Here is a 115,343-nt window from a genome sequence, read left to right as displayed (position 1 = left end):
TACAATAGATTGCGCTGTCCCTTGCTCATTAAAGCGAATCTTAAAACTGACGGTATTACCTAATGGCTCACCCAACTCTTCTGCGATACGGTTTGCCACACTACGAGCAGCCAATCGTCTTGGCTGTGTATGCCCTATCTGCCCTGTAATACCGCGCCCTGCTAGCATTGCAAGCTTAGGCAACTGCGTCGTTTTACCAGAACCCGTCTCACCAGCAACGATAATAACTTGATTATCGATAATCGCTTGTACTAAGTCTTCTGCACGTTGGCTAACAGGCAGATCTAAATTTAGCTTGGCAGGTAAATCACTTGGAATACTATCGATACGTGCCTGCACAGCTTCTTGAGAACGCGTTTTTATTTTCTCGTACTGAGCACGTTTTTTGGCGAGTACATCATCTGAATTGTTCTTTTGCTCAAAACCATTATTAGATTTTTTATTTTTAGATACAGCAGCACTCGCCAGCTCTCTTTCAAGACGGCTTAAGTAATAGCTGTCTTTAGCAAGAACTGGTAAATCTGCCAGTGGTACTGCTGGCTTCTTAGTATCTTGAGTTTCATTTACAGTAGATGTATCTGAATTGCTGTTTTCAGGAATATTGGGCTTAGAAGTATTGGGCATATTTACTTAGGCTATTTATTATGTAGAAGTGGTTAGATTATGGGGGTAATTGGGGTATGATTCAAGTTAGTCGAGTCCTGATTGCTCTTGTATCAATAATGCTGAAATTATCACATATTACAGAACGTATCCGAACTTAAGCTATCCATTGATTTCATTTAATCAGGTATATATAAATCTACTTTTATAAGCTTTAGACAAACCTATTATAGCGCCAATTTCTTTAAATTCTTGATGCTTAGATAGCCGACGTACTCTTTGTCTTCTTTAGCATTTAACTCATCTGTATCACTAATAGGCTCAATCGAAAGCTGAACATTTGAGATAAGATCGTTTACGTTATATATGTCATCTATATCTACTGCAAACTTATCATCAATATGAGAAGCTGCTTTAAAAGGTGACGTTTCATCTTTAAAAGTAAACTGCTTATAAAAATCACTTTTTTTTGCTTGTTTGATCGCGTCAGCTTGGTTAGGTGCAACGATAAGTAGCTTGTAATGAAATTCTTCAAAACTGCCCTGCTGATAGCCACCTAGATTGATAAAGAATAACTTTAAGTCAGTATTTTTGCTTACTTGCTCATCTGACTCAATAAGTTTGATAGTGTAACCATTAACTTTGGTAATCGCTCGATATGAATCAATATGCCATTTATCTTTTATCTCAGGCCAATGTTCATTGATATCTCCTATCAAGTCACTCACCTGACTGGCCACACCAAAGAAGATATCGTGTTGCTCAATCAGACGGCCTTTAGGACGACCGCCCAGTTGAACCATATATAGTGTTAGCATTTTACGTAATCTCTATTAAATCAAAATCCATAGTTAATCTAAAGGTAATGCTATCATTGCTAGAATAGAATGTTTTTAAGTACTGTCATACTGGAACTACTCTACCCGTCTTCAATGCAAATGCCCAATCTTCACGTCCGTTTCTTAGAGCCATATTTGCTGCTGCCTCATGGTTATAAGCCACTTTGACATGCTCTGTTTGCCAATGTTTACCTTGTTGAGTCTCAATACACTTGATAAGAGCATAATTAGCATGAGGCGAATAAGTTTGCATCTTATGAATAATAGGCAAATCATCTTCGTAAGCTGGATAGCCAACGCTACCACTATTCACAATAGTTTGTCCTGACGACAGTACTACTGTTCGCGGGATGTGTGTATGACCACATAAGATAACATCATTATCAATACCATCAAGTAACGCCAATATAGTCGCATCATTACGCACTATTGGTTGACCCGTTTCGATATCCTCTAGTAAATATATCATGTCATCGGACGGTGAACCGTGGCAGAGGTATATATCCTCACTTACATGAAAATCAAATGGTAAAGACCGCATCCATTCAATCGCTTTTTTAGAGAGATCTTTGATAATAAAACCCATGGTTGGATTATTAGCAATTTCTGCCATAGTAGCTTCATAAATCTGCCTATCCTGATTGCCTCTAATGGTAATAATATCATCTCGATTTGCCATTAATAGCTCATAGGTAGCATGAGGTGCTATTGGCCCGTATAAAATATCACCAAGATTGACAATCTGATCAACATCTCGATATCTTATATCAGCAAGCACAGCTTCAAGGGCGTAGACATTACTATGAATATCTGAAATCGCAGCGATGGTTGTTATCTGTTTCTTTTCTAAGTTATCCATTTTCTGACTCACTAATCAAAAACTGCTTTACAACGTCAACGGTTGCTAACGGATCTTCTTCGTGCGGTACATGACCTAAGTTATCAAATATTTTAAGCTGACTATTACGTATATCTCTATGAAATAACGCGGCGTTTTCTACAGGAATAAGATCATCTTTTGCACCCCATAAGATCAAAGTCGGAATGTCCAGCTGCTTTATTTGAGCTTGATCACTCTCATCATCGCTATCATTTAGGCGACGACTCAAAGCCTGCCGATTACCTTGGCGCAAAGTCAATTCATAATATCTATCAACCAAGGCATCGTTTACTTTGCTATTATCTGCATACACACTTAAAACGCTTTTCTCGACGACACTTCTGGGTAGGATACGATTTAAAATTGGTGACATCATTGGATATTTAGCAAGTTTAAAACCAATAGGGACATGTTTGGGCGTTGCTGGATAACCAACTGAATCTACCAATATCAATCGATTGACACGCTCAGGATACAAAGCAGCGGTACGCCACGCTACCTTGCCTCCCAATGAATTACCGGCTAGCGTGACACGGTCCAGCTTCAAATGATTAAGTACTTCAATGACAAACGCCGCATAATTTTCGCTGCTATATTGTGTACTCTCGTCCACATAAGGACCTGTCAAACCAAACCCTGGCAAATCCATGCTCACGACACAGTATTGATCAGACAGCGCCTTGGTCCAGCCCTCCCATGTATGCAAACTTGCCGATGTACCATGCAATAAAACGATTGTTTCGGGTCGGTTTTTTTCGGCTGCATTGTCACGATTTTTATAACAGTTAGCTGACTGCACTACATGCGCCTGCATACCTTGTATGTCTATAAATTCGCTGTTGGGTAGTTGCCATTGTTTTAGCTCAGCGACGGTACGATCAGGTGCCCAGTATTTTGCTATAAATGCCATTAACACGGCAATTGCGCCTAGCACTATGAGAACAGTTGCTTTCAATAAATACTGTGTCATATGATCAAATCCATTTAATAAGATGACGTTAATAATAAACATTCTATACCGTTAGCTCGTATGATAAGCCATAAAAAACCCCAACGTTCAATTTGTCTTGAACATTGGGGTTTTTAGCATTTGTACATATGACTGTGTCTACATGAACTACTTAACTACTTAACTACTTAACTACTTAACTACTTAACTACTTAACTACTTAACTACAATAAGAAAAAGTATGCCCAACACCCAACGATGATAGTAGAGATAATATTAAGGATGACACCTGTACGTATCATCTCTGTTTGCTTGATCAAACCTGTACCAAACACAATAGCATTCGGCGGCGTAGCAACTGGTAGCATAAAGGCACAAGACGCACCGATACCAATAATAAGTACTAAGACCTCACTCGGTATACCCATATGCTCGGCAATTGCCACAAACACAGGTACTAAGAGCGCTGCTGAAGCCGTATTTGATGCAAACTCTGTCAAGAAAATAATAAAGGCTGAGATTGCAAGCATCACCACCAATAGTGGCGCTGTTTGTAAGCCATTAGCAACCGTCTCGCCTAACACTAATGACGCACCTGATACTTTTAGAATATTTGATAGCGCAATACCGCCACCAAATAACATGAGCACGCCCCAATCCGTGTTGTCTGATACCTGTTTCCAAGAAACTAGACCCAAGCTCACGACCGCCACTGCTGCAAGCAACGCGACAACGGCATCTGTATCTTCGATACCAACTGCAGCCCCAATTTGTTTAGACAACATCCAGCTAGCTGCCGTGACAATGAAAACAGTAATTGTTAATAGGCGGGTTTTGGTCCAAGGAATGATTTCATCTTGCTCTAGCTGCATAGTACGGTTTAGGTTCGGCTTTAGATACAAATACATCGCACCCAACAGTACTGGTAATAGTATCAGCATCATTGGGATACCAAACTTCATCCAATCAACAAATGCGATATCCAATGCTTTTGCAGCAATGGCATTTGGTGGCGAGCCGACAATCGTGCCCAAACCACCCAAACTTGCTGAATAAGCAATACCAAGCAGTACAAACACAAAAGTACCGCGATCTTCTTTACTATCAACTTGCGTTAAAATACCGAGTGCCAATGGGAGCATCATTGCCGTTGTCGCTGTATTCGATATCCACATGGACAAGAATGCCGTCACACCAAATATCAAAAATACTGCTGTACTGAGCTTGCCGCCCGACAACGATAGAATTTTTAGCGCAATCTTTCTATCAAGCTTTTGTACATGTAACGCGGCCGCCAAGGCAAAACCACCAAAGAAGAGATAAATAATGGGACTAGCAAAGCTTTGCAGACCGACTTCAGCATTAAAATCAGGAATGCCAATTAATGTCCCAACCACAACCACCAAGATCGCAGTGATTGTGACGTGTATCGCCTCAGTGAGCCATAGCACGCCGATAAAAAACAGCATTGCTAGCCCTTTGTTAGCACTGACCTCAAATGGCAATACACTGTAAATAATAAAACTAATGATTGCCGCAATGGCGACCACGATCAATCCTTTTCCCGTTCCCTTTGGGAATGTATCCGTAAATAAATACTCGTTACCATCATCAGGAATATGGCTATCCAGCTTTTTCTCTGACATAAATTATCCTTATCGCATCCAAAGTGAGTATGAAGTCAAAGTTATTGCAACACACTTATTGTAAGACATCATGATATTCATATAGCGAACATTACGCGCGAAAATATCATATCAGAATAACTTATATATGAATACATTTTGATTAATTTTGTTTTTTTAGGATATCTGTTTGATTCGTTAATGATAATCACCTCTCGACTTTGTGAGATTTGTCAATAGTAGCTCTCTCACTACTTTGTTCTCACTGCTTTAAATGGACGCCTTGGTTGATAAAAATTACATAAAGCATTCAAACATTCATCATTTGGGGCTATACAAGTAAAAACCGATACCACATAATCTTAGGGTTAGATAGATAATCATCAATAAAAACAAGAGGAATGACACTATGACAGATGCAAATAAAACCGATGCAACCACAAAAATGGCGCCAAAAGACATTAATCAAGATAGTCTGACCAAAGAAGATCAACAGCGTACTGACGACTCAGCGTTAGATATGATGCAAGGTATGCATGAGCATGAAGATCATCAAGAAGAAGGCGCAAAATAAAAGATGGCAGAACGGCAGATAAAGCCAGCTATCTAGTATTAACAGCAAAAATAAGAAGCGCTTGTCATGATGATGAGCGCTTTTTTAGTTTTGTTTCTCTTTGTTCTGGCAAGTGATTGGAGACATAGTTATATATAAATGCTGCGGTTAGAACGATTGCGATGGGCACAAGCAACGCATCATAGCCAACTTTGGCAAACAAAAGAGCCCCCACTGTACTGCCACCGCAGAAACAATACCAAATAACGGCCTGAAAGCCCAATGTCGGCTTACTAATGGAGCGACCCGCAAGCCAGTTACCGATTGCTGCACCCATATCGGATGTCAGTCCTGTCAAATGAGTTGTGCGAATAACTGCTCCACTATAAGTGGCTACCATCGCGTTTTGTAATCCGCAGGCCATCGCTGCTGCCAATTGTCCGAGATAGTCATGCTGCTGATATAACCAGTAGGCAGCTATTAGTAATGCTGCTTCAAAATATAGCGCACGCCCGTAACGACGGCCTAGTGTTAAGAATGTCTGCCCAATGACAAAACCGCTTAATATTGCCCCTGACAAAAAAGACAATAGTAGCGCTCCGATATACAAAATACTGTGGGCGTCTGAATAAGCGATAGCTGCTGCAAACAAGCTTACATTGCCCGTGACATGCGACACTGATAAATTGGCAAACCCCATTAATGCTGTCGTATTCACGCAACCAGCACTAAATGCCAATACTGCCCCGCCCCATAGTATCCACTTTGGTAACTTGGTTATCATATCCCTCGTCCAAAGGCACGTAGCTAAAAAGGCGCATTGCTAAAAAAGCACGTAGCCAAAAAGACTCATAGTATAACTAGAAAAGACAGCCAATTGGCTGTCTTTTCTATTATCAAACGAATCATCTATAACAATTACTGTGCTGGCTCATCAAGCATCATCAACTGCTCGCTGATAGCTACTGTATTGAAACCTGCATCAACGAACATAATTTCACCTGTGATACCAGATGCCCAAGGCGACAATAGGAACAATGCGGCATTGCCTACTTCTGTCTGTGTGATGTTGCGTTGTAGTGGCGCAATTTTTTCGCTGATATCAAGCATTTTACGGAAAGACTTAATGCCACTAGCCGCTAGCGTGCGAATTGGACCTGCTGAGATCGCATTGACACGGATACCTTCGCCGCCCATAGAAGTCGCTAAGTAGCGCACGCTGGCTTCAAGACTGGCTTTTGCCATACCCATGACATTGTAGTTTGGCAATACTGAGATACTGCCTTCATAAGTTAATGTCAGCATAGAACCATGACGCATTGCAAGCAACTCACGAGCTGCTTTTGCCAATGCCACAAAGCTGTAGCTAGAAATATCATGTGCTATGTGGCTGCCTTCACGCGTGGTAGCATTGACAAAGTCACCATCGAGCTGATCCATTGGGGCAAAACCAATGGCGTGTACCACACCATCAATACCATCACCCCAATGCGCGGTTACTTGCTCAAAACAAGCAGCAATCGACTCATCAGAGGCGACATCACACTCTAGCACCAAATCCGCTTCAAATTTTTCAGCGGCCATATCGACACGCTTTTTGATTTTATCATTCGGATAAGTCAGGATCAGTGAGGCGCCTTCGCGGTGTAGCGCTTCTGCAATAGCCCAAGCGATAGAGAGTTTACTTGCGATGCCAGTTACGACAAATCGTTGTCCTTGCAATAGCATAAGATTTCCTTTTGAATCAATCGAGATGATTTAGAGTATAGGTTTATTTAGAGTAATCAGAAAGTGACGCGTCATGAAATGATGCAAATCAAAAGATGACTTATTATACACGAATTAGTTTAAGTAAACAGTCGTAAACTGTACTTGTCGACTCTCATTAACGTTGTATTAACCTCTCATTTAGTAAACCAATCAGATATCTGCCATCCATAACGGTCTTTATATAAACGTTCTAAACGGTATACACCGTTATAGTTATGACCCTATTGATTTGTCTGACGACTCTGAACAGATTAAACACTCAACTGCTTGCTACAGCAGTATGAAGTTCAGCAGATTTCGAGTATAATCACAGCCCTTCCCAGCTTGCACAATTTTATAAGAATCCTGACATGATAGGATTCAACGTTAAGCTACACCCACATTTTGGATGGCTGCCAAACTTATGAGTAACACCCCAATAATAACCCCAGATTATAAAGAAAGTACCGAATCCTATCGCCAACTGATTGGTTCAACTGGCGAAGACTTAGATCGTCCTGGTTTATTAGACACGCCTGTACGTGCGGCAAAGGCTTTTGCTCACTTAACCAAAGGCTATCATCAAAGCATTGAAGAGGTGGTCAATGATGCGGTTTTTCCATCGACCAATCGTGAGCTAGTACTGGTACAGAACATTGAGTTTTATTCACTGTGCGAGCATCATATGCTACCGTTCCATGGTGTGGCTCATATTGGCTACCTGCCTGATGGTCAAGTACTGGGGCTATCGAAGTTTGCCCGCATTGTCGATATGTTTGCCCGTCGTCTACAAATACAAGAAAACCTGAGTGAACAGATTGCACAAACCATCATGGATGTTACTGGCTGTCGCGGCGTGGCGGTAGTCATGGATGCCTCGCACATGTGTATGATGATGCGCGGTGTCAGCAAACAGCATTCAACCACGCGTAGTACCGCGATGCTTGGTGAGTATCAACACAACAATCAAGCTCGTAATGAGTTTTTGGGTGCCGTCCCTAAGCGCCAACCGGCGTTTTAAGTCGCTGTTAATTGATTAGGCTGTTGTGAATAACAACCAAATAAAAAGGACGCATATGATGCGTCCTTTTTGTTTGGCTGAGCGATAGAAAATAGCACTAACCAACTGGTTTTACATCATCTACCCAATCGCCATAACCAGCAGCTTCCATATCTGCAAGCGGAATAAAGCGGAGCGCTGCTGAGTTCATGCAATAGCGCTTACCTGTCGGTGCTGGACCGTCATCAAATACATGGCCCACGTGTGAGTCCGCGTAACGGCTACGAATTTCAGTACGGGTTCCAAATATTCCTCTATCTGGCTTTTCAACCACTAAGCTCGTATCCAATGGGCGAGTAAAGCTCGGCCAACCTGTACCAGACTTATATTTATCACGCGAAGAATACAGTGGCTCACCAGATACGACGTCCACGTACAATCCAGGCTCTTTATTATCCCAGTACTCATTATCAAAGGCGCGCTCGGTACCTTCTTTTTGAGTGACTTTGTACTGAATATCACTAAGGGACTTCTTTAGCGCATCTTGTGAAGGTTTTACAAATGTATCTGGGTTAAAACCTTTGCTTACTTTGCTATCTGATGTGTTATTTGGCGTCACTTGCTGTGTGCTATCTGCTTCGGGCGTAAACTTACTAAAATCAAGCTCATAGTTTTTACCATAGACACTCTCGATAAATTGATAGCGACCAGAATTGAAGGTATAAGCTTTGTAGCGTATTGGGTTCTTTTTATAATAATCTTGATGATACTCTTCAGCAGGATAAAAAGTACTAGCAGGTACAATCTCGATCACTACTGGCTTGTCATACACGCCAGATGCTTGCAGTGATTGCTTGGCCGCTTCTGCGATTTGCTTTTCTTGCGCATTGTTATAAAAAATCGCTGGACGGTACTGTGTGCCGCGGTCAACATACTGCCCTTTATCATCAGTAGGATCAGCGATTCTCCATAGCGCCTGTACTATGCCATTGTAAGTAATCTTCTTAGGATCATAATACACCTGTGCCGCTTCTGTATGCCCAGTACCACCTGCTGACACCTGCTTGTAGGTTGGGTTTTCAGCGGTGCCACCTGTATAGCCAGACACGACTTCTACCACGCCAGGGATTTTTTCATAACCTGCTTCAACACACCAAAAACACCCACCCGCTACAGTGGCTACTGCCAATCCTGGTGTAGTCGGTGCATATGGGTTAGCGGCAGTTGTGTTCTTTACAGTAGAGCTGTTCTCAGTTGATGCGCAACCTGCGTAAATCGCACTACTCGCTATGATAACTAACCCTATAATTCTAGATGGTAATATGCGGTTCATGAAAATCTCCTAAGCGTAATGTCCTTTACATATCCTAACGCTTTTGTATCACTAAAACATTCCTATACTGTTATATATTTACAGTTTATTAAGATATTTTTTATCAACTGGGTTTAGGGCGTGTCCTCAATTCAATCGATAGTCATCTAAATGGGTTAAAAATGGCTAAATCTTGCCAAATGGTGTCAAATAGCTGACTAATATCTCGATATTAGTCAGCTATTTGACACCGTTTGACTGCAATTTATCTTATTTTTATCACCATTTTTAAAATGAGGACACGCCCTAATCACAAGATAAATTAAACGATTATTTGATAACGATCATATATTTTAGTATGAGTTAACTATAGAAATAAGACGGAAACTTTATTACCTCAATGCATTAAAAAAGCCCATTCTCCAAAGAATAATGGGCTTTTATTTATCGTAAGGTTATCAATGTAAGCATAGGATTATGAAGATTTTTGGCTACCTTTATCAGCACGTTCATCACTTGCCTGCTTAATTTTCGTTAGAATTTCTTTGATTTCAGATGCTGATAGATAGGTTGGCACAGCATAAGTATCACTGACTTCTTTTGCAGCTGCCTTTGCGATATCATTAAAGTCGCTGGTTTGCATACCATTGACAGTTGGATCAATATTTAGATCTGCAATCAAGTCTCTAACTTGCGTGATAAGGTGATCTGCTATCTCACTATCGCCATTAGCTGCTTGACCATCCTGTACCATACCAGTTCTTTTCGCCAATGCAGCCAGTCTTTTTTTGCTCGCTTTGCGATTGACATCAAGTACATAAGGCAACACGATGGCGTTAGCACGACCATGAGGAATACTATAGTAAGCGCCTAACTGATGCGCGATAGCATGCACATAACCCAGACCTGCTTTGTTAAAGGCAATCCCGCCATAATGAGCAGCGATACCCATCTCTTCTCTTGCTTTTAAATTGCCACCATCTTTATAAGCTAGTGGTAGATAATGCATAACAGATTTTACGGCAGAGGCTGCATAATAATCCGTCTCTACGCTGGCATTGGCACTCATCCATGCTTCTAGTGCATGGGTCAATACATCAATGCCAGTATCTGCTGTTATATGGGCTGGCATGCCTTTCATAATAACTGGGTCAATCGCTGCGGCTAGCGGTACCATTCTTGGATCGATAGACAATGCTTTTTGATGCGTTTTATCATCCGATACTACTGCGCCAAGTGTCGCCTCTGAACCCGTGCCAGCCGTCGTTGGTACGCAGTATAAAGGCGTCGCAGGCTTTCTTGCTTTAAGAATACCGATTAGCTGTTTGGGCTTGCACTTGTTGCCTTGAGACATGGCTATCATTTTGGCCGCATCGATCACTGAACCGCCGCCAATAGCTACGATAGAGTCACAATTGGCTTCTATAGACTGACTGAGCCCTTCTTCAACTACTTTAAAAGTAGGATCTGGCGTAATACCGTCATAGATGTGATAACTGATATTTTTCGCATCTAGATAATCAGTGACTTTCGCAGGTATGCCCAGTTCGTTGAGCACTGTATCCGTGACAATAAACACATTGGTATTGCCTTCATTGATCAGCATATCGCACAGCTCATCACAGGCAGTCTCACCAACGAATAACATCGGTCTTCTAATAGGTATCACATAGGACACTGCTTTTAATACCTTCGCCCGAGTTTTAGCGACAGCCAAATAACCAGCATGCTGCAAGCTGTTGTTCTTTACCAATTTAGTAATACTGTTTTGTGTTTTCATGAGCACAAAAATCCTTTTTAATGATGGTTTTAACTGCAATAAAGACCGTTAAAGACCGTTTTTGCCAGCTAGTTAAATATTACTAATTTAAGAGCGCCAGAATGTATAAAGATACGCATCACAGCATTATAAAATGGGCAGCTCTCTAAAATTATTGTACCACTGCTTTTTTCAATATGTCGCTATTATTATGAACTGCGATGTGTCAATTTTATACCAAGCCGCTTATTTTAGTCGCTTAGTTTGATTGATCAATCTAAGTGGCTACAGTAAGTCGTTTAAACTAGTCAGTACTTGCCCTTAATAATTGCTGAGTGTAAGTATGTTGTGGATGATTGAAAAGATCTTCGGTACGTCCAGATTCTACGCAAGTGCCTTGTTTTAACACCATAATATGCTGACACAGTGCACGTACTACCTTGAGATCATGACTGATAAAAACATAGCTGATTTGCAGTCTTTCTTGAATTTCACGTAATAAACTAACTACTGTGACCTGTGTGGTACTGTCGAGCGCAGAGGTCGGCTCATCTAATATAAGTAAGCTTGGTTTCATAATGAGTGCACGCGCCAGTGCCACGCGTTGACGCTGGCCACCTGACAGCTCATGAGGATAGCGCTGCGCAAATGCTAAAGGCAGATGTACCGTAGCCAGACTATCTAGCACCGCTTGCTGACGGGCAACTTTTTCCACGTCTTGTACCAGCAATCCTTCTTCCACGATTTGCATGACCGTCATACGCGGATTAATACTGGCAAATGGATCTTGAAATACCATCTGTATCTGCGAGCGGAAATTACGTAGCGCCTTTTTGGACAATGCTGAGATATCTTGATCATTGACCACTATCTGCCCATTCACACGTGCTTGGTTGCTCAGTAGTTGGCTGAGCGCTAGCGCAATGGTGGTTTTTCCAGAGCCAGATTCTCCAACGATACCCAATGCCTGACCTTTTTGCAGTGTCATATCGACACCTTTGACCGCATCGAACCAGCGCTTGGTACCTCCAAGCAGACCTTTTTCAATTGGGAATTGTACATTAAGACGCTTCACTTCTAGTACGCTTGATTGTTTATCTGCGTTATCGTCTTCTATGATTAATGCCTGCCCAAAGTCTTGCTGAATAAGTGTGCGAGTATAATCGGCTTTGGGCTGACTAAATACCGAAGATGTTTTACCCTGTTCAATCGTTTGACCTTGGCGCATAACGATAACCTCATCACTATAGCGCCTGACCAGATTGAGATCATGACTGATTAATATCATCGCCATATTGTGCTTGCGTTTGAGCTCATCTAGTAGCGTCAAAATCTCATGCTGCAAGGTAACATCGAGCGCAGTCGTTGGCTCATCAGCAATTAAAATATCAGGCTGCTGAGCCAATGCCATGGCTATCATCACTCGCTGACGCTGACCACCTGATAACTCATGTGGGTAACGGTTCAACTTGTCAGCAGGATCTGCAATATTGACATCATTTAGCAAAGCAATGCTAGTGTCTCGCCATTGCTTCTTAGGTGCGCCGCTTAGACGCAACGATTCAGCAATTTGTTTAGCAACCGTATGTAACGGATTTAATGCGGTCATCGGCTCCTGAAATACCATACCAATCCGCTGCCCACGAATAGACCGTAGTGCAACATTACGCGCCTTATCATTCGCTATAGGTAATATAGACATACCTGCCGTACTTGCCAACTGAACTTCACCAGTAATCGTTAAACTATCTGGTAACAGACCTAGTAGCGCAAGACTGGCGATCGATTTGCCCGAGCCTGACTCACCTACAATAGCTAGAGTTTGCCCTTGTCGTAGCTTATAAGACAGCGCATCGACTAACTGGACACCTGTAGTCGTCGTGATAGTTAAACTATCTACTGTCAGCATAAGCTTATCTTGTGCACGATGAAGACTTTCATTTGGCGCATTGCTGTGCTTAGTGGCGACAATATTTTTAGTCATATTAAGAACGCCTCGGATCAAATGCATCACGCAGCGCTTCGCCGACGAAGATGAGCAATGACAAAATAAAGGTCAAACTAAAGAATCCTGACAAGGCAAGCCAAGGTGCATCAAGGTTGTTCTTCCCTTGTACCATTAGCTCACCAAGAGACGGCGAGCCAGGTGGCAATCCATATCCCAAGAAATCCAGCGCAGTCAAAGCGATAATATTGGCCGTTAGAATAAATGGCAACTGCGACAAACTAGAAGCTAACGCATTGGGTAAGATATGTCTAAGCATGATTTGGCTGTCCGAAACACCTAAATTGCGTGCAGCTCGCACATAGTCAAAGTTGCGGGCTCGTAAGAACTCTGCCCGTACCAAACCGACCAAACCCATCCAACCGAACAGTAGCATCATGGCGAACAGCATAATAATGCTGGGACTAAACAGACTGACCAAAATAATAATCATAAACAGCTGAGGCATACCGCCCCATACTTCCATAAATCGCTGCCCTGCCAGATCTACCCAGCCGCCATAATAACCTTGTACCGCACCGACGATAATCCCAATCAGTGCACCCGCAAGCGTCAAGGCCAGACCAAACAGTAACGACACTCGCATACCATAAAGTATCCGTGCCAGCACATCACGTCCCATATCATCAGTACCAAGCCAGTTCTGAGCATTGGGTGCTGCTGGATAAGGCAGACCAAGCTCGACGTTGGGCGTCTGGTCGGCAAACGGAATAGGCGGCATTATATAAAACCCTTGCTCATCAATCAGCGACTGCACTGCAGGGTCTTTATAATTGGTTTCGGTCTCAAATACACCGCCAAACGTCGTTTCAGGATAGGCCTTTAATACCGGAAAGTAATAATCGCCTTGATATTGAACCAGTAAAGGTTTGTCATTGGCAATGACGTTAGCTGCCATACAAATAACAAATATCACTGCGAAAACAAACAGCGATATCACCCCAAGTCTATTTTGACGAAAGCGATTGAGTCGTGCTTGCCAGATAGGGTTCAAGCGTTGCTTTTTTGTGGTAGATAGCTGCTCAGGCATTGGCGCTTTATCTGGTTCGCTATTAATAGTACTGCGATTTGGTGAAGGTTGATTATTTGACATTAGCGCCCCTCAAAGTCAATACGAGGATCGATTAAGTGATAGCTCAAATCACTGATTAACTGCAGTAGCAGCCCCACTAAGGTAAAGATAAATAGTGTGCCAAATATCACTGGATAATCGCGTTGTTGAATGGCTTCAAAACCTAGTAAACCGAGGCCATCAAGTTTAAAGATAATTTCAATCAAAAAGTTACCAGCAAAGAAGATACCAACGATAGCGGCCGGAATACCTGCGATAATAATCAACATCGCATTGCGAAAAACATGTCCGTATAGTACTTGACGCTCACCTAAGCCTTTAGCACGAGCAGTGAGTACATACTGTTTGCCCAGCTCCTCTAAAAAGCTGAATTTGGTCAGATAGGTCAAACCTGCAAAACCGCCTACAGTACTTGCCAGCAGCGGTAACGCCAAATGCCAAAAATAATCTTTTACTTTACCAAGCGCGCTTAGCTGATCAAAATTTTCGGACGTCAGTCCCTGTAATGGAAAGATATTCCAATAGCTGCCACCTGCAAAGAAAACCAGTAAAATCACTGCGAAGACAAACACAGGTATTGCATGTCCGATCGCTAGCAGCATAGCAGTGGCTTTATCAATGCCTGAGCCATGATGCATCGCTTTATAGACGCCTAGCGGAATAGCGATCATATAGATGAGCAACGTACTCCACAGCCCAAGCGATATCGAGACTGGCAGCTTCTCTATGATAAGATCGGTCACCGACTGCCCTTTAAAAAACGACTCACCAAAATCTAGCTGAGCGTAGTTCTTTAGCATGAGCCAAAATCGCTCTGGAGCGGATTTATCAAAGCCATATTGGGCATTGATCGCAGCGACCATCTCCTCAGAGAGACCACGCGTGCCTTGATAAGTACTGTCGTTGCCACCTGCACTGCCCGCACCAATATTACCGCCAAGCGCATTATCTTTTGCGCCCTGCTCAATAAGTGCCAGCTGCTGCTCAACAGGCCCGCCCGGTGCCGCCTGTACGATCACAAAATTGGCAAGCAATATCAAAAATAGTGTCGGCAATATCAGTAGTAGTCTTTTTAAGATATAACGACCCATAATGGCGACTTCCTAAATAAAGAGAGATAGCAATGACGTTCAGCAGCGAATTGTGGTGTATTAAATAGGTGCTTAAAAGCAAACTATTTGTTAAAAACTTACTTTAAAAGTTGTTTTTCAGCTCACGTAACGCTGCAAATACCGTTAACGACTTCTCATCATCGATAGGCATTTTGGATTTAACTCCTGCGATTACACTCGGCTCTTGTGTACGTAAAAACACATTTACCGTGCGCTCATGCTCTAGTGTCACTGGTAGCGTTGCCATGCCTTGTTCAGTTTGTACCTCTGCTCGTGCTAAGGCTTGCTGCATCGATTCATTGTCAGGTTCAATAGATAGACCAAAACGTAGGTTACTGGCCGTATATTCATGCGCCGGATACAGTAGCGCCTCATGAGGCAAGCCGTTCAAACGTTTAAAGCTCTCATGCAGTTGCTCAATCGTACCAGTAAACACACGTCCACAACCTGCACTAAACAACGTATCACCGCAGAAACAATGCTTTTGCCCATCTATATCTAAGATATAGGCCATATGGCTAGCGGTATGCCCTGACACATCCCAGACTTGCGCAGAGCAGCCCCATGCGCTTACCGTGCTACCGTCTTTGATAGTTTGATCCTCATCGACACCATGCTCACTATGCGCAACCAGATGAGTCATCGGATACGATTCCTGTAACTCTGCGACGCCGCCGATATGATCGTGATGATGGTGGGTCGTCCAAATCGAGGTTAGCTCCAGTTCATGCGTCTCTAGATAATCAATGACCGGCTGGGCTTGACCTGGATCAATGACAATCGCTTGCTTATTATTTTCATTAATCAATGTCCAAATATAGTTATCGCTAAATGCCTTGATTGGGTGAATACGGATACTCATGTTAAATCCTTACCGGTAGTTATTTTTGTTGCTCGTTATTTTGAATTATCTAGGGCGTTTCCTCAATTCAAACGAGTGTCCTCTAAATGGGCTAAAAACAGCTAAATTTTGCCAAACATCGTCAAATAGTTGGTCAATATCTCGATATTATCTGCATTATTTTCCTCGTTTGACGGCAGTTTATCTCATTTTTATCACCATTTTTAGAATGAGGACACGCCCTAATCTAACTGTTATTTGATAGCAACAGCATATATTTAATAAAACAGCATATATGCTCAGCTGTCCGTTATCACAAGGTCAAACCTCATATAAATACTGTCTACTGCTTTAAATATTTATTAATGCGCCCTTCTGCCTCTTTATCCACCCACCAGTAATCGATACCAACAGCATTGGTCGGTAGTTTTTCGGTATGACGATACTGATCCCAGTAGGCGACATTGGTGCCAGACTTGCCGTATAGCGGTACGACATAATGACCTGCGCGCAACAACCGATCTAACACCTGTGTATACAGTACAATCTCGTCACGATTTTTGGCATTACCAAGGGCAGCAACGACCTTATCGACGGCAGCATTTTTGATACCAGCACTATTATGATTGCCAGGCTCGTCAGCAGCAGCGCTACCCCAAAATGCCGCTTGCTCAGCACCAGGAGATAGGCTTTGAGCAAATACGTCCACGACCATGTCATAATCAAAACGGCGCATACGCTCATAATATTGCGGCCCATCGACTTGACGCAAAGTAGCATCAAATCCCAAGCGTTTTAGATTGCGAATATAAGGTAACAATACACGGCCCATGGTCTCGCCTGTCATCAAAATCTCAATCTGAGCAAGCGATCCATCAGGTTGATATAATTTCATATCCTCGTAATAAAACCCAGCCTCTAACAATAGCTGGCGCGCCTCTAATAACCCTTGACGATTAAAACCATTACCATCGCTGGTGGGTAGCTGCCACTCTGCTAATGTTGCTTTGCGCTGAATCGGTTCGAGCTCAGACAATAACGGTGTCAATACCTGCATCTCTGCATCAGATGGCGTACCCTTTGCTGCAAGCTCTGAGCCATGGAAGAAGCTCTGCAAACGCTCGTACTGCCCATGAAATAGGGTTTTATTCATCCATTCAAAATCATAAGCAGCTGTCAGTGCTTGGCGAACTTTAATATCTTGAAAGATTGGGCGACGCAAATTCATCACCAACGCTTGCATCGGTACTGGATTTTGACTGGTTATCGTCTCTTTTTGGATAAGCCCTGCTTTGACTGCGGGGAAATTATACCCAGTTACCCAGTTAGATGCTTTATTTTCGGGGCGAAAACGGTATTGACCGGATTTAAAACCTTCAAAGGCAATTTCATCACTTTGATAATAAACAAACTTGATCATATCAAAATTGTAGCGGCCACGATTGACCATCAAATCACGACCCCAATAATTGGGATCACGTATATAACTTACCGAACGCCCTGCATCGACTCGACCTAGTTTATAAGGACCACTACCCATCAATGGCGACAGACTTATTTTCTCAAAATCGGTATCAATGGAAGATTTGGCAAATATAGGAAACTGCCCAACGGTCAGTAAAATCTCTTTGTTTTCAGCAGAGGCAAAGACAAACTTTACTTGTTGATCATTAATGATTTGAATGTCTTTGATATCACTTAGATAACTGCGAATATACATGGGGCCTTTGTTCAATATCGCCTCAAAAGTCGCTTTTACATCGCGACTGGTCACACCCGACCCATCCCAAAAACGAGCATTAGGATTGAGATGATAGATAATCCAGCTGGTATCATCTGGATCATATGTCACTTTACTTGCCAGCTGTGGATACATGGTAAATGCTTCATTTAATGAGCCAGTCATCAAAGTATCATACAGATAGTCTGTGCCAATCATCGCGACGCCTGTGGTCATCCATTTATTGGCGCTATTAAACGTACCGCGAGCATCTAGAGACAGCGTACCTCCTGATGGCGCTTTTGGATTGGCATAAGGTAAGTAAGGTGCATCGATGTACTTAGTAGGACTATTGTGACCAAGCGCGGTCGTCGTGATAGGTGCAGCGATACTGCTCGGTATCAAACTGACGGTGATGGTTAGCAATACAGCTTTTAACAGGGCGTTTTTTATTATCATGACGTTATAATAAACCTCTATGCTAACCAATATAAATATCAAAACGTAAAGCCTGACAGCAAAACAGCGTTATAGCAAAATTTTATCATAACAAACTTAGGTTTTTTAACACTTTAGCGCAGAATTTCCCTACTTCTAAAGTAGTGGGATGAATGCATTGTTGGTAGTAACTATTTCTACATGTGGTATTATTAATAATAAATATAGCACGAAATATAAGCACCGTCTGTATGCCCACTCAAATTCTAAACGCCCATAAAGTTAGGATATATCCTAATGCCGATCAGCAAGTATTCTTTGCTAAATCATTCGGTTGTACGCGCTTTATTTGGAATAAAATGCTTGGTGATAAGATTGATCATTACAAAGCTACTAAAACAACACCCCAGCTCAGTACAAAAAAGAGTTTGAATGGCTCAAAGAAGTGGATAGCCTGGCATTGGCTAACGTACAGCAACAGCTAAGAGCTGCCTATAGCAAGTTTTTCAAACAAGGCTCAGGTTTTCCTAAATTCAAGAAAAAAGGCATTAAAGACAGCTACACCACCAACAATCAAAAGGGAACGGTAGCCATCACAAAAAACACCGTTAAACTGCCTAAAATAGGCCACATCAACGCCAAATTCCCCAGTAAAATAAACGGCTTAATAAAAAGTGCCACCATAAGCAAAACCCCATCAGACAAGTATTACGTCAGCCTATTGGTTGAAACGGTCGTTGAGCCACTACCAAAGACTCACTCTAATATCGGCATTGATTTAGGACTGACCCACTTCATCGTCTTATCAAATGGATGCAGAGTTGCCAATCCTAAGTTTCTGGCAAAGTTGCAAGATAAACTGGCGCGAGAACAAAAGATTTTAGCCAAACGTAGAGCTGTGGCCAAAGCGGATCAACGTAAACTATCAGAGAGCGGTAACTACCAAAAGCAAAAACTTAAAGTTGCTAAAGTCTACGAGAAAATAACCAATAGCCGCAAAGACTTTCTACATAAGCTCTCATTCAATATCATCAAAAACCACGATGTTATTGCTATTGAGGATTTGAATGTAAAGGGTATGGTTAAGAACAGGAAACTTGCCAAAGCCATATCGGACAGCGCTTGGTCGGTCTTTACCACCATGCTGGCATATAAAGCGGAATGGTACGGTAAAACGCTTGTTAAAATAGACCGGTGGTATCCATCCTCTAAAACGTGCTCAGGATGCAGTCACTTGCTAACGAAAGCTGAATTACCGCTGTCGTTAAGATCTTGGAATTGTCCAAGTTGCCTGCAAGAAAATGACCGAGACCTCAACGCCAGTATTAACATCTTAAATCAAGGATTGCTACTGGCTAAACACTCAAAAACTGTCGGTGCGACAGGGTTAGCTTAGTCAATTCGCTTAACCGCTGATACAGAATATCGTGTCAAGTATGAGCGTTACCTAAGAAACCCCTACCTATAAGGTAGAGGGTAGTTCATCCTAATGGTTTGCCGTGTTACGCGGCATCCATCAGTACGACATCATTGATATTAGATATAATGGCGGCAGATATTAAACGCTTCTTCCTAAAACTGCGCATCGACAAATATACTCATAAAAAAAGACGCAACTTGTAAAAGCAGCGTCTTTTATTTTAAAGGCTATTATGACTTATGCATGCTTTTTTTCGAACGCAATCATAAAGTCAACCAGCTGCTGTACCCACTCAATTGGTACGGCATTGTAGATGCTGGCTCGCATACCGCCTACGTCACGATGACCTTTTAGATTTAACAAGCCAGCTTTTTCTGACTCTTCTAAGAATACTTTATCAAGGCTGCTGTCTGCTAAAGTAAATGGCACGTTCATGATAGAACGATACTTAGAATCTACTGGATTATTATAAAAACTGCTGTCATCGATTGTCTTATAAAGTAAGTCAGCTTTTTGCTGATTGATTTTACCGATAGCAGCTACACCTCCCTGCTCTTCCAACCAATCAAACACCAGCCCTGCTAAGTACCAAGAATACGTCGCTGGCGTGTTAGACATAGACTCTTTGTCAGCTTGATGCTCATAGTTCAACAGCATAGGACACCATTCACTTGCTTGCCCCATCAAATCCTCACGAATAATGACAATAACCAGACCTGCAGGACCGATGTTTTTCTGGGCGCCCGCGTAGATCATGCCAAATTTAGACACATCTATCGGCTGTGACAAGATACAAGATGACATATCAGCAATGATTGGCGCATCTACTTGTGGCGGCTCAAATATCTGTAAACCATGAATCGTTTCATTAGCACAGTAATGAAAATAAGCGACGTCTTCACTGATATTCCAACCGCTTTGCGCTGGTACGTCAGTAAAGTTACTCTCTTTGCCAGTCGCAACTAAGTTAATCTCGCCCAAACCCAGTGCTTCATAGCGCTTGGCTTCTTTGATTGCTTTACCTGACCACGCTCCTGTCGTCAAATAGTCACCGCGTCCACCATTTAACAGGTTCAATGGAATCGCAGAAAACTGTAAGCTAGCGCCACCTTGCAAAAACAGCACTTTATAGTTATCTGGTATCTCCATAAGCGTGCGTAGCTTAGCTTCCGCTTTGTCAGTAATGGCCATATACTCTTTGCTACGATGGCTCACTTCCATGACCGATAGGCCGCGACCTTGCCAATCAAGCAGTTCGCTCTGTGCGCGCTCTAATACGGCTGTTGGCATGGTAGCAGGTCCAGCACAAAAATTTGGCAGGCGATGCGGTGTGGCAGTTGCTGTAGACGTTGGGGTTGTAGGCATAATCACAGTCCTAGGTATGATGAAATAAAAGGATGTTTTTTATTTCAGTTTGTTGATAAAGGCATTGGTATCGATGTTAGTTTTTATACAACTCAATGAGATATCTGTTCCCACAGCTGACGTTTAGCATCACTGTCTGCGAGCATTTCTTCTAATGTCGGCACGGTGGTCAGATTGGGATGTTGAAGGCCATCAGGCAGCGCGGTCAGTGCAGCAACTTTTATCGCTTCGCTTCGACCAATTCGAAAGATATATCCTGCAAGACTGGCATTAGCAAGCTCAGCAGTATCCATACCGTCGCAAATCGGGAATGATGTTGTCTCGCAAGTGATTGATAGCGCTTGAATGATGTTTTGCCATAGTTTCTGACTGTCACTATTTAGCGCTTTGATATCAACCACTATTACCCAGTCACCATAGCGGCCACCTTGCAAGTCAAATGGTGCTACTTTTTTTAAGCTATCATCATTTATGCTGTCATCACTAGCACTCTGTGGAAAACTACTTTGCGGAAAATTATTCTGCGGAAATTGAGGTTGCTCAATAGGTGCATTCGTAGAGGTTACAGCAGTTTGGTTCGATGTAGTACTTGGGATGTCATGATAGATAGACCCAGTACTTGAACTAACCGCATCTGAACTGACCGTATTTGAATCAACGGAATCAAAACTATAGGTAACAGGGCTTTGCTCACTAGCCGCATGTTCAGTGGTAGCTTGCAAATCAGTACCATACTCATCGGTAACATAGTCGCTAGCATTGTAATCATTGACATCATGACCACTAGTCGGTTGATCAACTGTGTCTACAGCCTTAGCGCTCGCTACCTCATTGTTGTTAGACTCAATATCAGTGGAATCAATATGTGACTGCTCAACCGAAGCTGTCGCAATGTCAGCCACATTGATGGTTTTTGACTCAGGCTGCACCCACTGATTGATACCCATCATCGCTAGAATTTGGCGTTGCTGCACACGGCGCTGTAATACAGTTAGTGGGTCTTGGGTATCACTCATTCGACTCTACTATCCTACTCATTTTGTTTATATCATTTATAAATGTTTTTATTATTTTGGCAGCTCTCATTAAGCATGGGTCGTACTATCAATTAAGTACTAAATACCATACCCATCAAAACAGCTGTCGAATACCGAGCCAACGCTCTGATATTGACAACAAACAATCGTATTCATCTTGGCTGATTATCGTATCGTGTAACATCACCGTATGCAACGTACTTAGCCATTGTCGATACTCATTATGAGTCGGCTGGCTCATCTCTCTTTCATTATAATCTATTTGGCTACCGTCCTGTTGCTTCTCTCGATAATTATCAGCATTCTGAGCATCTATCACGCGCTTGAGAGTGTGATTGGCAGAGACAGGAACCGCAGAAATAATCGCCAATAACTGAATGCTATTCAAGTGCTGTGCGGTCAATAATAACCACTGCAAATTGACATCGCTTACTGTCACAAGATCAATATCAATCAAGCGCGCATGCCGTCTCAAATCTACAATATAATGCGCCACACTGTCGTTACCCTCACTCAATAACGATCGATCATACATTGAGATCATCTGGCCTTTGGCATCTTTTGATAGTCGATAAGCCAATAAGACAACAACTGATACTTCTGATTTACTAAGTCCTGTAAACACCTGACTTGAAGGATCTAGTTGCGCCCTTACGTCTTCCATACCAGTCTTCAGTATTTGCGGCCATAGAGATTGCGCGTCTGTATCTTGTAAAACTTTAGACAATATCGGTAGTAACTGCTGCAAATATAGCGCTTGCCATAATGATAATATTGGCGATTTTTGATTTGCTAAAGCTAATGGGTTATTCAGAGCCATAGCATTGGAGTTATCACTAGATATATTTTGATCTGACGAATCAGAAGCTAAGCTTTTGGTTAAGTCAGATGTCAGCTGTTGGTTAAATAACTCAAATATGCCCTGCTGATAACGCAACAACATCGTACGGCATTTCTCTTGTTTTTTATAGTACTGATGACTGTCGTGACTATGATCGTCTTTACTTTTGAGCTTTAGATTTTCAATACATAGTTCAGATAAATTCTTTTGATGCAATTGATTTAAGGCGAGCTCAATCAAAGCGCTGTCTAAACGTCTGTCCAAACTGGCTACTACTGTCATCAGCTTAGTATCTATCCTATGCGGTAATATTTGCTCATGGGAAGTCGAGTCAGTCGCAACAGAGAAGCCATCATTCCAAATATCATTCAAACTATAAGTGGCAGTCGTTGATAATGATTGATGCTGATGACAAAGCAAGACAGCTTCGACTAATGCTAGCGCACCTAAAGGATGATGACTATGGTTGAGTATGTACTGAGGTAGTGATACCTTTTTAATATCATTAAACCCAATTAATGTGTTTTCTGGTAGGTCAGCGTCAGGTTTGGACTGCCACGGTTTTAATAGCTGATGAACGCCAACGTCTTCGGCCTGTACTTGAAGCCGCCCATCGACCACCACATCAGCTTCTACGGCAAACTCTAAACCGTCATCAATCTCTAATTCGCCATTATCTTTATTACGACTTTCGCTTATAGATTCAGCAAGAACTTTTGCGTCACTTATCTGTTTATTGTCTCTTATATTAATCGTTGCAGCTGTTTGAGTCTCAAATACTGACGAGTGCCGCGTATTTTTTTCTGGCAAATATTCACTTAGGCTATTTTCTTTTGTTGCCCCCCAATCACCTAAGCGTCGTTGCCTATATATTTCTTTGACCTTTTGCTGATTTATTCGCTTTTCTTTGGCAACTTGTACCGCAAACTCATGATAAGCATCCGCATTAATAGCGCTCATACGCTCAGTCAAGCTTGGATGTGTGGCAAACCATGACACATCACCCAAGTCTGCCCCACTACTAGCAAAGAAAAAATGACTGAGTCCATTGATATCGGCGATGCCAGACAAACGCGAGCCGAGCGAGTCTTGATGAATGGCTTTTAAGGTTTCGATAATCGCAGGCGTACGTGTCAATTGAACACTAGTGGCATCAGCAAGTAGCTCGCGCTCACGATTAAAACTGTGCTTAATCAACTGCGCGCTTGCCATACTGGAGAAGCTTAAACCATGCAGTAGCAATGTCCAGACACTACGCGGGGCTTGACGATCTATTATAGGTGGCGTTTGCACCCATTTAGACTGACGCTTGGCTGAGGACTGCTGTTGTTGTGATTGCTGCTGCCAGTAAGCGACCCATTCACTATGCGTGGTGAAATTGGCGGTTTGCGCTTCTGTATTGCGTGCTAGCATATCAACCTGTCTCTGTGATAGAGACTTTTGGGAAATACTATCGCTATCAAAATAACGGTAATTAGATATTGGGTCACTCCAGTCGTATAGTATCTGCAAGCCTGCCAATACCACCATCAGCTGTAAATTGAACGTAGCATCACCGTGCAATATATGACCATATTCATGACCAATGAGTCCGTATAGCGCCTCATCAGACAGTTTATCTAACGCACCTTGAGTAACGACGAGTACCATATCTGAGCTATGGCGACCAGCGACGAAACCGTTGATACCCTGCTCGTCAGGTAGCACGTACAAAATAGGGGTTTGCAAACCTGCCGCAATGGCCAGTTGTTGAGCGATTTCATAGTAGCGACGATAAACGGGCGGAAAATCGCGCTCGTCACGTACTGCTATATGACGTGAACTATAGCGAACCTTTTCTTCAGCTTCGTGTTGATGAGCGACTCCTTGACTGTGCTCCCATGCTTCTTGGCTGTTATCAATGAATAGCCTAACCGCCCCTACTCGCTGAGCAATAGCGCGGCCACCTGCTCGCAGGCGTCGATACTCTAAAAAACTACCACCAACGAAACTGCCTAACGTCAAGACAATGACCAGAACCAATACCCAGTAGTATATACCGCCTGTAAATACTGTCAGCAGTATAGACATGACAGCCAGTCCCACTGCCATATGAGCAAGTACAATCAGGAAAAACAGTCCATAAAGTAATAGACTGCGCCGCGTACGTATCCGCTGTTCACCAAAAAAATCCATCAGATTAGGCTGCCTAGAGTTCGCCAAAATTGTCTAAACCTTAGCCCATATTGACAATCGGTGCCTGAGCAATCGCTTCTCTGTCTTCGAATACCAACGGACTGAGTGGACGAAAGCCAAACGTCGTACTAACGAGGTTATTAGGAAAGACTTCGCGATCATTATTATAAAACATTACGCTGTCATTATAATGCTGACGGGCAAATCCGATGCGATTTTCCGTATTGGTTAGTTCGTCCATGAGTTCCTTGATCATACTATCGGCTTTGAGCTCTGGGTAGGCTTCGACGACAGCGGAAAATTGACCCAACGCTTTAGACAGCATACCTTCTGCTTTTGCAAACAGTGCCATATGCTCTAGCGAGTCTGGCTGATGCTTATTAGAGTCTTGTAGATCTTGAGCATGATTACGCGCGCTAATGACGCGAGTGAGTGTTTCTTCTTCATGACTCAAATAACGCTTGGCAGTTTCGACCAAGTTTGGAATCAGATCATGACGACGCTTTAGTTGCACATCTATTTGAGCAAAGCCGTTCTTTGCTTGGTTACGTGCGCGTACCAATCTATTAAAAATAGATACCCCAAACACAACTACCAACACCAAAAATGCAATGAATAGCCAAACAAACATCTTCATAATCAAACTCCAAGGTGTCTAGAATGTTAATAAAAAGTTAATACATTGTATTTTAACTCATATTAATCAATAAAACCTTAGAACTAGATCGGAACTATAAAGGAAATCGAACAGGAAATTAAATTGAAAACTACATAAGCAATTAGCTAACCATCAGACAAAAATTTGACCCAAAAAAAGCCCTTTACAATGAAGGGCTTAATACATTACAAATATGTCTTTGATACTTTATAAATATAATTATCAAATTTTAGGCAAAAAAAAGCGACTCCATCAGCACATCCTCGGCACACACTATAACTATTACCGTTGCTACCTTCCGGTCCTGGCGGGATTCATAGAACAATGTTGCGAGGCTACCAATGGAGCCACCAGTCGCAAATTATACAAGAAATTTTTAATTTTACAACCCCTATCTTAAAACTGTTTGCTTTAGGCCCTAAATAGCACTGTCATTTAGTTCATTAGCTCAGGTCCGCAATGTATGAGCACAAATTATATCAGTAACTTAGGTCACAAAATTCTCACAGCAACTTATATGAATTTTGCTATTTTAGTGAATGAAGTTGCACCCATGTCGATTTCTAGAGAACAATAGGGACAACTTTTCATGTATAAATGAGCGTTGATAATTGTCATTTATATATTATTAGAATCAACTTAGGAGATAATAATGAAAAATACTTTATTGAATAAAGCAGCACTAGCTTCTGGTACGGTTTGTCTCATGACAGCGATGATGGGTAGCGCCCATGCAGAGCCAACAGGCTATGATCAACTGACATTTCAGACAGAAATAAAAGAAGAGATTCAGAACGATGAAGTACGAGCCAGCTTGTACAAGAAAGCACAAGCAACTGACTCTAAGACTTTAGCTACAATGCTTAACACCTCAATCAACAATGCCATGAAAATTGCCAAGCGCTACCCTAGCGTGACCGTGAGCACAGGGCAACAGCGCACCTATCCACGCTACGACAAAAACGATAAAATCATCGGCTGGACAGGTCAAGCAAACATAGACTTAAAAAGTACAGACTTTTCAGCAACCAGCCAACTAATTGCTGATTTGCAAGAAACCTTAGTGATGGACAATCTTAACTTTGGTGTATCAGATACTAAAAAGGATGCGCTAGAGCAAAAATTAATGACCGAAGCCTCTCGCGCTTTTCAGCAGCAAGCTAAGAGCCTTACCCGCGCTTGGGATGCTCGTGGCTACCGCGTCGTCAATGTTAACCTAAACACAGGTAGCAACTATCCACGTCCGATGTATAGCGCTATGAGCATGAAATCAGGAATGGCAGACGAGTCAGTACCAAGTCAAAGCTTTGAGTCTGGCAACAGTACTATTTCGGTGACTGCTAACGGTACCATCGAGTTAACTAAATAAGACAGCTTATAGTTAAAATAAAATAAGTGATTTACATTAAAAAAGGCAAGCATCGTTAACGGTGCTTGCCTTTTTATTTTGCTAGCGATATCTATCCATTATATTCAATCATTATTGAGACCATTATTGTGACTGAGCAACTTCCTGTTGACGCAGCTTTAACATCAATTTTTGATACCAATCTAGCTTTTGATAAGCCAATAGCTGCGCTGCCTTTCTTTTGTTGTCTTGCAATGTGGTTGTATTTTGAATCACATATACAGTACGTGTGATTTGCTCAAGTGTTTGGCCAGTTTCGCTTTGTATAATGGCCTTAATTGTATGAGTACCTGGCAAAACATCAACAGTAGCAATAGACGCGCTCAAACCTTGTGCAACCTCTTTGTCATCAAAATAAATACGGGCACTATCCCCTACCTGTAACGCAGGCCGAATCTGTACATTGACATCGATATTCTGTACGGGACGACGATAGGCTCTCTCTTCGCTAGGTTCAGTAATGGCTAACTGATAGTTTACTGGCGTGGTAACCTTAGTATTTATCGCAGGCGACTCAGTAGCAGTCACTGTCTGCGACGCATTTGATGATTGGCGACTTGTATTAGGATTGGTTGTCGTATTCAGACTAGTTGATCTGCTCGTCTCATTACCCGTCGTAATAGCCATTTGACTGACTTGTTTGCCAACTTGCTGCTCATAATCCTGTGGACGGTCGGTAAAGGTGACTTGACCGGTTTGCTCATCGACCACTTTGTAAATAGGTGCAGCATTCGTGAGAGATGCATAAAGACTAGCGAGAGCAACCGTAGTCCATAACCAAACTCTTATCTTACCCTTTAAAAAACTCGGTTTTGCTAGTAAAGTCATAATCCATCAACCTAGATAGTGTCTACTATTAATATAATTTTATAAAACTATTATGCGTGAGTTTTGACATGAAATCAGTAGCGATTTCAAAGAAAATTCAGCAATTGGACTGATACACTTTATTAATACGCATAAAAAAACCAGCTAAGAATAACTTAGCTGGTTTTTATGACTCAAAATAACTGAGTGCTTTAGCGACTAATTAGCAGCTGTAGTACATATCAAACTCAACTGGATGTACAGTTACGTTCAGACGTTGTACTTCTTCTTCTTTCAAAGCGATAAACGCTTCTAGCATGTCTTCAGTGAAGACATCGCCTTTTAACAAGAAGTCATGATCGTCACGCAGTGCTTGCAATGCAACATCTAAGCTCTCTGCAACCGTTGGGATTTGTGCTTCTTCTTCTGGTGGCAAGTCATACAAGTTTTTGTCCGCAGCTTCGCCTGGATGCATTTTGTTTTGGATACCGTCAAGGCCAGCCATCAATAGTGCAGCAAACGCTAGGTATGGGTTAGCCGTTGGATCAGGGAAACGTGCTTCTACACGTACCGCTTTCGGGCTGCTTACATGTGGAATACGGATAGATGCTGAACGGTTAGATGCTGAATAAGCAAGTTTGATAGGCGCTTCGTAATGTGGTACTAGACGCTTATAGCTGTTCGTTGATGGGTTAGTAATCGCATTCAACGCACGAGCATGCTTGATAATACCGCCAATGAAATACAATGCTGTTTCAGACAGACCAGCATACTCATCACCAGAGAATGTGTTTACACCGTCTTTTGAGATTGACATATGTACGTGCATACCTGAACCGTTATCACCAACGATTGGCTTAGGCATAAAGGTCGCTGTTTTGCCAAACTGATGCGCAACGTTATGAACAACATATTTCAATTGCTGAACTTCATCCGCTTTACGTACCATCGTGTTGAATGCAACACCGATTTCAGACTGGCAAGAAGCCACTTCATGGTGATGAACTTCAACCGAACCTTCACCAACGATTTCTTCGATGCGTTCACACATAACAGCACGCATGTCATGTGAGCTATCGATCGGTGGTACTGGGAAATAGCCGCCTTTCACACGTGGGCGATGCGCCATGTTGCCCCACTCGTAAGTCTCGTTAGTCGACCATGCTGCTTCTTCAGCCGTGATTTTATGACTAACGCCAGACATATCGACTGACCATTTAACATCGTCAAATACAAAGAACTCAGGCTCTGGACCGAAGTAAGCAGTATCACCGATACCAGTAGACTTTAAATACTCTTCAGCGCGACGTGCGATAGAACGTGGGTCACGGTCATAACCTTGTAGCGTTGATGGCTCGATGATATCGCAAGTCACTACCACAGTCACCGCGTCAAAGAACGGGTCAACAAAAGCAGTTTCTGGATCAGGACGCAAGATCATATCTGACGCTTCGATACCTTTCCAACCGGCGATTGATGAGCCATCAAACATTTTGCCATCTTCCATGACATCTTCATCAACGGTATGCGCTGGGAAGCTGATGTGCTGCTCTTTGCCGCGTGTATCAGTAAAGCGAAAATCAACCCATTTAGCATTAGAGGATTGGATAAGATCTAATAGTTTATTCGACATGAATAGTCTCCGTTGTGTTGATCACGTAATTGCGATTTAAAATTATTAATATGATGTTCTTGTCCAAGAATGTCAGATGTGCTCTCAATACTAAAACAGCGCATTCGATATTATGCTTATTATCAGCACTATTTTGCGTATTAGTCAAGATGCTCATCTAAAGCGTTTACTCAATCAGACCAATATTTGTGCACATGGTCCAACATACGCCAATTCAATCCTAACGACATTCTAGCAATATACAACTCATAATGCTGAACTCTTCGGGCTCTTGTTAATAATTATTTTTAGACCAGTTTTTTGGCTTTAAAAATAATCATAACAGCAATAATGCAAAGGCTATGCCAATGTATTAACACTCTGATAACAGATATAGTTATAAATAGATTTAATTATCAATATTTACAGTGATTTATACGATTAATATCGTTATATATTAATTAATTCTCATCTAGTTCAGTTTTAGAATAGCACTTAATTAGAGCACCAGTTGAGAACTAAACGCACTTAATCGGTGCAAATACAAGTATGTTTATCGTTATAATGCTATTTACTGGTGCGCCGTTAATAGCTGAATTAATAACATTATCCCTGCTCAAACTATTCTCATTGTCGACAAAATAATAAAAAATATGTTTTTGCTTGGTGCTTACTTAGATAGCCCGTACCCTACATTTGATAGAAAACAAAATAGTGGTAAGATAACCGCGCGCAATAACCTCCTCTGTTATAGTCAGAGCTGCTTGTGTTCGGCAATCAAGCGACTCGATAACAGTGAGAACAAATTTCATGTTAAAGATATAATAAAACTGATAAGTTGAAGCCTTAATGATTTTGATGATCGATAATTACGATAGCTTTACGTACAATATCGTACAGTACTTCGGTGAGCTAAAGCAGGACATCACTGTCTGGCGTAATGATCAGGTCAGCATTGAGCAGATTAAAACCCTTGCACCTGATGTTATTGTGATTGGCCCAGGTCCGTGCGATCCTGACCGTGCAGGTATTTCGCTGCAAGCCATTGAGACATTTAAAGGAATTATTCCTATACTGGGTATTTGCTTGGGTCATCAAGCTATCGGTCAAGCCTTTGGCGGTCAAGTGGTCAAAGCCGGCGAAGTCATGCATGGCCGCTTATCAGCTATCTATCACAACGAGCAAGGTGTGTTTGCTGGCTTGCCTAACCCGTCACAGGTTACGCGTTATCATTCGCTCGTCATTGACAAGACAAGCTTGCCAGACTGCCTTGAACTCACCGCATGGACACAGAATGCTGATGGTAGTATTGAGGAAATCATGGGTATTCGCCATAAGGAGCTGGCTGTAGAAGGCGTCCAGTTCCATCCTGAGTCGATATTGAGCGAAGCCGGTTATCAATTGCTCAATAACTTTTTACAGACTCATGGCTTGTCTACTCTAACATCCGATGAGCTACCACAAGTTGGCTAGATTTGACTAAAAGCACCTTGGTAAAAAATGCTGCTTTCATAAGCCTATGCCAAATTTCACACAGATTCATATAAAAAATAATAGTAAGTGAGACCATAATGAGTACGACAAGAATAGAAGAAACGCATACGCCAGAGAGTATTGCAAAATTGTCTGATGAGCAAACACATCAACTGTTAACCACAGCTTTGGGTAGAATATTTCAACACATCGATTTAACTTTTGATGAGATGTATCAAGTGATGCTGATTATCATGCAAGGTAGATGTAGCGACGCTATGATGGGCGCTATCTTGACGGGACTACGTATGAAAGGCGAATCCATTGACGAGATTACTGCTTCAGCCAGCGCCATGCGTTCACTAGCCGCCAATATTGAACCAAAGAACTGTGATTACTTGGTAGATATCGTTGGTACTGGCGGTGATGGTGCTAATCTGTTTAATGTCTCGACTGCATCGGCATTGGTTGTTGCGGCAGCTGGTGCACAAGTTGCTAAGCACGGCAATCGCGGCGTCTCAACCAAATCTGGTAGCTCAGACTTACTTGAGCAAGCAGGTATCAGTCTTGCGCTCACACCAGAGCAAGCAAAAGACTGTATCGAAAACCAAGGTATCGGGTTTTTATTTGCACCCAATCATCACAGCGCCATGCGTTATGCCAACCCTGTACGCCGTGAATTAAAAGCACGTACCATCTTTAATATTTTGGGCCCATTGACCAACCCTGCTGGCACGCCAAACTTAGTCATCGGTGTATTTACCGCGCAGTTATGTGAGCCGATTGCTAAGGTGATGAAAAACTTAGGCGCACGTCATGTCATGGTAGTAGGCGCAAAAGATGGTCTTGATGAAATCAGTCTTGCGACTTCGACCACAGTCGCTGAGCTAAAAGATGGCGAGATATCAGTCTATGATATGATGCCAGAAGATGCGGGTATCGAGTCCCAAACTCTTATCGGCCTAGATGTCGACTCTCCAGCACAAAGTTTAGATCTGATTCGTGCTGCGCTATCTGGAGCCGACACTCATGACCGTGCCGTACTTAAAGCACGTGACATGATTGCGCTAAATGCAGGTGCCGCGATATATACTGCAGGACTTGCCAGCAACTACCCTAACGGTGTTAGCCGAGCACAAAAAATTATTCAAAATGGCGATGCTTTACTCAAACTTGAGTCTTTGGCCAACTATACCCAGCAGCTAGTCGCTCAAGGTTAACTTATAAGCACTCATCTACTGTCTATAGTCAAAGAAATCTAAAACGGATACAAGGCAGCCAACCATAGATTGTACAAATCGTACATCTAAGGAGGATAACGCCGTAGCCATTTAGTAGTTACTAATAGCTCTCTGACTATATTTACATTTAACGATATTTGGATACCAGTATGACCAAAACCCATTCAGACATACCATCAGTGCTACAGCGCATTGTCGCCACCAAAGTAGAAGAAGTAAAAGCCGCTCGCGAAGCATTGTCTCTAGAGGACTTGAAAGCACAGGTCGCAGCTGATGATAAACCGCGTCGAGGTTTTGCCGCGGCGCTACGTGCTGCTGGCACTAAAGAAAATGGTATCGGTATCATTGCTGAGATTAAAAAAGCCTCACCGTCTAAAGGCATTATCAATCATAACTTTACCCCTGCTCTATTTGCGCAGCAGTATGAGCAAGCAGGCGCTAGTTGTCTGTCTGTATTGACCGACCGTGATTACTTTCAAGGTGATGACAGCTACCTTATTCAGGCGGCTAATACTTCAAGCTTACCGACATTACGTAAAGACTTTATGATTGATGTCTATCAAATCTATCAATCTTACCTAATGGGCGCTGACTGCATCCTACTCATTATGGCTTGCCTAGATGATGCGCAAGTACAAGAGTTACATGCACTCAGTACTGAGCTTGGTATGGACGTATTGATAGAAGTACATACCCAATCTGAGCTTGAGCGTGCGCTACAGTTGCCACGTTCAGTACACAATATTTATGGTATCAATAACCGTGATTTGAATACCTTCGATGTGGACCTGCAAACCACGCTTGATCTTAAGAATATTTTAAACGATGCACTCGCTGCTGATAGCGCTGAGCAAAAACCACTTATTGTGACTGAGAGCGGTATTCATAGCAGTGATGATATCCGTCTCATGCTAAATAATGAGATTCAGCACTTTTTGATCGGTGAGCAATTTATGAAAACTGATCATCCAGGGCAAGCGTTACAATCCTTACTTGCGGGCGTCGCAGCAGACGGGTAAAGTAACTCAATAATTTATGCTTAAATAAATGCTCAATAGCTTGAACAATGTCTATGCTATATACATTGTTCAATCAACCATTCATCAATCAACGATACGTTAACTTTTATGTCAAACTCTCTGTTTTCAAAAGAAATGCAAGACCAGCTCAAAGAACTTAAAGGCCAGCTGAGCAAAGGCCGTGATACCAATTCACCTGAAGGTGAGAACCAAAAGCCAACTGAACCGGTATCGCTACCGACTCAAAAACAAGTAAAAAAGACAGTTAAGCAGCTAGATAGTGAACATATCGATGACGATAAAGTTCTATTTATGCAAGCCATGCACGGTGTCAATCAGCTAGAAGACAAAAATGTCCGCTCACCTGCCAGCGCAACTAAAGCAGGCAAACCTGATGCAGCGACACTATCAAAACGTGCTGCGGCTCAAGGTAGTGAAGCCAGTGATTTAGGCGCAGGCTTGTCAGATATGCAAGCACTACTGAACCCTGTTGCTGCTGAAGCTTATTTGTCTTATAAGCAGCCTACACTGCAAAATAAAATCTTTGATCAGCTCAAAAAAGGCAAGCTGCGTTGGTATGATGCGGTAGATATCCATGGCTGTACGATAGAAGAAGCTCGCGAAGCGATGACTCAACTATTGAGCCAAGCCAAGCAGAAAAACGAAACCATGGTAAAAATCGTCCATGGTAAAGGTAGCGAAGCGATTCTAAAAACTTGTATCAATGGCTGGTTACGTCAATTGCCAGAAGTATTAGCTTTTTGCTCTGCGCCACCAAAAGATGGTGGTAACGGTGCGGTACTAGTACTACTTAAAAAACCTAAAGCAGATGGCGAATAGGTCTATTGTTAGTGATACGGTACTATATAAAAAGGACTGCTTATTTGCAGTCCTTTTTTATCAATCATCCATGGTTTAGACGTAGACTATAACGATGTTTCCTTTAATGAATACTCTCTTTCATGTACATTCCATTTAATGTGAGCTTCTCACCTTTTATTAATATATAGACTTGAGCACCTTCTAATTAGCAAAGCGAAATCACTATGAATATACAGACTATTGAAAACATTAACGAACTAGAACAGCAGATTGCTGCGCTGATTGCCATTGAACCAAGGTTTGCTCCTGTCCATAAGCAGGTAGGCACCCCTAACCTTAGGCATAATGCAGGTGGGTTTGAGCAGTTGATGAGAGCGATGGTAGGTCAGCAGTTATCAGTTGCTGCCGCTGCCAGTATTTGGAAACGGTTGGTTGATGCAGAATTGATCACACCGCAAGCGATACGTGAAGCGACAGACGATAGTTTGAAGACGCAAGGATTGTCCAAGCAGAAAACTCGTTATGTACGCTCTTTAGTGGATCATGATATAGACTTTGCAGCATTGGAAACCTTATCAGATTCAGAGGTCATAACAACCTTGACAGCTGTGACAGGGATTGGACGTTGGACAGCTGAAATGTATTTACTATTTTCGCTAAAATGTACAGACATACTCGCTGTCGATGATTTGGCCATTAAAGTTGCAGCCATGGAGTTGTTAGGCTTAGCAGAGCGCCCAACACCCAAGCAGCTTAAAGACCTAACTCAGCACTGGTCACCTCATCGCAGTGCTGCCAGTCTATTGCTTTGGTCGTACTACGGCTCATTACGTGATAAAACCGCAGTACCTTTATAGCTAATTGAACAAAAATAGCACCAATATTACTAAACGCCATTCGGGATGAAAAAGTCTCTTTTAAGGCTGATTCCATATAGAAAAACCAATCTTTCTTTTGGTATGCTTAAATTTGCTTTTTCTTAGCATACGACTTTTATGTTTTAGTGCTTTGAGCGCCCCACTTCGACTTACTGTTGCCAGAGATGGATTATGCTGGCTTGATGCATCGTTAGCATTGGCAGCATTGTTACTGTCTTCGTCTTTAGTGGTATCAACGTTTTTAGTGATATCAACACCGTCACCATTATCTATGACAGCGTTTGTTTCATGATTAACTATATCGCTATTATTGTCTGAACTACCTTCCTCTGTTTCAACAGTGCTATTTTCCACATGATGTTCAAGTTCAGCTTGATTAACAATCAACTGCTGAGTCGGCAATGCATGTTCTACTTTATATTTCGCGACTTTCTTTAATATATCGACAAACAAAGCGTTTTGTTTGTCATAGAACTCAATGATACCAATAGCATTCACATAAGCTTGCAACTGAATAACATAGCAATCTTGGCGCAGCTCCAAAATATTGACCTGATTCCATTCTTGATTGGTCAAATCATGCTCTTTTATAAATTCATCCAAGTCATTAACCATTTTGAATATTACGTCAAGATCAGCGGTACGCTTAATATATAAGTAATGGAAAAAACGAAACATATCGCGAGAGGTAAAGTTTTCGATCTGCATCGATGAAAAATCACCATTTGGTACCGTAACAATCGTCCGCGACAAGGTCCGTACACGCGATGAGCGAATACCAATGTCGATAACTGTGCCTTCGTAAGTACCAAACTTACAATAGTCACCGATACGCACAGGTGAATCTGCCACCACTACAACACTACCAACTAAGTTTTCAATTGTCTTTTGCGCACCAAGGGCCAACGCCAAACCACCCACACCCAGTGCGGCAATACCAGTGGTCAAATCAAAACCCAAATTGCCAAAAATAACAATCACTGCAAATATCAGTAATAGCGCTTTGACGACCTTACGCAGCAGTCCCAAAATTGAGACACGCTCAGTATAGTTTTTCTTGTAGCTTAGATTTACCGCTCGGGTAAATATCGCATCGATCACTCGCAATAGTAGCCAAGTCAGCGCCAACCAAGAGGCTATATCCGTAAAGCGATTGACTGGCTCACGTAGTGTCACCGATACGCCTGCATAAACCATAACTTCGGATAGTATCAATGCCATAATGACCACAGAGAGTGGCAATATTACTTTGTTAGGTAACGGCAATGGCGTACCACGCAAATACGGATAAACAATCCTTAATAAGTGGTATAGCAACCATACCGCGACATAAGTAAGTACAAAGCTAGTCACAATCATGGTGAGCGCGGCGACCAAATCAGCTAGTTGATAGCCGAAAAGCTTTTTACCATCTAAAGAATCAACCGTATAGCGCGAGACCAAGGTCGGCTCAGTATTTTCTATCACTTCTGGTACTGAGGTCAGCGTATCGCTAGAGAACTGCCAATATTGCTCATTCTGTTTTGAGACCACCCTTTCGAGTAGTAACGGAACACTTCGCTCTCCGATATTAATCACACCGACATTTTCTTGGCTAGGTGGCAGCTGGTCAGTTAGATTACCCTCAGGTGAGTTACTAATCTGTAGATCCGGCTGAAAACGCCCACCTGCATCTAGTGCCTGTTTAAACTGTCGCACAACGGTCGTTGGGTTATCGGACTTTGATAAGTTGAGATAATTACTTGCCAGCAAATAATCATTTTCACCCAGCGCACTGATAAACCCTTGTACCGTATGACGCGGCGTATCTCGGCCAAATGAATCAGGCAGTGGCGTACTTACTGTCTCTCCGCTACTGTCATTACCCACTCCAAGCGCACCAGCCTCGACAGCATAAGCATTATTTGGCAAGGCAATGCTCAACAGCATAGTCAATAATAACATTGCGACTATAATTGGCATTTTAGTAATAGCAGAGAATGAATTAGGCAAAGGACTGGGAGTCAGATTATGCTTGATAGACAAAACAAACCTCTTAGTTTAAAAATGGCATGATAAATGACAGGTGATGTCCATACTATAGTAACAATTATTTATAACAGCAGTACTTTTGATTACGCAATTTTGTAGCTAACTGTATTGGTATTTGATTTTTTACTCTATGTGCATTTCTAATAATAAGTATTTATTAAGACAGCTTTCTCTTATAAAACTAATAAGATGCTCATAAAATATTTAGGTGAATTAATTTTTAATAGACTATTTAGCAAGCTAACCTGAATAACATTCATCCTACCCTGAATAAAAATTAGGTTAAAGTAGTTTATAAAGCAAGTTAATTTGTAGATAATGAGCACAGTTTTGCTTATATACTGTTTTTTGTAACTTTTGACCCCTTTTACGTCATAATAGTTACTTCTCATTTCTGCATTTTTAACTTGATTACTTTGGAATCGACTATGTCTGTATCACGTGCATCTTCACGTACCTATCTTCGTTTAAGTATTTTGAGCGTTCTTAGCTTACTTGCAGTAAATACTGCAATGGCAGCTACCTCTGAAAATATTTCCATCAACGATAGCAGTTTGCCACAAGTTGAGCTTGATGAAATTGTCGTGACAGCCACTCGCACACCTACTAAGACAAGTAATGTAATTGCGCAGACACGGGTGATCGATAAGGAAGAGCTACAACGTTATCAAGGTCAGACTGTTTTGGACGTACTCAAACGTCAACCAGGCGTCGCTTTTAAACAAAACGGTGGTCTTGGTACTACTTCAAATTTTTACATGCGCGGCTACGACAGCAAACAAATTCTCGTGTTAATTGATGGTATACGTTATAGCTCAGTCAGCGCTGGAGGCGCCGCGTTAAACTTGCTACCTGCTGATCAAATTGATCGAATTGAAGTTCTCTATGGAGCATCAGGTTCTAGCATCTACGGTGCGGATGCGATGGGCGGTGTCATTCAAGTATTCACTAAAGGCGGCAATATAGATCGAAGCAGTATGTCAGTTACCGCAGGTATCGGCTCAAACGATCATTATGTATACGGTGCAAGCGCACAACTTGCCAATACTAATGGTACTACATTAAGCCTTTCAGCCAGTCACAACGAAACAGATGGTATCAATGCGACCCGTCCAGATCCCAGTAATCAAAATGACCCTTATAATAAAGACGATGATGGTTTTGAGAGCGACAGTGTAAGCTTAGCAGTCAATCAGCGTTTTAGCGACACGTTACTGACAGGTGCTAGCATCTTGTACAGTAAATCCACTACTGAATATGACGATGGTACTTTTGAAGACGCTCATACTGATCAAGAAAACGGCGCAGCACAAGCTTATGTCGACTGGCAATATATGCCTGATGCCTCTGTTAAGCTCCAATATGGTCACTCTATTGATAAAAGCGAGTCTTATGCTAAGTATCCGAACGTATTCGATGGTACTCAAGACCAGATTAGCTTAGTTGGTAAAAACAAGCTGCTAGCTGGTGAAGCTGTTTATGGTCTCGAATACCTCACTCAAGACTTAGACAGTACGGCTTACAGTATTGATGACCGTAATGTCAAAAGTGCCTTTGCTGGCTATGTCGTCGCCAATGACCGCTTTGATGCTCAAGCTAACCTACGCTACGATGATGACTCACGTTATGGTGATGAAACCACCTATAATTTGGGCGGTGCGATGCATCTTAGTCCTAATTTTCGTGTTGGTGCGAGCTATGCTAAAGGCTTCCGCGCACCTGTCTTTAATGATTTAAGCCCTGCATATGGTGGCGATCTTAACCTTAATCCTGAGACTAGCGACAACTATGAAGTATTTGCTCAGTACGATAGCACTCGGCACAGCACACGTCTGACAGGTTATCGCAGTGATGTGGATAATTTAATTGCTTACTCTAATTTCAAAGCAAAGAATATCAATAGCGCTAAGATTGAAGGCATATCATTAACCTCTGACTGGGAAATGAACGACTATCTGTTTGGCGGCAGCTATGACTACCAGAAGGCAGAAGACAGTAGTGGCGGAAGTGATGATGGCAACTCTCTTCCCTACCGTCCTGAACACAAGGGCTTGGTATATGTCGGATACCGTCTGCCAAGTTTAGATATACGCGCTGAATATCAGTATGTAGGGGACTATTACAGCAGAATTACCAATACTGACTCTCAATTTGTAGACAACTATGGATTGCTGAACATCAGTGGTAACTACAAACTTACTGATAATTTGTCTATGACTGCACGTCTAAACAACATCACTAACGAAGATTATATAACAGATATTGGCTATAATACTGACGGTATTAACTACTTTACCTCTCTAACCTACAACTGGTACTAATTTTGGCTGAGTAGTATCAAAAAACATTAAAACAAAAAAGGTCATCAGTCGATGGCCTTTTTTATGGCTATAGATTCCTGTTTGAGGTTTTGTTTGTCTAAGGCATCAGCTATTTATCTCAGTCAATAGGTGACAATCACTGATTCATCTATTACAATAACGACCTCCGAGAGGTGTTGCGCCATAATTATTGATAACTGCATTTGAGCTAAATTGCTTTGCAAATCATTTGTTATGTTAGGCTCGGTTAACTGTTCATTGCCATTTTTGGTTATGAACAGCGCAAACAACGGCACCTGCGTTTTTATTCTTTTTATCATTCGTTAACCACTGATAGGAGCATATTATGGACGCAGTGTCTAACACCCCATCTGCCCATACGATCGATCCCTCTTTCACCGACTATAAAGTCGCTGACATTAGCCTTGCTGATTACGGCCGCCGTGAAATCACCCTTGCTGAAGCCGAAATGCCTGCCCTAATGGGCTTGCGTCGTCGCTACGAAGCCGACCAGCCGCTGAAAGGCGCGAAAATCGCTGGCTGTATCCACATGACTATTCAGACTGCGGTCCTTATCGAGACACTAGTCGCGCTAGGTGCTGAAGTACGCTGGACATCATGTAACATCTTCTCAACTCAAGACCATGCTGCTGCTGCAATTGCTGCTGCTGGTATCTCTGTTTATGCTTGGAAAGGCGAAACAGAAGAAGAGTATGAATGGTGCCTACGTCAGCAAGTCCATGTTGGCGGCGAAGCATCAGGCCAACTTTGGGATGCTAACTTAATCTTAGATGACGGCGGTGACTTAACTGCTTTAATTCACAACGATTATGCAGAGCTGCTTGATAACATCCATGGTATCTCAGAAGAGACCACCACTGGCGTTCATCGCTTGGTTGAAATGCTTGGTAAAGGTACACTTAAAGTACCAGCCATCAACGTCAACGATGCGGTTACCAAGTCTAAAAACGATAACAAATACGGTTGCCGTCATAGCTTAAACGATGCTATCAAACGCGCTACCGATATGTTCCTTGCTGGTCGCCGCGCTTTGGTTATCGGTTATGGCGATGTAGGTAAAGGCTCTACACAAAGCTTACGTCAAGAAGGCATGATTGTACGTGTATCAGAAGTCGATCCTATCTGTGCTATGCAGGCATGTATGGACGGTTTTGAAGTCTTATCACCATACATCGATGGTGACAACACTGGCGGCGCAGACAACATCAACAAACGCTTGCTTGAAGACACTGACATGATCGTCACGACCACTGGTAACTACCATGTTTGTGATAGACATATGCTAGCAGCTCTTAAGCCTGGTGCTGTGGTATGTAACATCGGTCACTTTGATACCGAAATCGACACTCAGTTTATGCGTGATAACTGGCGCTGGGTTGAGATCAAGCCACAAGTTCATCAAATCTTCCGCTCAGACGATGAGAACGATTATTTGATCTTGCTTGCTGAAGGTCGCCTAGTAAACCTAGGTAACGCAACTGGTCACCCATCACGCGTGATGGACGGCTCATTTGCCAACCAAGTATTGGCTCAAATGTATCTGTTCGAAGAAAAATTCGCTGACTTGCCAGCTGACCAACGTACTGACAACCTATACGTAAAAGTATTGCCTAAAAAGTTAGACGAAGAAGTAGCCGCTGCGATGGTTGCAGGCTTTAACGGTACGCTAACTAAGCTGACCCAAAAGCAAGCTGAGTATTTGGGTGTGCCAGTTGAAGGTCCATTCAAGCCTGATGCTTATAAATACTAAAAGGAGCCTGACTGTGAGTAAGCCTGCTTTCTCCTTTGAGTTCTTTCCTGCAAAGACCGAGCAAGGTCACGAAAAGCTTCTCAGCACTTATGATGAGCTTAATAAGTTGTCACCAGCTTATTTTTCGGTAACGTATGGTGCGGGCGGTTCAACCCGTAGCCGCACCTTAGATATCGTACAGGCACTAAGTGCGCGTGGTACCACTGAAATCGCGCCGCACATGTCTTGTATTGGCGATGACAAAAGTGAAATCGCTGAATTGCTCGAGTATTATAAGACTTTAGGTATTAGACGCTTAGTAGCGCTACGCGGCGACTTGCCATCAGGTCAGGTGGGCATGGGTGAGCTACCATTTGCGGTAGATTTGGTAAAGTACATTCGTGAGCATTCAGGTGATCACTTCCATATCGAAGTGGCTTCCTACCCTGAGATGCACCCACAAGCGCGTAGCTTTGAGTTTGATATCGATAATCTGGTAAATAAATACCAAGCTGGTGCCAATGCGTCGATTACCCAGTTTTTCTACAACGCTGACAGCTATCTGTACTTGCGTGATAAGTTAGAGAAACGCGGTATTGATACAGTAGCTCAGCCTTTGGTCGCTGGTATCATGCCAATTACCAATTCAAGCAATCTCTTGCGTTTTGCTGATAGCTGTGGCGCTGATATTCCGCGCTATGTACGTAAACAGCTGACGGATTTTGGTGATGACCGTAAGGCTATTCGTGAGTTTGGCTTTGATGTGGTTTATCGCTTGTGTGAACGCTTGATTGCCGAGGGCGTACCTGCCATGCATTTTTATAGCATGAACAAAGTTGAGCCAAACAAACGCTTGGTAGAAGCATTGGGATTGACTGCTTAAACTTGTAAGCATCCTAGAATATCCTTTAATCATTCCTGAAGACATTATTAATGACTGGCGCTTTTAGGAGCGCCAGTTTTTTATTGTCAAAATTTTGACCAATAGCCCTTTACCGTTTTATTCATACACTTTATCTTATTTGATTTTTAAAAATTTCTTCACTGTGTAATAATGCTGCTCTAAAAATAATTATCTTTATTAAGAAAAATTCTCATAAAACAAATGTCATTAATTGTCTCAAGTGATATTCTATAGATCTAATAATAACTATACTCAATCAAATAATAGGAATAAGACCACGTGCGACGTTTTTTTTATGCCGTTAGCAACGACAACGCTGATGCCTCAGCACTACCTAAATTGGGTGAGTTACCGATAGGTAGCAATGTCGAATTACCCGATAGTATTGTTCATCACTGGTGCCGTGTACTACGAGCCAATATTGGTGATCAAGGGATTTTGTTCGATGGATTTGGCGGCGAATATACAGTACAACTACAGGCTATTAGTAAAAAAAACGCCACTGCTACTTTACTTGCTCATATAGACGATGATCGTACGGCACCTACTATCACTCAAATCGGCTTAGTAATGAGCCGAGGCGAACGTATGGACTATGCGATACAAAAGGCGACCGAACTTGGCGTGACTGCCATTCAGTTACTCAGTAGCCACCACGGAGAAGTTACATTAAAACCTGCACAAATTGAGAAGAAACTGTTGCATTGGCAACAAGTGGCGATCGCAGCTTGCGAACAGTGCGGACTTAATCGTCCGCCTCTCATTTTTGCACCACAATCCATTACCCAATGGCTAAGCAATACCAACACTGACTCTACTCATAATGAGATGACTGTCAGCCCTGTCGTTTCTGTGCTTAGTCAAGATCCTTATTACCAGATATTAGACGGTCTTGCAGATTTATGTATGCAAATGAGCGTACCAGCAGCAGGACAACCTGCCATGCCTAGTGCTCTACCTGATGTGCTTAAAAAACAAACTCCTTATATTAAACTACTGATTGGACCTGAAGGAGGTTTAAGTAGTGATGAGTGTAAACAAGCAAATAATGTTGGCTTTATACCGTGGCAAATTGGTACAAGAGTGTTACGCACTGAGACCGCACCAGTGGTTGCTTTGTCTACTATATCCGCCTTGTATAGCTGGAAACGATAACCAATAATAATAGTCATTATCATTAATAAATTTAAAAGTAGAACTTTTGTTTTATATTTTGTAGACTTAAAAGTGATCTTAGCTCAATGTTGAGAAGTTGAATCACCATATTTATTTTTATAAGCCATTATTTTATAAGCCATTATTTTGTGAGCCATTATTATGAGCGATTTTGACACTATCCCAGCATCGATTAAGCAACGGTTAATGACCGAACTGTGTGAGAGAATTGAAGATGCCATATTTATACTAGACGAAAATCTACGTTATTTATCTGTCAATCCTAGCTATGAGCTTTTGATTGGCTACAAAGAAGAGTTTTTAATCGGTCGTCCACTTGGTATATATGCTGCTGAATTTTTATCAGAAGCAGAGCAAGTAATTCTAAAAGATATCAAGAAAAACTTAAACGAACATGGTTTTTATGAACTTGATTTTTCGATGGCCAACCGTTATGGACAGAATATTGACTGTCATATTACTTATCGCAGAATTTATATAGATCAAATGGCTTATCATATTGGTATGCTGCGTGATATGTCTGCAGTTATTAAAGATCAAAAACAGGTCGCCCATTTACTCAACTATGATCAGCTCACAGGTCTCCCTAACCGCAAGGTATTTTTGAGTCAAACAAGTGACATGCTATTGGATAGTTATCAAGAGGTTGTCCTTGTACGCTTAAATATTGATCGTTATCGCAATCTTGCCAGCCTACTAGGGCCTGATGGTGCCAATGACTTAATAAAAAACTTTGTAGAAGAAGTCGAAAAGCTCAAGCTGCATAATTTACGCTCTTTTTCTCACTTTGGTGGTGATGATTTTGCGCTATTATTTGAAGTTAAAGATGCCAATATGGTACGTCATCAATTAGATACACTCATGCAAATGTGTGAGCGTCCCTTTTCTACTGATAAGAGCCATGCAACAGATGCAAATATCTATTACCATATTTCTGTGGGTGTCAGCTGTTTTCCAAAAGACGATAACGAAGTAACCGGTTTATTGACCAAAGCAGAAAAAGCATTGGACTATGTCAAGCAGCATGGTGGCGATGATATTCGCTGGTACGACGAGGTAATTGAAAGCGCCACCGCTGGTAGCTTAGAGCTAGAGTCTGAGCTTAGGACTGCTACCCTTGAAGGCCAGTTCGTTCCTTATTATCAGCCAAAGTTCTCATTAGAGACTGGGGCTATCACAGGTTTTGAAGCATTGGTACGTTGGCAGCACCCTACTCGCGGATTACTCAAGCCCGTTCATTTTATCAATGCCATTATCGCGCACAAGCTCTCCTTTGATTTATTTTCGCAACTGGCTATTAAAATCGTCAAACAACTCTCCCTTTGGCAACAGCAAGGGTTTCATCAACACGTCTGTATCAACGCTGATGCCGCGGAATTTAGCCACCCTGACTTCTTTGATATGGTGAGCACACTACTGACAGAGAATGGTGTCGATGCCCATCAGTTGCATATCGAAGTGACCGAGTCGTCTTTGATTCAGCGTCATGATAATGTAAAAAAACAGCTTAACTCGCTTAGAGAGCTTGGCGTGCGTCTAGCGCTAGATGATTTCGGTACTGGTTATGCATCATTGAGCTACTTACAAGAATACCCATTTGATTTTATCAAGATCGATAAGAGCTTTATCTCCAATATTGAAACCGATCGTACCCAGCACGCGATTGTAAAAGCCATTTTAGACTTAGCAGTCGCTTTAGACATGCAAGTCGTTGCTGAAGGTATCGAAACTGAGCAGCAGCGTGATGTGTTGTTAGATATGGGTTGCAAAATTGGTCAGGGCTATTGGTTTAGCAAACCCGTGGCTGCTGATGTCGCCACTGAGATGCTGATTAAACAAAACGGTTCTGAGTAAACGCTAAGCTATTCGCTATAACTTATAACTTATTAACCATAAGCTACTATGTTCAGACTCCTAGCATACGAACATTTTGGATAATTATTACGATTTATCACGTTTATATCTGTGAAATAATTTACATGCTCGGTTCTACCAAATAGTGTTGTAATTTATACTAATGCGTTTGTCTTTATGGCGAACGCTATTTTTTTGGCTGTCATTTTTTCATGTTAATACTAATCATATAAAGGACTATCTGTCTTAGTAACGTTAGAGTTTTCATATGCTTAATGCTGCTGTTTCCTAGCGTCTAACGTCGATTGCATAACCGATGCAAGATAGGTTCATGACTTATCAGTCCTGTCACCAAACTTGTATAATCACCTATGAAAGCCTATCTTTTATAGTGAATTTGTTAGAGCATATTTAATCTCTCATTGACTCTGACAATCACCACTCTTTTCAACACTATTTTATGTAATCGATAGCATGGTTGACCTGCTTTACTGTTTATCCTTTATTTAGATTTTCAGATTGGCTAGGTAAGAATAACGCACTAGAGGATAGTGCGACCATATGCTCATTATTGGCTATGATCGGTTACATTCCAAAAAGGACAGGAAGTTATGCAATACAAAGCGCCCTTACGTGATATCCAATTCGTTATGCATGAACTACTCGATAGTGAAAGCCACTACAAAACTCTGCCTGCGTTCCAAGAAGCTGACCGTGAGCTAATGGACAGCCTATTTGAAATGGCTGCAAGCTTTGCTGAAAACGAACTGTCACCATTGAACCAAAGCGGTGATGCTGAAGGCTGTAAGTTTGATAATGGTAAGGTCACCACGCCAAAAGGCTTTAAAGAAGCTTATGACGCGTATTGTGAGCTTGGCTTCCCTGCTTTATCTGCTGAAGAAGATTTTGGCGGTCAAAACATGCCGTTCTCATTATCTACTGTCATCAATGAAATGGTTGGTACGGCTAACTGGTCATTTTCTATGTACCCTGGCCTATCACATGGTGCTATCCAAACCATCGAGCATCATGGTACTGACGAGCAAAAACAAACCTATTTAGAAAAAATGGTCACTGGCGAATGGTCAGGCACCATGTGTCTTACTGAAGCGCATGCGGGTTCTGACTTGGGTATTATCCGTACCAAAGCTGAGCCTAAAGAAGATGGTAGCTATAGCATCACGGGTCAAAAGATTTTTATCTCTGCAGGTGAGCATGACCTAACTGATAACATTATCCACATTGTTTTGGCTCGTCTACCAGGCGCACCTGCTGGCACCAAAGGTATCTCATTGTTTATTGTCCCAAAAATGACGGTCAACGCAGATGGTAGCGTTGGCGAAAGCAACAATGTCGTTTGTGGCTCTATCGAACACAAAATGGGTATCAAAGCTTCTGCAACTTGTGTCATGAACTTCGATGGCGCAACGGGTTACTTGATTGGACCTGAAAACCGTGGCCTACAGTGTATGTTCACCTTCATGAACGTGGCACGTATCGGTACTGCTGTGCAAGGTTTGACTGCAGCAGAGTATGCGTTCCAAGGTTCATTGACTTATGCAAAAGACCGCTTAGCGATGCGCTCTTTATCAGGTACGAAAGCACCAGAGAAAGCCGCTGATCCTATCATTGTACATCCAGCGGTTCGTAACATGCTATTGACGGAAAAAGCCTTTGCTGAAGGTGGTCGTGCGCTAGTGTATTATCTCTCACACTTTGCAGATACCGTCGCAAAAGGCGAAGGCGAAGCGTTGAAGTTTGCTGATCAAATGTTATCACTACTGACACCAATTGCTAAAGCGTTCTTGACTGAAACAGGTTTAGAAGCTGCTAACCATGGTATTCAGGTTTATGGTGGTCATGGTTTCGTTAGCGAATGGGGTATGGAGCAGAACGTACGTGATACGCGCATCTCTTGCTTATACGAAGGTACCACAGAGATTCAAGCACTTGACTTGTTAGGCCGTAAAGTCTTGGGTTCACAAGGTAAGCTACTTGCTAACTTTGTAAACGTTATCAAAGAATTCTGTGAAGAAAACAAAGAAAATGACGAGATGGGTCAGTTCATCCGCCCACTTGCCAAGCATCTTAAAGAATGGGGCGATTTGACTGCACGCATCGGCATGCAAGCAACTGAAACGCCAGATGCTGTCGGCGGCGCTGCAGTAGACTATATGTATTTCAGTGGTTATGTCACCCTAGCCTACTTATGGGCACGTATGGCACTGGTTGCTCAGACTGCTATCGCAAACGGTACTGGCGAAAAAGCATTCTATGACGCTAAAGTTAAAACAGCTCAGTTCTACTTTGCTAAGCTATTGCCACGTACGACTACGCACGTACAGCGTATCAGCACTGGTGTAGAGCCATACATGAGCATGGACGTTGATCAGTTTGCCTTTTAATTAAAGCGCTAAACTTTGCAATCGTGTAATCCTGAGCGGCAACATACTTCGGTGTGTTGCCGCTTTGTTTTGCGTATGCTTATGACGACTATCGACATAGTTTTAACAGTAGCAACTATCTATAAGCACCGACCTATCTACCTTCTCACATTATAGTTGTCAGTGAGGTGTCTATAAGCACTTCAATAGCCGCTGCTAACTTTTGGTGTACGCACAATTCACGAAGAAATACACTCGCTCACAAGCTTATTTGTTAAACTTTGATTATTAATCGCTAAGGTTATACCAAAAGAACAGTTGATAATCTTAACAACTTCAATTTTAATTATTTGAACCAAAGGAATGTTTATGGCTGTTTATAATGCCCCTCTTAATGACATGCGCTTTATCTTAAATGATGTATTTAAGGCGCCAGAGTTTTGGCAAAACAACGAAAACTTGGCTCATGTTGACATGGAAACTGTCGATATGATTTTAGAAGAAATGGGAAAACTGTCAAAAAACATTCTACTTCCTATTAACCGTAGCGGTGATGAAGAAGGCGCAACTTTCGAAGGTGATGGCGTCGTCACGACTCCGACAGGATTCAAAGAAGCCTACAAGCAATATGCTGAATCAGGCTGGGTTGGGTTAAGCGGTAATGCTGAATACGGCGGTCAGGGCTTCCCTAAAATGGTTACCATGCTCACCGAAGAGATGGTTTTCACTGCCAACCAATCATTTGCCCTATATCCAAACCTAACAGTCGGTGCGACGCTTTGTTTAAATGCAGCTGGCTCTGAAGAGCAAAAGCAAACTTATCTAGAAAAAATGTACAACGGCGAATGGGCTGGCACCATGTGCTTGACAGAGCCGCATGCTGGTACTGATTTGGGTATTATCAAAACCAAAGCCGTGCCTAATGATGATGGTAGCTATGATATCTCTGGTACCAAAATCTTTATCACTGGTGGTGAGCATGACCTTACTGACAACATCATTCATTTGGTATTGGCAAAAACACCTAATGCACCAGAAGGTTCAAAAGGTATCTCACTATTTGTCGTACCAAAATTCTTGGTCAATGCAGATGGTAGCTTAGGCGAGCGCAACACATTAGCGGTAGGCTCTATCGAACACAAAATGGGTATCAAAGCCTCTGCGACTTGTGTGATGAACTTTGATAATGCCAAAGGCTGGATGGTCGGTGCAGAGAATACTGGTCTGTCATCAATGTTTATCATGATGAACTACGAGCGCGTTACTATGGGCTTGCAAGGCCTTGGTGGTTCTGAGCTTGCCTATCAAAATGCGGCATTATATGCCAATGACCGCGGTCAAGGCCGTAGCGATACCCAGCTACAAAGCCCAGAAAAACCTGCTGATGCTATTATTCATCATGCTGACGTCCGTCGTATGCTATTGAATGCTAAAGTAAATACTGAAGCGTCTCGCTGTTTTGCGATGTACGTTGCCAAAAACCTTGATGAAGAGAAGTTTAGTACCGATCCTGAGTCAGCCAAAGCAGCTGCGGCTCGTGTTGCCCTACTGACACCGGTTGCTAAAGCGTTCCTGACTGATAAAGCACTAGAAGCCACTGTTGATTGTCAGCAAGTATTTGGTGGTCATGGCTATATCCGCGAATGGGGTATGGAGCAGATCGTTCGTGATACACGTATTGCACAGATTTATGAAGGTACCAACGGTATTCAAGCGCTTGACTTACTAGGTCGTAAAGTTGCTCGTAACAACGGCAAGTACGTCACTCACTTCTTGGGTGAGATTCGTGACTTTGTTAGCAACATGCAAGCAGATCACGCTATCAAACAAGCTACGTTAAATGCAGCAGATACCATTGAAGAGTTAACCACCACTGTGCTTAACAACATCGGTGAACGCAAAAACGAAATCAATGGCTGTGCGGTTGACTACATGCATGCGTTTGGCTACCTTGCTTACTCATACATGTTTGCGTTGATGGTAGAAGCCGCTAATGGAAAAGAAGGCGAGTTTTATACCAATAAAGCCAAGCTTGCTGACTATTTCGTTGGCCGTGTCCTACCGCGTATCGATGCTCATACAAAAATGGTCAAAGCTGGTAGTGACCCAATGATGAACTTTGATCTTGCTTATTTCGACGTTCCTGCAAGCTAAGTTAGCTTTAAAACTAACCTAAAATACCTTGATTAAAAGGACAGTCGTGTTACTGTCCTTTTTTTTGTCAAAATAACTGCTAACAAAATAATTCAATATCAATTGGCAGTTCCGATTAAAATAACGCAAGACAAGATGTCGCTCGACTACAATTGAACGATTGGTAAACATTACTCAACCACTTATACCGACTTAAATAATAAAAACGATTGAAACAACCATGATAAAGGGTGCGACGTGTCAGAATTAAAACGCATTTTACAACAGATTACTGCCTTGAGCGACGTGCCAGATCCTGCGGTACTCAAACGCTTGATTGATGAGCTGCGAGTCAGTGATAAAGAACCTGCATTGGCCAACGAAAAAATTCAATCCCTTATTGACATCATACATCAACATCCAGAATATGGAGATGGGTTGTCTAGTTTTGTGCTAAAACTGATTATCCAATATCGACAAATTGCGCTGTATACCGATACTGGTATTATGTCCGACCAAGGATTCTTTAATAGTTTACGCCGTTTGATTGGCCATCGGTTTTTACCATTATTGCCACAAGATGACTCTGTCGTTGAACTGGTGGGCTACTTATTTAATAAGCGCTCTGATGAACGTTGGCTGGCCAATATTGAAAAGGAAAAATGGGACAAACTGGTTGAGCTGGTTCGCGTAGAAGAGAAACATTTAAACCTAGTCGCTACCGCAAAAAACAGTATTTTAAATGCTATTATCATTTTGTCTTACCGCATCAGCGGTATCGGCTTGCATCCTGATTTGATGGAGGCCTATCCGCAGATACTGAACTATTCCGCGTCTTTTGTTGCACAAAATCAAGAAGCCGTACTCTTCGTCAATCAATACCGTCAAGCACATGAGCTTGATACCTTGACAGACATTACGCCCGAGCAAGCAGTCGATCCCGCACCCCTATTGGTTATGCTTGAACAGTGCGAAGATATCGTCGCTACCGTACGCAAGCGGATTTATAAAACTGGTATCTCTATTCGTTTGACTAATATGATGCTGCGTTTGGATCAAAGCTTGCAGCGTATGCGGATTCTGACTGAGCTGGTCACAGACGATAATCAAAAGCGAGATCGCGCTGTTATCGAACTGATACAGGCGCTCATCACTACGGCCAATCAGCGCTATAGTATTGGTTATTTGATTGATAACAATACCAAACTGCTCTCTCGCAAAGTCACAGAGAATGCCAGCCGCGTCGGTGAGCATTATATTAGTACCGATAAAGCTGGCTATCAAAAGATGCTTAAAAAAGCCTCTATTGGTGGCTTTGTCATTGCATTTATGGCAACCATAAAAATACTGGCGTATCACTTAGCGCTCGCGCCCATGGGTCGCGCGTTCATCAACAGTATGATCTATGGGTTGGGCTTCGTATTTATTCATGTTATTCGCGGTACAGTCGCGACCAAGCAGCCAGCCATGACCGCAGCTGCAATCGCTTCTACCATATCTGAAGGCTCTGGTAAAAAATCACATCAGTTGACCAAGCTATCAGAATTGGTCGTCGATATCTTGCGCACCCAGTTTATCGCTATCATGGGTAACGTCATGTTGGCCGTACCCGTCGCTTTGATTATCTCTTTTGCTTGGTTGCAATATACTGGCGCGCCAATGATTGACACCGAAAAAGCAGGACATTTGCTACATGATCTTGACCCATTTCACTCATTAGCACTGCCCCATGCTGCCATTGCTGGGGTTTATCTGTTCTTATCTGGTTTGATTGCCGGTTACTACGATAACTTGGCAGTTTATAACAACGTAGGCGCGCGCATACAACGTCACAAATTACTGAAATACATATTGCCTAGTTCATGGCTTCAGCGTTTAGGCGGCTTTATAGAAGCCAACTTGGGCGCTATCATGGGCAACTTCTTATTCGGGGTGTTCTTAGGTAGTACCGCGACTATTGGCTATATCTTTGGCCTACCAATTGATATCCGTCACATTGCCTTTGCTTCAGCAAACTTGGCACACGGGCTATTCAATATATCTGCTGATGACATCAGTTGGAGCCTCATCCTGATTTCTATACTTGGTGTGGCACTTATTGGTCTGGTCAACTTAATCGTTAGCTTTTCACTGGCACTGTTTGTCGCCTTACGTTCTAAAGAAGTTCGATTTTTCGAATGGAGTCGCCTCACAAAACTGGTGTTTGGCCATATTATTAGTCATCCGTCTGACTTTTTCTGGCCACGTGATAAGCCAATGAAATATGCGCGTATTGATAGTCAGGGTCACATGATATTTGATGATACCTCCGCACAAAAAAATGGCAAATCTATACCAAGCAATTATGTGGTAAGGCGTCTGTCTGATGTCAGGATACTGCCTGAATCTAAACATGCTGATGCTCAACATTCCCAGACCAACACCGACATCAACTATGAAAAGCAGCCGACAGATGAGCATACGCAGCCGTATAGCTCTCCTGAAAAGGTAATGGATTTGGACGATGGTTTAGTCGATGACGAACTAAACAGCGTTCCTTATACCGATGACATCCAATACGATAAGGTCACCAAAACGATAAGTGCGATTGATAACGATGTTGTTAGTGATGAGCCACACCATACTGACTCTGATGATAAGCAGACTGGTGACGCAAAAACACCTTTACCGAAACCTAAAAAACCACCAAAGCTGCCTAGTTAAATAGGTAGTTGCGGTGGGTTTTTGCTCGATCAATCGTTGATATTAAAGTTATTTGTCATAAGACCTGTTATGGGAAGAAGAGCGGTTCCCTAGTTAGGGTTTGGCTGTAGTCCAAACTCTTTTAATAGGTATAGCTGTTCTAACTTATGACACGGCCTAGTTTATCTACATCAGCGACCATTTTAGGTATTCGATGTTCACCTTCCATTTCACTGACCATCTTTTTCGCCGTTGTAATATTTATACCAATACTGGTGACATATAGAGGGCGCTTACTTATCCCTCGCCAAACGGCATAGTCTTCTGTAATGTCATAAAAATGATTTTTAGCGATACCGATGATGGGCTTTGTATTAGCTAGGTGATCATACAGATATTTGCCTAATCCTGCTTTGCCAACACTATCCAGCAATACATAGCCGTCTATGATAATTACATCAAAAGGTTCGTCAATCTGGTTAATCAAAGCCAGTAAGCAAGGCATTTCTCTTTTATAAAATTGCCCTGACTCATAAGGCGCAACGTCATTAACTTCTACAGTATATTCATTTAGAATACGTGATTGCTTAATGCCTTCGAAGCGGATACCTGCAACAGTTGCTGTAACAGCGTCGGTTTCTTGGCCTTCTTTATAATGTACGTCTAGAATTAGGTAAATCAATTTATTACTACCTTAAAATACAGATGACTTAATTTTAGTGCTTCAAACAATTAATAATTCAGTATTACGATATTGGTATCGGGCATGTGGTATTTGAGTCGATTTATTTGCTTCGCTGAAGTTATCTTATCTAAACGAACCTCTTTTAATTTTCCAAATACTTGTTTATTAAAAAAGTAATCGAAATCCTCTAAGCCATCTAGTCCATTAAGAGACATGCTTTCAATATGTTCAAAGCTGTTATTTTTGACCCATATATTGAATAAGTCTTGTATGAAGCTTTTATCTATATCTAATCGTATAGACTTGCCAAATATAAATCTCTTATAATTACTCAATATTCTATACACGTCAGGCACAGATATAGGACTTTCCATATAAGATTTTGTGATTAAGGTATTGCCTGCGACTTCAAAATAGCTAATTCTGTTCAACGGTTCAGTGTATCTTATGCCAACCTTTTCATCATTGTTTTCTCCGCAAACAGAACTATAATAATTGAAATTTATTTCAGTTGAATGTACATCGTAAGAGTGCATCACTCCATTATCGCAATAATTTAATAAAAATTCTTTTGGTTCATACGAAAGAGTATTCCAGTCAATTCGATTTTCGGATATGCCGTCTTCGTGAGTATATAACTCTAGGTTGCACCTACCTTCTACAAAGGTATAAGACATACCTTGATACAGCTTATTCTTATAGAGTTGTGGTATTCCACGAGAACCATATATATCATCAATCTCATTACAGAACTCTGACGAGTCTATTTGGATAGGCGAAGATAGTCCTCTCTGACAGGGTGATACATAAGGCCTGATAATCTCTCCATTTTTGACCTCATAAGCTTCAAGTTGATGGTCAGGTTTATCAAAGAAGATAATGCCTGTGTATAGCTTATCGCGCTGATACCATTTACCGTTACTTTTATTTAACAATGCTGATTTCAATCGTTGCATATTACTCATGTTAATCTTCTCTGAAAGAGGAGTCATTAATCGTGCTAGTAGAAACGGTAATGCTAGAAGGATTCATTTTAAAATATACCTACACCGAACCAATCAGGTTCCTTCACTGGTTCGGTTCCCTAGTGAGGACTTGAATCTTTAGCTGTAGGTTAATGATAGCAATAGTTTGGGTTGTTTAAATAACTGTAGTGTACTTCACGGTATACATCATATTAATTTTTTGAGGTCAAACGGACTTAATTTTGATTTAGATTCCTAAAGTTATTACAGCTTTCTTGTTGCCCATTTTCACAAGCCTTATCAAACCAGTTCTTTGCTTGAGCATTATCTTGATTGACACCTACACCATCGCGATACATCGTACCAAGATTGTTTTGAGCAGGAGCATATTCTTGATCAGCAGCTTTTGTATACCACTTAAAGGCTTGAGAGAAGTCTCGGCCTACACCGTGACCCATGTAATACATAACTCCAAGATTATATTGTGCATTAGCATTTTCTTGATCAGCTGCTTTTCCAAACCATTTTAGAGCCTGTGAAAAATCTTGTGTCACGCCGTTACCCTGATAATATATTGCACCTAAATTAGCTTGTGCAGGAGCATATCCTTGATTAGCGGCTTTTGTATACCACTTAAGTGATTGCGACAAGTCTTGCTCTATACCATTGCCTTCGTAATACATTGCGGCTAAGTCATTTTGTGCAATGACATATCCTTGATTAGCGGCTTTTGTATACCACTTAAGAGCTTGTGAAAAGTCTCGGTCTACGCCATTGCCTTGGATATACATTAAGCCAAGGTTATACTCCGCTTCAGGAAAGCATTGATTGGCTGCTTTCGTATACCATTTGATTGCTTCAGTATAATTTTGAGGGACTCCTTCGCCTTCACGATACATTACACCAAGATTATACTGCGCCTCAGGGAAACCTTGATTAGCCGACTTCATATACCACTGCGCAGCTTTGGCATAGTCTTGATGAACGCCCTCTCCTATATCATACATCCAACCCAAATCGAATTGTGCTTCTGCATCGCCCTGTTCGGCTAATCCCTGTACGTCTTCAACTTTAGTTTCTGTCTCTATTCCCTCAATAGCTATTTGCTCCTCAGAAGCTTCGTTTTTGGCTTCATTTTGCATTTTCTGACAGCTCGTAAGCGTAAGAGGTAATAAAGCGGTAGAAAAAAGGAGGAATACTAAATTAGTTTTTTTGAAAATCATGTGTTTGATTCACTAGTTGAAAGTTATTGGTCAAGTATACTCCAAGGGAACCAGGTATTTTACCTCTCAAACCCATTAACATACCACTTAAAATAGACTGGTATAATGGAACTACTTATAACAGACTGTTTATTTAGCCTTATATATTAAGACGCTTATAACCCTCTTTATGGACTCGGGCACTGTGCGCTTGAAGTAAAAACCTTGCCGTCACCCAATCGATAAGCCAATAGATAATTACCCCACACGCAGCCACCGTCGAGTGCGCGCGCATGTGGCAAATCAATTTCGCCTTTTAGCGCAGCCCAATGTCCAAATAGTATCTTACGAGTGCGCGGTACTTGCCACTCAAACCAAGGCAAAAAATCGGTTGGCATAGCCTCATCTAAACCTGCTGAAAAGCTAAACTCAAGTGACCCGTCCTGCTTACACAAGCGCATACGCGTAAAGTAATTAGCAATTGCACGCATCTTGGTAAATCCTTCGATACCTGCATGCCATTCATCCGCTTCTTTGCTATATAGATTCGGCAGCAATTGATCGAGCTGATTCAAATTACTTTGCAGCTGAGCTTCTAATTGCTGTGCGTATCCTGCAGCGGCTTCAATACTCCAATGCGGTGGAATCCCTGCATGTACTAGCACCGTGTGCTCATCAGGATAGGCTAATATCGGCTGCCTACGTAACCATTCGAGCAACTCATCACAGTCATCCGCAGCAAAGATAGGTGCCGTTTTGTCTTTATTTTTAAGCTTGGCGGCCCCGCGCCAGACTGCTATCAAATTAAGATCATGATTGCCCAATACCGTTGCCGCAGCGCCTTGCTCACACAACACTTTGACATGACGCAGCGTGTTCAATGAGTCCTCGCCGCGTGCTACCAAATCACCAGCAAACCATAACTTGTCTTGGGCAGGATCGAAATCCAGTGTCTTTAGCAATTGTAGATATGCAGCATAGCAACCCTGTAAGTCACCGATAACATACTGATGGCGAAAATTCATAACACCTCAACGATTTAAATACGATAGTTAAAGACAGCTCGATAAGAAATAAATACTTAAGTACTAGTCATAAAAATAAAGCATAAAAAACCGCCATTATAATTGACGGTTAGTAGCATGCTTTTATGTATCAAAAATACATTATACGTCTAGCTGTTGTGAATGATTGCTTAGGTTCACAAAGTCTGTGACGCTTAATGTCTCAGGCCGTGCCTGCGGATCAATACCACAAGCCTCAAAATCGTCTTCGCTCAATGTCGGTAGCAACGTTGATTTTTTGAAGATAGCACGTAGCGTCTTGCGACGATGATTGAAAGTCTCACGCACGACAATAGCAAAGTGCTCTTCATCATTTGCGACTACTGGTTTGTTGATATGCGGTGTCAGGCGGAAGACAGCACTGGTCACCTTGGGTGGTGGATTAAACGCACCGCGAGGAACGGTCAGCAAATAATCTGTATCACAATGGTACTGCATGATGACCGATAAGCGGCCATAAGTCTTGCTGCCCACATCAGCTGTGATACGCTCAACCACTTCTTTTTGCAACATAAAATGCATATCTTGAATCACATCGGCATAGCTAAGCAAATGAAACAAGATAGGCGTTGAGATGTTATACGGTAGGTTGCCCACTACGCGCAGCTTACCGCGCTCTTCACTATATAGCTCACGGTAGTCCACATGCATCGCATTGTCTTTGATAATCTCAAAGTTTGGATGGCTATTGGCACCGATACGAATACGCAAGCTATCTGCCAAATCACGATCTAGCTCCACCACTGTCATTGCATCCACTTCTGCCAATAACGGCTCGGTCAATGCGCCCATACCAGGCCCAATCTCGATCAAATTGTCATCGCGCTCTAGACGAATACTTTCGACGATTTCGCGAATGACGCTAGTATCATGCAAGAAATTTTGGCCAAAGCGCTTACGCGGCTGATGTTTGGCAGCACGTAAGCTGTTAGAAATAGTTTGAGCATCAAATGAAGTTTTGGACATAAAAGAGTCTTAATGTATAAAAGATAAATGGGCGATGATAATGTAATGGCAGCGATACGCTGACTTTATAATGACAAATTATACCACAGCTCATAATTAGGCTGTGTTTTTGAATAATTATTATCGATAGACGAGCCATGCTTTCGAGTAACCGACCCGGTAACTTTTTACCTCTACATCCATTTAATATAAACTCTGATTATGCTAAATGGCAGCGTCAAACCAAGCGCTAGCAGACAGAAACAAGTCCAAAGATAAAGTCATCATAACAATCGCGGCGTAAAACTAAATCGATAATTAATCGATTTTTAACACTTCTCTGGTTTAATAAAGCCCGACTGCATAACACAATTGGTTATGTTTCACCTTTTGGGTTTGAAAAGCGCTATTATGATAATTTAACCCTGTCAGGCATTGCTGTCTGACTCCAGTAAAGTAAGCCAGTCTCTGATATGGTCGAGGCAGTTTAGCCCTACGCGATCGTCAGCCCGCCAGATAAATACCCTTAGGGAACTCACATATGATCCTGAAACTTAACGTCACCCTCCATTATCGACTCTCAGAGCCAATGGATCTTTTGCTTCAGATTGAAGCTGCCGATCTTGCGGATCAACGGGTACGGTCAGCCGAGATTTGGACATCAGACGTTGCGCATTTTTCACGGGTTACCGCCGATGATGGCATAGGAGAGCGGATTTGGATTCATGCCGAAGGGGATTTTAGCTGCACTTATCTCGCAGAAATCGCCGTTGACCGTCCTGCCTTAGACATATCGGCACTGTCCCAAACGCCCCTGCATCTTTTGCCCGGAGAGACGATCAGGCATTTAATGCCGTCTCACTATTGCCCGTCAGAACAGTTCCATGCCTTCGTAGACGCCGAGTTTGGCAATCTCGCTGGCGGCGCACGGATTGCCGCGATGCGCGACTGGATCGAGTCGGCATTTAGCTATGTACCCGGATCGAGCCATGCACAAACCACCGCGCTCGACAGCTTTGCTCAACGTCAGGGCGTATGCCGCGACTTTGCGCATGTTCTCGTAACACTAGCGCGCGCGTCGTCGATACCAGCTAGGTTTGTGAGCGTTTATGCGCCCGATGTGACACCACAAGACTTTCATGCCGTGGCCGAGGTCTATCTTGAAGGGAGCTGGCACCTCATTGATCCGACTGGCATGGCAGGTGCCGACAAAATGGCCCGCATCGGTGTTGGGTCCGATGCGTCCAATGTCGCGTTCTTAACCTCGTTCGGATCCATGGAGCTCATCAACCAATCGGTATCCGTAACCAGACAAGCTTAGGGTCCTGATCCTAGGCTTTCGAGCCTGTGTTTAAGACAGATGCTGTTCCTCATGCACGATAAAAGCTTTACTAAATCGTCTTAAGTGGCTGCCTTTTTAGATAGGCATTACTGATACTAAAATTATTAAGTACTATGTGAAAAATATCTATAAGCACTGATTTATACAGCAGGTACATCGATAAGTGACTTATCCGCCATCTCATTAGCCATATTTAGTGCTTGATATAAGCTAGTCGCACTCGCACCGCCACTTCCTGCCAAGTCTAGCGCCGTACCATGATCGACAGAAGTACGAATATAAGGCAAGCCTAAGGTTAGATTGACCGTATCGCCAAAACCGTGCGATTTTAATACTGGCAATCCTTGGTCGTGATACATGGCAATGACCGCATCACAGTTTGCTAAATGTCTGGTAGTAAATAACGTATCCGCTGGCATCGCCTCTGATATATTGACGCCTGCATCGATGAATTCTTGCAACACGGGATTGATAATCTCAATCTCCTCGCTCCCCAAATGCCCGCCCTCGCCTGCATGTGGATTGAGGCCGCAAACCAAGATGCGAGGCTGCGTGAGACCAAACTTCTCTCGCATATCATCGATGACAATTTGTACCGTTTGGCGTACATTATCGGCAGTAATCGCAGCAGGGATGTCCTTTAATGGTAAATGCGTAGTGACAAGCGCGACTTTCATCGCTTGATTGGCCAGCATCATGACGACTTTTTTACGATCGCTTTGCTGCATAAAAAATTCAGTATGACCACTAAACATGGTGCCATCTAATAGCTTGATACCAGCATCTATCAACGCTGATTTTTGCAATGGCCCAGTGACGATGGCAGCGACTGTATTATTTATTGCCAGTTTATGAGCAATATCTAATTGCTGAGCCACCATCGCTGAATTAGCGATATTGATTTGCCCGCAGACAACTGGTGCGGCACAAGGAATATCCAGTAGGATGAAAGCACTATCAGCGTCTATATCTTGCTGCGATATCTGATCTACCAAGTTAACATCGACGTTATCGGCATTTATATCTGTATTGATAGTATGCCAACTAGGTATGCTTTTGAGAACGCTAGCTGCAACCAATTCCTCCGCGCGAGTTTGCATCGCTTTAGCATCAGCAGTCACCCAAATTGGTCGAGCAAAGTCTTGCAACTTACTCTCTGTTGCTAGTCCTAGTACTACGTCCATGCCAATACCCGCAGGCTCACCTGTGGTGATTAATAGCGGGCGTTTTTCTTCTGTCATAACAATAGCCTTATGTTATTCAAATTATTGATTTTATTGTATTTATAATTGATATTATAAGTTTTTATACTTAGTTATTGTATGGTATTTCTTAGTTCATGAAAAACAATCACTTCATATTTAGTGCTTTATCAAGTCTAAAAAACCACATTATGTGTTAAACTTTCGCATCTGATTGTAGCATTTACAGACAAACCTGAAACCGCGTTTTGGTACTTCTATCGTAGAGGCGCGCTACGTTTGTATTGCTCTATCATCGACATCTTTTTTCATACCCATTTTAACTCATTAGGCACTCATGGCAGAAAACGACAAAACCGACGACTTACTCAATCAGACACCGCCGCACAATATTGATATTGAAAAGGCATTGCTCGCGTCTTTGATGAGTATCGAAGAGGCGTACGACAAGATTGCCGATATTGTCACCAAAGATGACTTTTATGCTGGGCGACATCAATACATTTTTGATGCCATTGCCCATTTGGCGGCAGTGAATGAGCCTTATGATACGGTCATGGTACACGACTGGTTAGAAGCGCAAAAACTACTCAAAGGCGCAGGTGGTGACAGTTATTTGGCTGATATTTTGAGCCAAAGTCCTGCGACCTTGTTTAACCTGACAGCCTACGCCCAGCGTGTGCGCGAGCTATCAACCCTACGCCAGCTGATTACCACTGGTAATGACATGCTGACGCTTGCCTATAATCCAAAAGACCAAAGCGTTAGCGACATTCTCGATAATGTCGAAGGTAAGATATTTAGTATCAATGAGCAGCATAACAAACGTGCGGAACAGCGCGGACCTGTTGGTATCACTTCTGTCTTAACCAATGTTATCGATAAAATTCAAGAACTAAAATCTAATCCCGATGGCATGATTGGTTTGCAGACACCATTTGCCGAGCTGAATAACAAAACCCAAGGCCTACAAGCGGGTGACTTGATTATTGTTGCTGCGCGTCCTTCTATGGGTAAAACCACTTTTGCGATGAACTTGGCAGAAGGGATTTTGTTTAATGAAGATTTGCCAGTTGTGGTGTTTTCGATGGAGATGCCTGCTGAATCTATCGTCATGCGTCTGCTATCCTCATGGGGCGCGATTAACCAGACGCATCTGCGTTCTGGGCAAATGAATGAAGATGAATGGGCAAAGATGATGAACGCCATTCAACACTTGCAATCAAAGCATTTATATATTGATGACAGTACTGCCCTACCGCCGTCTGAGATGCGCTCTCGCTGCCGCCGTATCGCCAAAAATCATGACGGTCGCTTGGGTGCAATCGTAGTCGATTATCTTCAGCTTATGAAAGTACCCAGTCTAGATGGTAACCGTGTTGGCGAGATTTCCGAGATTTCTCGTAGTCTAAAGGCGCTCGCACGTGAGCTTGAATGTCCCGTGATTGCGTTATCACAGCTTAACCGTAGTCTAGAAAACCGTCCAAATAAACGCCCTATTATGTCGGATCTACGTGAATCTGGTGCGATTGAGCAGGATGCCGATTTGATTATGTTCATCTATCGTGATGAGGTTTATAATGAAAACTCAGACCACAAAGGCGTGGCGGAAATCATCATTGGTAAACAGCGTAACGGCCCTATCGGTACTATTCGTTTAGGCTTTGAAGGTCAATTTACCCGCTTTATTAATCTAACGCCAGAGTACTATCAAGGCGTGAGTTTTGAGAATGATGAGTAATTAACCTTATAAAACTTAACCCTAACAAAGACTGAGCCTTATATAAACTCAGTTTCAATTATAGGTTAATGAATAATTTTACATAACCAGTTTTAATACAATAGCCAGTACCGCATCAACCCAATCGATGCAGTACTGGCTTTATAACTTCATAATTCTACTCATATAGAAGGCGATTATGCGCACAATTACTATAAAACCAAAAGCCCTTACTCATAACCTAAATCAAATCAAACAACGAGCACCCCAATCGAAAGTGTTGGCCATGGTCAAATCCAATGCTTACGGACATGGCGTAGCGGCAGTCTTGCCAGCCCTGCAGCAAGCAGATGGTATTGGGGTCGCTACGTTGACTGAAGCGCTAAAAGCCAGACAGTTAGGTTGGGAGAAAACCATCGGTCTAGTAGAAGGTGCGTTTACCGCTGATGAATGGCAACAAGCGATTGATCATGATATTAGCTGCGTGATTCACCACAGACCACAGCTAGAGTGGGCATTACAAAACATCCCGCCAGCTGGCAGTGCAACCAGAGTGGCTTGGCTGAAATACAATACGGGTATGAACCGTTTGGGTTTCAATGCTGAGGGTGTGCTGTCAGCAGCAAAACTCCTGCATGAAGCAGGTTATCAGCTGATCCTAGCCACGCATTTTGCCAATGCTGATGACTACGATCATCCATTAAATGCGATGCAGATTGAGCGTTTCTCAAGCGTACTGGCGACTTTGAAAGACACCATTAGTCCAGATATCCAAGGTTCGTTATGCAACTCTGCTGGTATCGTCAACTTCCCAGAACATCATTATGATTGGGTACGTCCAGGTATTATTTTATACGGTAGCTCGCCTGTGGTTGATAAAAGCGCACAAGAACTAAACTTGCAGCCCGCGATGGAATTTAGTGCTCAAATCATTGCTCTACAAACCGTTAGCGCAAATGATGCGATCGGCTATGGTAGCCGCTGGCGTGCGCAGCAAGACACCAGAACGGCGTTGGTCAGCGTTGGATATGGAGATGGCTATCCACGTGTGGTTACTGATGATGCGTATGTCACTGTCATCGATGCTAACGACAGCCAAAGCTACCGCTGCCCAGTAATTGGGCGCGTGGCTATGGATATGATTGTCATTGATATCAGTAGCGCACCTGAGAGTCTTGCTATAGATAGCAAGGTCATGCTCTGGGGCAATTCGCCGCGTGTTGATGAAGTTGCAGGTCATGCTGGGACGATTAGCTATGAGCTATTATGTCGCCTAAGCATACGTCCAAACCGTACACAGGCATAATCATTGCGGCATAGTCATTAGCGTACAAGGTATCGTGGCTTGCTAATGTGATTTCGGTCTATTTGACAAGCCATTTGATCTTGATAAAAATGAACGTTTACATTGAAAGTAAATACGCTATACTAAAAGTTTGTTGTCAACCCAGTATACGCACTGACGCGATACTATTGAAGACTGATGACGTTTCACTGACTGCGATCGACTGCTAGGATTACTATGAGTTTGCGCCATTTTTTAACTTTATCTGATTTAACCAAACAAGAACTAGAAAACTTGATCAAACGCGCAAGCGAATTGCGTAAGATGCAACACGCAGGCGAGATATACCAGCCTTTTGTTGGTCGTACACTTGGTATGATATTTGAAAAATCTTCAACGCGTACCCGTATCTCATTTGAGACGGGCATGGGTCAATTTGGTGGTAACGCCATATTTTTATCACCAAACGATACGCAGCTCGGTCGCGGAGAGCCACTAGAAGACTCAGCACGCGTGATTTCTAGCATGGTTGATATCATCATGATTCGTACTTTTGGACACGAAAAAGTTGAAACCTTTGCTGAATACTCAAGCGTACCGATTATCAATGCGTTGACCGATGACTATCATCCATGCCAGTTGCTCGCTGATATGCAAACCTATTACGAGCATCGTGGTAGTATCGAAAATAAGATTGTGACTTGGGTTGGTGATGGCAACAATATGTGCTCGTCATTTATGCAAGCTGCTAATCAGTTTGGTTTTGAATTACGCGTGGCAGCGCCTTATGGGTTCGAGCCTGATCCTAAACTTATGGAACGCTTCTCACACTGCGTAAGTCTGGTAGAAAACGTACAAGATGCGGCAAAAGATTCTAATCTAATTGTCACTGATGTGTGGGCAAGTATGGGTCAGGAGTCAGAGCAAAATACGCGTGCACGTCGTTTTGCTCCTTATCAAGTGACACCGTCTCTATTAGACAAAGCCGACCCTGAAGTGGTGTTTATGCACTGCTTGCCAGCCCATCGCGGCGAAGAAATCTCTCATGACATGCTTAATGACCCACGCTCTGTCGTATGGGACGAAGCGGAAAACCGCTTACATGCCCAAAAAGCGTTGATGGAGTTTTTACTTAAAGACAAAATCAAGTTACCTGCATAACTTAGGCTATTCTATAAAAAGACAGTGGGATAAATAGTAAGATAACTTGCTAACAAACTCCTAAATAAGTTCCCAAATAAAAAAGCCATCCAGATCTGGACGGCTTTTTTGTTTATACAAATGATTTGATCATAGATTAACGCGTGAGCGTTGTCACACCATTAGCACCTGCTTTTAGCAGAACGTCTGCTTGGTTTGCTGCAAAGATACCATTACAGACCACACCTACGATATTATTTAGCTCTTTTTCGAGCGCGATTGGATTGCTCACATCCAAATCATAGGTGTCTAAGATGACGTTACCATAATCAGTGACAAAGTCTTCACGATATACTGGCTCACCGCCCAATTTGGCCAATTGGCGAGCCACATAGGAGCGTGCTTGTGGTAATACTTCAATCGGTACTGGAAACGCGCGACCTAGTATATCAACGCTTTTACTATCATCGACCATACAGACGAACTTGTTTGAAGCGGCTGCCACAATCTTTTCGCGAGTCAATGCACCGCCGCCGCCTTTGATAAGTTGCAAGTGCTCATTGACTTCATCAGCACCATCAATATAAACATCTAACGTACCAGCAAAGTTCAAATCGACTATTTCGATACCAAGCGCACGAAGTTTGTCTTCTGTCACCTGTGAGCTAGCGACAGCGCCAGCAAGCTTCAATTGTGGCAACAACTCAATCAGACAGTTGACCGTACTACCTGTCCCTACCCCAAGTATCATATCGTCTTCGATATAGCTTAGAGCAGCTTTGGCCGCGGCTTGCTTTTGTGCTTGCTGATCACTCATCATAAATCCTTGGAAAATAAACGCATGGTCTTAAAAAAGTAAAAGGCTAAAACAGATAAAATGCGCGGCTATTATAACCGATGATATTAACGGATGTTAGCGCATCATGACGCTAATTTGTGAGTCTTATAGTACGTAGCTAAAGCTTAACTTAGGCGAATACCTGCACTTCATGTAAATTCAAGCACGAAATCCCAAGAAAACTGCAATTGAGTCTTGCAAGATACTAAAAATCGGAATAGGCTAATCTATTTCGTTTTTATATTCATCTACACTTTTTATATTCATTCTGTTTAGGGATTACTATGCTGTCACACTGGGTACGAGCCATCTTACAAGCCACCGTCTATGACGTTGCTATTCAAACACCACTTGAAACGGCGCCCAAGCTGACCCAACGTTTTGCCAATGACATTCGATTTAAGCGTGAAGACTTACAACCGGTCAAATCATTTAAATTGCGCGGTGCCTATAACCGTATCAGTCAGTTGAGCGATGAGCAAAAAGCGCGCGGCGTCATCTGTGCGTCAGCAGGTAATCATGCGCAAGGCGTGGCTTACTCTGCACGCAAATTATCACTAAATAACATCATCGTTATGCCAACCACGACTCCTGACATCAAAGTGGATGCGGTAAGAGCACTTGGTGGCAATGTAGATCTACACGGTGATAGCTTCGATCAAGCAAACCGCTATGCGATTGACCGCGCTGAACGCGAAGGACTGACCTTTATTCCACCTTATGACGATGAGCTGGTTATCGCAGGACAAGGTACCATTGGTCTTGAGCTGACCCAGCAGTGGCGCAATATGGACTATGTATTCGTTGCCGTTGGTGGTGGTGGCCTAATCTCTGGTGTGGCCGCATTCTTAGGCGAAGTTGCACCGCATGTAAAAGTGATTGCGGTAGAAGCTGAGCAGTCAGCTTGTCTAAAAGCGGCGCTTGAAACAGGTGAACGTGTCAAGCTCGAGCAAGTAGGATTGTTCGTCGATGGTGTGGCAGTCGCACAGATTGGTGAATTACCTTTTGACGTCGTCCGTACGCAAAAAAGCGATAACTCAGGTCCTATCGTTGAGCCTAACGTCGTCACCTGTAGCAACGATGAAGTCTGCGCCGCGGTCAAAGATGTGTTTGAGGAGAGCCGCAGTATCGTAGAGCCTGCAGGCGCGTTAGCGGTTGCTGGTATGAAAAAATACCTTCAAGCTAACGAGATTACGGGCAAAAACTGTGCAGCCATCATTTGCGGTGCCAATATGAATTTTGACCGCCTGCGTTATATCGCTGAGCGTACTGAAATTGGTGAGAAAAAAGAAGCCATCTTTGGGGTTACTATCCCCGAGCAAACAGGTGCTTTCTTGAACTTCTGTCGTAGTCTACATGGCCGTAATATTACTGAGTTTAACTACCGCGCTGACAGCAAAAAATCACCAGACTCAATGGAGCCTGCCTCAATCTTCGTAGGTATCGCTTTAAAAGAAGGCGAAAAAGAGCGTCAAACCATCAGTAACCAATTGTCAGACGATGGCTACACCGCTCACGACCTGACTGATGATGATATCGCCAAATCACATATCCGTCATTTGATTGGTGGTCATGCTCATGTCGAAAACGAACAATTGCTACAAGTGGTATTCCCAGAACGTCCAGGCGCATTGCTAACGTTCTTAGAAAAATTGGGTGATGACTTCAATATTACCTTATTCCATTACCGCAACCATGGTGCTGCTGAAGGTCGTGTGCTGGTTGGCCTGCAAGCCTCTGAAGGCAATTCTCGTCAGCTACAAGACGCGCTTTTAGATATTGGTTATGACTGTGCCACGGTCAATGACAATATTGGCTATCAGTTGTTTTTGAGATAGTAAAAATAGATATCATATTTCTTACCTAATGGCAGTTTTTAAGTCGATTAAAAACTGCCATTTTCATATTAATAATGATTATGAGCTGGCAGATATGGCACAGTGATAAACAAAGTATTAGTGATATTGACCTGCCTGATTTTCGTGCTTATAGGTTATAGAGTCCTTCAACCTAAAAATACGATACATCAACCTACAACCAATGCAGCGGCAGATAACGTAACGCAACCTACTCTTACCTCTAATGACGTTGATAATATTGATGACATACCGCCAACATACGTTGATTTGAGTAACACTTCAACATCAGCGCCAACTGCAACTCCAGTCTTATCGACACAACCGGCCTCAAACTTTTCATGTGACGGCAGAACACATTGCTCACAAATGACATCCTGTGCAGAAGCCACCTATTTTACAAACTACTGTCCTAATACTAAAATAGATGGCAACCACGATGGTGTACCTTGTGAACAACAATGGTGCAACTAACCCACAGTTATCAAATCTATTTGCAAATATTAAAGTTGCCCTAATATTGTTTATATAAAACTATGATTTAATATAAAAACGAATGCAGAGTGACTCTTATGAAAAAAAATACTGATGACAATAACCAAGGTTTGGTGAAAATCCGTCTCGATAAATGGCTTTGGGCAGCTAGGTTTTATCGTACACGCACCCTAGCCAAACAAGCGATTGAAAGTGGACGCGTGCACTATGCTGGTAGCCGGGTAAAAACCAGTAAAGAGATTTCAGTCGGAGATGAGCTAACCATTCGTCAAGGCTCAGCGACCGCTATGACTGAAAAGACTGTCGTTGTTGAGGCGCTATCTGCACAGCGTGGCAATGCGACCGCCGCTGAGGTACTATATTCAGAGACCAAAGAAAGCGAGACGCGCCGTGCTTACTATGCCGAACAGCGCAAACTAGCCAACCTTGCTCGTCCTGACAACAAACCCAACAAAAAAGAGCGACGCGATCTACAACGTTTTAAAAGTAATCAAGATTAAAACCGTTTCACTATCTCACCTTTTGGCCATGCATCATATGGCCAAATTTTCATTGTTAAATGACGCTATTGTTTAGTCTCTATCCTTGCCATTCCAAACATTAAGCGTTACGCTAGCAGCTGATTCAATCGATTGCATGCTAATAAAAGCCGCATTAACAATGCTGGTCTCTTATAGCATGTTTTTTTTGTTATAGAAGGTCATATTATGCTGATGAAAGCCTGTACTCCCTCGTCTGTATTATTGGTATGTTTGGGAAATATCTGCCGCTCCCCTACTGCTGAAGAAGTTTTTCGTCAGCAAGCAGCGATTGCTGGACTATCCATAAAAGTAGACTCAGCAGGCACCAGTGATTGGCACGTTGGCAGTGCGCCTGATGCTCGCTCACAACGTCATGCTAAGTCACACGGCTATAAAATTAATAAGCTGGTCGCTCGTCAAGTCAGTGCCAATGATTTTCGTGATTTTGATTTAATCTTAGCCATGGATTCACAGAATCTAGCTGATCTACAAGCTATCAAAGACAGCATTGCAGAGTCAGAAGATAATTTGGCAACACTAGCGCTGTTTAGTGAAGAAGACCCTACCTATTGCGGTAGCGATGTGCCAGATCCCTATAAGGGCGATAACGATGATTTCGAAGAAGTGATCGAGCGTATCGAATCAAGCGCCCAAGCTTGGATAGAAAGCTGGAAAGCCTGCTAGCCATAACGTCTATATTTCTGCTACTCTTGCATCCGGTATCCTCTATAATATGGTTAATCCTCTATAAAAGAGCTACAGCGTTAACCTCGCTTGAAGTATCACAGTTACATCTGCACTCAGTTGCCTTGTATCTCTTTTAAATTGAATCAACTATAGCTACCTTATCATTTATTATCATTTTGCCACATAGGCTATGTTATGACCCAAGCTTCACGCCTTGACCACAGTACTCAGTCTACCATCAGCTCTGATGTTTCGAATGTTTCATCGACTACCGTAGTCAATGATTCAATCGACTTGTCACATGACAATACTATGGCATTGGCCTGTGTTGCTGACTCTGTCGTGATATTAGAGAATGAAGCGCAGCTTGATGATTTTATGGCAGCTTATATAGAGGATACAGCAGACAAATTGCCACTGTTTGTACTGTCTGGCGGTAGTAATGTCTTATTACCTGCCGCTTTGAAAGCCATAGTATTACAGCCAAAGATGCGTGGTATTCATCTGACCAATCAAACCGACGATTATGTTGATATCGAAGTAATGGCTGGTGAGAACTGGCATGATTTGGTCGTACATACGGTCAGTCAAGGTTGGTATGGATTGGAAAACCTTGCCCTAATACCGGGTCTGACGGGCGCGGCACCCATACAAAATATCGGTGCATACGGCGTACAATTAGAAGACCGCTTACAGTATGTACGTGCCTATCATTTGCCGACACAAACTTGGCACCATTTATCAGCTGCTGATTGTCAATTTGGCTATCGTGACAGTATCTTTAAACGTACGCCAAATACATGGCTTATTAGCCGTGTAGGTCTCAGATTACATACTGATCCTGCCAATATTCTAGCCAGTTATGGCGACGTACAGACTGTGGCGCAGCATTATGCGGAGCAACAAGGGCGCGAGCAAGCAATGGCTCATGATGTTATGCAAGCCATTATAGATATTAGACAACAAAAGCTGCCAGACCCGAAGCAGCTACCTAATTGTGGCAGTTTTTTTCAAAACCCTATTATCGCTCAGGAGCAGTTCACAGCGCTGCAAGCAACTTATCCAGCTATTGTTGGTTATGTGATGCCTGATGCAATGGTAAAGGTTGCTGCAGGCTGGCTCATTGAACAAGCAGGGTTAAAAGGGGGCGGCATTGCACCTATTTTTACGCATAAGCAGCAAGCACTAGTATTGACCAACCATACGCCTCAGCAAGCCACGCAAAAGGATGTAGCCATAGCGCAGAAACATATCGCTGCTACTGTCTATGAAAAATTTGCCATTCAATTGTCACGTGAGCCAGTCTGGGTAAATGCCGATGGCTCAATTGGATATGCTGAGCATGTGGTCTAAAAAATCATGGTCTAAGCGGCTATTATCTAAACGATTATGGCGATATTACTTGCGGTTTTCTGAACGCATGGTGACGCTTTTTCGCATTATCAATATTACTTTTATACTAGGCTCCACGTCTGTCATTTTAGTGATTATTAGCCTATTTACTCCGCTGTTTTCGCAAGCAATCGTTTATATCTTTTCTCTATTGCCACTACCTGATATGTCTTCTGCTGCAATGAGCTCACCGCCTACTGCCTATGTAGTCTTAGGCGGCGGTCTGACCAATGACCACAACAACCAAATTATCCTCAATCGCTATAGTCTCAATCGCGCCCGTACCGCTGCAGGCGCTTACCATGACTTACCTCTACCGATCGTACTGAGTGGCGCTGAAGCTCCATGGCTCGGTCAATGGTTGATGGAACACGGTATCGACGGACTGATCAGTGAAAATGCCAGCATGAATACATGTGAAAACGCCCGTTTTACAGCCAAACGCATTCCGTTACGCCATGTATATCTGATTACTGATAGCTATCATATGGCGCGTGCACGCAGACAGTTTGCCTTAAATGGTATCAATAGCACACCACTTCCTGCGCCATTACCAGTAAGACGCGACTGGACGAAGCCTGCCCACAACTTAAGTCACTCAAGGCGCGCTGTCTATGAGGTCGCAGCCTACCTGCGCGATGTGATACGTCCACAGATGGACTGCCGCCATGCCAAAGATGTGACTTCACAGCAGCTATTGACCCCAAGAGGCAGTGTTGCAAAAAACTCTGACGAATAAACGTTAAAGATGTATACGATACCATTGAGAAACTCATCCTAAATGCTACCGATCATCCACTACATTTGTGATGGGTGTATAATAATAAGAGACACTGCTATTTAAGAGATTTGCCATGCTCAGTATATTTTTATTAATACCATTAAGTCTCATGCTGTTTGTGGTTGCTATTTGGGCAGTGCGTTATGCGGTCAAGTCAAATCAATTCGAAGATCTGGACAATGCATCACAGCGTATTATATTGGATGACCGTCAAGAACGCCGCCAAACCATGCAGGCTCATGAACGCTCAGCATCTACCCAGCAAAAAGATAAAACAGCGGCAACTGATGGAAATAACGATAATTCTGAGATAGATAAAGATTCAAACATCTAATTTATCTACCTTATAAATGCGTAATTTATTAGTGCCGTTTTATTAAATAATTCAGAACTAGCAAGTTCGCCCTTTACCATTCTTAGGAGACGCATTCATGACCATCGCTTTACTTGTGGCGGCATTACTAATGGGATTCTTTGGTTCACCGCATTGTTTAGGCATGTGTGGCGGTCTTGTGACCGCGTTTGGTCTGTCTATGAAAGATGTCAGCCCCGCCAAACGTCGTGCTTTGGTGGCCACGTATCATTTTGGGCGTTTAACGAGTTACGCATTATTGGGTTTAATTGCAGGGCTAATCGGTATTACCGTATTAAAGCCATTGATGATGGGTAATAGTACACCGCGTATTTTATTAGGATTGGTACTGGTATTCGTCGGTGTGACGATGCTTGGTGCACCGTTTTTGACCAAGCTTGAACGTTTTGGTATGCGCTTTTGGCAGTATCTTAGCCCATTGCGTCAAAAGGTATTTCCACTTAATACTTTTCCGCGCGCATTAACAGCAGGGTTGCTTTGGGGCTTTTTGCCTTGTGGTTTGGTATATGGCGCTCTACTAATTGCGGTCGTTGCTCATAATCCATTAAGCGGTGCTGCGTTGATGTTTGTCTTTGGTCTAGGAACCATACCGATGTTGGTTGCGACGCATGAAACAGTCGGTTGGCTACGTGATAAGATCGGACGTTTTCGCTTAAGGCAGTTAAATGGTGCGGTTATGGTCATATCAGGGTTGGCAGTAGCAGTCGTGCCGATGGTCATGGCAAATATGCATGGCGGCCATGGTGAGATGAATCATGGTAGCCACACTGCTATGATGTCTGATATGGACTCTCACGACATGAGCCAAATGAATCATGATACGGATATGGCAGCAGACATGGATCACAACATGCAGGATATGGACGACCATATGGATCATAGTATGAATGACATGAGTGATGAATCAGTGGACATGAATCACCATGAGCATACTGAGATGATGGAACACACTCAATAAAGTTATCGGTAACAGATACTATTAACACTTAGCATATAAAAAAGCCCTCAATACCATTTTCGATATTGAGGGCTTTTGCTTATTAAATAGTGCTCAGTTTATAGCAATTATTCCTGCCACTGCTCAAGCGTAAACTTGGTTTCTAAATGCTTCTCTAATGCCGGTATATTAAAAGCATCATCCTCACTCACAAAGCTGATACTAATACCTGTCTGGCCCGCACGGCCCGTACGTCCAATGCGATGCACATAATCATCTGGCTGATCAGGCAAAGTAAAGTTAACCACATGACTGATATCATCGACATGGATACCGCGCCCTGCTACATCTGTCGCCACCAAGATAGACGCGTGACCATCTTTAAAGCGCTGTAAGTATTTCTCACGTTTTTGCTGAATGACATCGCCCGAGAGCATCACGATATTATGCGCTTGACGCAGTTTGTGATATAGACGCTTTACTTGATCTTTGCGATTGGCAAAGACGATGACTTTCTCTACTGCTTCATCACTGATAATACGCTGCAAGGCGTCCAGTTTTTGATCTTCTGTCAGCAAATAAAAATGCTGATCTACTAACTCGCTGGTCTTGTGTTCAGGCTCAATTTCAACAAACTGAGGCTCATGTAACCAACGATAGGCTAAATTCATCACATCTTGGTTAAAAGTTGCAGAAAACAGCAAGCTTTGACGATCGGTATTGGCAGGCATTCGACCAACTAGGCGTTTGATATCAGGAATGAACCCCATATCTAGCATACGATCGGCTTCATCGAGCACCAACACCTCTACTCTATCTAGATAGACCATGCCTTTGTTAGCAAGATCAATTAGACGGCCAGGCGTCGCTACCAAGATATCAACGTATTGACGTTCAAGCTCGTGCTGCTGAGTTTCATAGTTAGTACCACCCATAATACAAACACTATGTAGCGAAGTATATTTGGTTAATGCAATGCAGTCATCAAATATTTGCTGAGCCAATTCGCGAGTTGGCGCCATGACCACAGCGCGCGGCTCACCAAGATAGCGCTCTTCGTCATTAGTAAATGGACGCTTAAGCAAGGCTTCCATAATAGTCAGTAGAAAAGTCGCTGTTTTCCCTGTGCCCGTTTGTGCTTGTCCGATAGCATCTTGATGTGCCAATGTATGCGGTAGTATCTTTGCCTGAATGGGCGTCAATTCAGTAAATCCTAGATCACTTACTGCACGCAGGGTCGCTGTTGAAAGTGGCAAATCAGTAAACGTTGTAAAATTGCTCAAAAAAATATCCTTTTAAATGAATTGCTTGTATTTTATTAATTATAAATAGGTTCAAAATCAACCTTTATAGTGTCAAATGTAGCGTTTAAATCGTAATCAGTAAAAGTAGCCTTATCGAGTCTGCCAACTACCATCAGACATATAGGCATAAAAAAAGCCAAGCCCAAATCCAATCCTACCAAATATGCTGCAGTTCACTCAACATAGGTAAGATAAGATGGGCTTGACTCAGTAGTATATCAGTAGTTTGTACAGACATTATAACTAAACCGCTTTAATGTCTGAGTAAATTACTCTTCTATCTTTCTGACTTCTTCAGCTTGCAGACCTTTGTCACCTTCTACTACGCTGAACTCAACTTTTTCGCCATCCTTTAGAGAACGATAGCCATCACCCTGAATCGCGCGGAAATGGACAAAAATATCTTCTCCGCTGTCACGTTGAATGAAACCAAAGCCTTTTGAGTCATTAAACCACTTAACGATACCTTGCTCACGAGCTGACATAATATTACTTCCTAAAAAAGTCCGCTTAGCCCTAGCTTCCTTTGCGACATTGCATATAAACAGGGTCTAAGATTATGAAATCAAAAATTAAGAGTATTACTACTCTACTTATCATCGTCTATGCAGTACTTTAATTACCTACATAATACTTCCATAACGAATTTGCTAAACGTCCTTATCGTCACGAAACTTGATGATAGCAACAAACTTGCAATATTTATTGCATAAAAAATATCATAGCACGGGTTTTTAGCAACATAAAGACTTTTAATATGCTTTTTGATATCTAGATAATTTTTTTAGACAAATTTTTATAACCCAGCTGACAAGCTGTTATGATAAAGAGCAAAATGCGTTGAAGCCAATTTAGCTTGGCAGCTCGCGCCTTAAATTATTCATATATTATTATAAATTATTAACATCGCTCAATAGTTACCGAGACCATTATGACCTCCTCTACTCCATCAAAAACAGCCAAACAATCGACTAACGAAAATTCAAATCAAATACTGACTTATAAATTACTACTGGTAAACGGCGTAAATTTGAATTTACTAGGTAAACGGGAACCGCATATTTATGGTCATACGACACTTGCTGATATAGAAAAGCAACTAGTTGAGCGCGCCGCACGCCACGGTGTAGAGTTAATATGCATACAGTCCAACCATGAAGGTAAGCTAGTAGACGACATTCAGCATCATGGATTATTGGCGGATAAATCTGCCCAAATTGACGCTATTATTATCAATCCGGCTGCATTTACGCATACTTCAGTGGCTCTACGCGACGCGCTATTGGCCACCCAAAAGCCATTTATAGAAGTACATTTATCCAATGTTCATGCCCGTGAACCTTTCCGTCATCATTCATATCTAAGTGACGTTGCGGTCGGAGTCATTTGCGGCTTGGGACAATTAGGCTATCAAATGGCGCTTGATTACTGGTTGAGCAATATGTATGCAGTTGACACAAACAAATGATATGACTGTGCTTACTTTTTTGTAAATGATTACTCGCGTCTTCACACATTAGTCAAACAGTAATCTTGCAATTAAAATAATAGAATTACGACTGAGCAAACAACCCATTATACGGTGACATGAATGGCAAAATCGTCCGGAAAACGCTTTATGAAACTCGCTGGCATGACAGCGAGTATTGCTGGCAAAGCCGCTAAAAACTCATTTAAGCATCTCTCAAGTGACGAAGAAAAACGTCTGCAAGCTCGCTCAGATCTGATGCAAGACGTGGGCGTTCAAATTGCCGAAACGTTGGGTGAGATGAAAGGCGCAGTGATGAAGGTCGGACAGATTGCTTCACAATATAAGGATGTGTTCCCGCCTGAGGTTGCGTCAGCGCTCGAAAAGCTACAGAAAGATGCGCCGCCAATGCCATATGCGCAGATACGAGCTCAAGTTGAACGCGAACTGAAAGCGCCAATCTTAGAATTATTCAGCGAGTTTGAAGAGACACCCTTTGCCGCAGCATCTATTGGACAAGTGCACAAAGCGACGTTGCCATCGGGTCAAAAAGTGGTAGTCAAAGTCCAGTATCCTGATGTTGATGAAAACTGTGATAGCGACCTCAAACAAGTACGTATGGCATTAAAAATCGCTGGCGTGCTCAATATGAGTAAGCAACTACAAGAGCAGCTTTTTAATGAGATTCGCCAGAGCCTGCATGATGAATTGGACTATGTCAAAGAAGCTCATAACTTACGAGTATTCGGCGCTTTTCATGCAGAAGATGAAGGCCTTATTATTCCCAAAGTGATTAGCAGCCATTCTTCTAGACGGATTTTAACGCTGACCGAAGAGATGGGAGAGACATTGACTGTCGCTGCGACATGGGACAATGACGTCAAACAAAAAATAGCAGAGCGCCTATTTCATTTTACCGCAGGGCAGCTATTTGGCTTATACCGTATGCACTGCGACCCTCATCCAGGTAACTTTGCGTTCCGTCATGACGGCAGTGTCGTGGCATATGATTTTGGGGGTATCCGCAGTTATAGTGATAGCGAAGTGCAGCTATTCAAACGCTTTGTCAAACATGCGCTAAGAGGTGACGTCACTGCACTTGAACAGGATTTGATTGCCCTAGATATTCGCCGCGAAGATGATAAGAACATCCCTGGTGAGTTTTATGAAAAGTGGCTATCGATTGGTCTAAAACCTTTATCTATTAGCCCGTATCAAGAAGGTTCATTTGATTTTGGCAGTAGCCAAGTCCATCACGAGGCAATTGCACAGATGCGTACGTCTTTAAAGTACTTTGGTCAGTTTCAACCCTCAGCCACCACTATGATGCTAGATCGTACTGTATCAGGACAATACTGGAATCTGGTCAATCTAGGCGTCGAGATCGACCTGTCTCCACTGGTTGATGAATACATCGATGCGTAATATATTCATGTACTTTCACGATTAAATCTATCTTTAGATATGTAGCGCGTGTCCACAACGATCGCAAAAGTCTGCCCCTACTGCATGGCCGAACTTACCACAGTTTGGACAAGTCACTGGGTTAAGTTGTGGACGCATGTTACGTGCTAGCTCTGATGTGAAAATACCTGTTGGTACCGCAATAATCGAGTAACCTGTGATCATGACCATGGTTGCAATTGCTTGCCCAAGCGGTGTCTTGGGTGACATATCACCGTAGCCAACCGTCGTCATGGTGACAACTGCCCAGTAGATAGACAGTGGAATACTGGTAAATCCATTCTCCGGCCCTTCTACCACATAAATAATCGAACCAAAGATGGTTACCAATAATACAAGCGATAAGAAAAAGACCGTGATTTTCTGCTGACTGGTTTTTAATGCAGACGCCAAAAACCCAGCCTGTTGCATATAGGCCTTGAGCTTAAGAACACGGAACACACGTAAAATACGTAATACCCGTATCACGAGTAGATACTGTACGCCTACAAACATCAGGCTCAAATAACTTGGCAATACAGACAGTAAATCTACTATCCCAAAGAAACTAAAAGCATAGCGTAAGCGGTTGGGTGCTGAAAACAGTCTTAACGCATACTCAATGGTAAACAAAATGGTAAAAAACCACTCTGCATAAAAGAACAACGTCCCATACTGCAAACGCATATATAGCACACTATCAAGCATGACGACGGCCACACTGGCTAAAATTGCAATCAGCAATACAATATCAAAGAGCTTACCCAGACGAGTATCTGTGCCTTCAATAATGATATGCGTACGGTTACGCAAGTGTGTAAGAGCTTCGGCGGTTGGTTGCTTCATAGAATCAGTACTTTATAAAATCAATGGCTTGATAGCACGCAATGACTTAAAATGTGATGGATAAGGGCAAGTTGGTCAAAATAGCTAAAACTGGTTTATAATATCGCTCACCTATCACAGTGAATACAATCTATAAGTTGCCACAGTGTAGCAAAAAAGCACTCTCAACAACATACAAATCGTTAACGTGCCAGTAGCGCTACTACCTCAAATAGACAAAGTAATGATAGTATAAAACCAGGCAATCAGATATCGAAGGTTGTTGTTGATCACTTTTTTTACCCATAAAAATAGTACGTAGAACTTAAGGATGTTATATGGCAGGCCATTCAAAATGGGCAAATATTAAACACCGTAAAGCCCGTCAGGATGCAGTAAGGGGTAAGATATTTACCAAGATTATTCGTGAAATCGTTTCAGCTGCCAAACAAGGCGATCCCGATCCTGACAAAAACCCACGCTTACGTGCCGTTATCGAAAAAGCCCTATCCGTCAATATGACGCGCGATACGATTAATCGTGCTGTCGACCGTGGTACAGGTGGCGGCGATAATGAGAATATGGAAGAAGTCAGTTACGAAGGCTACGGTGTTGGTGGTGTGGCCGTATTGGTCGAAACCATGACAGACAACCTTAACCGTACGGTCAGCGAAGTGCGTCATGCTTTTACCAAAAATGACGGTAATCTTGGCACATCAGGCTCAGTGGCGTATTTATTCACTAAACGTGGCGAGATCACTTTTAACGATGTCAGCTTAGAAGATGAAGTGATGCTCGTTGCACTAGATGCGGGCGCCGTTGATATCGAAAATGATGGTGAAAGCTTACTCGTTATTACTGAATGGGAAAGCTTCGGTCAAGTCCAAGATGCCCTTAATGCGGCTGGTCTTATTTCTGACAACGCCGAAGTCACTATGTCACCATCTACCACGGCTGAGATCGACAATGTTGATGATGCTGAAAAGATCATGAAGATGATCGATATGCTAGAAGATGCTGATGATGTACAAGAAGTTTATACTAACGTGAACTTCTCTGCTGACGTCATGGCTCAGCTTGAAGCATAAACTTATTAATTGTTCAGTAAAAAGGGCCAGATGCTAAAAGTATTTGGCCCTTTTTTATTAAGATAGATTTAGTTTTACGTCCAACTTCCTTCTAGTGCTAGTAAATACTCTTTTTTATCTAGTCCGCCTGTATAGCCACCGAGCTTACCGTCGCTTGCAATCACTCGATGACAAGGCACGATAATGCTAAAAGGATTTTTGCCATTGGCCTGCGCGACCGCACGGAATCCCTTTGGACTGTTGACACGCTGCGCGAGTGTGGCATAGCTGATGGTTTCGCCGTACTCAATACCTTGTAGTGCCTGCCATACTCTTTGCTGGAACTCAGTACCCATAGAGAAGTCTAAAGGCAAATCCAATGTCTTACGTTTACCATCAGCATAGTCTTTGAGTTGGAAAATCGTTTCCATTAATAATGCTTGAGCAGGCTCACTCATGCTTAGGCTATTTTTATCTATAAATGTAAAGTCTTCATCTGTCAGGCCATAGTACTTTTTAATTTTGGGTACAGATTTTGAACTATGCCATGAGTTACCTGCCAGCAGCCAGTTGGCTTCAACTAGCATAGGTTGATCATGCTCATTGACACGAGCAATCAGTGTTAATCGATGTGACCCAAAGGCTGCTGTGGTAACTATCATAGCGTCTACTTCCAAATTATCTCAAAAATGATTTACCAATTAAAACTGGCTCTCTTATTCTTTATCGTCGGTCTCGAACAAAGCGGCGACAAATTGTTTCGGACTAAAAGAACGCAAGTCATCAATCGACTCACCCACACCGATATAGCGGATAGGCACATCTGTCGTTTCGGCAATATTAAATACCACACCACCTTTAGCAGTACCGTCTAGCTTAGTAATAGTAATACCTGTCAGTGGCACAACTTTATTAAACAGTTCGACTTGGTTGATAGCATTTTGACCCGTGCCAGCATCTAGCACAATCATACCTTCATGCGGGGCACTTGGATCCGCTTTACGCATGACACGTACGACTTTCTCCAACTCTGCCATTAAATGTGTCTTGTTTTGCAGACGTCCCGCAGTATCGGCGATAAGCACATCGATATTTTTTGCTTTGGCTGACTGCATTGCATCAAAAATGACAGAAGCGCTGTCAGAACCATGACCTTGCGCCACTACTGGAATATGATTGCGCTCGCCCCAAATCTGTAACTGCTCAGTAGCTGCCGCACGGAACGTATCGCCCGCTGCCAGCATGACTGATTTGCCTTCACCTTGTAGGCGCTTGGCAAGCTTACCAATCGTTGTGGTTTTCCCTACGCCATTGACCCCTACTACCAATATAACAAACGGCTTTTTGCTAGTATCAATCACCAATGGCTCAACTTTTGGTGTAAGGATATCAACCAACTCACTTTGCAATGCTTTATATAGAGAGTGTGCATAGATCAAGTCACCACGATCTGTCTGCTCGGTGAGGCTCTTGATGATACGGTTCGTCGCGTTGACGCCAATATCGGCTACCAATAGCTGATCTTCGACTTCTTCTAATAGTTCGTCATCAATCTCCTTACCACCGATTAAGATACTGACCATGCCTTCGGCTAAGTTTTTGCGTGACTTACTGAGGCCCGTTTTCATACGGTTAAACCAGCTGCCCTTTTTCTTATTTTCTTTTGTCTCTTCTGTCTCTTGTAAATCTGTAGCAGACTCTTTGGTAGTAGATGCCTGTGCGTCACTGTCAGCCACTGGGTTTACACTTGGTGTATCACCCAATTGCTCTTGCAACGGCATAGTAGGAATGGTCGACGCAGTATTAGTTTGACTTGTAGCGGCTGTCTCTGTAGCGCTTGAAAAGCTTTCAGAATTGCCTTTAGGGACGTTATGCTCTTCTGTCATGACAATTGGCGTAGCCAAAGCAATATTGTCCGCAGCATCATTACTAGTGACGTCTTGGTTTACCGTACTGTCCTTTTGCGGAGCAACACTCTCTGTTTCATCAATAATGGGCACAGATTGCACCGGTAGACTGGGTAAGGTAATATCATCGTCATCTAAGTCGTCAAGACCAGTATCAAGGTTAATGACTACGCGGTTGCTATTGTTTGGGTTGTTCATAAGTTTGCCCTAAAAGTTATCACAATCAATTATTTGTTTATTGTTAATGGATTTGCATATTGTCATCTGGCTACGAGCGACATGACATCTAATTTTGACCTATTTTAGCATAATTCAAGTCATGCTCAGCCCTTACCCTATTAGACTATCGTCAAAATTTATCTGTTTAAAAAATCACTCGATGATTTGAGAAAGTTTTGCTTAAGGTTTAGACACAAAATTCTGACCTGTTACTTGTCAGACTTCGCCTACTCTACCAAGACTTATTCGATAAATACGTATTAGGAATCCGTTATGTCATTATTCTCTAAGCACTACAAAAAAACCAGCAGCATCAGTGTGGCTGTTTTATTAACGACGGCTATATTGGTAACAGGTTGCACCACGACGCAAGAGTTCAGACCGACTGCTAGCGTTATGGTTGGTGCTCAGACCTCTTTGTAATGTCTTCTATCGCTATGATTATCATCTAATTCTTCTATTATTATTTTATATAAGTAGACCATACCATGCCATTGTCTTTACCTCTAGCAGCTGCGCCATTACGCATGGCTTGTACCTTAGCAGTAGCAGCGTCACTTGCTGCATGTCAAACCAATACGATGCCTACTAACTCTGCAACCGCGACAAGCTCAATCGCAACCGATAGCTTGGCTCAAAATATGTCAGATGAAAATAAAACGAGCAAAGACACACAGCCGTCTGAATTGACAATGGATATGTCAGGTCGACATGAATATCAGTTAGAAAATGGTCTAAAAGTCGTCATAAAAGAAGACCACCGTGCCCCAGTCGCTATGACACAAATCTGGTACCGAGTGGGCTCAGCAGATGAGCCTCTTGATAAAGGTGGTATCTCTCACTTACTCGAGCACATGATGTTTAAGGGCACGACCAACGTTTCTAGTGATGATTATGAGCGGCTAATTGCTAAGTTTGGTGGTGTCAATAATGCCTTTACCAGCTATGACTATACCGGATACTACGAGCTGTTCCCTGCCAATCGTATGCCGTTAGCGCTAGAGCTTGAAGCAGATCGCATGAAAAACCTTATATTCGATGACAAAGAATTTGCTAAAGAGCATCAAGTCGTTATGGAAGAGCGTCGCCAACGTACTGATGACAATCCCCTTGCCAAAGCGTATGAGTCGTTTCGTCTGCTGGCCTTACCTGATAGCCCAAAAGGCGAATCTGTTATTGGGCCTATGAGCGAGCTAGAATCGATTAAACTTTCAGATTTAAAAGACTGGTATAAGACATGGTATGCACCAAATAATGCAACGTTAGTCATCGTCGGCGACGTGCAACCACAAGAAGTACTTACTCAAGTCAAACGTTACTTCGGTGATTTAGAAAAAAGCAACCTACCCAAACGTACCTCTGTGACTCAAAAAGGCTTCCGTGGTTATCAAAAGGTAGACTCTGAGCAAGCCGTACAAGTGCCCGTTCTACTGATGGGTTACAACGTACCAAGCCTTGCAACGGCAGGCTCAAACAATGAAAAACAAGCTTATGCCCTTTCACTTGCGCAAGATGTGCTAGATGGCGGCTTATCTGCACGCTTAGAGAGTCGACTGATACGTGAGCAAGGTATATTGACGACGGTTGGTACTTCTTACGACTTGCTAGATCGCGGTGATGGGCTGTTTTTGATTCAAGCAACACCGCGTGAAGGCGTCAGCTTAGAGCAAGCACAACAAGCTATAACTTCGGAAATAGAAAAGCTAAAAACCGATCCTATTGCCGATGACGAGATCAGTCGCGCCAAGACCAATACGGTTACTGGTTTGATTTATGCACAAGACAGCATGGAAGGACAAGCACGTATGATAGGCTCGTTACAATCTATCGGTCTAGATGACAGACTGCTTGCTAAACTGCCAACTAAGCTCGATGGTATCAGTGTGGCTGATATTCAGGCTGCTAGTAAAAAATATTTGGTCAAGGACAACTTAACGGTGATGCATGTCGTGCCACCTAAAGACAATAGAACCCTAGCGAAATAGTCGCTATATATTATCAAACGTCTCATAAAAATGGCCATAACACCGTATTCTTAATAAGAAGAAACTCATGATTCAGAATAAATACGACTCTAAAGCAAAACAAGAATTTTTTAAGGCTGCTTCATCCTCTATAAGAAGCACTATCGCATCTAAAAAGGGATCTTATCTCAGTGCTAGCGTAATTTTTGCTTTTGGTATCTTGGCTACTACTGCTCAAGCTGATACAACAGCTGCTGAAGATTACCGCTCACCTGCTGCAGTCGATGCAAGTGCGCCAATTGCTGCTCTATCTAAACTGACCAGCTTAGCCGATGACAAACCTTTAAAAGTCACCGTACCGACCATTCAACAGTTTAAGACCAAGTCTGGCGTACCTGTTATGTTTGTACAAACGACCACCTTGCCAATTGTCGATGTTGATTTGCGTTTTAATGCTGGTAGCGCGCGTGATGGTAGTATCAAAAAGGATGGTTTTGGTATTGCGAATATGACAGCGACGATGCTCGAACAGGGCTCAAAAAGCCTAGATGAAAATGCATTTACTCGTGCAGTGGAAACGTTGGGCATCAATCTAAGCAGTAGCGCCTATAAGGATATGTTTATTGTTTCACTGCGTAGCCTATCTGATGATAAGCATCTCCTGCCAGCCATTGACTTAATGACACAGATGGTAAGTGAGCCTACGTTTGACGAGCAAGTTCTAGCTCGCAATAAAGCAAGACTGTTGGTAGGCCTGCAGCAACAAAAACAAGATCCCAATAGCCTAGCAAGTATCGCTTTCAATGATGCTTTGTACGGTACTCACCCTTACGCGCATCCATCAGTCGGCACGCTAGAAAGCGTTCCTACGATTGAGAAACAACAACTGATAGACTTTAAAAACAAATATCTGGTAGCAGCAAACGCGTCTGTTGCTATGACAGGCAACCTGACATTAGAACAAGCCAAAAAACTGGCAGAAGACATCACTGCTAAATTGCCTACCGGCCAAGCTGCCACTGATTTACCTGAGCCGAAACCGCTTACCAAAGCGCAGCACGTTCATATTCCATTCCCAAGCACTCAAACCACTGTACTCATGGGACAGCTAGGTAGCAAACGAGCTACCGACCCAATAGCACAGCAGCAGCAGACCAACTTTGCTGTTGGAAACGAAGTCATGGCAGGCAGTGACTTTAATGCGCGACTAATGACGGAGGTAAGACAGAACCTCGGCTATACTTATGGAATCTCGGGATCGATGAATCCGATGCTCTCTCGAGGTCCCTACCAGATTGGTTTTTCAACACGTAATGACAAGGCGCGTGCGGCCATTGATGCAAGCTTAGCGGTTATCAATGAGACGCTGGACAAGGGTATCACCACTGAGGAGATGCGCTTAACTACAGATAATCTGAAAAATAGCTTCCCGATGGGATTTGCGAGCAATGTAGGTATCAATAGCTTACTTGGAATGATGAATTTTTACCAATTACCGAATAATTACTTAGCTGACTATACCAATCGCATTGATCAAGTCACACTTTCAGAGGTCAATCAAACCATGCGAGATACGCTAAAGCCTGATAACTTTTTAATAGTTACGGTTGGGCAAGAAGATCCTTGGAAAGAAAAGAAAGTGGTAGAAAAAACCAGTAAGAAATAAATCGCTAGGAAGCAATATTAGAAATAAGCGTTATCAATCCAATGGACGTATTATAAATGGTAAAAAATACTACTCATAATATGTCCATTAATATTTGAACGGCTATAATCTTTAAATAAGAAGTGAAATATTAGGAATGCTTAGTATTAAGAATACTTGGCATCAGAAATTTTTAGCGTAACATCATAGACAAAATGCTCAGGCTTATGGGTAGCCCCGTTATAGCTCAAACGGATAACATGCTTATCATAAGACGTCACTTTATAATTACCATTGGCAAAGTTATGTAGCGTCGGCACAATTAATAGCGCTTCTATTTGACGGTTATCTACTTTAACATTGAGGCGCTGACCCTCTCGCGGATATAAGAAATAATCACAGTAGTCATTTACCATGACCTCTGATATACGTTCGATAACCTGATTACCTGTTTCTTCTTGAATTAATTTTGGACAGACATCAGAGCGCTTAGAGGCTAAACGAGCATAAGAGTTCTTGATACTATCTTCTATCTCTTTAGAGCTTTGTATATGTCTATCAGCTTTATCCGTCACTATCATATTGTTTTCATAGGACATCTCTGTACTACACGCATTAATCAATAATACCGACATAAGTGCAGAAGTAAACAAAGCGCCATACTTATAGTTCGAGTGCAAAAAACTTTGCTTCTCGTTATTTAATTTATGATAGTTTTTCATTGTCGAGCGCTGATTTTTCATAGTTTTCGCTTAAAGTAAATTTGGTGGTTTTCTTTATAAGCCATGAAAATATAAAGGCGATTGATAACAGATATTATTAAAGCATAGTTTTTAAAGACCAAACAAATTTTCAATGAACTCATGCATCTATCCTATGAATCCTACCAAATAACTACAAAATTATTATTTTTAGTAAACACCGGAATAGTATATATAAAAATGAATATATATCTAGCGTTATCTCGGCTAACTTTATAATTATTTGAATTCTCGATTCTTAATAAATCAATTAATAGCGGCAAGAAGAGGAACTACTAGCGTGATTGAACCCCCACTTACGATAACCATCAGTATCTAAATGAATAGCCCCTGTCGCATATAATCCTAAGCCAAAGTTATAAGGCTGTCCTTGATACTGCCAAAACTGGCATAAGCCATCATGCATGGTACTCAAGCGCCATAGATTGTCTTCATACTCAGGTACCCAGATATCGATAGCACTTGCATTCATATGCTTACTACCGTCTGCCCCGCCTGCACAATCGTTCAAACCTGGGTTACGATATACCGAACGTATCTCACTGCTGAGTGGTAAAATGCCTTGGTTTTTCAACTCACTATAAAGGCGTAATGTTGGTACAATGTTAGACCATAGTTCTTGAGGCGGCAATTGATACGGCTCATACCCACATTTACTCCAACTACGGGCAGTCGTCAGCAGTTGAGACAATGGCGGTACATTCTGTGATCCGACTCGTGCGCTAAGATAGCGTTCATACTCTGCTACTTGTCTGGCACGATAACTATTGCTATTTAACCATGCATTAAAGTCCATATTCATAGAATCGTTATAAGCACCATTATAGGTGTTGTTTGCTGTACTATAAGTAGTACCGCGTCTCACTACATTCACACGTTTGTTTTCTTCAATGGACAACCTAGCATCAATCTCGAAATCACGCTGTTTTTGTACAATCAAGTTTTGCATACTGTCGCTATTTGATGCGTTCGCACCACTCAACATGGTAACACCAGGACGCTGATTTGAGCTGTTAGTAGAGGGCGTTATATACGCATTACTGTTATTGCTTGTACTGCTACTTTGACGTATTTGAATACGGCGTTCACTATCATCACTGATGATAACGGCATGAGCACTGACACTGCCAGCACATAGGATAAGGGTGATAATAGGTTGGCAAATTTGCCTATACGCATGGATTTTTGATTTTATCATTGCAATAAACTACCGCTAAAAACGTTTTATCGATACTATCAAATTTTCAACAAGCAGGCTAAACTATCGCTTCTAATTTGAAGTCCAATATTGATAATTAACACTTATCCTTACAACTTTTATAATTGAGTGACTTTATTATTATTTGTGAATGATATAGCCATCGCGTGCTCGCATACTTTTATTAAAGTCGGTACTTTTAAGTACGCTTCTCATCATTATTTACAATGAGATAATTTAGTTAGTACTTCCCTCCTACACCAATTGTTAGCCAAATTCTGCCTATGTCTTCTAACCCGCAATATCGTTTTTCACGTCAAAGCCATCATTTGGGTCAAGGTCACGCACCGACACTATGGCAACGTATTCATATCGACCCATGGTTAACTTTACTGTTATTGACGGTTTGTTGTATTGGTCTGACGATTCTATACAGCGCCGCCAGCCAAGATATTGGTATGGTTATTCGCCAAATGGTCAGTTATGGAGTGGCATTCGCGGTAATGTTTACCATGGCGCAGATACCGCCCAGTCTCTATCGTACTTTTACGCCCATATTTTATGTCTTAGGACTTATATTATTGGTATTGGTAGATATTATCGGTGAAGTACGTATGGGTGCTCAGCGCTGGATCAATTTGCCTGGGTTCGGTAGTGTGCAGCCTTCAGAGTTTATGAAGCTTGGTATGCCAATGATGTGTGCTTGGTTTTTGTCTAAGCGTGATTTGCCACCGTCAGCATCTAGCATTGCTATTACCTTAGCATTGATCATTGTACCGGTGCTATTAATTGCTAAAGAGCCTGATCTTGGTACGTCGTTACTGGTCGCTGCTAGCGGCATATTTGTGCTTTTCTTAGCAGGCCTCTCGTGGCGATTGATTTCTGCTGCTGTAATTTTGGCTGTACCGTTTATTGCTTTTGCTTGGAACTTTTTACTCCACGACTATCAGCGTACGCGAGTATTGACACTCCTTAACCCTGAAGCAGATGTGCAAGGCGCTGGGTGGAACATCATTCAATCAAAGACAGCCATTGGCTCTGGTGGTCTTACTGGAAAAGGCTATCTAGAAGGCACGCAATCACACCTACATTTCCTACCAGAAGGCCATACTGACTTTATTATTGCCGCCTTCTCCGAAGAGTTTGGTTTACTCGGTGTGATGCTACTGATGTTCATTTATTTCTGCCTTCTTTCACGCGCCTTATATATCGCTTTCACTCATCCTGATGTTTATAGTAGATTGTTGGCTGGTGCTATCGCTATGTCTTTCTTTGTTTATATATTCGTCAATGTCGGCATGGTTGGCGGCATTTTGCCTGTCGTAGGTGTTCCACTACCATTTATTAGTTATGGGGGTACGGCTATCGTGACTCTGATGGCAGGATTTGGCTTGCTCATGTCTATCCATACACATAAATCTGGCTAATTTGTATCAGATACTTTTTATACAAATCAACTTTCGAGTAAGTCGTTCTGATGATTATGGTAGTACCATTAAGATAAATTGTTTTGTACTACTAATGATTTGATAAAAGACAATGAGCCATAGCGCGAAGAAGAGTTTTATTCTTAGCGCTATGGCTTTTTATTTTAATGGTTTTATATAATGTATGTTCGTATAGATAATAATAGTTACAAACCTGAAATAATTGTTCGTTTTAGCGCCCAATATTTTTACTAGAAAATTGACGCAATTTCCGATATTAGTTAACCACCCATAAGTCTAGAAAGATTTTATTCCTTGTTTTTTACAAAAAATTGCGTTAACCTCGTTTTACTGTACTCTGATACATAACCCGTACATAGCTACTAATAAACTTTGCATTTAAATATATTTAGGTTGTAGCGTAGCCGTATAGTTAGCATCTTGTAGATTCCAGACTTTCAAATACACTACTTAATTAACGGTTTGATAACATAGCGATACGCGATGTCCTCTGAACCTTTTATTAACGTAGCATTCTAAAGAAGTTTGTATATCGCACATCATGTAAATACAACATATAGTGACATTGTCACTCAGTCCTGATTTTGGACTTTGTATTCAATGCTTATCGCTAACTATCATTTGAGCGTATCGTCAGTCACTTTAGCTCTACTTCTGCTGAACACTGATGATAATGAAATGAAAAATTACCATATATTAATATCTATAAGAGCCACGCATTAATCAATATGAAAACAATACATTAATGCCATGCTCAATCTAAAATATTTAGAGTTAGGTTTTGATGTATAAGTTATAGAGGTATTTATGAACAAGCGTTTATCTGGTTTACTTACAATGTCAGCAATGTTATTTGCTGGCTCTGCAGTCGCTACCAATGCAAATGCTGTAGAAGCAAAGACCACACTTGCTATGATTTCGCAAGATAACGCCTCCCACATTGACCGTGTACTTGGTGAATTAAGCCGTCAACATGATGGTGCATCAAGCTTGGTAAAATCAGCCCGTCAGCCGACTTCATTGGCACTTAGCAGCTCATTGTTAGCCAATGATACGACACAAGTTACCAATGATGAAGATGTATTAGAGCGCTTAACAGCTGTTGCTTCTAACTCTGTCAGTAAGTTCAAGCAGACTGGTCTTGCGTCTTGGTATGGTCGTAAGTTTCATGGTCGCAAGACTGCCAGTGGCGAAACTTTTGACATGAACGGTTTAACTGCAGCGCATCGCTCATTACCATTAAACTGCTATGTCAAAGTCACTAACAAGACCAATGGTAAAAGTGTCGTGGTAAAAGTGAACGATCGTGGCCCATTCCATGGTAACCGTGTATTAGACTTATCTTATGGTGCTGCCAAAAAACTCGGTATTACGAGTAAAGGTGTGGGTAACGTTGCTATCGAGCGCGTTGCAGGACCTTAGGTTTAGGTATCGGTTTTAGAGACCAATAATATTGCTAGCCTATATAGCAAAAAAAGCCTAACTAATAATTAGTTAGGCTTTTTTTATGGTTTATATTTATCGTTCCAAACTAATAGTAGCGACTGAACTACTCAAAACGAAGTACTATTAGTTCCATATATCTTATAACTCAAATGCGCTTTCGATGGCATCATCAAGACGCTCAACAGCAATCACATTGATACCTTTGAACTGAGGCGCGTCCTTAGCAGGTGCATTGGCCTTTGGAATGATGGCATGTTTAAACCCATGTTTCATCGCTTCTTTCAAGCGTTCTTGTCCGTTAGGTACTGGGCGTATCTCGCCCGATAGACCCACTTCACCAAATACTGCTAATGAAGATGGTAACGCCCTCTCTTTAATACTTGAAGCACAAGCCAACAGTACGGCTAAATCAGATCCCGTTTCTATGACTTTGACGCCACCAACGACGTTGACATAGACATCTTGTCCACTGGTATGTATTCCGCCGTGACGATGCATCACTGCTAGTAGCATGGATAAACGTTGGAAGTCTAAACCCAGCGCCATTCTTCTAGGTGAGCCTTGTGAATCATCTACCAAGGCCTGCACTTCTACTAATAGCGGCCTTGTTCCCTCACGACTGACCATGACAACTGACCCAGCAACAGGTTTGTCATAACGACTTAAAAATATCGCTGATGGATTGGCGACTTCTTTGAGCCCCATATCAGTCATACCAAAGATACCCAGTTCGTTAACCGCACCAAAGCGATTCTTGACCGCACGAATCATACGAAAACGCGAGTCAGACTGGCCTTCAAAATAAAGCACGGTATCAACCATATGCTCCAATACTCGCGGACCCGCTAGCGTACCTTCTTTGGTCACATGTCCTACTAAAAATAGTGCCGTTCCCGTTTGCTTAGCATAGCGAGTCAAAATCGCAGCAGACTCTCTAATCTGACTGACACCACCTGGCGCAGAGTTGATAGCGTCCGTATAGATAGTCTGAATAGAATCAATAATAGCGATGGCTGGCTGCTCTTGCGTTAATGCAGCGCAGATAGTTTCTACGTTAGTTTCGGCCAGTACACGCAGTCTATCAGCAGGCAAGTCTAAACGTTTGGCTCGCATGGCCACCTGTGCAAGTGACTCTTCACCCGTCACGTATAATGCACTACCCGCTAGTGAATCCGCCCGTGCCATATTGGTCGCCGTTTGTAGCAGAATCGTTGATTTACCAATACCTGGATCACCACCGATCAGCACCACAGAACCTGCCACTAGGCCGCCGCCAAGTACGCGATCAAACTCACTGATACCGGTTGGTAGGCGTGTGTCGAGCGTCACACTTACTGCGTTAAGCGGCATGACAGCACTGTGAGTACCGGAATAGTTACCAGCTGGCGCACTGGTACCACGAGTAGCAGCTCTAGCGTTATTGGGCTTAGCAGTGCTCTTATTGTGATGTGGCATGCTGACATTTGGGGCTTCGACCAAGCTATTCCATTCCCCGCAATCCGTACACTGTCCAGCCCATTTACCAAAATGCGCGCCACAATGCTGACAGACATAGCTGCTTTTATTTTTTGCCATAGCTTATAAGCCTTATTCAGAGGATCAATCGAGAATAATGAAGGTAATAATGTCACGCTTTATAAGCGCTGATTCAAAAATATTTGTCATGATAAGTCAGCCTTTAGTTTTACAAGCTGTACTTGAAAGAGGATGATATTAATTGTAGAGATGTTAATTGTAGATATAAGTAGTAACTGGCTTACAGGCTCTATATAGAATAGTGTTAACCAGCTCTATTAGTTAATTAGAAAATATAAAGTTGTTAGTATAACTTTACGCAGCGTTTTGAAGGCAAAATGCAGAGGAAGTAAGGAAAACCTATGCCAGCACAACTCTACTTTAACGGCATCTTTTTGTTCTGAGTGCACTATATAAAATAGAGTATGAGATAAGCAACTTAACGCTCTCACTTATACTTGAAAGTCTTTACCTAGATAAACGGATTTCACTAAATCATTTTCTAACACTTCAGCCGAAGTGCCTTCTGCAATGATAGCGCCTTCTGATACGATATAAGCCTTTTCACAAATCGCCAATGTATCTCGAACATTATGATCGGTGATTAAAACGCCAATACCGCGATTTTTAAGCGTCAAAATAACGTCTTTGATATCACCGACAGAGATAGGATCTACCCCTGCAAAAGGCTCATCCAATAAGATAAACTTAGGATCAGCGGCCAATGCTCGCGCAATCTCACAGCGTCGACGCTCACCGCCTGATACGCTCATACCCTGAGACTTGCGCACATGTTCTAAATGGAACTCGCCAATCAACTTTTCAAGTTCTTGATGCTGTTCAGCTTTACTTAATTCTGTACGAGTCTGTAGGATAGCTAAGATATTATCTTCGATAGATAATTTACGAAAGATTGATGCCTCTTGTGGTAGATAGCCGATACCCGCACGCGCACGCTCGTGCATTGCGTATTTAGATAAATCCATTTTACCTAGCGTAACACGGCCCTTATCCATATTGACCAGTCCCACCACCATATAAAAGCTTGTCGTTTTACCAGCACCGTTAGGCCCCAACAATCCGACAACTTGACCCTGTTCTACAGAAAATGAAACGTCTTTGACCACCCAACGCTTTCCATAGCGCTTGCCTAGATTTTGCATAGTCAATCGAGCGACAGGCGCCGTATTAGTATTTGATGCCGATAGGTCTAGATTTTTATCATCGCTCATAACTTACTCTTACTTTCACAAAATTTAAGCATTGCTAAAGGCAGACTTATTTACTCATAGCCTGTTTATTTGGATTAACGTACGCCACTTTGGTTTGTACCATTGTTAGGCGGGAATACCAGTTCAACGCGCTGATTGCCGCCAGCAGTCGCTTCAACATCACCTGCTTTTAGGCTATAACGGATAACATTACCAGCGAAGCTTGCACCATTCTGAACCAGTTTTGCATTGCCAGTTAGCGTAATAATCCCAGACACTGCGTTGTAGTCAATCTTGTTAGCCTGCCCTTTTGCCAAGCCTTTTTCTTGTGTGACTACTTGCTGCATAGTCGCTGGACGGCCAGTTGCTACCGCTGAGTTAATGCTACGCTGCTGAGATAGATTGACCGTGATATTGTCGGCCGTCATCTTAAACGTACCTTGAGTAATAATGACATTACCTGCATAACTGGTCACGCCGGTACGCTCACTATAAGTGGCTTTATCCGCTAGCAATTTGATCTGCTGATTAGAATCTGATGGCAATGCATGACTATATAGCGGTAGCGCCAATAACATCACCATTGGCAGTGCGCGCAATTTGTGCAAGCAGAGTGATGATGCGCGTAAAGTAGGCAAAAATTTAAGTTTCATATAAATAACTCATTTCATAATAGGTGGTAGGATTTGCAAACTTTATGCTAGCTGCTGTTTTTTGACACAGTAAATAAGAAGTACTTCGATTAGAATAATGCTTTATCTTGGCGTTCAGATGGAGAAAAGGCAACAGCCACTTGGCCAAATTCGTACTCTCCTGTCTCAAGATTGGCAGTCATACTAGAGGCTTCAAATCGATTCATGCCTTGTTCGATTTTCACAGGCGCGTCACTGTATACTTTGCCTGATTTCGTATTACCTTTTAGCGTACTACCAGTTACTTTTATCGGTTCGATATCAGGAGTACTCTTATTGCCTTCGCTCACCAGTGTAAATCCACCTGATAAACTAAGCTCCCCTGTCTGTTGACTAATAGCTGCACTGCCCGCTTGAATACGATAGCGTTGCTCTGCAGATGGTTCCCAATTCATGGTAATGCCTGACATTTCATCCTGATTGGTCTCAGGATTATGCGTCAAAGACTCAGCGGTAAGCTCGTATTCGGTTTCACCTTGTTCATTGGTCTGTACAGCTTTGATATCAGTGGCTTCATAATCGACATCTGTCGTTTCAATATTGACTGGCGGCGTTACGTCGCCTTGCTGCTGAAAAAACCAACCCGCGATACCGGCAATAATTAAGGCTAATACAATTAAGACACGTGTATTCACGACTGTTTATCCTGAGTTTGCGCCTCATCAAGCGTGTAATGCGCGATAAAGTCTTGATAATGTCCATGACCTTTTAAGATAAGATCACATATCTCGCGCACTGCACCAGTACCGCCAGCACGAGTCGTTACCATGTCACTGCGCTTGATGACTTCAGCATGCGCGTTAGGGACGGTTGCCGCAAACCCTACTGTTTGAATCGCTTTAATATCTGGTAAATCATCGCCCATATAGGCACAATCGGCAGCAGTGATATTCAGGGCGGGATCTAGAGAAGATAGCAGCTCGTTTAGCGCAACAAGCTTATCATCACGGCCTTGCACCACATGGTTAACACCCATTTCTGCTGCTCGCTTATTCACCATCGCACTACTACGGCCGGTAATAATGGCTGTCAAAATACCGTAGCGTGCTAACGACTTAACACCCACACCATCCTGTACGGAGAACGCTTTGGTCTCAACACCATTGGCATCATAGATAATTTGACCATTGGATAAAATACCATCAACATCCATGACCAATAGTTTTACTTGTCCAGCTTTCTGTATCAAGTCCTGCATTATTTGTCTCTTTTTAATATTTATTTTCGAAGCGTTATTCTATATAGCTTAACTATTTCAACGGCAACTCACAAACCTTATTTGACCCCAGCTTGCAGCAAATCATGCACGGTAATAATAGCTTCTAAACGATCTTCATTATCAATGATCAATAACTGGCTAATACCACTTTCATTCATAACACTTAGCGCATCTGACGCACGCATCGTTTTACTAATATGGCGTGGATTGCTGACCATCACTTCATGCATTGGCGTTTGTAGATCGATGCCTTTTTCTAACCCTCGGCGTAAGTCACCATCTGTGAACACACCGACGACCTTATTGTTATCATCAGTCACTACGGTCATGCCCAATCGTCCGGCAGACATGGTAAACAAAGCTTGTTGCAATGGGGCCTGCTGATGAATCAAAGGCAAGTCTTCTGAATTGGTATGCATCAAATCTTCGACACGCGTCAATAGCTGACGACCCAAGGCACCAGCAGGATGCGATAATGCAAAATCTTCAGAAGTAAAATTACGTGCATGTACTAAAGCAACCGCTAACGCATCTCCGAGCGCTAAAGTAGCCGTCGTACTGGAGGTAGGCGCTAGATTAAGTGGACAAGCCTCCTGCGACTGACCAAGCGTTAATACAATGTCAGCTGCTCGTGGTAGCATACCGCGCTTATCACGACTGATACTGATAAGAGGGATATTTAGATGTTTAACAACTGGCAGTAGCATCTTGATTTCATCTGACTCACCTGAGTTTGAAATAGCAAGCAGCACATCACCTTTCACAAGCATCCCCAAATCACCATGCCCCGCTTCACCAGGATGCATAAAAAAAGCAGGCGTACCAGTTGAGGCAAAGGTCGCTGCAATCTTGCGTCCAATCAGCCCTGACTTACCCATGCCTGTAACTACCACTCGACCCTTACAAGTCAGGATGATGTCACATGCTTGGGCAAATCTGTCGTCAATCTGCTCTGTTAGTAGTGCTAACGCAGATATCTCTGTGTTAATGGCCTCGATAGCAGTGGTAATAAATTGCTCATGGGTTAAGTTGTTTTTGGTATCACTCATGAATCCGCTCTATTTTTATAATGAATCAATACGCTATTTTACTACACTATGTTTCATATTAGTAATAGTCTACAAAATCTACACTAATATAGTGCTTCATACTGAACAAAGAACTTGCTGCTGTCTATACAAAAAAAACCCACTATATCAGCAGGTTTTAAACAAATAAATCATGTCTTAATATTTTTTTAGACCACATGCTCGATTAATGCAGTGCTTTAGCTGTTGCTATCATTAGAACCATCGTTTGGCTTATCTTCGAAGCCTGTATTATCTGCTGTGGCATCAAAACCACGATCTTGACCGAAACCACCACGCTCAAACCCGCGCTCTTGACCTTGACCAAAGCCACCGCGTTCAAAGCCGCGATCCTGACCTTGGCTAAAACCACCACGATTGAATCCACTACGACTCGATGCAAAACCACGTTCTTCAAAGCCGCCAGCAGCAGGGTTGCTACCACGCTCAAAGCCACCGCCTTGATATCCAGTTGGTGCTGCACTCTGAGGCTGAGCACTTGTACCTGTCGTCGTACTACTACGCGGGTTACGTGCTGGTACAACTGTTGAAATGGCATGTTTATATACCATTTGGCTCACTGTGTTTTTCAGGAGAACAACATATTGATCAAATGATTCAATTTGGCCTTGTAATTTAATACCATTTACCAAAAAAATAGAGACAGGAATGCGATCTTTGCGCAGCGAGTTCAAGAACGGATCTTGTAAAGTTTGTCCTTTTGACATGAAATCTCTCCTAAATATTATATAGTTATGTTTTGAGTGCCAATTATTTTAAGTGTTAATTTAATTATAATGGCTAAAAGGTAGATACAATAAGGTGTTTTCTTTATAAAACGTATCTAAATAAATATTCATTGCTCTTAAGTGATTCCACTTTATCGCGAATACGTTATTATTGTAAATAATTAAGTAACTAGTTGTTTCGTTAATACTTTCTGTCTACAAAAGTTCATAAACCAGACATCATAACAATGCTCAACGCGTTGAGCCAAATTATAACAGCTATCTATGCCAATTTTTGAAACTAATTGTGTTGGCTATCATTGCACTTTAAGACAAGTACTCTCGTGCTTCGGCCATGGTTTCAAACGTTTGTAATATCATACGACTGCTAGCATCAGCCCCGCTCTCAGAGTCTGCTATCCCACTTGATGATGCACTGGGCAGTTGCATTACCTTTCTCAGCCACGTGTACTGACGTTTTGCTAGCTGTCTTGTAGCATATAATGCCTTATTTTGCATTTCCTGACAAGCAAGCGCCTCGGTCTCTTGGTTAGCCATGTTTGGTTGAGCAGCTGACTGAGCAACATTATCTGAAATTTCTTTTTCTTCCTTGACAGCTATATGCTTTTCAAAAGCTTCATAAAATTGATTTTTATCCAGATGAGTCTCATCAAATATCGGATGATCAATGTGCACCAAGTATTCTAGTACTTGCCTGTAACCCACACAGCGCATCGAAGGCATATTAGGCGTGAGCGGATACTTTTTTAGTAAGTCTATGACTTCAGCCACTAGCCCTTCATTCCACATGATATCTAGGCGTTGTTCGATACGATTATGTAGCCATGAACGATCTGGCATTACCGATAGCGCGTGCCACTGCTGCTCTGGGTTGTGGGCTAGGGCTTGCTTTGGCTTGCGCTGCCAGTCACTTATTGGAATATTTGTCTGTAGATAAACTTCAACTGCTCGCGTGATACGCTGAGTATCAGTAGCATTCAAACGCGCATGGCTTATAGGATCTATACTCCCCAAATAATCATATAGAGCGCTAATACCTTCCTCTTGACGCCACTTCTCTACTCGCGCGCGTACGCTGTCATCGCTATCGGGCACAGGAGACAACCCATCGAGTAGCGCCATGTAATACATCATGGTGCCGCCTACTAATAATGGTATCTTGCCATTTCTATGACATTCGTCAATGAGACGAGCAACATCACTGACAAACTCAGCCACGCTATAGCTTTGCATAGGATCAATGATATCGACCAAATGATGTGGATAACGCGCCAGCTCAGCCGCTGTTGGCTTGGCTGTGCCAATGTTCATGTCACGATATATCAGCGCTGAGTCCACAGAAATTAATTCAAAACGGCCAGTATCGTATAGCTCATACGCCAGTGACGTTTTGCCACTAGCGGTTGGTGCCATAAGACAAACCACGCTGTTATCCGTCAGTTTGTGAGGTAGGCTATCAGACGAATGTTGCATAAAGTGGCCTTTCATAATATATGGATAACTCAGATATCAACTGGTTTAATTGCTTTAAGATGTTGTAATTATTTTCAGATACTCAGAATAGCATTAGCTTTACTAAGTGGTGGCTATCTATCGCTTTAATAGCATTGTTCATAATTATTTCAGTAAGATCATTCACAAAAACCATTGAATCTTGCGCAGACATTTGCGTATTGACCATTATAAGTTGCTGATTAATCTCAGTAGCACTGTTTGGCAATCTATCTTTTTTGAATACTTGCTGACTAGAGGTAAGTGACTCAAATAACTGGCTTACTTTAAGCTGCCAATCTTTAGCACTTATCAGTACACACTGCCCTTGGTGATAAAATAATAGCCAAGGTAGCTTTTTATCATCTGTGTTTAAGTCCATGTCAACAGCTTCTACATCGTTAATGATATCTAAGCAAATTGGTAAAGATGCAGAGGTAGCTGCTCCATCAGAATAATGTGAAGTGCTGTGGTTACTATTGTTACTTTGGTCTGATCGTTCATTGATATAAGATCGCGCTGACTCTTGCAATGAAGGATTATATGAAAGTGATTGGTTTGCAGTAGACTGATAAGACTGTCTAGTAGATTCTACTCGATTATTCTGCCTTTGGTTATTGCTAGACTGACTACTTGAGATGGGCATTTCAGACGAACGACTTTCAGAAGCATCTACGTTTGATAATTCCGCAGATATATATTGGCTATCAGCGTCTGTCATCGCTACGGACGCAGATGCAGACTCAGATCCAAACTTAGCTACATCAATCGTTTTCAACTGCGTACGAACTGTATGGCCTAAGTGCGCCATAATATTATTCAATGGACTTATTTTGATACGTTGTTTAGATGGGTGTACATTGATATTTAACCATTGGGTTGGTAAATCAAAGTACAGTGCATACCCCATACCTGCTAGCTGCGCACCTTGTGCCAGTTGACGTATTTGATTGCTAATCAATGCTTCTTTTACCAGTCTGCCATTTACATAAATCAGCTTGGGTACATCAGTTTTTTCATGATGTAGCGGCCATAACCAACCACTAATCGCTGCCTGATTAACATTGTTATCATCGTATTCTACAGACGAATGCACCAGACTCGATAAGTCTATCGATATTGCTAATGCATTATCTGTCAACGCCATACCAGTCGCTTGTTCCAACCGCGGCAGTGGCAAGCGACTGGTATTATTGTCATTATTACCACTAATACTCGTAGCACTTGCAGATAATGATAGACGCTGTTTATTGTCATGAAAAAGTGTCAAAGCAACATCGGCACGCGCCAGTGCGACTTCACGGACAATGGTTTCGATATGACCGAATTCAGTAGCAATAGATTTTAGGTTGCCACGGCGGGCAGGCACGTTAAAATACAAATCTTTTACGACAATCGTGGTACCACGGTTATGGACAACTGGTAACAGTTTCGGTGTGTCATCTAATACGCCAGCGACCTGTAATTGACGACCGATACCGCTCTCATCATGACTACTGATTAAGGTCAAACGCGAGACAGCAGCCATCGCCGCTAACGCTTCACCGCGAAAACCCAACGTCGTAATACCATGCAGATTAGCAACGTCAGCAACCTTACTGGTCGCATGACGAGTAATGGCCATGACCATGTCATCAGGATGAATACCGACCCCATTATCAACCACTTCAATCAAGCCCATACCGCCTTGAGTGATGCGCACCTCAATACTGGTCGCACCTGCATCGATGGCATTTTCCAGCAGCTCTTTGACTACCGCTGCTGGACGCGTCACCACCTCACCTGCTGCTAATTGATTGATTAGCAACGGCGATAGTTTTTTGATGCGGGTATTAGGATGATTATCTGGCATGGATAGATGTCATATTCTTGGAAGGTAGCGATTGGTGTAATTCAGATATTCATTTAGATGGTAAGTTGCGATAGATCCAAGCCCTGCGCTTGACCTGCCTTTGACACTCTCAAATGCACTTGGCGAGCTTCAGTGTCGTTATCATCGCTTACACTTTGGGTCATATCGATGAATAACGTAGGCGGTGGAAGATAGCTATCAGCTCGGCTAGCCCATTCGATAATGACCAATGCTTCAGGCTCATCAAGATACTCATCAAACCCAATAAAAGACAGCTCTTCTGGATCTTGCAGACGATATAAATCTGCATGATAAACCGGCTTGATCGAACCATCCTTTCGCTGAATACTGTAGGGCTCAACCAAGGTATAGGTTGGGCTTTTCACCGCACCTGTATGACCAAGCGCTTGTAACCAATAACGCGTTAGTGTCGTTTTACCAGCGCCCAAGTCACCTGCCAGCCACACGCTACCTGTCAGTGACAAGGTCGCTAATTGCTCAGCCAATGCTTGAGTATCTTGCTCAGAGTTTAATATCAGAGTCTTTAGGTATTTGCTATTTTCTATAGATTGACCATCACACATCAGACTGAACCTGCTTGTACTTGCTCTGTCTGAACCTGCATGGTCACGGTTGGATTGGTAAAGCTTTCACCGCGAATCAGCTTGGCATACAGCTCAGAGTCAGTCCACTCAGCACGAACCTGCTCACTGAATTCAAAATCTTCTAGAACTAGTTTACCCATTTGATCGTTTGCAACATCATCAGCAAAACACTGCGCATACCCTGTCGCCGTCTCATGGGCAATCACTGAGTACACGCTGACATCTGCTTCACCATTTTGCATTTGTGTCTGACGTAGTATTTCTTGTGCCCAAAAGAATATCACTCGTGAAAACTGCTCTGCCGATGGCGAAACTGGTAGGCTGATCCAACGTGCGCTAAATTTCTTACACGCTGCGACATACTCAGGATCATCTTTGTTCCAAAAGCAAATGGCATGATCAAAGCTATCGATAATGTCTTTGATAGAAGATTTTAGTAGGCCAAAGTCATAAACCATTTGCCCATGGTCTAAACGAGTGGCCTCAAGGATCAGCTCAATCTGATAGCTGTGACCATGAATCGAATGCTTACAACGCTCAGAACTACAATTACGAACGATGTGAGCATTTTCAAATTTGAACAGTTTACGAATACGCATAATAATTTGACCAAAACAGTAAGCACTATGGTGCTAAATGTTAATAAATAAGAGTTTGCCGCGTTTATGAATCGGTTTATGGCTCATTATAGCAAATCGCCATGTATCCGTAAGTAAGCACTTATTAATATAATGATTGATTGAACGAATCAATTGGTAAACTAGGACTAACCGTAAACATAAAGAATTTGAACGATAATTGAATCGTAGAGGAATTGTGCGAGCGCTATCTATTACTAAAGCTTAAGCCTATACTCTATTAAGTAAACAGCTATGTTAGCTGTATTCACACTGTCTTGAATTCGCTTAACTTTGCGTAATGAGTAGTGTGCTGTAAAAAAGGAAACGATGATGAGCAAAGGTCAAGATAGTAAGAAGAACGTTAAGAAAAAGCCCCTTTTGACTGCTAAAGAGAAGAAAGCTGCCAAACAAGCCAAGAAAGACGACAACGGTAGCATCCTAGGCAAACATTAATAATCAATACATCAATATGCTAATCTGACGTAACCGTTCGATTGGTATTTTTTTTGGTTCGTCATTGGCCTTTAGCTAAGCACTGTCTTTAATTAAGCTCCGCGCGGAGCAAACATAATAATCGCCATTCCCAGCAACGCCACTATCGAACCCACTATGTCCCACATGGTTGGTCGTATACCATTGACCGTCCACAACCATAAAATCGCCATACATATATAAACGCCACCATATGCAGCATAGACCCTGCCCGCAGCAGTTGGGTGTAATGACAGCAGCCAAACAAACGCGACCAAACTCAGCGCACCAGGTATCAGTAGCCAGATTGACTTGCCTTCTCGCAGCCACAGATAAGGCAGATAACATCCTGCAATCTCAGCCAATGCAGTAAGCGCAAATAACCCAACCGTCTTTAATTCTGTCAAAACTTACCACTCCTCATCTACTACTTTTCTAATCTGCTAAAACCAGCCAGGTATTGTACGGCATTCCCCAAAATAATCATCCCATCTCTGTCACCACCTATAAAAAGCTATTTTTTCTAACATTACAGTCAAAATCACAGTAAAATCTATCATAACAAACAAACCTCTTAGATAACCGTCTATCGAGGCCATACCGACATTGTAAATAGGAAGTTAGCATCATGATGCGTATTGGATTATTTTTATTAACCAACTTAGCAGTGATTGTGGTATTTAGCATTGTGTTTGGTATTTTATCGAGGTTTTTTGGGATTGGCGGCGTGCACAGCGCAGGTGGTCTTAACTACATTAGCCTTGCCGTTATGTGTGGCATCTACGGTATGGTTGGCTCGATGGTGTCGCTATTTATATCGAAGTGGATGGCTAAAAGATCCACTGGTACAGTAGTCATAGAATCACCACGCACCGCTACTGAGCAATGGTTAGTTGATACAGTCGCCAAACAAGCGCGAGCCGTAAATATCGGTATGCCTGAGGTTGGTATTTTTAATAATTCGCAGCCAAATGCTTTTGCGACTGGCTGGAATAAAAATAAAGCCCTAGTAGCGGTTTCGTCTGGTCTACTACAAAATATGAATCAAGATGAAGTCGAAGCGGTACTGGCGCATGAGATTGGCCATGTGGCTAACGGTGATATGGTAACCCTTGCCCTCATTCAAGGCGTAGTCAATGCGTTTGTAATGTTCTTTGCACGCATTGTCGGCAGTTTCGTTGACCGTACTGTGTTCAAAAACACCAGTGATCGCCCAGGTATTGGGTACTTTATCACTAGTATTGTAATGGATATCTTACTTGGGTTTTTGGCGTCTGCCATCGTGATGTGGTTCTCACGCTTACGTGAATTCCGTGCGGATCAAATGGGCGCAAAATTGGCCAGCCGCGAAAAAATGATCAGTGCGCTTGATGCGTTGCGTCCCTCTGCACAGCGTCCTGACCAAATGCCTGAGAGCATGAAAGCGTTTGCAATCTCGTCTGGGCAAACTCAAGGCTTTAGTATTGCAAACCTATTCCGCTCACACCCCACTCTTGATGACCGTATTGCGGCGTTGAGAAATTATAATCCTAATTAATGACAATCGATTTAAAACCAACTTGCTACTTGTTAGCAGGTTGGTTTTAAAAAAATACTTTATATAGAAAATTAGAAGTTAGAGTATGAATACTCAGTCACTATCATTTTATTTAGTAGTAAAAGGCTAAACATTAGCGCTAGTTTAAATAAAAGAGATATTACTTCTTTTCCTTAGACGGAAAAAGCGATACCAAACCATCTCCTATGATTCCTCGCCAAGCAAAGTAATCATGTCCTGCAGCATACTCTTGATAATGTGTATCGTACCTTTTTGCCAATAAAACGTCTCGCAGATGACGATTGGTTCCCAATATACCGTTGCTACCACTTTTACCACGAGCCGTTTCAAACACGCCTGCGCTCAAAAAGAAACGAACGGGTGCCTTATCCATTTTTATTACCTCAGACGCTACGAAGTGTTTATCTTCTGCTGTCTGATCTTTTGGATGCCACCAGTAAGACCCAGACATAGAGATAACATTGCCAAATATGTCGGGGTGACGTAGTGCGATAGTCGTCGCTGCTAAACCGCCATAACTTGACCCTGCAATGACCGTTCTATCCGTTGGTATCGCTACTGGCAATCGTTTATTTATTTGTGGTACTAACTCATTGGCCAATACATCTGCAAACATTGGGTTGGCAGGTAATTCACGTGCACGGGCATCATTATCAGGATTGCTAATAAACACCGCTGTCACTGGTGGAACCTTACCTTCTGCAATCAAATTATCTAAAATCGTGGGCAATCCAACCGTATCAATATAGGCTTCCGCATCAAAGATATATAACAGCACCGCATCATCTTTACTATTCTCCTTGTTGTTATTAACAGTTGGGGAGTAAATGGTGATATCGCGAGTATTGTCCAATGTACTATTGGTAAATTTAAAGGTAGACAACTCTCCTTTGGGAACCTCTGCCTGTCTTTTTATCCAACGCCTATTTGGTGCGTCTTTTAACGTAATAGTAGATTTGGTTGTGTACTTATCAGTGGCTGAACGTGGCCATGAATGGTGATTATAAGGATCGGCTTGAGCCACGGCTTTTATGGCGACTCTACGAGCAAACTCAGACAGAGGTGGCTCAGGGGTATTGGGAGCAATCTGATAGGATAAGTGCGTGTTGTTTGGCACAATAAAGCTTTTGTACCATGTATCAGAGTCTACCAATCGTTGCAATGCATCATGATTGGTGGACGGGCCACCCATTAACTTGACATTGCGATAGTCTCCTCGCGCTAAAAACGTCATCACAGTGCCCAAAGCTGTGTCTTCAATCAGCGGTGTACCTAATACTTCCACTTCCGCCCAAAAGCGATCTGTACTCTGCCCTTTCTGCAATGACTCAAGTAATGCCGATACTCTGGGGCTGAGTAACGTGTCAGAACTGTCTAGAGAATTTCCTAAAGAACCTTTTAAATCTTGCTCTGCTAAACTAACACGTTGTTCGAGCACTATCTGATAAGCACCTGAGCCAGACAGTCGCCAGGTCTCTGCACAGTTTTCGGCTACTGAATAGAAGTGTTGTTTGCCACTTTTATTATCAATCAAACGGCGCGATACTTTTCCTGTGGCATCGATAACATCTAGCGTCATCATACTTCTATCACTCTCAACATATCCGGTTAGATAATCGCCTGTATCGCAAGGAACGCTAAAATCTAATGACTTATGCTGTGGCTTGATATCAGCGTTTTCCCTGTTGGAATGATTTAAATCGCCTTTCAAGGGACTTTCAATCGTTAGCATCGTTGCCTCCGAACCAAATGCAGGAAATGACGCCGAATATAATAAAAAGGTAAAGCCTGCTATGGCCCATTTCTTCTTAGGAAGAAATCGTATGTATCTCATTCACTACTCCCTCATTTATTCACTGACAAACATCTAATTTCTACCTTTACAGAATGTCTAGCGAATGATACAAAAGTGAAATACTACCTTATTTTTAATATAGATGATATTGAAAATCATTATCGTTTGATAATTTATTCTGTATAATTAAATAGACAATGACAATTTATTTTTCCTTTATAAAATAAAAAACCCACCTGACTCAATTAAAGTCAGATGGGCTTTTAGAATAGATATAATGACTAACTAAATATCAAACTCAAGCGCTCTGTCACCTTCGCTATCTTTGATACGCGTTGGCAAACCAATCTTATTTAGTAGATTGATAAATGGCTTGGCATCTAGCTCTTCGACATTGACCATTTTTCCTGCATCCCATTCGCCAGTTGCGACCAGTATCGCAGCAGCAACAGGTGGCACGCCTGCGGTATACGATATACCTTGGCTACCCACTTCATTGTAAGCATCTTTATGATCTGAGACATTGTAGATAAATACTTCAGTCTCAACGCCATTGATTTTGCCTTTGACTTTATCACCAATGCAGGTCTTGCCTGTATAGTTCGGTGCAAGCGAGCTTGGATCTGGCAGTACCGCTTTAACGACTTTTAGTGGCACAACTTCTTGGCCTTCAGCAGTCATCACTGGCTGCTCAGATAGCAATCCTAAGCTCTGTAGGACAGTGAAGACATTGATGTAATGCTCACCAAAGCCCATCCAAAAGCGAATGTTTGGTACATCTAAGTTAGCTGACAATGAATGCACTTCATCATGACCGCTTAGATAGCTGTTTTGCACACCTACAACTGGCAAGTCGTCCGTACGTTTAACTTCAAACATTTTGTTAGACTGCCACTTGCTGTCTTGCCAAGAGTAAACCGTACCGGTGAACTCACGGAAGTTAATCTCTGGGTCAAAGTTGGTCGCAAAGTATTTGCCATGGCTGCCCGCATTGATATCAATGATATCGATATCCGTCACAGATCCTGCATCCATCATGTCATAGCCAAGACGCGCGTAGGCGTTGACCATACCAGGATCAAACCCTGCACCTAAAATGGCCGTAACATTGTTGTCTGCACAGCGCTCTTTACGTTGCCACTCATAGTTGTTGTACCACGGCGGTATCTCACAAATCTTACGTGGGTCTTCATGAATAGCCGTATCTATGTAGGCAGTACCTGTCTCAATGCAGGCTTCTAGTACGGTCATATTGATAAATGCCGAACCAACATTGATGACTATTTGTATTCCGGTGTCTTGTATCAGCTGCACGAGTGCTTGGCTGTCCATCGCATCGACTTGATGCGTATGCAAGACCGCAGCCTGCTTAAAGCTGTCTTTTTCTTTTACACTTTGGGCGATGGCATCGCATTTGTCTTTGGTACGTGAGGCGATATGAATCTCGCCAAGTACATCATTGTGCATCGCACATTTATGCGCGACTACTTGAGCGACACCGCCTGCTCCGATGATCAGTACGTCTTTTTTGTTGGGCTTAGCTTGTTGGTTTGTGTTCAATGAACAATCCTCCTTTGTGTCCCTGTCGATACCATTGATAGCGGCTATGCAAAACAGAAACGAGTGAATGATATGCGTGAATTAAAAAGGAAGACCGAGGAAAACCCACGCACCCGTCGGGCAAATAATACTCCATTATTTGCCCGACGCGATTATAACAATTTTTATTCCCTTATCGCTAAAAAATAATGTATCAATAGCAGATACCTTAAAATTACCCATTATTAAGACTAAGCCTTTGTTTTCTAATGTAGAAAAGTCTTGAAAGTATCCCGTTAAGACAAGCTGGCTTTATAATCTTGATAATCAAACTCACGCTGGATATCGATACTGCCATCCAAACGGTGGATGACTATCGCTGGCATGTTGACACCGTTGAACCAGTTTTTCTTGACCATCGTATAGCCGGCAGCATTGCCAAAGGCAATCTTATCACCTATCTGAAGATTATTCGGTAACGCATACTCACCAAAGATATCACCTGCCAAACAAGAACGACCATAGATAATGGTATGGTCTGCTGACTCAGCATTCGCCTCAGACGGTGCAGCTTCTGCAGGATTGCCAATAGGCGCAATATCGGCAGCTGTATGGTTAATCGCAGCAATCGGTGCTGACTCACGATAGATAAGCAAGTCGAGCATATGTGCTTCAATCGAAGCATCAACGACGGCTAGGTTTTTTTCGTTATGCATGGTATCTAGCACAGTAGTCACCAACGTGCCCGCACCGTGAATACTGGCTTCACCTGGCTCAAGATACACTTGCACGCCATAGGTTTCGCTAAAGGCTTTCAAACGTGCAGCTAGCTTCTCTAATGGATAATCAGGCGCGATAAAGTGGATACCACCGCCCAAGCTCACCCATTCAAGCTGCGCTAAGATATCACCAAATCTTTCTTCGATATCAGCCAAGCTTTCGCTAAAGGCTTCAAAACTGTCATTTTCACAATTGTTATGAATCATGACGCCAGTGATATCGCCAAGTACTGCTGCGATTTTATCTTTATCATGCTCACCAAGACGGCTAAATGGACGCGCAGGATCAGCAATCAAAAACGATGAGTTGCTGGTCTTAGGGTTGAGTCGTAGACCTACAGGTATATTTTGCGCGGCGGCTTGCGCTTTAAAAGCGTTGAGCTGTGAGATTGAGTTAAAGATTATTTTATCCGCATAGTTCAGTACTTCAGGGATTTCATCTGCACTATAGGCGACGCTATAAGCATGCGTTTCTTTTTTATCGCTGCTACTGGCATCATCGTTATTACCAAAGGTTTCATAGCCCAATCTCACTTCATTAAGTGAAGACGAAGTCGTGCCATGCAGATAAGGCTGCATCACATCAAAAACACCCCATGTGGCAAAGCATTTTAGTGCCAATAATGCTTTTGCACCAGACAGCTCACATAGCCTAGCGATGATTTTCATATTAGCGACGATGGCCGCTTCATCAAGCACGTAGTAAGGCGTTGGTGGCAATGTCGCGTTGATAGAATTCTCTAGATTTTTTGCATTCATAATAGATTACCTAATAGACACTCTGCTGTTGGTATCTTGACAGACAGATATAAATATTTGCGCTATAGTAGACTAAATTCATCATAATTAGAATATCTTATGGCACTCTCAACCGATTATTCCACCTCAGCCAGTCGATCCCATTCATCACAATTGGATCCGAAAAACATAGATTTGACTTATCTAGATCCTGATGCGCGTGCCGTGTTGGATTTTTGGTTTGATAAAAACAATGAGGCGTACTGGTTTGAAAAAAGCGATCGTTTTGATAAGCAAATACAGGATAAGTTTGGTGATATTTGGCACGCAGCGAAACAAGGTGAATGTGTCACTTGGCGTATCGCAGAGTCCTCATTAGATGGTAATAGCTCGATAACGGCGTTGGCAGGACGCTTGGCAGAAATTATTGTGCTGGATCAGTTTTCACGCAATTTATGTCGCGGACAAGCAAGTGCATTTGCGCAAGACGGTATGGCATTAGCACTCGCCCAAGAAGCCATTCAACAGCCTTATTTTGATACGCTACCGATGCAATGGCGTAGATTTATTATCATACCGTTTATGCACTCCGAGTCGGCCATGATTCATAAGCGTTATCTACCGCTATTTGAGCAATTAGATGATGCAAATACATTAGATTTTGAACATCGTCACAAACAAATCATCGATCAATTCGGGCGATATCCACATCGCAACGAGGTACTAGGGCGCAAATCAACTGAGGATGAAAAGAACTTTTTAAAACAGCCTAATTCATCGTTTTAGGCCACATTCCTAGTATTGCACAAAGGTAGTCAAAGTTATTATGCAAAAAATTATTACATAAAAAGAAGGTCTGAATCATATCACTGGTTCAGACCTTCTTTTTTACGATAAATATTTAGAAAGTATTAGATACTTATCAGTAATTTACCTTACCAGTAGTAAACGTAAATGACTGCTGCTCTAATGTTTTATCGTCAACCAAAATATCAAAGCTGACCCCATCATATCTTTAAAACGAGATAATGCATATTAGAAATCAGCTTTTTATCTACTTCTTTTATAGCTACTGTATTTCTAGCGCTTTTCTTACTGGTGCAAAACTACGTCTATGCGTTGGCAAGATACCATGTTTTTCAATTGCTTCCATGTGTGCGCGCGTCGGATAGCCTTTGTGTTTAGCAATACCGTATTCCGGATATTGAGCATCCAGTGTATACATCGATTCATCACGACTTACTTTTGCCAATATACTGGCCGCTGCAATACTAGTATGACGCGCATCGCCTTTTACCCACGCTTGGCAATCAATCGCAAATGGCGCTACCTCTAACTTTTTAAAGCTATCATAATTCAAGTCAGGACAACGATTTCCATCAAATAGTACTTCGACTTTAAATTGATTGAGCGACGTACTTTTAGCATTTTCCGCGGTCGAAAAGCTTTTAAAAATCACTTCTAGCAACGATTCGGTACATAAGCGCATACCAAGCATTGTTGCCTGCAAGATATTCACTTGATCGATTACTGCTGCTGGTATATCAGCGATGATATAACCGATAGCATGCTGCTGAACCAATGGATAAAGGATATCGCGCTTTTTTTCACTCAGTTGTTTGGAATCTGTCAGTATCGATAACGGCGTGTCTTTGAGCGGTTGTTCCTCAATCAATCCTGACCAGGTCGCAGGTAATATTGCCGCCGCCACATTGACACTACCTAGTAATGGCCCACGTCCTGCTTCATCAACGCCGATTTGCAGTATTGACTGCTCTGTCTCTTGGTTATCATAACTGAGATATTGGGTAAGCAGCTCAGCGGTATTCATTTGCCCATATAAACGTATGGGCGCTGCTAACTGTATATATTGTCCTTTCACATCAATATGCTCAATATTGATGTCAATCGTTTGAACTGAGCTTTCTGTATGTTGGTTGATATGCATAATATTAAAAGGTCTTTCTTGTTTAATTGGAATTAATGGTATCGGTATTTTGGATAAACCACTGTTCAATCACGCTGTTTGCAGGCTCATGGTTGCTTTGCTGTTGTAGCGACTGCTTTGTCACTAGTAAGTCGTGTAATTGCTCAGCATAAGCGCGTGGTTGCAGCAATCGCATCACGGTACGGCAGATATTGTCACCGCTCGCCTGCTCTTGAATCAGCTCAGGCACAATCGGTGCATTAGCCAATATATTAGGCAATGCCACATATGGCACTTTTACCAGACGCTTGGCTATTTGGTAAGTCAACTGATTTAATTGATAGACCACTACCATCGGCCGTTCAAGCAGCATTGCCTCCAGCGTTGCTGTCCCAGATGCCAGCATCACGATATCTGATGCCGCCATGGCATGTTGGCTAAATTCTGGCTGGGTATCATCGTAGACCACTACAATTGCTGCACGCAGCTGCTCTGAGCGTTGGTCGATCACCTCTTGCACAATATATTGATGGTTTTGATCGACCGTTGGAATGATAAAGCACAGCTTAGGATCTAACAGGATTAACTTTTGGATACCATCAAGCATCAGTGGCAGAATCGCTGTAATTTCACCGCGCCTAGAGCCTGGCATCACACAAATAAGCTGACTCACATCATCAAAGCGTTCAATAAAAAACTGCTGCAACCCATCATTGTCCCAAACGAGCTCACTGCGACGTTGGTTGATTGGCGTATCGATCAGGTTCTGATCAATGGTTCGTAGTAATGGATGACCCACACAGATCGCCGGATGGTTATGTCGCTCATAAACTGGCAACTCAAACGGGAATAGGCATAGCACCAAATTGGTCGCCGCTTTAATATTATGGATACGCGACTCACGCCATGCCCAGATAGAAGGACTGACGTACTGCACACAGAACACGCCTTGGGGCTTTAGTTTTTTGGATACTCGCAAATTAAAATCAGGCGCATCAATACCAACGAACCAATCAATATTGGCAGCCTTAAATGCGCTCAGTAGCTCGCGGCGCGCTTTGAGCAAATCGGGTAGCTGCGACATGACTTCAACCAGACCCATCACTGCCAAACGCTCTAATGGGAAAATACTCTGTAGCCCTTGCGCCTGCATCTTTGTACCGCCTACGCCTACCCAGACAATATCATCACGTAGATTATTCATTTGCCGCATAAAATCTGCGCCTAAGCTGTCACCAGATACCTCACCTGCGACAATGCCTATTACTAGCGGCGTAGCATTTATATTTGCTACTTGAGAATCCGTCTCGGCTTGATGAATGAGGTCAGTATGGTGATGAGACGTAGCAGAATCTGTCATGACAAGCTCTCGATATTAGAAATACACAAAATAAAATAAACCGTTATTATAAAATATAACGTAATAAATCAGCGATACGACTCATAGATAATGTGCGCACTCATCCGTACTGTTTGAATGACACAGTTTGGGCCACCCATCGCTAATGTTGCTATCATACTTGACGATGATACAAATAGCGAAATTCACGCATAAAATCTGAGCGTTATGCACCAAAAACTCAATCAACTCTTATTAATAGATAGAAAAACCAAATGCTAAACGTGCATTTAGAACGTCAAATATCACGCTAAGTCTCTATGAGTATAACTAAGTTTTAGTTTCCTCATTCCAGTTATCAGTCAATTAACTGCTCGACTACCCTTGTCAACCAACACTTTTGTCCGCATAATGATTATTCCTATAAATCAGCTAGACGATATATAACCATGACAACATCAGTTACCCATAATGCAGATATTGACGACGTGAATATTGAAAAATTTATTCCTTTAATTACTCCCGCCGAGCTAAAAGCCGAGCTGCCTCTGTCAGACGACGCGTATAACACCGTACTAAAAGGTCGTAATACTATTCAAGATATCTTGGATGGTAAAGACAAGCGTTTGTTTGTGGTCATTGGCCCTTGCTCTATTCACGATATCAAAGCCGCTCACGAATATGCCGATCGTTTAGCCGTATTGGCAAAAGAAATCGAAGACAGTGTATTTGTGGTCATGCGTGTTTATTTTGAAAAACCTCGTACGACGGTTGGTTGGAAAGGCATGATCAACGACCCTGACATGAATGACAGCTTTGATATAGAAAAAGGCTTGCGCACGGCTCGTAAATTGTTACTTGATCTGAATGAAAAAGGTCTACCTTGCGCGACTGAAGCACTTGACCCAAATACACCGCAGTACATTCAGGATCTAATCAGCTGGTCAGCCATTGGTGCACGTACCACTGAGAGCCAAACGCATCGCGAAATGAGCTCTGGTTTATCATGCCCAGTTGGCTTCAAAAATGGTACCGATGGTGGTATGACGGTTGCTGTAAATGCCATGCAAGCGGTTAAAGAAGGTCATAGCTTCTTAGGTCTATCATCAGATGGTAAAGTCTCTATCATCAAATCTAAAGGTAACCCTTACGCGCACGTGGTACTTCGCGGTGGTAACGGTAAACCTAACTATGATGAAACTGCAGTAGCCCAAGTTGAAAACGAGCTGGCAAAAGGCAAGACCAATAGCAAGATTATGATTGACTCTAGCCATGCTAACTCAGGTAAAGACCCTTACCTACAACCGATGGTTATCAAAAACGTTGCCGAACAAATTCAAAATGGTAATAAATCAATTATCGGTATGATGATTGAGAGTCACTTAAAAGGCGGCAATCAAAAATTGACTACTGATTTAAGCCAGCTTGAGTACGGCAAATCTATCACCGATGGTTGTCTAGATTGGGATAGCACCGTCACAGCATTACGTGACTTACGTGATATGGTGAAAGATGTGCTACCAAATCGCTAATCGCTATCAGCGATAATTTATCGTCGAGCAAACCATAAAAAGCCCCTTTTGCACTGATGCGAAAGGGGCTTTTTATTTACGAAAATCTTATAAGAAACACTCTATTCTCAAACTTGATTAGCAATGACCATCACGATACATGTTTCATTAATTGGTCAGAGCTAACCCTGTTTTCAATTAGCTATTTGCAGCACCTAACACGCTCTCTAAGCTTTCGAGCACATGCTTAGATGAGACATTCTTCTGTAAATCTACTAGCTGCTCATGCGCCATTTGACGACGAGGCTCAGCCAACGTATTCCAGCGGGCCAGTACTTGCAGTAAGCGTGATGCCAGTACAGGATTGGCATCATCTAGCTTTTTAATCACGCCCGTATACATCTCTAGACCTTCTACCGTCCAGAGTACCGTCGATTGCGAGCTAAAAGCGCTGATAACTGAGCGGACACGGTTAGGCGTATTCCAATCAAAGTCCGTGTGCGTTAGTAGCGACTTGACCATATCAGGTGTCACATCGTCGGCGGCAGCTTGGACACTGAACCACAGATCGATAACCAAATCATTTGCTTGGAAACGCTCATAGAAGTCTGCTAAGTACTTATCTGCATCTACCAGCTGATGATTGACCATGGCCTTCAATGCACCAAAGCGCTCAGTCATACAGCTCGCATTGTCATACTGCTGCTGTGCCCAGTCTGCTGCATCATCCACATTCGCCGTCAATGCCATATCAAGTACGACATTACGCAGCGCACGAATGCCTCGAGCTTCAGCGCTATCCTCATAAGACTGCATTGGCAGATTATTGTACAGCTCAGCCCATTGGCCTTTTAACTTATCAGCCACTTGCTTGTATAGCCCATCACGCTGCTCTTTAACCAACACTGGATCGTAGTCTTTAGAAATAGCAGAAGCCAGCTCTTGCGCTGATGGAATATCAAGCAATCGTGCCGCTAGCATCGCATCATCAGCTGCTAAGACAGGCAGTGTCTGCGCTAATGCTTCTAGGTATACATCAGGGTTGCTCTTCGTACCTTGGCCTTGCAGCAAAATACGATTTACCAGCATTTGAGTTACTTGCCAGCGGTTAAACCCATTGGTTTCATGCTTAAGCAAAAACGCTAAGTCTGCATCTTGGTAGTCATAGTTAAGCTGTACTGGTGCACTAAAATCACGCAGTAATGACACGACAGGCTCGCTCGCTACATTCTCAAAGACAAACGTTTGCGTCGCCTCGTCAAGCAATAACATACGCTCAGCGACGATAGCGCCTGAGTCTTTATCAAACAATGCCGTTGCTACTGGTATCGGCAATGGTTTTGGCGCATCAAAGCCTTTGACATGGCGTGTTTGCTGATTCAAAGTAATGGTCAGCGTCTGTGCGGTGCTATCGTAAGTTTGAGAGCCCGATACCACTGGCGTACCAGGCTGACGATACCAATCAATGAAATTCTCGATTTTTTCATCAGTGATACTAAGTGCTGATAAAAAGTCCTCAACCGTTACCGCTTGTCCATCATAGCGACGGAAGTACTCATCTGTTCCTTTTCGGAAATCATCTGGCCCTAACGTATTGGCAATCATACGCACAATTTCAGCGCCTTTCTCATAGACAGTCGTTGTATAAAAATTATTAATCTCAACGAAGCTCTCAGGACGTACTGGATGCGCTAATGGACCTGCATCTTCGCTGAATTGATGTGCACGCAAGGTCGCCACGTCATCAATACGCTGCACCGCACTTGACTGCTGATCTGCTGAAAATGACTGATCACGGTAAACGGTAAAGCCTTCTTTCAAACAAAGCTGGAACCAATCACGGCAGGTAATACGGTTACCAGTCCAGTTATGAAAATACTCATGAGCAATAATGGCTTTTACGCTAAAGCTGCGCGCATCGGTGGTCGTTTCAGGGCTAGATAACACGCAAGCAGTATTAAAAATATTCAAGCCCTTATTTTCCATCGCACCCATATTAAACTGGCTGACCGCCACAATCATGTAGCGATCTAGATCGTAGGCTCGACCATAATTGACCTCATCCCACTTCATGGCATCTTTTAGGGCTTGCATACCGACATCGCATTTATCGATATCAGCAGACTTGGCATACAACTCAAGCAATACTTCTCGACCTTCGCTAGTCGTATAAGAATCTGTCAATACATCTAAATCAGCAACCACACAGGCAAATAGATAGCTTGGCTTATTGGTTGGATCGTGCCAGATGGCATAATGGCGGTCGGGTGCATCGACTACTTCACCTGCTTCGACTAAGTTCCCATTGGCCAATAATGTTGGATAACGCTTATCTGCTTCAAGTCGCGTGGTAAATATCGCCAACACATCAGGGCGATCAGGATAAAAAGTAATCTTACGAAAACCTTCTGGCTCACACTGAGTCACAAACATCGTGTCGTCACCACTACCGGCCATATATAGGCCTTCAAGCGCCGTATTAGTCTGTGGGCAGATACGCACTTGAATATCTAAAGTAGCTCGCTCAGGAGCATTATGAATCGTCAGCTTACCCGCTTCCTGCTGATAATCCTCAGTGCTCAGTGCCTTACCATTCATCGTAATCGTTAGCAGCTCTAATGACTCACCAAATAAGACAATATCCCCTGCCGTTTGGCGTACCATCTCAAGCGTACTGTCTACCTGCGCGTAGTCTTCAAACAGCTTAATATCTAAATGTACCGTATCGACATCAAAACTTGGTTTGGTATAGTCTTTTAAGTTAATCTTACTTGGCGTATGGGGCGGCACATCTGGCATTTCAGGATTGATGATTTGTGCATCAGTTTCAGCAGTAGACATATGGCGTCCTATTATTATCGGTGGTTTGGTTATAAGGTATTTTTACTGGGGATGAGTAATATATGATTAATATCATTTTACTATTTGCAAAAGGCACTAGTGCAAATAAAGACCTTATCTTTAGGCTAACTAATCAGCTAAGCGCTTAATAAACTAAGCACATACACAAAACTTCGCAGTGACTAAGCTAACTTCATTACTAAATTGATTTTCTCATCAAGCTTATAGCTAGATTGACCTAAATCACTAAATTTCAAGTATGTAAAGTAAGATATCGTCGGTTCAAGATGATTTAAATATGAAACATACGTTATCAATTGGATAATGTCGTTGAAAATGATTTAATAGTCATACTGATGACCTATCATTTAACTAACGGCCTATTATATGACAAAAAATACGGTGAAACGCGCAGACATTACCCTACCTTTGCTTATAGAGTATGTTGATGCGCTACTACCCTCATTGACGGCTCAGACAGAACAGTCACCTGAGCATAACAAAGATAATAGTGAAGCATTATGGGTAACACATAACCATGCGGATTTATTAGCACTACAAGCCCAACTTGACGATACTACATCTACTAACGAGAACACTGAAGCAAGGCTGAACGCACAACACTTATCAACGTTATCAGATCTTGCTAAACAGCATGTACCTGATCGTTATGAGCTTGCTTGCTTTTGGCTGCCTACCTTGTCAGAAGAGCTGACTCAACACTATGTGCCGCTACTGATGCGCTACCGTGACCTGTATGCCGCGCATTTGCTTATTGCATTGGACAGCTCGATAGACCTAAAACCTTACGGCTTTACGCCATTTGATATATTGAATGAGCCATCTCTAAATATTGATGACATTCAATCTATTACCTCATCAACCGTTACTGCGACGCTTTGGCAATTTAATCTATATGACTACAAACAACTCCCAAATTGGCTCAATGCTGATTACTGGGCCAACCCTGAAAACTGGGGCAAGCACCGCTGGTAATATGCTCGATTTTATCTATCGTAATTTACAGTAAAAATACTTACATAAATTAACATTTAGTATATTATAGATAGAGATTGCCTAAGTTTTATCGGAAGCAGTTTAAAAAAACAAATTTAATTAAAATTTTAGGAGCTCGTCATGTCAATCAGTTTTTCTAAGATCGCTGTTCTTGCTGTATTATCAAGCGCCGTTGCACTAACCACTGGTTGTGCTACCAAGCGTTCTACCTCAGAAGTTGTCGTTGCCCCACTA

General features: G+C 42.4%; 97 protein-coding genes, 1 other RNA gene and 1 pseudogene (2 of these 99 cut by a window edge). 44 read left to right on the top strand and 55 right to left on the bottom strand.

Annotated elements, in window-relative coordinates; translation table 11 throughout:
* The 5 genes from hrpA to I3249_RS00945 form a co-directional block, all read right to left on the bottom strand.
* Positions 1–624: the 5' end (the start) of an ATP-dependent RNA helicase HrpA gene (hrpA, locus tag I3249_RS00965; RefSeq protein WP_238068080.1), read on the bottom strand. Its footprint begins 3,609 nt before the window's first position; the window shows 624 of its 4,233 coding nt (coding positions 1–624); the start codon lies at positions 622–624; its stop codon lies beyond the left edge, outside the window.
* Positions 625–830: 206 nt separating this feature from the next.
* The gene (locus I3249_RS00960) at positions 831–1,421 is read right to left on the bottom strand and encodes a DUF1543 domain-containing protein (protein ID WP_238068079.1); all 591 of its coding nucleotides are present in this window, start codon (positions 1,419–1,421) and stop codon (positions 831–833) included.
* 85 nt (positions 1,422–1,506) lie between these two features.
* On the bottom strand, positions 1,507–2,301 hold the full coding sequence (locus I3249_RS00955) for a metallophosphoesterase family protein (protein WP_238068078.1): 795 nt from the start codon (positions 2,299–2,301) through the stop codon (positions 1,507–1,509).
* On the bottom strand, positions 2,294–3,292 hold the full coding sequence (locus tag I3249_RS00950) for an alpha/beta hydrolase (RefSeq protein ID WP_238068077.1): 999 nt from the start codon (positions 3,290–3,292) through the stop codon (positions 2,294–2,296). Before I3249_RS00950 ends, I3249_RS00955 begins: the two co-directional genes overlap by 8 nt.
* A 203-nt stretch (positions 3,293–3,495) precedes the next feature.
* Entirely contained in the window at positions 3,496–4,917 is a 1,422-nt protein-coding gene (locus tag I3249_RS00945) for a DASS family sodium-coupled anion symporter (protein WP_165596973.1), read from the bottom strand.
* Between the two features lie 388 nt (positions 4,918–5,305).
* Here I3249_RS00945 and I3249_RS00940 point away from each other — a divergent pair, with 388 nt between their 5' ends.
* Positions 5,306–5,470: a hypothetical protein gene (locus I3249_RS00940; RefSeq protein WP_238068076.1), complete on the top strand. Its 165-nt coding sequence runs from the start codon at positions 5,306–5,308 to the stop codon at positions 5,468–5,470.
* 64 nt (positions 5,471–5,534) lie between these two features.
* Here I3249_RS00940 and I3249_RS00935 read toward each other — a convergent pair whose 3' ends face one another.
* The gene (locus I3249_RS00935) at positions 5,535–6,233 is read right to left on the bottom strand and encodes a YoaK family protein (protein WP_238068075.1); all 699 of its coding nucleotides are present in this window, start codon (positions 6,231–6,233) and stop codon (positions 5,535–5,537) included.
* A 134-nt stretch (positions 6,234–6,367) separates the two neighbouring features.
* Positions 6,368–7,177 carry an enoyl-ACP reductase gene (locus tag I3249_RS00930; RefSeq protein WP_101205004.1) on the bottom strand — a complete coding sequence of 270 codons (810 nt, stop codon included), beginning with the start codon at positions 7,175–7,177 and terminating at the stop codon, positions 6,368–6,370.
* Between the two features lie 445 nt (positions 7,178–7,622).
* On the opposite strand from I3249_RS00930, the gene folE reads away from it, so the two are divergent.
* Positions 7,623–8,219, top strand: coding sequence for a GTP cyclohydrolase I FolE (gene folE, locus I3249_RS00925; protein ID WP_180958127.1), 597 nt, complete (start codon positions 7,623–7,625; stop codon positions 8,217–8,219).
* A 97-nt stretch (positions 8,220–8,316) separates the two neighbouring features.
* Here the strand turns inward: folE and msrB are convergent, their stop codons facing one another.
* The 7 genes from msrB to I3249_RS00890 all read right to left on the bottom strand — a co-directional run bounded on the left by msrB (position 8,317) and on the right by I3249_RS00890 (position 18,475).
* On the bottom strand, positions 8,317–9,531 hold the full coding sequence (gene msrB, locus I3249_RS00920) for a peptide-methionine (R)-S-oxide reductase MsrB (RefSeq protein ID WP_238068074.1): 1,215 nt from the start codon (positions 9,529–9,531) through the stop codon (positions 8,317–8,319).
* 454 nt (positions 9,532–9,985) lie between these two features.
* Positions 9,986–11,290 (bottom strand): iron-containing alcohol dehydrogenase, encoded by a 1,305-nt coding sequence (locus tag I3249_RS00915; protein WP_238068073.1) that lies wholly within the window; start codon positions 11,288–11,290, stop codon positions 9,986–9,988.
* 283 nt (positions 11,291–11,573) lie between these two features.
* Positions 11,574–13,178, bottom strand: a complete 1,605-nt coding sequence (locus I3249_RS00910) for a dipeptide ABC transporter ATP-binding protein (protein WP_238068089.1) — start codon at positions 13,176–13,178, stop codon at positions 11,574–11,576.
* A 76-nt stretch (positions 13,179–13,254) separates the two neighbouring features.
* Positions 13,255–14,268, bottom strand: coding sequence for an ABC transporter permease (locus I3249_RS00905; RefSeq protein ID WP_197707688.1), 1,014 nt, complete (start codon positions 14,266–14,268; stop codon positions 13,255–13,257).
* Positions 14,269–14,366: 98 nt separating this feature from the next.
* Positions 14,367–15,437 carry a microcin C ABC transporter permease YejB gene (gene yejB / locus I3249_RS00900; protein ID WP_057760341.1) on the bottom strand — a complete coding sequence of 357 codons (1,071 nt, stop codon included), beginning with the start codon at positions 15,435–15,437 and terminating at the stop codon, positions 14,367–14,369.
* Positions 15,438–15,540: 103 nt separating this feature from the next.
* On the bottom strand, positions 15,541–16,320 hold the full coding sequence (gloB, locus tag I3249_RS00895; RefSeq protein ID WP_057760343.1) for a hydroxyacylglutathione hydrolase: 780 nt from the start codon (positions 16,318–16,320) through the stop codon (positions 15,541–15,543).
* Positions 16,321–16,642: 322 nt separating this feature from the next.
* Positions 16,643–18,475, bottom strand: coding sequence for an extracellular solute-binding protein (locus tag I3249_RS00890; RefSeq protein ID WP_238068088.1), 1,833 nt, complete (start codon positions 18,473–18,475; stop codon positions 16,643–16,645).
* A gap of 233 nt (positions 18,476–18,708) precedes the next feature.
* Between I3249_RS00890 and I3249_RS00885 the strand changes: the two genes are divergently transcribed.
* Both I3249_RS00885 and I3249_RS00880 read left to right on the top strand, forming a co-directional pair.
* On the top strand, positions 18,709–18,942 hold the full coding sequence (locus I3249_RS00885) for a helix-turn-helix domain-containing protein (protein ID WP_238068072.1): 234 nt from the start codon (positions 18,709–18,711) through the stop codon (positions 18,940–18,942).
* Positions 18,918–19,853 (top strand): transposase, encoded by a 936-nt coding sequence (locus tag I3249_RS00880; protein ID WP_238068071.1) that lies wholly within the window; start codon positions 18,918–18,920, stop codon positions 19,851–19,853. The genes I3249_RS00885 and I3249_RS00880 overlap by 25 nt, the downstream gene beginning before the upstream one ends.
* Positions 19,854–20,114: 261 nt before the next feature.
* On the opposite strand, the gene serC is transcribed toward I3249_RS00880, so the two are convergent.
* From serC to ffs, 5 genes are all read right to left on the bottom strand, one after another.
* Complete coding sequence (gene serC, locus I3249_RS00875; protein WP_238068070.1) at positions 20,115–21,242, bottom strand: 3-phosphoserine/phosphohydroxythreonine transaminase; 1,128 nt, start codon at positions 21,240–21,242, stop codon at positions 20,115–20,117.
* Positions 21,243–21,334: 92 nt separating this feature from the next.
* The gene (locus I3249_RS00870; protein ID WP_238068069.1) at positions 21,335–22,258 is read right to left on the bottom strand and encodes a DNA polymerase III subunit psi; all 924 of its coding nucleotides are present in this window, start codon (positions 22,256–22,258) and stop codon (positions 21,335–21,337) included.
* Between the two features lie 115 nt (positions 22,259–22,373).
* Entirely contained in the window at positions 22,374–25,322 is a 2,949-nt protein-coding gene (locus tag I3249_RS00865) for a M48 family metalloprotease (protein ID WP_238068068.1), read from the bottom strand.
* 13 nt (positions 25,323–25,335) lie between these two features.
* Positions 25,336–25,932 (bottom strand): LemA family protein, encoded by a 597-nt coding sequence (locus I3249_RS00860; RefSeq protein ID WP_238068067.1) that lies wholly within the window; start codon positions 25,930–25,932, stop codon positions 25,336–25,338.
* Between the two features lie 268 nt (positions 25,933–26,200).
* An RNA gene (ffs, locus tag I3249_RS00855) (signal recognition particle sRNA small type) lies at positions 26,201–26,297 on the bottom strand.
* Between the two features lie 308 nt (positions 26,298–26,605).
* Between ffs and I3249_RS00850 the strand changes: the two genes are divergently transcribed.
* The gene (locus I3249_RS00850) at positions 26,606–27,322 is read left to right on the top strand and encodes an SIMPL domain-containing protein (RefSeq protein WP_102091728.1); all 717 of its coding nucleotides are present in this window, start codon (positions 26,606–26,608) and stop codon (positions 27,320–27,322) included.
* A 123-nt stretch (positions 27,323–27,445) separates the two neighbouring features.
* On the opposite strand, the gene I3249_RS00845 is transcribed toward I3249_RS00850, so the two are convergent.
* Together I3249_RS00845 and glnA are read right to left on the bottom strand one after the other, a co-directional pair.
* Positions 27,446–28,189, bottom strand: a complete 744-nt coding sequence (locus I3249_RS00845; RefSeq protein WP_238068066.1) for a DUF4124 domain-containing protein — start codon at positions 28,187–28,189, stop codon at positions 27,446–27,448.
* Between the two features lie 202 nt (positions 28,190–28,391).
* Complete coding sequence (gene glnA, locus I3249_RS00840) at positions 28,392–29,801, bottom strand: type I glutamate--ammonia ligase (protein ID WP_057760355.1); 1,410 nt, start codon at positions 29,799–29,801, stop codon at positions 28,392–28,394.
* Positions 29,802–30,629: 828 nt separating this feature from the next.
* Here glnA and I3249_RS00835 point away from each other — a divergent pair.
* The 5 genes from I3249_RS00835 to I3249_RS00815 all read left to right on the top strand — a co-directional run bounded on the left by I3249_RS00835 (position 30,630) and on the right by I3249_RS00815 (position 35,192).
* Entirely contained in the window at positions 30,630–31,253 is a 624-nt protein-coding gene (locus tag I3249_RS00835) for an aminodeoxychorismate/anthranilate synthase component II (protein ID WP_238068065.1), read from the top strand.
* A 98-nt stretch (positions 31,254–31,351) separates the two neighbouring features.
* Positions 31,352–32,473, top strand: a complete 1,122-nt coding sequence (gene trpD, locus I3249_RS00830) for an anthranilate phosphoribosyltransferase (protein WP_238068064.1) — start codon at positions 31,352–31,354, stop codon at positions 32,471–32,473.
* Between the two features lie 170 nt (positions 32,474–32,643).
* The gene (trpC, locus tag I3249_RS00825) at positions 32,644–33,513 is read left to right on the top strand and encodes an indole-3-glycerol phosphate synthase TrpC (protein ID WP_238068063.1); all 870 of its coding nucleotides are present in this window, start codon (positions 32,644–32,646) and stop codon (positions 33,511–33,513) included.
* A 108-nt stretch (positions 33,514–33,621) separates the two neighbouring features.
* On the top strand, positions 33,622–34,353 hold the full coding sequence (locus I3249_RS00820) for a Smr/MutS family protein (protein ID WP_179798976.1): 732 nt from the start codon (positions 33,622–33,624) through the stop codon (positions 34,351–34,353).
* Between the two features lie 206 nt (positions 34,354–34,559).
* On the top strand, positions 34,560–35,192 hold the full coding sequence (locus I3249_RS00815) for a DNA-3-methyladenine glycosylase 2 family protein (RefSeq protein WP_238068062.1): 633 nt from the start codon (positions 34,560–34,562) through the stop codon (positions 35,190–35,192).
* Between the two features lie 60 nt (positions 35,193–35,252).
* Here the strand turns inward: I3249_RS00815 and I3249_RS00810 are convergent, their stop codons facing one another.
* Entirely contained in the window at positions 35,253–37,238 is a 1,986-nt protein-coding gene (locus I3249_RS00810; RefSeq protein ID WP_238068061.1) for a mechanosensitive ion channel family protein, read from the bottom strand.
* Positions 37,239–37,672: 434 nt separating this feature from the next.
* On the opposite strand from I3249_RS00810, the gene I3249_RS00805 reads away from it, so the two are divergent.
* The 8 genes from I3249_RS00805 (at position 37,673) to I3249_RS00770 (ending at position 52,469) form a co-directional block, all read left to right on the top strand.
* On the top strand, positions 37,673–39,565 hold the full coding sequence (locus I3249_RS00805) for a TonB-dependent receptor (RefSeq protein WP_238068060.1): 1,893 nt from the start codon (positions 37,673–37,675) through the stop codon (positions 39,563–39,565).
* A gap of 346 nt (positions 39,566–39,911) precedes the next feature.
* A complete protein-coding gene (gene ahcY, locus I3249_RS00800; protein ID WP_238068059.1) occupies positions 39,912–41,336 on the top strand; it encodes an adenosylhomocysteinase in 1,425 nt (474 codons plus the stop codon).
* The gene (gene metF / locus I3249_RS00795; protein ID WP_166739256.1) at positions 41,320–42,198 is read left to right on the top strand and encodes a methylenetetrahydrofolate reductase [NAD(P)H]; all 879 of its coding nucleotides are present in this window, start codon (positions 41,320–41,322) and stop codon (positions 42,196–42,198) included. The genes ahcY and metF overlap by 17 nt, the downstream gene beginning before the upstream one ends.
* 300 nt (positions 42,199–42,498) lie before the next feature.
* Positions 42,499–43,374, top strand: a complete 876-nt coding sequence (locus tag I3249_RS00790; RefSeq protein WP_201579460.1) for a 16S rRNA (uracil(1498)-N(3))-methyltransferase — start codon at positions 42,499–42,501, stop codon at positions 43,372–43,374.
* A gap of 162 nt (positions 43,375–43,536) precedes the next feature.
* Positions 43,537–45,249, top strand: coding sequence for a GGDEF domain-containing phosphodiesterase (locus I3249_RS00785; RefSeq protein ID WP_238068058.1), 1,713 nt, complete (start codon positions 43,537–43,539; stop codon positions 45,247–45,249).
* Positions 45,250–45,860: 611 nt separating this feature from the next.
* Complete coding sequence (locus tag I3249_RS00780) at positions 45,861–47,654, top strand: acyl-CoA dehydrogenase C-terminal domain-containing protein (RefSeq protein WP_238068057.1); 1,794 nt, start codon at positions 45,861–45,863, stop codon at positions 47,652–47,654.
* A 348-nt stretch (positions 47,655–48,002) separates the two neighbouring features.
* Complete coding sequence (locus tag I3249_RS00775) at positions 48,003–49,787, top strand: acyl-CoA dehydrogenase C-terminal domain-containing protein (protein WP_238068056.1); 1,785 nt, start codon at positions 48,003–48,005, stop codon at positions 49,785–49,787.
* A gap of 237 nt (positions 49,788–50,024) precedes the next feature.
* Positions 50,025–52,469 (top strand): site-specific recombinase, encoded by a 2,445-nt coding sequence (locus I3249_RS00770; RefSeq protein WP_238068055.1) that lies wholly within the window; start codon positions 50,025–50,027, stop codon positions 52,467–52,469.
* 139 nt (positions 52,470–52,608) lie between these two features.
* Here the strand turns inward: I3249_RS00770 and I3249_RS00765 are convergent, their stop codons facing one another.
* The 5 genes from I3249_RS00765 to rsmA all read right to left on the bottom strand — a co-directional run bounded on the left by I3249_RS00765 (position 52,609) and on the right by rsmA (position 57,330).
* Positions 52,609–53,130 (bottom strand): endonuclease V, encoded by a 522-nt coding sequence (locus tag I3249_RS00765; protein WP_238068054.1) that lies wholly within the window; start codon positions 53,128–53,130, stop codon positions 52,609–52,611.
* 50 nt (positions 53,131–53,180) lie between these two features.
* Entirely contained in the window at positions 53,181–54,098 is a 918-nt protein-coding gene (locus I3249_RS00760) for a hypothetical protein (RefSeq protein ID WP_238068053.1), read from the bottom strand.
* Between the two features lie 236 nt (positions 54,099–54,334).
* Entirely contained in the window at positions 54,335–55,240 is a 906-nt protein-coding gene (locus I3249_RS00755) for a tetratricopeptide repeat protein (RefSeq protein ID WP_238068052.1), read from the bottom strand.
* A 248-nt stretch (positions 55,241–55,488) separates the two neighbouring features.
* Positions 55,489–56,325 carry a symmetrical bis(5'-nucleosyl)-tetraphosphatase gene (locus I3249_RS00750; RefSeq protein ID WP_238068051.1) on the bottom strand — a complete coding sequence of 279 codons (837 nt, stop codon included), beginning with the start codon at positions 56,323–56,325 and terminating at the stop codon, positions 55,489–55,491.
* Positions 56,326–56,466: 141 nt separating this feature from the next.
* On the bottom strand, positions 56,467–57,330 hold the full coding sequence (gene rsmA / locus I3249_RS00745; RefSeq protein WP_102091795.1) for a 16S rRNA (adenine(1518)-N(6)/adenine(1519)-N(6))-dimethyltransferase RsmA: 864 nt from the start codon (positions 57,328–57,330) through the stop codon (positions 56,467–56,469).
* A 520-nt stretch (positions 57,331–57,850) separates the two neighbouring features.
* On the opposite strand from rsmA, the gene I3249_RS00740 reads away from it, so the two are divergent.
* On the top strand, positions 57,851–58,630 hold the full coding sequence (locus I3249_RS00740) for a transglutaminase family protein (protein ID WP_238068050.1): 780 nt from the start codon (positions 57,851–57,853) through the stop codon (positions 58,628–58,630).
* A 161-nt stretch (positions 58,631–58,791) separates the two neighbouring features.
* On the opposite strand, the gene pdxA is transcribed toward I3249_RS00740, so the two are convergent.
* Positions 58,792–59,892 carry a 4-hydroxythreonine-4-phosphate dehydrogenase PdxA gene (gene pdxA / locus I3249_RS00735; protein WP_238068049.1) on the bottom strand — a complete coding sequence of 367 codons (1,101 nt, stop codon included), beginning with the start codon at positions 59,890–59,892 and terminating at the stop codon, positions 58,792–58,794.
* Between the two features lie 298 nt (positions 59,893–60,190).
* On the opposite strand from pdxA, the gene dnaB reads away from it, so the two are divergent.
* The 3 genes from dnaB to argF all read left to right on the top strand — a co-directional run bounded on the left by dnaB (position 60,191) and on the right by argF (position 64,019).
* The gene (gene dnaB, locus I3249_RS00730) at positions 60,191–61,594 is read left to right on the top strand and encodes a replicative DNA helicase (protein ID WP_057760393.1); all 1,404 of its coding nucleotides are present in this window, start codon (positions 60,191–60,193) and stop codon (positions 61,592–61,594) included.
* A gap of 178 nt (positions 61,595–61,772) precedes the next feature.
* The gene (alr, locus tag I3249_RS00725; RefSeq protein ID WP_238068048.1) at positions 61,773–62,879 is read left to right on the top strand and encodes an alanine racemase; all 1,107 of its coding nucleotides are present in this window, start codon (positions 61,773–61,775) and stop codon (positions 62,877–62,879) included.
* Positions 62,880–63,095: 216 nt separating this feature from the next.
* Positions 63,096–64,019, top strand: coding sequence for an ornithine carbamoyltransferase (gene argF / locus I3249_RS00720; RefSeq protein WP_057760398.1), 924 nt, complete (start codon positions 63,096–63,098; stop codon positions 64,017–64,019).
* Between the two features lie 136 nt (positions 64,020–64,155).
* Here the strand turns inward: argF and rpiA are convergent, their stop codons facing one another.
* Entirely contained in the window at positions 64,156–64,815 is a 660-nt protein-coding gene (gene rpiA, locus I3249_RS00715; protein ID WP_057760400.1) for a ribose-5-phosphate isomerase RpiA, read from the bottom strand.
* A gap of 305 nt (positions 64,816–65,120) precedes the next feature.
* Here rpiA and ilvA point away from each other — a divergent pair, with 305 nt between their 5' ends.
* Complete coding sequence (gene ilvA, locus I3249_RS00710; RefSeq protein ID WP_238068047.1) at positions 65,121–66,674, top strand: threonine ammonia-lyase, biosynthetic; 1,554 nt, start codon at positions 65,121–65,123, stop codon at positions 66,672–66,674.
* A gap of 188 nt (positions 66,675–66,862) precedes the next feature.
* On the opposite strand, the gene I3249_RS00705 is transcribed toward ilvA, so the two are convergent.
* Positions 66,863–67,084 carry a hypothetical protein gene (locus I3249_RS00705; protein WP_228707099.1) on the bottom strand — a complete coding sequence of 74 codons (222 nt, stop codon included), beginning with the start codon at positions 67,082–67,084 and terminating at the stop codon, positions 66,863–66,865.
* Between I3249_RS00705 and I3249_RS00700 the strand changes: the two are divergent.
* The 7 genes and pseudogenes from I3249_RS00700 to I3249_RS00670 form a co-directional block, all read left to right on the top strand.
* A pseudogene (locus tag I3249_RS00700) lies at positions 67,023–67,166 on the top strand (excalibur calcium-binding domain-containing protein); the annotation flags it as partial. The gene I3249_RS00705 and the pseudogene I3249_RS00700 sit on opposite strands and share 62 nt — an antisense overlap.
* Before the next feature lie 98 nt (positions 67,167–67,264).
* The gene (locus I3249_RS00695; RefSeq protein WP_102091790.1) at positions 67,265–67,687 is read left to right on the top strand and encodes a S4 domain-containing protein; all 423 of its coding nucleotides are present in this window, start codon (positions 67,265–67,267) and stop codon (positions 67,685–67,687) included.
* Positions 67,688–67,894: 207 nt separating this feature from the next.
* A complete protein-coding gene (locus I3249_RS00690) occupies positions 67,895–68,392 on the top strand; it encodes a low molecular weight protein-tyrosine-phosphatase (protein WP_201549084.1) in 498 nt (165 codons plus the stop codon).
* A 315-nt stretch (positions 68,393–68,707) separates the two neighbouring features.
* The gene (gene murB, locus I3249_RS00685) at positions 68,708–69,748 is read left to right on the top strand and encodes a UDP-N-acetylmuramate dehydrogenase (protein ID WP_238068087.1); all 1,041 of its coding nucleotides are present in this window, start codon (positions 68,708–68,710) and stop codon (positions 69,746–69,748) included.
* On the top strand, positions 69,714–70,526 hold the full coding sequence (locus tag I3249_RS00680; protein ID WP_238068046.1) for a YdcF family protein: 813 nt from the start codon (positions 69,714–69,716) through the stop codon (positions 70,524–70,526). The genes murB and I3249_RS00680 overlap by 35 nt, the downstream gene beginning before the upstream one ends.
* Before the next feature lie 115 nt (positions 70,527–70,641).
* Complete coding sequence (gene ccoS, locus I3249_RS00675) at positions 70,642–70,902, top strand: cbb3-type cytochrome oxidase assembly protein CcoS (protein ID WP_238068045.1); 261 nt, start codon at positions 70,642–70,644, stop codon at positions 70,900–70,902.
* 97 nt (positions 70,903–70,999) lie between these two features.
* On the top strand, positions 71,000–71,899 hold the full coding sequence (locus I3249_RS00670) for a sulfite exporter TauE/SafE family protein (RefSeq protein ID WP_238068044.1): 900 nt from the start codon (positions 71,000–71,002) through the stop codon (positions 71,897–71,899).
* A gap of 107 nt (positions 71,900–72,006) precedes the next feature.
* Here the strand turns inward: I3249_RS00670 and I3249_RS00665 are convergent, their stop codons facing one another.
* Both I3249_RS00665 and I3249_RS00660 read right to left on the bottom strand, forming a co-directional pair.
* The gene (locus I3249_RS00665) at positions 72,007–73,161 is read right to left on the bottom strand and encodes a DEAD/DEAH box helicase (RefSeq protein WP_102091784.1); all 1,155 of its coding nucleotides are present in this window, start codon (positions 73,159–73,161) and stop codon (positions 72,007–72,009) included.
* Between the two features lie 290 nt (positions 73,162–73,451).
* Positions 73,452–73,667 (bottom strand): cold-shock protein, encoded by a 216-nt coding sequence (locus I3249_RS00660; protein ID WP_057760416.1) that lies wholly within the window; start codon positions 73,665–73,667, stop codon positions 73,452–73,454.
* Between the two features lie 446 nt (positions 73,668–74,113).
* Between I3249_RS00660 and aroQ the strand changes: the two genes are divergently transcribed.
* Together aroQ and I3249_RS00650 are read left to right on the top strand one after the other, a co-directional pair.
* Entirely contained in the window at positions 74,114–74,650 is a 537-nt protein-coding gene (gene aroQ / locus I3249_RS00655) for a type II 3-dehydroquinate dehydratase (RefSeq protein ID WP_238068043.1), read from the top strand.
* 123 nt (positions 74,651–74,773) lie between these two features.
* Entirely contained in the window at positions 74,774–76,075 is a 1,302-nt protein-coding gene (locus tag I3249_RS00650; protein ID WP_238068042.1) for an AarF/ABC1/UbiB kinase family protein, read from the top strand.
* 33 nt (positions 76,076–76,108) lie between these two features.
* On the opposite strand, the gene I3249_RS00645 is transcribed toward I3249_RS00650, so the two are convergent.
* Positions 76,109–76,939, bottom strand: coding sequence for an ion transporter (locus I3249_RS00645; RefSeq protein ID WP_057760421.1), 831 nt, complete (start codon positions 76,937–76,939; stop codon positions 76,109–76,111).
* Between the two features lie 317 nt (positions 76,940–77,256).
* On the opposite strand from I3249_RS00645, the gene I3249_RS00640 reads away from it, so the two are divergent.
* Complete coding sequence (locus I3249_RS00640; RefSeq protein WP_102091781.1) at positions 77,257–78,006, top strand: YebC/PmpR family DNA-binding transcriptional regulator; 750 nt, start codon at positions 77,257–77,259, stop codon at positions 78,004–78,006.
* Positions 78,007–78,080: 74 nt separating this feature from the next.
* Here the strand turns inward: I3249_RS00640 and I3249_RS00635 are convergent, their stop codons facing one another.
* Positions 78,081–78,647: a methylated-DNA--[protein]-cysteine S-methyltransferase gene (locus I3249_RS00635; RefSeq protein ID WP_238068041.1), complete on the bottom strand. Its 567-nt coding sequence runs from the start codon at positions 78,645–78,647 to the stop codon at positions 78,081–78,083.
* A gap of 54 nt (positions 78,648–78,701) precedes the next feature.
* Positions 78,702–79,613 (bottom strand): signal recognition particle-docking protein FtsY, encoded by a 912-nt coding sequence (ftsY, locus tag I3249_RS00630; RefSeq protein WP_227526712.1) that lies wholly within the window; start codon positions 79,611–79,613, stop codon positions 78,702–78,704.
* A 771-nt stretch (positions 79,614–80,384) separates the two neighbouring features.
* Between ftsY and I3249_RS00625 the strand changes: the two genes are divergently transcribed.
* The 3 genes from I3249_RS00625 (at position 80,385) to I3249_RS00615 (ending at position 83,741) form a co-directional block, all read left to right on the top strand.
* Positions 80,385–80,534, top strand: coding sequence for a hypothetical protein (locus I3249_RS00625; protein ID WP_238068040.1), 150 nt, complete (start codon positions 80,385–80,387; stop codon positions 80,532–80,534).
* A gap of 65 nt (positions 80,535–80,599) precedes the next feature.
* Complete coding sequence (locus I3249_RS00620) at positions 80,600–82,096, top strand: pitrilysin family protein (RefSeq protein ID WP_238068039.1); 1,497 nt, start codon at positions 80,600–80,602, stop codon at positions 82,094–82,096.
* 67 nt (positions 82,097–82,163) lie between these two features.
* On the top strand, positions 82,164–83,741 hold the full coding sequence (locus I3249_RS00615) for a pitrilysin family protein (RefSeq protein WP_238068038.1): 1,578 nt from the start codon (positions 82,164–82,166) through the stop codon (positions 83,739–83,741).
* Positions 83,742–83,887: 146 nt separating this feature from the next.
* Here I3249_RS00615 and I3249_RS00610 read toward each other — a convergent pair whose 3' ends face one another.
* Positions 83,888–84,463 carry a hypothetical protein gene (locus I3249_RS00610; protein ID WP_238068037.1) on the bottom strand — a complete coding sequence of 192 codons (576 nt, stop codon included), beginning with the start codon at positions 84,461–84,463 and terminating at the stop codon, positions 83,888–83,890.
* Positions 84,464–84,731: 268 nt separating this feature from the next.
* The gene (locus tag I3249_RS00605) at positions 84,732–85,679 is read right to left on the bottom strand and encodes a D-Ala-D-Ala carboxypeptidase family metallohydrolase (RefSeq protein ID WP_201607294.1); all 948 of its coding nucleotides are present in this window, start codon (positions 85,677–85,679) and stop codon (positions 84,732–84,734) included.
* 284 nt (positions 85,680–85,963) lie between these two features.
* On the opposite strand from I3249_RS00605, the gene rodA reads away from it, so the two are divergent.
* A complete protein-coding gene (rodA, locus tag I3249_RS00600) occupies positions 85,964–87,106 on the top strand; it encodes a rod shape-determining protein RodA (protein WP_057760433.1) in 1,143 nt (380 codons plus the stop codon).
* 828 nt (positions 87,107–87,934) lie between these two features.
* A complete protein-coding gene (locus I3249_RS00595) occupies positions 87,935–88,549 on the top strand; it encodes a septal ring lytic transglycosylase RlpA family protein (protein ID WP_101205034.1) in 615 nt (204 codons plus the stop codon).
* A 162-nt stretch (positions 88,550–88,711) separates the two neighbouring features.
* On the opposite strand, the gene radA is transcribed toward I3249_RS00595, so the two are convergent.
* The 11 genes from radA to I3249_RS00540 form a co-directional block, all read right to left on the bottom strand.
* The gene (gene radA / locus I3249_RS00590) at positions 88,712–90,148 is read right to left on the bottom strand and encodes a DNA repair protein RadA (RefSeq protein WP_102094543.1); all 1,437 of its coding nucleotides are present in this window, start codon (positions 90,146–90,148) and stop codon (positions 88,712–88,714) included.
* Positions 90,149–90,540: 392 nt separating this feature from the next.
* A complete protein-coding gene (lptB, locus tag I3249_RS00585; RefSeq protein ID WP_102091772.1) occupies positions 90,541–91,320 on the bottom strand; it encodes an LPS export ABC transporter ATP-binding protein in 780 nt (259 codons plus the stop codon).
* A 74-nt stretch (positions 91,321–91,394) separates the two neighbouring features.
* On the bottom strand, positions 91,395–91,883 hold the full coding sequence (lptA, locus tag I3249_RS00580; RefSeq protein WP_179799007.1) for a lipopolysaccharide transport periplasmic protein LptA: 489 nt from the start codon (positions 91,881–91,883) through the stop codon (positions 91,395–91,397).
* Positions 91,884–92,041: 158 nt separating this feature from the next.
* Positions 92,042–92,626, bottom strand: coding sequence for an LPS export ABC transporter periplasmic protein LptC (gene lptC, locus I3249_RS00575; RefSeq protein ID WP_057760443.1), 585 nt, complete (start codon positions 92,624–92,626; stop codon positions 92,042–92,044).
* Positions 92,623–93,189, bottom strand: a complete 567-nt coding sequence (locus tag I3249_RS00570) for an HAD hydrolase family protein (protein ID WP_238068036.1) — start codon at positions 93,187–93,189, stop codon at positions 92,623–92,625. The genes lptC and I3249_RS00570 overlap by 4 nt, the downstream gene beginning before the upstream one ends.
* Positions 93,190–93,266: 77 nt before the next feature.
* Positions 93,267–94,259 (bottom strand): KpsF/GutQ family sugar-phosphate isomerase, encoded by a 993-nt coding sequence (locus tag I3249_RS00565; RefSeq protein WP_101205038.1) that lies wholly within the window; start codon positions 94,257–94,259, stop codon positions 93,267–93,269.
* 218 nt (positions 94,260–94,477) lie between these two features.
* The gene (gene hfq, locus I3249_RS00560; protein WP_238068035.1) at positions 94,478–95,005 is read right to left on the bottom strand and encodes an RNA chaperone Hfq; all 528 of its coding nucleotides are present in this window, start codon (positions 95,003–95,005) and stop codon (positions 94,478–94,480) included.
* Positions 95,006–95,332: 327 nt separating this feature from the next.
* The gene (gene miaA / locus I3249_RS00555; RefSeq protein WP_238068034.1) at positions 95,333–96,499 is read right to left on the bottom strand and encodes a tRNA (adenosine(37)-N6)-dimethylallyltransferase MiaA; all 1,167 of its coding nucleotides are present in this window, start codon (positions 96,497–96,499) and stop codon (positions 95,333–95,335) included.
* Positions 96,500–96,581: 82 nt separating this feature from the next.
* Positions 96,582–98,369 (bottom strand): DNA mismatch repair endonuclease MutL, encoded by a 1,788-nt coding sequence (gene mutL, locus I3249_RS00550; protein ID WP_238068033.1) that lies wholly within the window; start codon positions 98,367–98,369, stop codon positions 96,582–96,584.
* Between the two features lie 53 nt (positions 98,370–98,422).
* Positions 98,423–98,953, bottom strand: a complete 531-nt coding sequence (tsaE, locus tag I3249_RS00545) for a tRNA (adenosine(37)-N6)-threonylcarbamoyltransferase complex ATPase subunit type 1 TsaE (RefSeq protein WP_238068032.1) — start codon at positions 98,951–98,953, stop codon at positions 98,423–98,425.
* Entirely contained in the window at positions 98,953–99,573 is a 621-nt protein-coding gene (locus I3249_RS00540; RefSeq protein ID WP_102091507.1) for a 6-carboxytetrahydropterin synthase, read from the bottom strand. Before I3249_RS00540 ends, tsaE begins: the two co-directional genes overlap by 1 nt.
* 351 nt (positions 99,574–99,924) lie before the next feature.
* Here I3249_RS00540 and I3249_RS13040 point away from each other — a divergent pair, with 351 nt between their 5' ends.
* A complete protein-coding gene (locus tag I3249_RS13040) occupies positions 99,925–100,047 on the top strand; it encodes a hypothetical protein (RefSeq protein WP_021815223.1) in 123 nt (40 codons plus the stop codon).
* Positions 100,048–100,139: 92 nt separating this feature from the next.
* Here I3249_RS13040 and I3249_RS00535 read toward each other — a convergent pair whose 3' ends face one another.
* Positions 100,140–100,472 carry a YnfA family protein gene (locus I3249_RS00535; protein ID WP_102091506.1) on the bottom strand — a complete coding sequence of 111 codons (333 nt, stop codon included), beginning with the start codon at positions 100,470–100,472 and terminating at the stop codon, positions 100,140–100,142.
* A 221-nt stretch (positions 100,473–100,693) separates the two neighbouring features.
* Here I3249_RS00535 and htpX point away from each other — a divergent pair, with 221 nt between their 5' ends.
* Positions 100,694–101,602 carry a protease HtpX gene (htpX, locus tag I3249_RS00530; protein ID WP_238068031.1) on the top strand — a complete coding sequence of 303 codons (909 nt, stop codon included), beginning with the start codon at positions 100,694–100,696 and terminating at the stop codon, positions 101,600–101,602.
* A gap of 160 nt (positions 101,603–101,762) precedes the next feature.
* On the opposite strand, the gene I3249_RS00525 is transcribed toward htpX, so the two are convergent.
* From I3249_RS00525 to I3249_RS00515, 3 genes are all read right to left on the bottom strand, one after another.
* On the bottom strand, positions 101,763–103,457 hold the full coding sequence (locus I3249_RS00525; protein ID WP_101205046.1) for an alpha/beta hydrolase-fold protein: 1,695 nt from the start codon (positions 103,455–103,457) through the stop codon (positions 101,763–101,765).
* A 246-nt stretch (positions 103,458–103,703) separates the two neighbouring features.
* Positions 103,704–104,978 carry a saccharopine dehydrogenase family protein gene (locus I3249_RS00520; RefSeq protein ID WP_238068030.1) on the bottom strand — a complete coding sequence of 425 codons (1,275 nt, stop codon included), beginning with the start codon at positions 104,976–104,978 and terminating at the stop codon, positions 103,704–103,706.
* 275 nt (positions 104,979–105,253) lie between these two features.
* Positions 105,254–106,495, bottom strand: coding sequence for a carboxynorspermidine decarboxylase (locus I3249_RS00515; RefSeq protein WP_238068029.1), 1,242 nt, complete (start codon positions 106,493–106,495; stop codon positions 105,254–105,256).
* Between the two features lie 99 nt (positions 106,496–106,594).
* Between I3249_RS00515 and I3249_RS00510 the strand changes: the two genes are divergently transcribed.
* Positions 106,595–107,260, top strand: a complete 666-nt coding sequence (locus I3249_RS00510; protein WP_238068028.1) for a DUF924 family protein — start codon at positions 106,595–106,597, stop codon at positions 107,258–107,260.
* Positions 107,261–107,543: 283 nt separating this feature from the next.
* Here I3249_RS00510 and I3249_RS00505 read toward each other — a convergent pair whose 3' ends face one another.
* Complete coding sequence (locus I3249_RS00505; protein ID WP_238068027.1) at positions 107,544–108,422, bottom strand: ribonuclease HII; 879 nt, start codon at positions 108,420–108,422, stop codon at positions 107,544–107,546.
* 22 nt (positions 108,423–108,444) lie between these two features.
* On the bottom strand, positions 108,445–109,761 hold the full coding sequence (lpxB, locus tag I3249_RS00500; RefSeq protein ID WP_238068026.1) for a lipid-A-disaccharide synthase: 1,317 nt from the start codon (positions 109,759–109,761) through the stop codon (positions 108,445–108,447).
* 428 nt (positions 109,762–110,189) lie between these two features.
* On the opposite strand from lpxB, the gene I3249_RS00495 reads away from it, so the two are divergent.
* Positions 110,190–111,272, top strand: coding sequence for a 3-deoxy-7-phosphoheptulonate synthase (locus I3249_RS00495; protein WP_238068025.1), 1,083 nt, complete (start codon positions 110,190–110,192; stop codon positions 111,270–111,272).
* A 177-nt stretch (positions 111,273–111,449) separates the two neighbouring features.
* Here the strand turns inward: I3249_RS00495 and pepN are convergent, their stop codons facing one another.
* A complete protein-coding gene (pepN, locus tag I3249_RS00490; RefSeq protein ID WP_238068086.1) occupies positions 111,450–114,050 on the bottom strand; it encodes an aminopeptidase N in 2,601 nt (866 codons plus the stop codon).
* 429 nt (positions 114,051–114,479) lie between these two features.
* Here pepN and I3249_RS00485 point away from each other — a divergent pair, with 429 nt between their 5' ends.
* Both I3249_RS00485 and pal read left to right on the top strand, forming a co-directional pair.
* The gene (locus tag I3249_RS00485; protein WP_238068024.1) at positions 114,480–115,088 is read left to right on the top strand and encodes a DUF6231 family protein; all 609 of its coding nucleotides are present in this window, start codon (positions 114,480–114,482) and stop codon (positions 115,086–115,088) included.
* A gap of 141 nt (positions 115,089–115,229) precedes the next feature.
* Positions 115,230–115,343: the 5' end (the start) of a peptidoglycan-associated lipoprotein Pal gene (gene pal, locus I3249_RS00480; protein ID WP_057760480.1), read on the top strand. The gene runs 405 nt beyond the window's last position; 114 of the gene's 519 nt are visible here — the first part of the coding sequence; it begins with the start codon at positions 115,230–115,232; its stop codon lies beyond the right edge, outside the window.

Source organism: Psychrobacter sp. Ps1 (genome assembly GCF_022129425.1).
In the GTDB taxonomy this organism is placed as follows: Bacteria; Pseudomonadota; Gammaproteobacteria; order Pseudomonadales; family Moraxellaceae; genus Psychrobacter.
This window is presented reverse-complemented; position numbering and strand designations above follow the sequence as displayed.

What these genes read in the sequence shown, in the direction of transcription:
- trpC (WP_238068063.1), top strand. Translation starts at nt 32,644, where the DNA reads ATGACCAAAACCCATTCAGACATACCATCAGTGCTACAGCGCATTGTC.
- I3249_RS00805 (WP_238068060.1), top strand. Translation starts at nt 37,673, where the DNA reads ATGTCTGTATCACGTGCATCTTCACGTACCTATCTTCGTTTAAGTATT.
- I3249_RS00670 (WP_238068044.1), top strand. Translation starts at nt 71,000, where the DNA reads ATGACCATCGCTTTACTTGTGGCGGCATTACTAATGGGATTCTTTGGT.
- I3249_RS00695 (WP_102091790.1), top strand. Translation starts at nt 67,265, where the DNA reads ATGAAAAAAAATACTGATGACAATAACCAAGGTTTGGTGAAAATCCGT.
- murB (WP_238068087.1), top strand. Translation starts at nt 68,708, where the DNA reads ATGGCATTGGCCTGTGTTGCTGACTCTGTCGTGATATTAGAGAATGAA.
- I3249_RS00625 (WP_238068040.1), top strand. Translation starts at nt 80,385, where the DNA reads ATGTCATTATTCTCTAAGCACTACAAAAAAACCAGCAGCATCAGTGTG.
- pepN (WP_238068086.1), bottom strand. Translation starts at nt 114,050, where the DNA reads ATGCCAGATGTGCCGCCCCATACGCCAAGTAAGATTAACTTAAAAGAC.
- yejB (WP_057760341.1), bottom strand. Translation starts at nt 15,437, where the DNA reads ATGGGTCGTTATATCTTAAAAAGACTACTACTGATATTGCCGACACTA.
- I3249_RS00910 (WP_238068089.1), bottom strand. Translation starts at nt 13,178, where the DNA reads ATGCTGACAGTAGATAGTTTAACTATCACGACGACTACAGGTGTCCAG.
- I3249_RS00485 (WP_238068024.1), top strand. Translation starts at nt 114,480, where the DNA reads ATGACAAAAAATACGGTGAAACGCGCAGACATTACCCTACCTTTGCTT.
- I3249_RS00690 (WP_201549084.1), top strand. Translation starts at nt 67,895, where the DNA reads ATGCTGATGAAAGCCTGTACTCCCTCGTCTGTATTATTGGTATGTTTG.
- I3249_RS00960 (WP_238068079.1), bottom strand. Translation starts at nt 1,421, where the DNA reads ATGCTAACACTATATATGGTTCAACTGGGCGGTCGTCCTAAAGGCCGT.
- hfq (WP_238068035.1), bottom strand. Translation starts at nt 95,005, where the DNA reads ATGTCAAAAGGACAAACTTTACAAGATCCGTTCTTGAACTCGCTGCGC.
- I3249_RS00775 (WP_238068056.1), top strand. Translation starts at nt 48,003, where the DNA reads ATGGCTGTTTATAATGCCCCTCTTAATGACATGCGCTTTATCTTAAAT.
- htpX (WP_238068031.1), top strand. Translation starts at nt 100,694, where the DNA reads ATGATGCGTATTGGATTATTTTTATTAACCAACTTAGCAGTGATTGTG.
- I3249_RS00640 (WP_102091781.1), top strand. Translation starts at nt 77,257, where the DNA reads ATGGCAGGCCATTCAAAATGGGCAAATATTAAACACCGTAAAGCCCGT.
- I3249_RS00835 (WP_238068065.1), top strand. Translation starts at nt 30,630, where the DNA reads ATGATTTTGATGATCGATAATTACGATAGCTTTACGTACAATATCGTA.
- alr (WP_238068048.1), top strand. Translation starts at nt 61,773, where the DNA reads ATGCGCACAATTACTATAAAACCAAAAGCCCTTACTCATAACCTAAAT.
- I3249_RS00525 (WP_101205046.1), bottom strand. Translation starts at nt 103,457, where the DNA reads ATGAGATACATACGATTTCTTCCTAAGAAGAAATGGGCCATAGCAGGC.
- I3249_RS00885 (WP_238068072.1), top strand. Translation starts at nt 18,709, where the DNA reads ATGCCCACTCAAATTCTAAACGCCCATAAAGTTAGGATATATCCTAAT.
- I3249_RS00860 (WP_238068067.1), bottom strand. Translation starts at nt 25,932, where the DNA reads ATGAAGATGTTTGTTTGGCTATTCATTGCATTTTTGGTGTTGGTAGTT.
- I3249_RS00645 (WP_057760421.1), bottom strand. Translation starts at nt 76,939, where the DNA reads ATGAAGCAACCAACCGCCGAAGCTCTTACACACTTGCGTAACCGTACG.
- I3249_RS00510 (WP_238068028.1), top strand. Translation starts at nt 106,595, where the DNA reads ATGGCACTCTCAACCGATTATTCCACCTCAGCCAGTCGATCCCATTCA.
- pdxA (WP_238068049.1), bottom strand. Translation starts at nt 59,892, where the DNA reads ATGACAGAAGAAAAACGCCCGCTATTAATCACCACAGGTGAGCCTGCG.
- I3249_RS00680 (WP_238068046.1), top strand. Translation starts at nt 69,714, where the DNA reads ATGGCTCAATTGGATATGCTGAGCATGTGGTCTAAAAAATCATGGTCT.
- I3249_RS00570 (WP_238068036.1), bottom strand. Translation starts at nt 93,189, where the DNA reads ATGCAGGACTTGATACAGAAAGCTGGACAAGTAAAACTATTGGTCATG.
- glnA (WP_057760355.1), bottom strand. Translation starts at nt 29,801, where the DNA reads ATGTCGAATAAACTATTAGATCTTATCCAATCCTCTAATGCTAAATGG.
- trpD (WP_238068064.1), top strand. Translation starts at nt 31,352, where the DNA reads ATGAGTACGACAAGAATAGAAGAAACGCATACGCCAGAGAGTATTGCA.
- I3249_RS00610 (WP_238068037.1), bottom strand. Translation starts at nt 84,463, where the DNA reads ATGAAAAATCAGCGCTCGACAATGAAAAACTATCATAAATTAAATAAC.
- I3249_RS00750 (WP_238068051.1), bottom strand. Translation starts at nt 56,325, where the DNA reads ATGAATTTTCGCCATCAGTATGTTATCGGTGACTTACAGGGTTGCTAT.
- I3249_RS00595 (WP_101205034.1), top strand. Translation starts at nt 87,935, where the DNA reads ATGAACAAGCGTTTATCTGGTTTACTTACAATGTCAGCAATGTTATTT.
- rodA (WP_057760433.1), top strand. Translation starts at nt 85,964, where the DNA reads ATGTCTTCTAACCCGCAATATCGTTTTTCACGTCAAAGCCATCATTTG.
- mutL (WP_238068033.1), bottom strand. Translation starts at nt 98,369, where the DNA reads ATGCCAGATAATCATCCTAATACCCGCATCAAAAAACTATCGCCGTTG.
- rsmA (WP_102091795.1), bottom strand. Translation starts at nt 57,330, where the DNA reads ATGTCCAAAACTTCATTTGATGCTCAAACTATTTCTAACAGCTTACGT.
- I3249_RS00940 (WP_238068076.1), top strand. Translation starts at nt 5,306, where the DNA reads ATGACAGATGCAAATAAAACCGATGCAACCACAAAAATGGCGCCAAAA.
- I3249_RS00615 (WP_238068038.1), top strand. Translation starts at nt 82,164, where the DNA reads ATGATTCAGAATAAATACGACTCTAAAGCAAAACAAGAATTTTTTAAG.
- I3249_RS00755 (WP_238068052.1), bottom strand. Translation starts at nt 55,240, where the DNA reads ATGCAAAATGAAGCCAAAAACGAAGCTTCTGAGGAGCAAATAGCTATT.
- I3249_RS00505 (WP_238068027.1), bottom strand. Translation starts at nt 108,422, where the DNA reads ATGCATATCAACCAACATACAGAAAGCTCAGTTCAAACGATTGACATC.
- I3249_RS00945 (WP_165596973.1), bottom strand. Translation starts at nt 4,917, where the DNA reads ATGTCAGAGAAAAAGCTGGATAGCCATATTCCTGATGATGGTAACGAG.
- I3249_RS00760 (WP_238068053.1), bottom strand. Translation starts at nt 54,098, where the DNA reads ATGAGTAATATGCAACGATTGAAATCAGCATTGTTAAATAAAAGTAAC.
- dnaB (WP_057760393.1), top strand. Translation starts at nt 60,191, where the DNA reads ATGGCAGAAAACGACAAAACCGACGACTTACTCAATCAGACACCGCCG.
- lpxB (WP_238068026.1), bottom strand. Translation starts at nt 109,761, where the DNA reads ATGACAGATTCTGCTACGTCTCATCACCATACTGACCTCATTCATCAA.
- I3249_RS00515 (WP_238068029.1), bottom strand. Translation starts at nt 106,495, where the DNA reads ATGAATGCAAAAAATCTAGAGAATTCTATCAACGCGACATTGCCACCA.
- ftsY (WP_227526712.1), bottom strand. Translation starts at nt 79,613, where the DNA reads ATGAAAACGGGCCTCAGTAAGTCACGCAAAAACTTAGCCGAAGGCATG.
- I3249_RS00740 (WP_238068050.1), top strand. Translation starts at nt 57,851, where the DNA reads ATGATCCTGAAACTTAACGTCACCCTCCATTATCGACTCTCAGAGCCA.
- aroQ (WP_238068043.1), top strand. Translation starts at nt 74,114, where the DNA reads ATGACCTCCTCTACTCCATCAAAAACAGCCAAACAATCGACTAACGAA.
- I3249_RS00930 (WP_101205004.1), bottom strand. Translation starts at nt 7,177, where the DNA reads ATGCTATTGCAAGGACAACGATTTGTCGTAACTGGCATCGCAAGTAAA.
- I3249_RS00815 (WP_238068062.1), top strand. Translation starts at nt 34,560, where the DNA reads ATGAATATACAGACTATTGAAAACATTAACGAACTAGAACAGCAGATT.
- tsaE (WP_238068032.1), bottom strand. Translation starts at nt 98,953, where the DNA reads ATGTGTGATGGTCAATCTATAGAAAATAGCAAATACCTAAAGACTCTG.
- ahcY (WP_238068059.1), top strand. Translation starts at nt 39,912, where the DNA reads ATGGACGCAGTGTCTAACACCCCATCTGCCCATACGATCGATCCCTCT.
- ilvA (WP_238068047.1), top strand. Translation starts at nt 65,121, where the DNA reads ATGCTGTCACACTGGGTACGAGCCATCTTACAAGCCACCGTCTATGAC.
- serC (WP_238068070.1), bottom strand. Translation starts at nt 21,242, where the DNA reads ATGCCTACAACCCCAACGTCTACAGCAACTGCCACACCGCATCGCCTG.
- ccoS (WP_238068045.1), top strand. Translation starts at nt 70,642, where the DNA reads ATGCTCAGTATATTTTTATTAATACCATTAAGTCTCATGCTGTTTGTG.
- I3249_RS00870 (WP_238068069.1), bottom strand. Translation starts at nt 22,258, where the DNA reads ATGAGTGATACCCAAGACCCACTAACTGTATTACAGCGCCGTGTGCAG.
- I3249_RS00785 (WP_238068058.1), top strand. Translation starts at nt 43,537, where the DNA reads ATGAGCGATTTTGACACTATCCCAGCATCGATTAAGCAACGGTTAATG.
- I3249_RS00605 (WP_201607294.1), bottom strand. Translation starts at nt 85,679, where the DNA reads ATGATAAAATCAAAAATCCATGCGTATAGGCAAATTTGCCAACCTATT.
- lptB (WP_102091772.1), bottom strand. Translation starts at nt 91,320, where the DNA reads ATGAGCGATGATAAAAATCTAGACCTATCGGCATCAAATACTAATACG.
- I3249_RS00950 (WP_238068077.1), bottom strand. Translation starts at nt 3,292, where the DNA reads ATGACACAGTATTTATTGAAAGCAACTGTTCTCATAGTGCTAGGCGCA.
- I3249_RS00820 (WP_179798976.1), top strand. Translation starts at nt 33,622, where the DNA reads ATGTCAAACTCTCTGTTTTCAAAAGAAATGCAAGACCAGCTCAAAGAA.
- I3249_RS00540 (WP_102091507.1), bottom strand. Translation starts at nt 99,573, where the DNA reads ATGCGTATTCGTAAACTGTTCAAATTTGAAAATGCTCACATCGTTCGT.
- I3249_RS00650 (WP_238068042.1), top strand. Translation starts at nt 74,774, where the DNA reads ATGGCAAAATCGTCCGGAAAACGCTTTATGAAACTCGCTGGCATGACA.
- I3249_RS00935 (WP_238068075.1), bottom strand. Translation starts at nt 6,233, where the DNA reads ATGATAACCAAGTTACCAAAGTGGATACTATGGGGCGGGGCAGTATTG.
- msrB (WP_238068074.1), bottom strand. Translation starts at nt 9,531, where the DNA reads ATGAACCGCATATTACCATCTAGAATTATAGGGTTAGTTATCATAGCG.
- I3249_RS00565 (WP_101205038.1), bottom strand. Translation starts at nt 94,259, where the DNA reads ATGAGTGATACCAAAAACAACTTAACCCATGAGCAATTTATTACCACT.
- miaA (WP_238068034.1), bottom strand. Translation starts at nt 96,499, where the DNA reads ATGCAACATTCGTCTGATAGCCTACCTCACAAACTGACGGATAACAGC.
- radA (WP_102094543.1), bottom strand. Translation starts at nt 90,148, where the DNA reads ATGGCAAAAAATAAAAGCAGCTATGTCTGTCAGCATTGTGGCGCGCAT.
- I3249_RS00850 (WP_102091728.1), top strand. Translation starts at nt 26,606, where the DNA reads ATGAAAAATACTTTATTGAATAAAGCAGCACTAGCTTCTGGTACGGTT.
- I3249_RS00845 (WP_238068066.1), bottom strand. Translation starts at nt 28,189, where the DNA reads ATGACTTTACTAGCAAAACCGAGTTTTTTAAAGGGTAAGATAAGAGTT.
- I3249_RS00955 (WP_238068078.1), bottom strand. Translation starts at nt 2,301, where the DNA reads ATGGATAACTTAGAAAAGAAACAGATAACAACCATCGCTGCGATTTCA.
- gloB (WP_057760343.1), bottom strand. Translation starts at nt 16,320, where the DNA reads ATGAGTATCCGTATTCACCCAATCAAGGCATTTAGCGATAACTATATT.
- I3249_RS00780 (WP_238068057.1), top strand. Translation starts at nt 45,861, where the DNA reads ATGCAATACAAAGCGCCCTTACGTGATATCCAATTCGTTATGCATGAA.
- I3249_RS00495 (WP_238068025.1), top strand. Translation starts at nt 110,190, where the DNA reads ATGACAACATCAGTTACCCATAATGCAGATATTGACGACGTGAATATT.
- rpiA (WP_057760400.1), bottom strand. Translation starts at nt 64,815, where the DNA reads ATGAGTGATCAGCAAGCACAAAAGCAAGCCGCGGCCAAAGCTGCTCTA.
- I3249_RS00915 (WP_238068073.1), bottom strand. Translation starts at nt 11,290, where the DNA reads ATGAAAACACAAAACAGTATTACTAAATTGGTAAAGAACAACAGCTTG.
- folE (WP_180958127.1), top strand. Translation starts at nt 7,623, where the DNA reads ATGAGTAACACCCCAATAATAACCCCAGATTATAAAGAAAGTACCGAA.
- I3249_RS00620 (WP_238068039.1), top strand. Translation starts at nt 80,600, where the DNA reads ATGCCATTGTCTTTACCTCTAGCAGCTGCGCCATTACGCATGGCTTGT.
- I3249_RS00635 (WP_238068041.1), bottom strand. Translation starts at nt 78,647, where the DNA reads ATGATAGTTACCACAGCAGCCTTTGGGTCACATCGATTAACACTGATT.
- I3249_RS13040 (WP_021815223.1), top strand. Translation starts at nt 99,925, where the DNA reads ATGAGCAAAGGTCAAGATAGTAAGAAGAACGTTAAGAAAAAGCCCCTT.
- metF (WP_166739256.1), top strand. Translation starts at nt 41,320, where the DNA reads ATGCTTATAAATACTAAAAGGAGCCTGACTGTGAGTAAGCCTGCTTTC.
- lptA (WP_179799007.1), bottom strand. Translation starts at nt 91,883, where the DNA reads ATGGTGATGTTATTGGCGCTACCGCTATATAGTCATGCATTGCCATCA.
- I3249_RS00660 (WP_057760416.1), bottom strand. Translation starts at nt 73,667, where the DNA reads ATGTCAGCTCGTGAGCAAGGTATCGTTAAGTGGTTTAATGACTCAAAA.
- argF (WP_057760398.1), top strand. Translation starts at nt 63,096, where the DNA reads ATGAGTTTGCGCCATTTTTTAACTTTATCTGATTTAACCAAACAAGAA.